This is a genomic window from Micromonospora chokoriensis, from assembly GCF_000718555.1.
Taxonomy (GTDB): Bacteria; Actinomycetota; Actinomycetes; order Mycobacteriales; family Micromonosporaceae; genus Micromonospora; species Micromonospora chokoriensis_B.
On sequence record NZ_JOAN01000026.1, the window covers coordinates 1 to 83,209 of the forward strand.

At 70.9% G+C, this 83,209-nt stretch carries 78 protein-coding genes and 3 tRNA genes; 46 read left to right on the forward strand and 35 right to left on the reverse strand.

The window, feature by feature from the left end:
• Positions 1-147 precede the first annotated feature (147 nt).
• From IF46_RS0127805 to IF46_RS0127835, 7 genes are all read left to right on the forward strand, one after another.
• Complete coding sequence (locus IF46_RS0127805) at positions 148-531, forward strand: hypothetical protein (RefSeq protein ID WP_030491353.1); 384 nt, start codon at positions 148-150, stop codon at positions 529-531.
• A 121-nt stretch (positions 532-652) separates the two neighbouring features.
• Positions 653-1,273: a DUF4178 domain-containing protein gene (locus IF46_RS0127810; RefSeq protein ID WP_030491354.1), complete on the forward strand. Its 621-nt coding sequence runs from the start codon at positions 653-655 to the stop codon at positions 1,271-1,273.
• Between the two features lie 92 nt (positions 1,274-1,365).
• A complete protein-coding gene (locus IF46_RS0127815) occupies positions 1,366-2,130 on the forward strand; it encodes a hypothetical protein (protein WP_036393518.1) in 765 nt (254 codons plus the stop codon).
• Positions 2,131-2,202: 72 nt separating this feature from the next.
• Positions 2,203-2,877, forward strand: a complete 675-nt coding sequence (locus tag IF46_RS0127820) for a hypothetical protein (protein ID WP_030491356.1) — start codon at positions 2,203-2,205, stop codon at positions 2,875-2,877.
• A gap of 11 nt (positions 2,878-2,888) precedes the next feature.
• Entirely contained in the window at positions 2,889-3,698 is an 810-nt protein-coding gene (locus IF46_RS0127825) for an SDR family NAD(P)-dependent oxidoreductase (RefSeq protein WP_030491357.1), read from the forward strand.
• Positions 3,699-3,867: 169 nt separating this feature from the next.
• Positions 3,868-4,407 (forward strand): orotate phosphoribosyltransferase, encoded by a 540-nt coding sequence (gene pyrE / locus IF46_RS0127830; protein WP_030491358.1) that lies wholly within the window; start codon positions 3,868-3,870, stop codon positions 4,405-4,407.
• Between the two features lie 57 nt (positions 4,408-4,464).
• Positions 4,465-4,842, forward strand: coding sequence for an ArsR/SmtB family transcription factor (locus IF46_RS0127835; RefSeq protein WP_030332125.1), 378 nt, complete (start codon positions 4,465-4,467; stop codon positions 4,840-4,842).
• Positions 4,843-5,006: 164 nt separating this feature from the next.
• On the opposite strand, the gene IF46_RS0127840 is transcribed toward IF46_RS0127835, so the two are convergent.
• The 4 genes from IF46_RS0127840 to IF46_RS0127855 all read right to left on the reverse strand — a co-directional run bounded on the left by IF46_RS0127840 (position 5,007) and on the right by IF46_RS0127855 (position 9,661).
• The gene (locus IF46_RS0127840) at positions 5,007-5,828 is read right to left on the reverse strand and encodes a DedA family protein (protein WP_036393520.1); all 822 of its coding nucleotides are present in this window, start codon (positions 5,826-5,828) and stop codon (positions 5,007-5,009) included.
• A 129-nt stretch (positions 5,829-5,957) separates the two neighbouring features.
• Entirely contained in the window at positions 5,958-7,547 is a 1,590-nt protein-coding gene (locus IF46_RS0127845) for an LPXTG cell wall anchor domain-containing protein (RefSeq protein WP_030491360.1), read from the reverse strand.
• A gap of 188 nt (positions 7,548-7,735) precedes the next feature.
• Positions 7,736-9,301: a hypothetical protein gene (locus IF46_RS0127850; RefSeq protein WP_030491361.1), complete on the reverse strand. Its 1,566-nt coding sequence runs from the start codon at positions 9,299-9,301 to the stop codon at positions 7,736-7,738.
• Positions 9,302-9,448: 147 nt separating this feature from the next.
• Positions 9,449-9,661: a hypothetical protein gene (locus IF46_RS0127855; RefSeq protein WP_030491362.1), complete on the reverse strand. Its 213-nt coding sequence runs from the start codon at positions 9,659-9,661 to the stop codon at positions 9,449-9,451.
• Positions 9,662-9,785: 124 nt separating this feature from the next.
• On the opposite strand from IF46_RS0127855, the gene IF46_RS0127860 reads away from it, so the two are divergent.
• Together IF46_RS0127860 and fbaA are read left to right on the forward strand one after the other, a co-directional pair.
• A complete protein-coding gene (locus IF46_RS0127860) occupies positions 9,786-10,169 on the forward strand; it encodes a phage holin family protein (protein WP_030491363.1) in 384 nt (127 codons plus the stop codon).
• 136 nt (positions 10,170-10,305) lie between these two features.
• Entirely contained in the window at positions 10,306-11,331 is a 1,026-nt protein-coding gene (fbaA, locus tag IF46_RS0127865) for a class II fructose-bisphosphate aldolase (RefSeq protein ID WP_030491364.1), read from the forward strand.
• Positions 11,332-11,383: 52 nt separating this feature from the next.
• Here fbaA and IF46_RS0127870 read toward each other — a convergent pair whose 3' ends face one another.
• Entirely contained in the window at positions 11,384-12,577 is a 1,194-nt protein-coding gene (locus tag IF46_RS0127870) for an LOG family protein (RefSeq protein WP_030491365.1), read from the reverse strand.
• A 249-nt stretch (positions 12,578-12,826) separates the two neighbouring features.
• On the opposite strand from IF46_RS0127870, the gene IF46_RS0127875 reads away from it, so the two are divergent.
• Positions 12,827-13,255 (forward strand): DUF3151 domain-containing protein, encoded by a 429-nt coding sequence (locus IF46_RS0127875; RefSeq protein WP_030491366.1) that lies wholly within the window; start codon positions 12,827-12,829, stop codon positions 13,253-13,255.
• Positions 13,256-13,300: 45 nt separating this feature from the next.
• On the opposite strand, the gene IF46_RS0127880 is transcribed toward IF46_RS0127875, so the two are convergent.
• On the reverse strand, positions 13,301-15,553 hold the full coding sequence (locus tag IF46_RS0127880) for a chromosome partitioning protein (protein ID WP_030491367.1): 2,253 nt from the start codon (positions 15,551-15,553) through the stop codon (positions 13,301-13,303).
• Between the two features lie 92 nt (positions 15,554-15,645).
• Complete coding sequence (locus IF46_RS0127885; RefSeq protein WP_030491368.1) at positions 15,646-16,704, reverse strand: diacylglycerol kinase family protein; 1,059 nt, start codon at positions 16,702-16,704, stop codon at positions 15,646-15,648.
• Positions 16,705-16,831: 127 nt separating this feature from the next.
• Between IF46_RS0127885 and IF46_RS0127890 the strand changes: the two genes are divergently transcribed.
• From IF46_RS0127890 to purD, 3 genes are all read left to right on the forward strand, one after another.
• The gene (locus IF46_RS0127890) at positions 16,832-18,121 is read left to right on the forward strand and encodes an adenylosuccinate synthase (protein ID WP_030491369.1); all 1,290 of its coding nucleotides are present in this window, start codon (positions 16,832-16,834) and stop codon (positions 18,119-18,121) included.
• Positions 18,122-18,289: 168 nt separating this feature from the next.
• The gene (locus tag IF46_RS0127895) at positions 18,290-19,219 is read left to right on the forward strand and encodes a hypothetical protein (RefSeq protein WP_030491370.1); all 930 of its coding nucleotides are present in this window, start codon (positions 18,290-18,292) and stop codon (positions 19,217-19,219) included.
• 89 nt (positions 19,220-19,308) lie between these two features.
• Positions 19,309-20,559 (forward strand): phosphoribosylamine--glycine ligase, encoded by a 1,251-nt coding sequence (gene purD / locus IF46_RS0127900; RefSeq protein ID WP_030491371.1) that lies wholly within the window; start codon positions 19,309-19,311, stop codon positions 20,557-20,559.
• A gap of 42 nt (positions 20,560-20,601) precedes the next feature.
• On the opposite strand, the gene IF46_RS0127905 is transcribed toward purD, so the two are convergent.
• The 3 genes from IF46_RS0127905 to IF46_RS0127915 form a co-directional block, all read right to left on the reverse strand.
• Entirely contained in the window at positions 20,602-22,164 is a 1,563-nt protein-coding gene (locus IF46_RS0127905) for an AMP-binding protein (protein WP_030491372.1), read from the reverse strand.
• 198 nt (positions 22,165-22,362) lie between these two features.
• A complete protein-coding gene (locus IF46_RS0127910) occupies positions 22,363-23,577 on the reverse strand; it encodes an acyl-CoA dehydrogenase family protein (RefSeq protein WP_030491373.1) in 1,215 nt (404 codons plus the stop codon).
• A 1-nt stretch (position 23,578) separates the two neighbouring features.
• Complete coding sequence (locus IF46_RS0127915; protein WP_030491374.1) at positions 23,579-24,031, reverse strand: SCP2 sterol-binding domain-containing protein; 453 nt, start codon at positions 24,029-24,031, stop codon at positions 23,579-23,581.
• A gap of 67 nt (positions 24,032-24,098) precedes the next feature.
• On the opposite strand from IF46_RS0127915, the gene IF46_RS0127920 reads away from it, so the two are divergent.
• Positions 24,099-24,737: a TetR/AcrR family transcriptional regulator gene (locus IF46_RS0127920; RefSeq protein WP_030491375.1), complete on the forward strand. Its 639-nt coding sequence runs from the start codon at positions 24,099-24,101 to the stop codon at positions 24,735-24,737.
• Here the strand turns inward: IF46_RS0127920 and IF46_RS0127925 are convergent.
• The gene (locus IF46_RS0127925; RefSeq protein WP_420063598.1) at positions 24,712-25,380 is read right to left on the reverse strand and encodes a DedA family protein; all 669 of its coding nucleotides are present in this window, start codon (positions 25,378-25,380) and stop codon (positions 24,712-24,714) included. The genes IF46_RS0127920 and IF46_RS0127925 overlap by 26 nt on opposite strands.
• Positions 25,381-25,550: 170 nt before the next feature.
• Here IF46_RS0127925 and IF46_RS0127930 point away from each other — a divergent pair, with 170 nt between their 5' ends.
• Together IF46_RS0127930 and IF46_RS0127935 are read left to right on the forward strand one after the other, a co-directional pair.
• A complete protein-coding gene (locus tag IF46_RS0127930) occupies positions 25,551-26,702 on the forward strand; it encodes a sensor histidine kinase (protein ID WP_051724229.1) in 1,152 nt (383 codons plus the stop codon).
• The gene (locus IF46_RS0127935; RefSeq protein WP_030491378.1) at positions 26,699-27,340 is read left to right on the forward strand and encodes a response regulator; all 642 of its coding nucleotides are present in this window, start codon (positions 26,699-26,701) and stop codon (positions 27,338-27,340) included. The genes IF46_RS0127930 and IF46_RS0127935 overlap by 4 nt, the downstream gene beginning before the upstream one ends.
• A 12-nt stretch (positions 27,341-27,352) precedes the next feature.
• Here IF46_RS0127935 and IF46_RS0127940 read toward each other — a convergent pair whose 3' ends face one another.
• From IF46_RS0127940 to IF46_RS0127970, 7 genes are all read right to left on the reverse strand, one after another.
• Positions 27,353-27,973, reverse strand: coding sequence for a DedA family protein (locus IF46_RS0127940; protein WP_030491379.1), 621 nt, complete (start codon positions 27,971-27,973; stop codon positions 27,353-27,355).
• A 62-nt stretch (positions 27,974-28,035) separates the two neighbouring features.
• Positions 28,036-29,298, reverse strand: a complete 1,263-nt coding sequence (locus tag IF46_RS0127945) for an adenylosuccinate synthetase (RefSeq protein WP_030491380.1) — start codon at positions 29,296-29,298, stop codon at positions 28,036-28,038.
• Positions 29,295-30,254, reverse strand: coding sequence for a hypothetical protein (locus IF46_RS0127950; RefSeq protein WP_030491381.1), 960 nt, complete (start codon positions 30,252-30,254; stop codon positions 29,295-29,297). The genes IF46_RS0127945 and IF46_RS0127950 overlap by 4 nt, the downstream gene beginning before the upstream one ends.
• Before the next feature lie 9 nt (positions 30,255-30,263).
• Positions 30,264-31,232, reverse strand: a complete 969-nt coding sequence (locus tag IF46_RS0127955) for a serine/threonine protein kinase (protein WP_030491382.1) — start codon at positions 31,230-31,232, stop codon at positions 30,264-30,266.
• The gene (locus IF46_RS0127960) at positions 31,229-31,981 is read right to left on the reverse strand and encodes an NUDIX hydrolase (RefSeq protein WP_030491383.1); all 753 of its coding nucleotides are present in this window, start codon (positions 31,979-31,981) and stop codon (positions 31,229-31,231) included. The genes IF46_RS0127955 and IF46_RS0127960 overlap by 4 nt, the downstream gene beginning before the upstream one ends.
• Positions 31,982-32,085: 104 nt before the next feature.
• A complete protein-coding gene (locus IF46_RS0127965) occupies positions 32,086-32,952 on the reverse strand; it encodes a MaoC/PaaZ C-terminal domain-containing protein (RefSeq protein WP_030491384.1) in 867 nt (288 codons plus the stop codon).
• Entirely contained in the window at positions 32,952-34,310 is a 1,359-nt protein-coding gene (locus IF46_RS0127970) for a 3-oxoacyl-ACP reductase (protein ID WP_030491385.1), read from the reverse strand. The genes IF46_RS0127965 and IF46_RS0127970 overlap by 1 nt, the downstream gene beginning before the upstream one ends.
• 56 nt (positions 34,311-34,366) lie before the next feature.
• Here IF46_RS0127970 and IF46_RS0127975 point away from each other — a divergent pair, with 56 nt between their 5' ends.
• The 5 genes from IF46_RS0127975 to purB all read left to right on the forward strand — a co-directional run bounded on the left by IF46_RS0127975 (position 34,367) and on the right by purB (position 41,102).
• Complete coding sequence (locus IF46_RS0127975; protein ID WP_030491386.1) at positions 34,367-35,659, forward strand: acetyl-CoA C-acetyltransferase; 1,293 nt, start codon at positions 34,367-34,369, stop codon at positions 35,657-35,659.
• A gap of 547 nt (positions 35,660-36,206) precedes the next feature.
• Positions 36,207-37,217, forward strand: a complete 1,011-nt coding sequence (locus tag IF46_RS0127980; protein ID WP_051724230.1) for a glycosyltransferase family 2 protein — start codon at positions 36,207-36,209, stop codon at positions 37,215-37,217.
• On the forward strand, positions 37,210-38,442 hold the full coding sequence (locus IF46_RS0127985; RefSeq protein WP_030491388.1) for a hypothetical protein: 1,233 nt from the start codon (positions 37,210-37,212) through the stop codon (positions 38,440-38,442). The genes IF46_RS0127980 and IF46_RS0127985 overlap by 8 nt, the downstream gene beginning before the upstream one ends.
• Positions 38,381-39,616, forward strand: coding sequence for a hypothetical protein (locus IF46_RS0127990; protein ID WP_030491389.1), 1,236 nt, complete (start codon positions 38,381-38,383; stop codon positions 39,614-39,616). Before IF46_RS0127985 ends, IF46_RS0127990 begins: the two co-directional genes overlap by 62 nt.
• 61 nt (positions 39,617-39,677) lie before the next feature.
• Positions 39,678-41,102, forward strand: a complete 1,425-nt coding sequence (purB, locus tag IF46_RS0127995; protein WP_030491390.1) for an adenylosuccinate lyase — start codon at positions 39,678-39,680, stop codon at positions 41,100-41,102.
• Positions 41,103-41,206: 104 nt separating this feature from the next.
• On the opposite strand, the gene IF46_RS0128000 is transcribed toward purB, so the two are convergent.
• Positions 41,207-41,767: a YbjQ family protein gene (locus IF46_RS0128000; RefSeq protein ID WP_030491391.1), complete on the reverse strand. Its 561-nt coding sequence runs from the start codon at positions 41,765-41,767 to the stop codon at positions 41,207-41,209.
• Between the two features lie 407 nt (positions 41,768-42,174).
• Here IF46_RS0128000 and purS point away from each other — a divergent pair, with 407 nt between their 5' ends.
• Genes purS through IF46_RS0128020 form a run of 4 tightly spaced genes read left to right on the forward strand, consistent with a single transcriptional unit; the run spans position 42,175 to position 46,594 of the window.
• Entirely contained in the window at positions 42,175-42,438 is a 264-nt protein-coding gene (gene purS, locus IF46_RS0128005; RefSeq protein WP_030491392.1) for a phosphoribosylformylglycinamidine synthase subunit PurS, read from the forward strand.
• Positions 42,435-43,118 carry a phosphoribosylformylglycinamidine synthase subunit PurQ gene (purQ, locus tag IF46_RS0128010; protein ID WP_030491393.1) on the forward strand — a complete coding sequence of 228 codons (684 nt, stop codon included), beginning with the start codon at positions 42,435-42,437 and terminating at the stop codon, positions 43,116-43,118. The genes purS and purQ overlap by 4 nt, the downstream gene beginning before the upstream one ends.
• A gap of 46 nt (positions 43,119-43,164) precedes the next feature.
• The gene (purL, locus tag IF46_RS32910; RefSeq protein ID WP_036393524.1) at positions 43,165-45,834 is read left to right on the forward strand and encodes a phosphoribosylformylglycinamidine synthase subunit PurL; all 2,670 of its coding nucleotides are present in this window, start codon (positions 43,165-43,167) and stop codon (positions 45,832-45,834) included.
• Between the two features lie 4 nt (positions 45,835-45,838).
• Positions 45,839-46,594, forward strand: a complete 756-nt coding sequence (locus IF46_RS0128020; RefSeq protein ID WP_030491394.1) for a 2-phosphosulfolactate phosphatase — start codon at positions 45,839-45,841, stop codon at positions 46,592-46,594.
• Positions 46,595-46,714: 120 nt separating this feature from the next.
• Here IF46_RS0128020 and IF46_RS0128025 read toward each other — a convergent pair whose 3' ends face one another.
• A complete protein-coding gene (locus IF46_RS0128025) occupies positions 46,715-48,652 on the reverse strand; it encodes a carboxypeptidase-like regulatory domain-containing protein (RefSeq protein ID WP_232234195.1) in 1,938 nt (645 codons plus the stop codon).
• A 203-nt stretch (positions 48,653-48,855) separates the two neighbouring features.
• Here IF46_RS0128025 and IF46_RS0128030 point away from each other — a divergent pair, with 203 nt between their 5' ends.
• From IF46_RS0128030 to amcA, 5 genes are all read left to right on the forward strand, one after another.
• On the forward strand, positions 48,856-49,167 hold the full coding sequence (locus IF46_RS0128030; protein ID WP_157563586.1) for a sterol carrier family protein: 312 nt from the start codon (positions 48,856-48,858) through the stop codon (positions 49,165-49,167).
• A 167-nt stretch (positions 49,168-49,334) separates the two neighbouring features.
• Positions 49,335-50,873 (forward strand): amidophosphoribosyltransferase, encoded by a 1,539-nt coding sequence (gene purF / locus IF46_RS0128035; RefSeq protein ID WP_030491397.1) that lies wholly within the window; start codon positions 49,335-49,337, stop codon positions 50,871-50,873.
• Between the two features lie 57 nt (positions 50,874-50,930).
• Complete coding sequence (purM, locus tag IF46_RS0128040) at positions 50,931-52,085, forward strand: phosphoribosylformylglycinamidine cyclo-ligase (protein ID WP_030491398.1); 1,155 nt, start codon at positions 50,931-50,933, stop codon at positions 52,083-52,085.
• 126 nt (positions 52,086-52,211) lie between these two features.
• Positions 52,212-53,315 (forward strand): cyclophane-forming radical SAM peptide maturase AmcB, encoded by a 1,104-nt coding sequence (gene amcB, locus IF46_RS0128045; RefSeq protein WP_332261506.1) that lies wholly within the window; start codon positions 52,212-52,214, stop codon positions 53,313-53,315.
• Positions 53,284-53,511, forward strand: coding sequence for a multiple cyclophane-containing RiPP AmcA (gene amcA, locus IF46_RS0128050; protein WP_030491400.1), 228 nt, complete (start codon positions 53,284-53,286; stop codon positions 53,509-53,511). Before amcB ends, amcA begins: the two co-directional genes overlap by 32 nt.
• Positions 53,512-53,647: 136 nt before the next feature.
• Here the strand turns inward: amcA and IF46_RS0128055 are convergent, their stop codons facing one another.
• Complete coding sequence (locus tag IF46_RS0128055) at positions 53,648-53,863, reverse strand: DUF3073 domain-containing protein (RefSeq protein WP_030491401.1); 216 nt, start codon at positions 53,861-53,863, stop codon at positions 53,648-53,650.
• Positions 53,864-54,163: 300 nt separating this feature from the next.
• A complete protein-coding gene (locus IF46_RS0128060) occupies positions 54,164-55,246 on the reverse strand; it encodes a Leu/Phe/Val dehydrogenase (protein ID WP_030491402.1) in 1,083 nt (360 codons plus the stop codon).
• Between the two features lie 193 nt (positions 55,247-55,439).
• Between IF46_RS0128060 and IF46_RS0128065 the strand changes: the two genes are divergently transcribed.
• Positions 55,440-56,279: a hypothetical protein gene (locus tag IF46_RS0128065; protein ID WP_030491403.1), complete on the forward strand. Its 840-nt coding sequence runs from the start codon at positions 55,440-55,442 to the stop codon at positions 56,277-56,279.
• Positions 56,280-56,530: 251 nt separating this feature from the next.
• Complete coding sequence (locus IF46_RS0128070; RefSeq protein WP_007073996.1) at positions 56,531-56,740, forward strand: BldC family transcriptional regulator; 210 nt, start codon at positions 56,531-56,533, stop codon at positions 56,738-56,740.
• A gap of 84 nt (positions 56,741-56,824) precedes the next feature.
• On the opposite strand, the gene IF46_RS0128075 is transcribed toward IF46_RS0128070, so the two are convergent.
• A complete protein-coding gene (locus IF46_RS0128075; protein WP_030491404.1) occupies positions 56,825-57,214 on the reverse strand; it encodes a PPOX class F420-dependent oxidoreductase in 390 nt (129 codons plus the stop codon).
• Positions 57,215-57,268: 54 nt separating this feature from the next.
• Between IF46_RS0128075 and IF46_RS0128080 the strand changes: the two genes are divergently transcribed.
• Positions 57,269-58,048 carry a class I SAM-dependent methyltransferase gene (locus IF46_RS0128080; RefSeq protein WP_030491405.1) on the forward strand — a complete coding sequence of 260 codons (780 nt, stop codon included), beginning with the start codon at positions 57,269-57,271 and terminating at the stop codon, positions 58,046-58,048.
• Between the two features lie 49 nt (positions 58,049-58,097).
• On the opposite strand, the gene IF46_RS0128085 is transcribed toward IF46_RS0128080, so the two are convergent.
• Positions 58,098-58,385: a hypothetical protein gene (locus IF46_RS0128085; protein WP_030491406.1), complete on the reverse strand. Its 288-nt coding sequence runs from the start codon at positions 58,383-58,385 to the stop codon at positions 58,098-58,100.
• Between the two features lie 177 nt (positions 58,386-58,562).
• Between IF46_RS0128085 and IF46_RS0128090 the strand changes: the two genes are divergently transcribed.
• On the forward strand, positions 58,563-59,420 hold the full coding sequence (locus IF46_RS0128090) for a 3-hydroxyacyl-CoA dehydrogenase family protein (protein ID WP_030491407.1): 858 nt from the start codon (positions 58,563-58,565) through the stop codon (positions 59,418-59,420).
• Positions 59,417-60,160 (forward strand): enoyl-CoA hydratase/isomerase family protein, encoded by a 744-nt coding sequence (locus IF46_RS0128095; protein WP_030491408.1) that lies wholly within the window; start codon positions 59,417-59,419, stop codon positions 60,158-60,160. The genes IF46_RS0128090 and IF46_RS0128095 overlap by 4 nt, the downstream gene beginning before the upstream one ends.
• Positions 60,161-60,228: 68 nt before the next feature.
• Here the strand turns inward: IF46_RS0128095 and IF46_RS0128100 are convergent, their stop codons facing one another.
• Positions 60,229-61,572, reverse strand: coding sequence for an ABC transporter substrate-binding protein (locus tag IF46_RS0128100; RefSeq protein WP_030491409.1), 1,344 nt, complete (start codon positions 61,570-61,572; stop codon positions 60,229-60,231).
• Positions 61,573-61,728: 156 nt separating this feature from the next.
• Between IF46_RS0128100 and IF46_RS0128105 the strand changes: the two genes are divergently transcribed.
• Together IF46_RS0128105 and IF46_RS0128110 are read left to right on the forward strand one after the other, a co-directional pair.
• Complete coding sequence (locus IF46_RS0128105; RefSeq protein WP_030491410.1) at positions 61,729-62,118, forward strand: hypothetical protein; 390 nt, start codon at positions 61,729-61,731, stop codon at positions 62,116-62,118.
• A gap of 57 nt (positions 62,119-62,175) precedes the next feature.
• On the forward strand, positions 62,176-62,883 hold the full coding sequence (locus IF46_RS0128110) for a DUF2786 domain-containing protein (RefSeq protein ID WP_030491411.1): 708 nt from the start codon (positions 62,176-62,178) through the stop codon (positions 62,881-62,883).
• A gap of 12 nt (positions 62,884-62,895) precedes the next feature.
• Here the strand turns inward: IF46_RS0128110 and IF46_RS0128115 are convergent, their stop codons facing one another.
• From IF46_RS0128115 to IF46_RS0128155, 9 genes are all read right to left on the reverse strand, one after another.
• Entirely contained in the window at positions 62,896-63,423 is a 528-nt protein-coding gene (locus IF46_RS0128115; protein ID WP_030491412.1) for an SRPBCC family protein, read from the reverse strand.
• A gap of 196 nt (positions 63,424-63,619) precedes the next feature.
• Positions 63,620-63,693 (reverse strand) — tRNA-Phe (locus IF46_RS0128120).
• 99 nt (positions 63,694-63,792) lie between these two features.
• Positions 63,793-63,866 (reverse strand) — tRNA-Asp (locus tag IF46_RS0128125).
• A 74-nt stretch (positions 63,867-63,940) separates the two neighbouring features.
• Positions 63,941-64,013, reverse strand: a tRNA-Glu gene (locus IF46_RS0128130).
• Between the two features lie 143 nt (positions 64,014-64,156).
• Positions 64,157-64,936, reverse strand: a complete 780-nt coding sequence (locus IF46_RS0128135) for a polysaccharide deacetylase family protein (RefSeq protein ID WP_030491413.1) — start codon at positions 64,934-64,936, stop codon at positions 64,157-64,159.
• Positions 64,937-65,011: 75 nt separating this feature from the next.
• Positions 65,012-65,959 carry a MerR family transcriptional regulator gene (locus tag IF46_RS0128140; protein WP_030491414.1) on the reverse strand — a complete coding sequence of 316 codons (948 nt, stop codon included), beginning with the start codon at positions 65,957-65,959 and terminating at the stop codon, positions 65,012-65,014.
• Positions 65,949-66,569, reverse strand: coding sequence for an isopentenyl-diphosphate Delta-isomerase (gene idi, locus IF46_RS0128145; protein ID WP_030491415.1), 621 nt, complete (start codon positions 66,567-66,569; stop codon positions 65,949-65,951). The genes IF46_RS0128140 and idi overlap by 11 nt, the downstream gene beginning before the upstream one ends.
• Positions 66,566-68,047, reverse strand: a complete 1,482-nt coding sequence (gene crtI, locus IF46_RS0128150) for a phytoene desaturase family protein (RefSeq protein ID WP_030491416.1) — start codon at positions 68,045-68,047, stop codon at positions 66,566-66,568. The genes idi and crtI overlap by 4 nt, the downstream gene beginning before the upstream one ends.
• Before the next feature lie 28 nt (positions 68,048-68,075).
• Positions 68,076-69,218, reverse strand: coding sequence for a polyprenyl synthetase family protein (locus IF46_RS0128155; protein WP_030491417.1), 1,143 nt, complete (start codon positions 69,216-69,218; stop codon positions 68,076-68,078).
• A gap of 64 nt (positions 69,219-69,282) precedes the next feature.
• On the opposite strand from IF46_RS0128155, the gene IF46_RS0128160 reads away from it, so the two are divergent.
• On the forward strand, positions 69,283-70,206 hold the full coding sequence (locus tag IF46_RS0128160) for a phytoene/squalene synthase family protein (protein ID WP_030491418.1): 924 nt from the start codon (positions 69,283-69,285) through the stop codon (positions 70,204-70,206).
• The gene (locus IF46_RS0128165) at positions 70,203-71,528 is read left to right on the forward strand and encodes a cryptochrome/photolyase family protein (RefSeq protein WP_030491419.1); all 1,326 of its coding nucleotides are present in this window, start codon (positions 70,203-70,205) and stop codon (positions 71,526-71,528) included. Before IF46_RS0128160 ends, IF46_RS0128165 begins: the two co-directional genes overlap by 4 nt.
• A gap of 5 nt (positions 71,529-71,533) precedes the next feature.
• Here the strand turns inward: IF46_RS0128165 and IF46_RS0128170 are convergent, their stop codons facing one another.
• Complete coding sequence (locus tag IF46_RS0128170) at positions 71,534-72,610, reverse strand: serine hydrolase domain-containing protein (protein WP_030491420.1); 1,077 nt, start codon at positions 72,608-72,610, stop codon at positions 71,534-71,536.
• A gap of 91 nt (positions 72,611-72,701) precedes the next feature.
• Between IF46_RS0128170 and IF46_RS0128175 the strand changes: the two genes are divergently transcribed.
• The 7 genes from IF46_RS0128175 to IF46_RS0128205 form a co-directional block, all read left to right on the forward strand.
• Positions 72,702-74,177, forward strand: a complete 1,476-nt coding sequence (locus IF46_RS0128175) for a dihydrolipoyl dehydrogenase family protein (protein WP_030491421.1) — start codon at positions 72,702-72,704, stop codon at positions 74,175-74,177.
• Between the two features lie 519 nt (positions 74,178-74,696).
• On the forward strand, positions 74,697-75,701 hold the full coding sequence (locus IF46_RS0128180) for a LacI family DNA-binding transcriptional regulator (protein ID WP_030491422.1): 1,005 nt from the start codon (positions 74,697-74,699) through the stop codon (positions 75,699-75,701).
• 332 nt (positions 75,702-76,033) lie between these two features.
• Entirely contained in the window at positions 76,034-77,413 is a 1,380-nt protein-coding gene (locus IF46_RS0128185; protein ID WP_030491423.1) for an ABC transporter substrate-binding protein, read from the forward strand.
• A gap of 85 nt (positions 77,414-77,498) precedes the next feature.
• Complete coding sequence (locus IF46_RS0128190) at positions 77,499-78,455, forward strand: carbohydrate ABC transporter permease (protein ID WP_030491424.1); 957 nt, start codon at positions 77,499-77,501, stop codon at positions 78,453-78,455.
• An 11-nt stretch (positions 78,456-78,466) separates the two neighbouring features.
• On the forward strand, positions 78,467-79,354 hold the full coding sequence (locus tag IF46_RS0128195) for a carbohydrate ABC transporter permease (protein WP_030491425.1): 888 nt from the start codon (positions 78,467-78,469) through the stop codon (positions 79,352-79,354).
• Positions 79,355-79,494: 140 nt separating this feature from the next.
• Positions 79,495-81,102 carry a glycoside hydrolase family 13 protein gene (locus IF46_RS0128200; RefSeq protein ID WP_232234196.1) on the forward strand — a complete coding sequence of 536 codons (1,608 nt, stop codon included), beginning with the start codon at positions 79,495-79,497 and terminating at the stop codon, positions 81,100-81,102.
• 136 nt (positions 81,103-81,238) lie between these two features.
• Positions 81,239-83,209: glycosyl hydrolase family 28-related protein (locus IF46_RS0128205; RefSeq protein ID WP_036393528.1), on the forward strand; the 1,971-nt coding region annotated here is incomplete at its 3' end.

Sequence of the window (83,209 nt, forward strand, 5' to 3'; positions counted from 1 at the left end):
ATCCCAAACATGCCCACCTCCTTTCCCCGCCCAGTCCCGATCCACCCCTGTCGATCAAGAGGTTTGCGTCAGAACCACGTCTTCTGGTGACGCAAACCTCTTGATCGACAGGGGTGGATCGGGACTGGGCGGGGAAAGGAGGTGGGCATGTTTGGGATTGGGAAGAAGGCATGGGAGCGGGAACTTCGGGCGGCTGTCGACACGTTGGTGGCGGCTGAGACGCTCGCCTTTGGCGGGGTCGGGTTCGCCGGGGAGGTGTTGCCGGTGACCGAGGCGTACGAGCGGGTTGCGGCCGCCGTCGACGACCACCCGGAGGAGGTACGCCGCCAACTCGACCGGGTGCTGGCCGACGGCACACCCGCCGGCCGGGCGTACGCGGCCACGCTGCTGGAGCGCGTCGACCCGGCGGCGGCCCGAGCGGCCTGGACCTCGTTGCGGGACGACCCGGGCGAGATCACCACCTTCGTCGGCTGTGTGCTGGACCAGGAAACCCTTGGGGCGTACGCCAGCCGTCGGCTCGCCGCAGCCTGAGCCAGGCACACCGGGCGACACCGCCGGTGCCGTCGGTAGTTGAGCTGTCGGTCACGGTACGGGTCCAGAGGGTGCCGAAGGTTGTTACCGTTCGCGCCGACGAGCCTGGGGAGGTAGTCGGTTGGACGCGCTGGTGGCATGCCTGGTGGCGGCGCTTGCCGTACTCGTGGTGGTCGTGGTCCTGCTCGTCGTGCGGGCCCGGCGGCGGGCGACGGCCCGGCCCGACGGCGTGCCCACGCCCGCACGGTCCGCGCGCGGCGGCGCGGCGGAGTCACCGCACGGCGGCCCGCTCCGCCTGACCCCGGGCGACCGCGTGCGGATCCGCGAGCGGGAGTACGCGGTGAGCGCCACGATCCGCCTCGTCGAGGGGGACTGGAGCTGGGTGCAGCACCTGCTCGACGACGGCTCCGGCACCCGCCACCGGCTCTCCGTGGAGAACGGCCCCGAACTCGAACTGGTGCTCTGGACCGCCGAACCGGGCGCCACCGTCACCCCGGGCGCCCCGACGATCGACCTCGGCGGGCGGCGCTACACCTGGGCCGAGACCGGGCAGGCGCGCTACACCGCCACCGGAGAGACCGAACTGCCGTCGGCCGGGACGATGCGCTACCACGACTACCAGTCCGGTGGCGCCGCCCGGCTCTCCTTCGAGGCGTACGGCGAAGAGGGCTGGAGGGTGGCCCGCGGCGACCTGCTCGACCTCGCCGACCTGACGATCCGCCCCACGCCTGAGGCTCGGTGAGCCGGCCCGGGTGGACGCGCCGGGCTCAGCACGGCATGCCGAAGTGGCCGGTTGTCGATACGGTGTGGGCGCGATCTTAGGGAAGGAGAATCGTGGTCGATTCCCACAGCACGCCGGCCCGTCAGCGGCCATCCATTGTGTCGATTTCCAGCTACTTGCTCTTCCTGTTCCTGGCGTGCCAGGTGATCAGTCTGATCATCACGCTCAGCACCTTCGGTAAGACGCGCGACGCGCTCCGTGACGCGTACGCGGGCAGCACCGTCGAGGGCGCCGAGCAGGTGGCCGACGTCTTCGCCGTCGTCGGCATCGGCAGCAGCATCCTGCTGCTGCTGCTCGCGGTGGTCCTGGGCGTCCTGGCGCTGTTCAACAACCAGGGCCGCAACGGTGCCCGGATCACCACCTGGATCGTCGGCGGCATCATGGTCTGCTGCGTCGGCGGCGGCCTGCTCAGCAACGCCGCCGGCGGGTTCAACACCGGTGGCGGGACCGGCGACGGGCCGAGCCCCGAGGAGATCCAGCGTCGCCTGGAGGAGGCCCTGCCCTCCTGGTTGACTCCGGTCAGCATCCTGCTCGGCGTGATCAGCCTGATCGCGCTGATCACGGCGCTGATCCTGCTGGCGCTGCCGAAGGCGAACGAGTTCTTCCGTAAGCCCACCGCGGCCTGGGAGCCGCCGACCCCGGGTGCCAGCTACCCGGGGTACCCGCAGGCTCCGGGTCAGCCTGGCTACCCGCAGGCATCCGGTGAGCCGGGCTATCCGTCGAGTGGGGAGCCGAGCTACCCGCCGCCGGCCGCGGACCGGCCGGACGACACTCCGCCCACCGACCGGCCCGGGTCAACCCCGCCGTCGACGAGTTGACCGTTCGATAAGCACGACGCCGACGATCCCTCCGAGTAGGTTGCAACCCGACGCCTACCGGAGGGATTCGTCGTGTCGTACCCGGAATCGGCACCGGCCCGCCGGCCCGCCGCCGTCCTGTCAGCCGCGACCGTGCTGTTGGTGATGGCGGTCGCCGCGCTCGCGTACGCCGTGGTCGACCTGGTGGTGCTTGGTGGGACGGTCGACGCGTTCCGCTCCGCCGCCCGGGACACCTCGGCGAGCCCGGCGCAGATCGACGACGTGGTGACTCTGCTGCGCGCGTCCGCGGTGCTGTCGGCGGTGGTGGCGGCACTCTCCGCGCCGCTGCTCGCCGGCCTGGCCCTCGGGCTGCTGGCCGGGCGCAACGGCGTCCGGGTGGCGACCTGGGTGGTCAGCGGGCTCGGCCTGCTCGCCGGTTGTTGCAGCGTGGCGGTGGTCGTCGGCGAGCGGGCGGCGCCACTGCAACTGGGCTCCGGCGAGCAGGCTCTCGCCGAGTTGCTGGGCCTGATCGGCGACGCGTACCCGTCCTGGTGGATTCCGCTCAACGCCGGGCTTTCCGTCGCGCAAGGGCTCGGTTACCTTGTAGTAGCTTCGCTGCTGACGCTGCCGGCGGCGAACAGCTGGTTCGGTCGTCATCGCGCGCCCGCGCCGACTGCACCGCCCGCGCCAACCGCACCGCCCGCGTTAATGCCCGCCCCGCACCAGCCCCCGTCGGCGCCGCCCGCGCCCCCGTACCCGCCCAGGTGAGGACTCGCCCCGTGCCGCTCGACCCCACGACTGCCGAGCGCCGAGCCCTGATCACCGGGGCCACCGCCGGCATCGGCGCGGCGTTCACCCGACGGCTGGCCGCCGACGGCTGGCACCTGGTGCTTGTCGCCCGTGACGCCGCCCGGCTGACCGAGCTGGCCAGCGAGCTGGGGTCCGCGTACGGCCGTGCGGTGGAGACGATTTCCGCGGATCTGTCCACCGACGACGGCTGCGCCATCGTGGAGCAGCGGCTCGCCGATGGCAGCCCTGTTCATCTGTTGGTCAACAATGCGGGGATCAGCCTGAACAAACCGTTCCTTCGCTCTACGGCGGAGGACGAGGCACGACTGTTGCGGCTCAACGTCCATGCGGTCATGCGGTTGACCCTGGCGGCCCTACGAACGATGACCGAACGGCGAAATGGGGCAGTGATAAATGTCTCTTCGGTCGCCGGGTTCGGTACGGCGATGCCCGGATCGACGTACTCCGCCAGCAAGGCATGGGTCACCAACTTCAGCGAGTCCGTCGGCCAGTCGGCGCGACCGTTCGGCGTTCAGGTGATGGCCCTCTGCCCCGGCTACACGCGCACAGAATTCCACCAGCGAGCCGGCATCAACATGTCCAAGACGCCAGAGTGGCTCTGGCTGCGAGCCGAGGACGTGGTTGACGAAGCCCTGCGTGACCTGCGCAAAGGCAAGATGGTCAGCATTCCAGCGTGGAAGTACAAGGTGGTCGTCGCCGGCATGCGGCACGCGCCACGGCGGCTGCTGCAGGCGGTCGCCCGCGACACCCGCGGCCGGATCGGTCGCGACGAACGCTGAGCCCCGACCGGCCCGTCGACCCCCGGTGGGCGTTGGGGCGGCGTTGGCGCGCCGCTGTCAGACCGGTCGCTGAGCGTAGTCGAACATCGCCAGTCATCGGTTCCTCTCCGGGCTGATCAGGGTGGACCCCGCACACGGCGTTCAGAGTTGCGCAGTAACCTCTATCGCCATGGGGGACCACGACGACCTGCGTAAATTCATTACCGACCTGGCTGTAGTCCACGGCCGGGTCGTGCTCTCGTCGGGGCGCGAGGCAGACTGGTACGTGGATCTGCGGCGCGTCACGCTCCATCACCAGGCTGCTCCTTTGGTCGGCCGGGTGTTGCTCGACCTCGCCGCCGACTGGGAGTACGACGCGGTCGGGGGCCTCACCCTGGGCGCGGATCCTGTCGCACTCTCGATGCTGCACGCCGCCGCTCCGACCGGCCGGGCCCTGGACGCCTTTGTGGTGCGCAAGGCGGGCAAGGCCCACGGTCTGCAGCGACGGATCGAGGGACCGGACGTGGCTGGCCGCCGCGTGTTGGCGGTGGAGGACACATCCACGACGGGCGGAAGTGTTTTGACCGCTGTCGAGGCGCTTCGCGAGGCCGGAGCGGAAGTCGTGGGCGTGGTGGTTATTGTTGATCGAGGAGCCGGCGACGCGGTGCGAGCCGCCGGATTGCCGTACCGGGCGGCCTATACGTTGGCTGACCTCGGCCTTGTGGCGTAAAAGTCTGCCGATTCGGATCTGCTGATATGCAGGCGGATCGATGCTGCTGGTGGAAGGATGGAATACGTGGGAACTGCGTTGGCCGAAATGACTATGCCTCAGATCTCGCCGCTAAACGGCGAGCCGATCGAACGTGCCGATGCCGAGCGTCTGGCCGGGGTCCTCAAGGCCCTTGCTGATCCTGCTCGGTTGCGGCTGCTCAGCCTGATCCAGTCGGCCCCCGAGGGCGAGGCGTGCGTCTGTGACCTGACGGCGCCGCTCGGCCTCTCCCAGCCGACGGTCAGTCATCACCTGCGCATCCTCACCGAGGCTGGCTTGTTGCAGCGGGAGAAGCGCGGTGTCTGGGCGTACTACAGCCTGGTCCCGAGTGCGATCGCGACGATCGCCGACCTGCTGACCCCGCCGCGTAAGCGAGCCACCAAGAAGGCTCGCTGACGTAGGCACTACGCCGTCCCGAGCTGGGGCGGCGTCCGGTGGCGAGCCAGGGGTGGCGCCACCGGTGGGTGACACCTGCTCGTCCCCGGTCGCACCGCCGGAGGCCGAGTTCGACATGCCGACGGCCGACCCCCTCACCAGGGGGCCGGCCGTCGTCGTACGTCTCAGCGGTCCTGACCGTGCTCCGGGCGCTGCTGGCCGTGCTGGTGCCGGTCGTGGTCGAACGCCTCGCGGGCCGCCTCCACCGCGCCAGCGGCACTGGCCGCCGCGACCACCGCGACCGCCTCGCCGCGCTTACGAGCCCGCCGGTCGCGGAGGAACTCGAAGAAGATCGGCAGTACCGAGATCACAATGATCAGGGCCACCACCGGCAGGATGTAGCGGTCGATCTTGTCGCCGATGGCCTGGTAGATCTGCTCGGCCAGCAGGTAGCCGATCAGCAGGATGCCGTCCACCCAGAGCACCGCGCCAACGATGTTCCAGAGCAGGAACTTCCGGGCCGGCATGCCGAGCGCGCCCGCGACCGGGTTGAGGAACGTCCGGACGATCGGGATGAAGCGCGCCAGCACCACTGCCTTCGCCGGGCCGAACTTCTCGAAGTAGTACTCGGCCTTCTCCACGTACTCCTTCTTGAAGAGCCGGGAGTTCGGCCGCTCGAACATCGGCCGGCCGTACCGCGCGCCGAGCCAGTGCCCCAGCTGGGCGCCGACGATCGCGCAGATCGGGCCGCCGATGAGCAAGCCAACCAGGTTGAGGCGGGTGCCGTCGCCGAAGATCGCGTCCGCCACCGGGGACGCGGCGACCCCAGCGAGGAACAGCAGCGAGTCACCGGGGAAGAAGAAGCCCACCAGGAGGCCGGTCTCGGCGAAGAGGATCACCCACACGCCGATCAGCCCGAAGGTCTGCAACAGATCCTTGGGATCGAGCGGGTTCAGGGCGACGCTCTCCACGAGAGCGCGAGTCTTCTCAGCTGTGTCCACGGCCACAAAGGGTACCGAAGCCCAAGGCCCTGGCCACGCCGGACCGGCCCGTCACCACCCGCTCGCGCCGTGGGGCCCAACGACGGTGCCCCGCCGACCGGGATGGTCGGCGGGGCACCGGGTGGTGCGGGTGGATCAGGCCACGAAGCGGGTCCGGCGGCGCTTGGCCACCAGGTAGCCGCCGACGCCCGCGGCGAGCAGCAGCGCGCCGATGCCGGCGATCAGGCCGGTGGACTGACCGGTGATCGGCAGCGAGCCGCCGTCACCGCCGCCGTTGCCGCCGTTGCTGCCGCCAGCGTTGCCGCCACCGTCCGTGCCGCCGGCCGCGTTCACCAGGATCTTGGCGACGTCGTTGGCCGGGTCCAGGTCCTTGATCTCGGTCTCCTCGTGCCCGGTGCGCAGCTTGACCTCACCGGCTTGGCCGCCGGCCTGGTCGATCCGCAGCTGGAACTCGTAGTCGACCTTCTCGCCCTTTTTGATCGAGCCGGGCACGAAGCACTGGTAGACCCGCGCGCCGGGCTTGCCCGACTCCCACCCGTCGTCCTCGGCGTCGAAGCAGCTCTCCGGAGCGCGGACGGCGGTGACGCCCTTCGGCAGCGTGACGGTGGTGCTGATCCAGGGCGACTCGCTGCCACCCGTGTTGACGGCCGCCGGCCCGTTGTTGACGTAGCCGACCGTGAGCGCGACGGTGGCACCGACGTCACCGGTCACCTTCGCGCCGCGCGCTGCCACATCGGCGCGCTGGTTGCCGGTCACCTGAAGGTCGACCCAGGTCGAGTTGTCCAACGGGTTGACGTCGGTCTGCCGGGAGCGCAGGTTCGCGGCCGGCTCGAGCTTCAGCTCACCCTCGGTGCCGTTCGGCCCGAGCTTGGCCGGGAGTTCAGCCTCGGACCTGTACTCGTCCCAGTCGGCAGGCGTGAACCAGGTGGAGAATCCGCCGAAGGTGTTCGGTGCCCAGCTGTCGGTGGGCACGGTGAACCCGAAGCTGTCGTCGAGGCGGAAGCTACTGTTCTTGCCGATGGTGGTGTCGAAGCGGCATGCGAACGCGAAGTCGTGCAGCGGGCCCTCGGTGTACTCGCAGTTCTCGTAGCGCTTCGACGGCTGAAGACCGTCCGCGCCGACGACGAAGAGAACCGCGTCCTCCGCGGGGACCTCGCCCCGGTTCGTCACCTGGAACGGGGCCTTCAGCGTGGCGCCGGGCGCGCCCTTTAGCTCCAGGGACTCGTTGGTGGTGAGGTCGACGCCCTCGCCGATTTCGACTGTCGAGCTGTAGGAGGCGGATCCGGACTTGCCGTCCGGCGTGACCGTGAAACTCAGCTCGCCCTTCTGATCGGGCTTGGCGTCGGCCTTTGCGCGAACGAGGAGGGAGACGAGGTTCAGGTACGAGCCGTCGTCGTCCTGGTCCTCGACCTTGCACGTCAGGATCGCACCGGACTCGGTGCAGTTCTCCCCGCTGTCCTCGACGTCGGCGAAACCGTCGATCTTGCTCCGGTCCACCTTGATCGTGTAGTCGCCGGGCTGCCGCTCCGTGATGAGCGAGAAGAGGGTGACCCACTTCTCGGTGCCGCCGGGCGCGACGATCACGTTGTTGGCGTACAGGTCGAGATTGTCTATCGGTGCGGCGAAGGTTGCCGGTGCGGCGGATGCGGGGGTGGCGGAGGCGGCGACGAGCGCGCCTGCGACGCCCAGCCCGGCGAGCCAGCGCCGGGTGGAGTGCTTGAGCATGGGGTTCCCTCGTGTCGGGGGACGAAAGGTGAAGCCAGCGGATCTTAAGAAACAGCTAAGGTTCCCCGCCGCCCGCGTCGGCCCGTGAGCGCGGATATTGGCCGAACGGTTGATCAATCTCGCCGCAACGTTTCCGTCCGCCCGCTTCCGTCATCTCAGGCAGGAGCCCTCGGTCGGGTCGAGGTGGGTCAGGCGGTGAAGCGGCTGCCTTGGCGTCGGGCGAGCAGGTAGCAGCCCGCACCGCTGACGAGCAGCAGGGCCCCGATGCCGGCGATCAGGTTGATGGGGGAGCCGGTGATGGGCAGCGAACCACCACCGCCGCCTCCACCGCTGCCTTCACCCTCACCGTGGCCGCCGCCCTGGGCCGCGTTGACCAGGATGACGGCCCTGTCGTTTGCCGGTTTGATGTCGTCCTCGAAGCTGCCGCCGGCGGGGCATTCGCACGGCGCGTTGACCCACACCGCACCCCGGGCGTTGGAAATGACCTTGTCGATGCGCAGGCGGAACTTCATGGAGTAGGTCTGACCGGCCACCAGGAGCATCTCCGAGGCGCACTGGTAGGTGCGGGTGCCCGGCCGCAGTTGGCAGCTAACGGGGATCTCGACGGCGGTGGTGCCCGGTGGCAGCTCGACGACCGTATGGGTGGCGGCCTCCCAGTCGGCGTTCGTCTTGTCGAGCGTCGCGGGGCCGTTGTTCCGGAAGCCGACGGTTGCCGTGACGACGCTGCCGGCCCTGCCCTTGAGCGAGGCGCCGATCGCGGCGAGGTCGGTGCCGTTCGTGCCGGTGACCTTGATGGTCCACCCGGTGTAGTCGTAGCCCGGACCGACGTCGGTCTGGTCGGCCTGCCGCATCCGGCTGGGTGCCTCGGCCAGAGTCAGCTTCGGGCCGGTGCCGCGGGTGGCCGCCCGAGCGCCGACTGCTTCCCGCACCCGGGTCAGGTCCTCGAAGTCGGCAGTGGTCATGAACTGGGCATAGCCGGACTGGTTGGTCGGGGCGTAGGTGTCCTTGGCGAGTTCGAGGTTCAGTGTGGTGGCCAGCCCCGTGCCCACCGGGATCTCCTCGTCGAACTGGCAGGAGAGCAGGTGGTCGCCGGAGTAGAGACAGTTGCTGAACCGGTCCTTGGCCCTAATCGAATAGCCGAGGTCGAAGACCGCGACGAACCCGGTGATGGGCTTGTCGCCGGCGTTGGTCACGGCCAGCGGCACCCTGAACTTCCCGCCCGGCTTGGAGGAGTGCTCGGTGAACGGCCCACCGGCCAGGTCGACACCCTCACCGACCCGGATCCGGGAGGTGTAGCCGCCCTGCCGCCCGCCGGCCGCCTGGAAGCTGACGGCGACGTCCCCGGAGTCGCCGAGCTGCGCATCTTCGGTGAGGCCGAGGTGCACCCGCTTGGTCACGTTGCGGTAGATCCCGCTGCCAAGCGGCGGCAGCTCGTGCAGGGCGACGTCGAAGGGCTCCGCGCAGACGAGAACGCCCGCCTCCGGGGCGGTGCACGTCTGGCCGTCGGCGGGGGCGATGGTGATCTTGTTGACCAGGGAGCGGTAGTCGTACCGCACCGAGACGTCGGTGAGGACCGTCGGCTCGTCGGCGTACAGGAACATGGAGCGGGTGATCGCCGTCGAGCCGACGGCCAGAGTCGCGTCCTGGAAGTAGGGCTCGATTGCGGCCGCGGCGACGGCGGGGGTGGCGGAGGCGGCGACCAACGCGCCTGCGGCGCCGAGCCCGGTCAGCCAGCGGATCGAATGCTTGAGCATGGAGGTCCTCCCGTGGGGATACAGGTGGCGCTCGTCCAACCTAGGGAGGTCCTGGTGCTTCCGGTGGCCTTTTCGGATCGATGTTCGTCTAATGAACCGAACGGCTGAGCAGCTATGTCGCAATGGGCAGCCGATCCTGCGGCCGGGTCAGCGGTAGTCGTCCTCGTCCCCGGTGACCACCCGGGCCTGCTCCATCGCGTCCCAGTCGTCGACCTCCAGGCCGCGGTGCGGCTCGCTGTCGACGTCGTCGGGGCCGGCGACGGTGGCCTGTTCGACCGCGTCCGCCGGGTTCGCCTCGGGGTCGCGTTCGTCGGACGCGAGGTGGTCGCCGGGGGTGAAGTCCTCGTCGGGCTGACCCATCGTCTCTCCCGGGGGTCTCGGGGCACGGTTCCCACCCACCGTACGGGCTCGGCGGGCGCACCGCCCGGAAGCGGAGTAGGCGGAATCAGCCCTCGGTGACGCGACCCGATGCCAGGATGGTGCGGTGGGCTTCCTCATCAGACTGGCGATCACCGCGGTCGCGTTGTGGATAACCACGCTGATCGTGCCCGGGGTCGACGTGCACGGCCGCTCGGGTGGCAACACCGTGCTCACCCTCATCGTGGTGGCGCTGATCTTCGGCGTGATCAACGCGGTGCTCAAGCCGGTGATCCGGGTCGTCGGCTGCGTGTTCTACCTGCTGACCCTGGGCCTGTTCGCGCTGGTGGTCAACGCGTTGCTGTTCCTGCTCACCGACCGGATCGCCCGTGGGCTCGACCTGCCGTTCCAGGTGGACGGTTTCTGGCCGGCGTTCTGGGGAGCCATCGTGATGACCGTGGTGACCTGGTTGATCAGCGTCATCGTGCCGGACAACCTGGACCGCCGATGAACGGCTAGAACCCGGGTCGGTTGTTCCGGTGCACCTCACCTACGGGATACTTCCGCGCGGAGGACAGCGCGGTCCGGCGCACAAATGAAGAACAGCGGCCAGCACGGCCGAGAGTGGTAAGTAAGGAGCACATCACATGCCCATCGCTTCCCCCGAGGCTTACGCGGAGATGCTGGACCGCGCCAAGGCTGGCCGGTACGCGTACCCCGCAATCAACGTGACCTCCTCTCAGACGCTGAACGCGGCGCTCAAGGGCTTCGCCGACGCGGAGAGCGACGGCATCATCCAGGTTTCCACGGGTGGCGCCGAGTACCTCTCCGGCCCCTCGATCAAGGACATGGTCACCGGCGCGGTGGCGTTCGCCGCGTACGCGCACGAGGTGGCCAAGAAGTACTCGGTCAACATCGCGCTGCACACCGACCACTGCCCGAAGGACAAGCTGGACAAGTTCGTGCGTCCGCTGATGGGCATCTCGCAGGAGCGGGTGAAGCGCGGCGAGGAGCCGCTGTACCAGTCGCACATGTGGGACGGCTCGGCCGTGCCGGTCGCGGAGAACCTGCAGATCGCCGCTCAGCTCCTCGACGAGGCCGCCAAGGCCAAGATCGTCCTGGAGATCGAGGTCGGCGTCGTCGGTGGCGAGGAGGATGGCGTCGAGAACGCCATCAACGACAAGCTCTACACCACCACCGAGGACGGCCTGGCCATGGTCGAGGCGCTCGGCCTCGGCGAGAAGGGCCGCTACATGGCCGCGCTGACCTTCGGCAACGTGCACGGCGTCTACAAGCCGGGCAACGTCAAGCTGCGTCCGGAGATCCTCAACCAGATCCAGGAGGCTGTCGGCGCCAAGTACGGCAAGGACAAGCCGCTCAGCCTGGTCTTCCACGGCGGCTCGGGCTCCCTGCTGAGCGAGATCCGTGAGGCTCTGGACTACGGCGTGGTGAAGATGAACATCGACACCGACACCCAGTACGCCTTCACCCGGCCCGTCGCGGACCACATGCTCCGCAACTACGACGGCGTGCTGAAGATCGACGGCGAGGTCGGCAACAAGAAGCTGTACGACCCGCGCGCCTGGGGCAAGGCCGCCGAGGCTGGCCTGGCCGCCCGGGTCGTCGAGGCGTGCGAGCACCTGCGCTCGACCGGCACCACGATGACCAAGTAACGACGTCCCACCGACGGCCGGCTCCCCCGCACGGGGAGGCCGGCCGTCGTCGTCAGGAGGTCAGCAGGCGCACGGCCTCGCGGACGTCGTCGGTCAGGTGGATCGTCGACGACAGGTCACCGAACGGAGACGCGGCCAGCAGCGGGCGCAACAGCGCCTCGACCGGCAACTCCTGGGTCCAGTAGGCGCGGTCCAGGAAGATGTAAGCCCCGCTCGCGCCGTCGGTGCCGTAGTAGGTCTTGGTGGCCGCCTGGAACACTTCCTGCACCGTGCCCGCCCGCCCCGGCGCGAAGACGATGCCACCCCGGGCGAGTCGCAGGATGGTGTCCTCCCGGATCGCGTTCGAGAAGTACTTCGCGATCCGCCCGGCGAACAGGTTCGCCGGCTCGTGCCCGTACAGCCAGGTCGGGATGGCCAGGCCACCGGCGCGCGCCCAGCCCCGGTCGTCGCCACGTTGCCGGGGCACACCCGCGTACCGTTCCCGGACCGTCAGCGCCGTGGCCGTGTACCGGTGGTGGTCGGTGAAGTCGGGGGCGGTGGCCAGCAGGTCGATCGCCGCCGTCACGTCGGTCGCCGGTCGGTCCGCCAGGTAGGCGCCGAGATTCGCGGCCTCCATCACCCCGGGGCCGCCGCCGGTCACCACCAGCCGGTCGGCCCGCGCCAGCTCCCAACCCAGCACGGCCGCCATCCGGTACGCGGGACTACCGCGCCGCACCGCGTGCCCGCCCATGATGCCCACCACCGACTGCGGCCCGTACGCGGCCAGCCAGACCCGGGTGGCGTCGGCCAACGCGTTGTCCACGCCGTGGTCGTGCAGCCGCTGACCCAGCGCCTCCTTGACGTCCGGCAGCGCGCCGCCGTGCGCTCGGTAGTGGTCGTACACCCGGGTGTCGTACATCCCGGTGAACCCGCCCTCGGCGAACCCGGCAGCCAGGTCCTCCGGGGTGTAGAGGTGGGTCGGTTGGGTCGGGTACGGCAGCCCTGAGAACGGCGGCACCACGTTCGCGCCGCGGCGGACCAGGTCGGCGCCCACGTCCCGGGATGCGAACCGGCACCCGACGAAGAGGGTGCCGGCGACGTCGATGCCGGTCAGGTCGGGCGCCGGCGCGAGGTCGAGGCGCAGGCCCTGCACGGTCAGCCCGGTCAGCCGACCGGTGGCCAACTGTTGATCGAGCTCGGCCCGGGTCTGGATCTCGCCGGGATGCAGGTGCGGCTCGATGACGTCCGCGGGAGGTGGGGTCGGCACCGGGCCATCCTGCCCGTCCGCCGGGGCCGGTCAAACCTCGGCCCGGGGCTGAGACCGACAGGAGCCCGGTGGTCGTGGCCACCGGGCTCCTGCATAACCGGTTCCTGGGGAGGCTCCGGACCATTAGTTGTAGTGGAAAACACCAGGCAGCGGCATAGGCCGCAGGCGTGATGAACTCCTCAGCCGTTCAGCGGGACGCGTCGGCCGACCCGCTCGCGTGTCGCACTGTCCAGCGGGTTGAATGGGGCGATGCAGAACCTTTTGCCAGAGCCACCGGCCACCCGCCTGCCCGTGAACGAGGAGGCCGACGCCGCCCTGGCTGCCGCCAACGAGGCCGGCACCGATGAGGCGTACGCCAACGTGGCGGCCGGCTTCCCGACCTACAGTGCTGCCTGGGCGGAGCTCGCGGCCCGGGCGTTCGCCCAGGGCCAGGTGGTGGCGGCGTACGCGTACGCCCGCACCGGCTACCACCGGGGCCTCGACCAGCTGCGCCGCAGTGGTTGGAAGGGACACGGCCCGGTGCCGTGGTCGCACGAGCCCAACCGGGGCTTCCTCCGCTGCCTGTACGTGCTGTCCCGCGCTGCCGACGAGATCGGCGAGGCCGACGAGGCGGCCCGCTGTGCCCAGTTCCTGCGCGACTGCGACCCGGAAGCGGCGGACGCGCTGGCGAGCAACTGACCCCGTGCCGACGGCCGGCCCGAGACCGGGCCGGCCGTCGGCGGGTTACAACCCTTCGGCGACCGCAGCGGCGATCTTCAGCCAGGCGTCCCGGGTGGCCGAGGAGAGCCCGCCGTACCGGATCGGCTCGCCGCTGTCGATGAGCCGCTCGTACGGGGCCAGCAGCACCGCCCGGGTGCGGGCCGCGAAGTGCTCCTGGATGGCCGGCAGGTCGATCTCCTTGCGGGACGGCGGCATCGACACCACTGTCACGGCCTGCCGGACCAGCCGTTGCCGACCGCTCTGCTCCAGGTGGTCGAGCATCCGCGCGGCGGTCTCGGCGGAGTCGTTACGGGCCGACATGGTGACCACCAACTGGTCGGTGGCGTCCATCGACGCCTGCCAGTTCTGTGCCCGGACGTTGTTTCCGGTGTCCACGAAGATCAACTTATAGAACCGGCTGACCACCTCGCGGATCTCGGCGAACGCGGCGGCGGTCAACATCTCGCCACCGGTGGCCGACTCGTCCGAGGCCAGGACGTCGAACATCCCCTCGCCCTGCGAGCGGACATACTGCGACAGGTCACCGACCCGCCCGTGCGCACCCTGGAACTGCCCGAGGTCACGCAGCATGTCCCGCACCGTGCGGGCGTGGAAGTCCTGCTGGGCACGCATCCCGAGGGTGCCCTGGGTCTCGTTGTTGTCCCAGGCCAGCACGTAGCCACCGCGCTTCTGGCCGAACGTCATCGCGAGCAGCAGGATGGCCACCGTCTTGCCGGCGCCGCCCTTCGGGTTGACCACGGTCACCTGCCGCAGACCGCCGAAGTTGCGGCGCACCATCTCGATGTCCCGCTTGAGCTCCTGCTCGTGACGCCCCGGAGACAGCCGGAGCAGCCCCATCTTGTTGACCACCGCGCGTACGCCCATGGTCGCCACCGGGTCGGCGGGCCGGACCTGGCGGCGGCGGGCGAAGTCCTCGGCGGTGGGCGCAGCGGTCGCGTCCGGTGTCCAGCTCGCATCCGGGTACGCGGTCGCGTCCGGATATGCGGTCGCATCCGGGTAACCGGCGGCCGGCATCCGGGTCACCCCGTCGGCCTCCTGGTACGGCTGCCCCGGGGTGCCGCCGGGCGAGCCCTGCTGCCAGGGCGGTGGATACCAACCCGGCGAGGGCGGGAACGGCCCAGGTGGCGGGGTCGGTGGTCCGGCCTGCGGCGGAGCGGGCTGCGGTGCGGGATGGCCGTGCGGCGGGTTGCCGAATTGCGTCAGGTCGGGTGGCGGCGGAATCTGCGCCGGGGCGGCCTGGCCGGGGATCGCCGGGGTGAACGACGGCCCGGGGTGTACCTGCCCGGGGCCGGGGTGCGGGATGGCGGGTGGGGGCGGGACCGGAGGCGTTGCGCTGGCCTCGTCCTGGGCGGGTGCGGCCGTCCCAGCCGGGCGCTGCGGCGGGTACGCCCACGGCGACTCGGCAATCGGCCGCGCCGGCCCGCCAGCGGACCCGTCTTCACCAGACCCACCAGCCTGCGGTGCCGGCCCGGCCGCTGCGGACCCACCAGTCTGGGTTGCCGGCCGGCCCGCTGTGGGGCTGGCTGCCGAGGAGCCCGCCGGCGTGGGGCCGGCTGCCGTCGGGCTGTCGGCGGCGCTCGGGCTGTCGGCGGACGCGGTGGCGGCTGGGGTGGAATGGTCGGTGGGTGCGGGCGTCGCGGGGCCGGTAGCGGTGGGGCGGTCCAGGGTGAACGGCAGATCCAGGTCGACGCCGCCCGCGACGATCGGCGCGGCGGGCACGACGGCCGGACCACCGTTGCCGAGCTGCGCTGCTTCGCCCGACTTGCTCGCCGTGTCGGTGTTGGCCGGTCGGCTGTCCGTCCGCGCGGAGGCGGCGTTCGGTGTCGCGGCGGAGGGGATTCCGGTACCGCCCTGCGTTGGCGGTGCCGCAGCGGCCGGGTCGGTCGGTGGTGGCCAACTCGGCTGAGCCGGCGCCCAACCCGACCCGGTGCCGGATGGCCCGCTGGCCCCCCACCCCCCGGGTGCGGGGACAGCGCCGGTGAGCGACGGGTAGTCCGACGGCGAGGGCGGCGACAGCGCCGCCGCGCCGGGCTGACCAGGAACCGGCGGCCGCCCGATCGGAGGCGCGGCCACCGGTGGCGTAACCGGCTGCGCGGCCGACGACGGGCCGCCCCGCTGCTCGGCGACCGCCGCCCAGGGCGGCACCGCGCCACCTGCGGCCCGGTCGCCCGGATCTGGCGGCCAGAGTGGTTCGATGTCCCGCTCCGGCACCGGCTGCTGGCCGGGCACCTGCGCCCGGTCGGCGTTCTCGTCCATTACGGCCCTCCCCAGTCCTCCTGCGAGGATAGGCCCATCCGCCCAGGAGGGCCGGTCGGCGCAGCCACGTCGGCCGGTTGGCGCGGTCGAGGTCAGATCGACCAGACCGCCCAGGCGCCCGGCTCGATCCACCAGGAACGCTTGCGGGTCAGCTCGCCCTCGACACCATCGTCGAGGTACGGCACCTTGCCCTCCCTGGGCAGTACCGACACCGCTCGCCCACGGGCCCGCCGCACTTCGAGGCGTACCCGCTTGCGCCCCCACGCGGAGCGGACGACCACCGGCACGGCCACCGCGACCTCGACCTGGCCGTCGGCCGGGTCCGGCGCGGTCAGCAGCGTCACGTCGTTGAGCGTCGCGTACCCGCCGGCGTTGCCGACCGCGCAGGCCAGCAACGGTTCGTCACCGTTGGTGAGGATGGTGTCGTCGACCTCCACCCGGGCCCGCCAGTGCAGCGGCCGGCCAGCGTCGTCGGCGGCACCGAGGAGCGCGCCGTCCAGGGTCACCGAACCGCCGTCGTTGCGCAGCAGGTCCAACCGCCGCGGCGTGCCGTCCAGCACCGCGGCGGCCACCGCTGCCGGGTCACGGGGCAGCCCGAGCTGCGCGGCCAGGTCCCGGTGGGTGCCGCCACGGGCCGGATCAAGCGGGAGTACGGCTACCGGCGGCAGGTCGGGCAGGGTCCGGTTGCCGGGCAGATCCGCCGGGCGGCGGCTCGGCGCTGGGGCGTACCGCCGGACCAGCCGGCGCAGCACGGCGCGCAACTGCCCGTCGCTGGCCGTGGCGACGACCAGCCTGGTCTTGCTGTCCAGGTCCGGCCAGGTGAGGCCGTCCGGGCGGGCCGGGCCGTCGAGCCGGGCCAACACCTCGTCGATCTCGGCGTCGGAACGGGCGGTGACCGTCTCCACCCGGGCGCCCCGGGCGGTCAGCGCATCTGCGCAGGCCAGCACCGGCACCCGTGGCCGCTCCGTCGCGCACTGCTCGGCGTTAGTCTGGTCGGCGCTGGTCTGGCCAGCCTTGCCCTGGTCGGTGTCGCTTCGGCCCGTCGGGTCGGTGTTGGCCTCGGCCGCCCCGCCGCAGCAGGCCCCGCCGCTGCCACAGCCCCCGGGAGCGTCCCGCTCCGAACCGAGGGTGAGCAGCACCACGTCGTACACGGAAGGAGCCTCCTGCTGCCTCTCGGCGCGACCCCTGCCGGCCACGCCGTCACTACTTGTTAACCTGACACCCCGGGCTCGCCGAGCGGTCGCCACCTGGCACCCGAGCCTTCTGGAGGCGGAAGAGATGCCAGCGATCGTGCTCATCGGCGCTCAGTGGGGCGACGAGGGCAAGGGCAAGGTTACCGACCTGCTAGGTGAGCGGGTCGACTACGTCGTGCGCTACTCCGGCGGCAACAACGCCGGCCACACGGTGATCACCCCAGACGGACAGAAGTACGCGCTACACCTGATGCCGTCCGGCGCGCTCTCACCGGACGCGATGATCGTCATCGGCAACGGTGTGGTGGTCGACCCGAAGGTGCTGCTCGCCGAGATCGACGGCCTGGCCGAGCGCGGCGTCGACGTGTCCCGGCTGCGGATCTCCGGTGACGCGCACCTGATCATGCCGCACCACCGGGCACTGGACCGGGTGATCGAGCGCTACCTCGGCTCGTCCCGGATCGGCACCACCGGCCGGGGCATCGGCCCGGCGTACGGGGACAAGGTCGCCCGGATCGGCATCCGCCTCCAGGACCTGCTCGACCCCGGCATCCTGCGCAAGAAGCTGGAACTCGCGCTGCGCGAGAAGAACCAGATCCTGTTCAAGGTCTACAACCGTAAGGCGATCGACCTTGAGGCGACCGTCGAGGAGTACCTGGAGTACGCGGAGCGGCTCAAGCCGTACATCGCGGAGACCCGGGCGATGCTCTGGGATGCCCTGGACCGGGGCGAGACGGTGCTGCTGGAGGGCGCCCAGGCCACCATGCTCGACATGGACCACGGCACGTACCCCTTCGTGACCTCGTCCAACCCGACCGCCGGTGGCGCCTGCGTGGGCGCCGGCATCCCGCCGACCGCGATCAACAAGGTCATCGCGGTGAGCAAGGCGTATACGACGCGGGTCGGGGCGGGACCGTTCCCGACCGAGCTGTTCGACGCCAACGGCGACCACCTGCGCAAGATCGGCGCGGAGTACGGCACCACCACCGGGCGGGAGCGCCGGTGCGGGTGGTTCGACGCGGTCGTGGCCCGGTACGCCTGCCGCCTCAACGGTGTCACCGACCTGGTCATCACCAAGCTGGACGTGCTCACCGGCATGGCCAAGGTGCCGATCTGCGTCGGCTACGAGATCAACGGCGTCCGGGTCGACGACATGCCGATGAGTCAGACGGACTTCCATCACGCCAAGCCCGTCTACGAGGAACTCGACGGCTGGTGGGAAGACATCACCAAGGCAAGAACCGCCGCCGACCTGCCGGAAAACGCCCGCCGCTACATCGCCCGCATCGAGGAGCTCTGCAACACGAGGGTGAGCGTGGTAGGCGTAGGCCCAGGCCGAGAAGAAAACGTCGTCTACCACCCCCTCCTCCCCTAACCCCGGGCCCCGCCCAGGCGGCCTCACTCCGGTGATCATGGGGTTGACGAGGTATTCGATCTACAAAAATCCCGTTAACCCCATGATCACTGAGATGGCGGGTGTCGCTGTCCACAGGGTTATCCACAGGGCTGGTGGTTGGTTGGCGGAGCAGCCAGCGTGGGCTAGGTGGATCGCGCAGAGCTTGTTCGCTCGATTGCTGCCGTGCAGGATGGCCTGATCACCCGAGTGCAGGCGCTGAGAGCCGGCTTCAGCCGAAATGACATCGATCATCTGGTGGCTGTACGCCGTTGGCGGCCACTTGCTCGAGCGGTCTATCTGACGCGCGACCCGTACGGTGAACCACCTGCTCGTCGGTGTCGCATTCGTGCCGCCGTGCTCTCGCTGGGCCCGGCGGCTCACGCGGTGTTCGGCACTGCGGCTGAGCTGTACGGCATCGCCGGACTGCCGCCTCGGGACGAGATCCACGTGGCGATGCCGGGCAGGGCGGCAAAGCTGGCGCGGGTGTCGGACCCCGCGATCGTGCTACACCAGCTCGAACACCCTCTGGGCACGGTGGTGCAGGTGAACGGGATCGCGGCTACGGGGCCACGGCTGACCGTCTCCGAAATCATCTTGCGAGAGCGCCGGTACGCGGCGGTCTCGGTGCTCGATTCCGCCCTCAATCGAGGGCTGCTCACACCCGAATGCCTAGCAACCATTCCGGCGCTGATTCGAGGTCGACGCGGCGCGGTTGCAGCACGCGGTTACGTCGCTGAGGCGGATGGCCGAGCACAGTCGCCACTGGAGACCCGCTCTCGACTGCGCTGCGTTGATGGGGGAGTTCCGCCAGACGCGCTACAGCTGGAAGTGCGCGACAACGACGGCTATCTGCTCGGCATCGGCGACCTGGGTTGGCGTGGCCCAAGGCTGATCGCCGAAGCGGACGGCCGAGACGTGCACGGCACCCCGGAGGCCGTCTACGCCGACCGCCGTCGCCAGAACCGCCTGGTCAACGCCGGCTGGACCATCCTGCGTTTCACCTGGCAGGACACCCTTCACCCCACCTACATCCCCCACACAGTCCGTCAAGCGATCGCAACCCTTCGTGCCTGTTGATCATGAGGTTGACGAGCCAGTGGATCACTAGATGGCCCGCCAACTTCATGATCAACAGGGGGATACGGGGGGGACAGTAGGATCTGGGTGTGCGGGTTCTTTTGGTGGGTGGTGGCGGGCGGGAGCATGCGCTTGCGCTTGGGCTGGCGGGCGACTCGGGGGTTTCGGCGCTTGTCGCCGCGCCGGGCAACCCGGGGATCGCCTCGGTGGCTGAGTTGCGGGCCGTTAGCGCGTCCGATCCGGCCTCGGTGGCGGCGTTGGCTGTGGAGACTGCGGCTGACCTGGTGGTGATCGGGCCGGAGGCGCCGCTGGTCGCCGGGGTCGCCGACGCGGTACGCGCCAAGGGCATCGCCGTCTTCGGTCCATCCGGCGCGGCCGCGCAGCTGGAGGGTTCCAAGGCGTTCGCCAAGGACGTGATGACCGCCGCCGGCGTGCCGACCGCTCGGGCGTACGTCTGCACGGACGAGGAGAGCACCGCTCGGGCGCTGGACGAGTTCGGCGCACCGTACGTGGTGAAGGACGACGGCCTCGCCGCCGGCAAGGGCGTGGTGGTGACCGACGACCGGTCCGCCGCGTTGGCGCACGCCGCTGAATGTGGACGGGTCGTGGTCGAGGAGTTCCTCGACGGCCCGGAGGTCAGCCTCTTCGTGGTGACCGACGGCGAGGCGGCGCTGCCGCTGTTGCCGGCACAGGACTTCAAGCGGCTCGGCGACGGCGACACCGGGCCGAACACCGGCGGCATGGGGGCGTACGCGCCGCTGGACTGGGCGCCATCCGGCCTGGTCGACGACGTCATGCGTGATGTTGTCCACCCGACGCTCGCGGAGATGCGTCGCCGGGGCACTCCGTTCGCCGGTCTGCTCTACGTGGGGCTCGCGATCACCGCTGCCGGCCCTCGGGTGATCGAGTTCAACGCGCGCTTCGGTGACCCGGAGACCCAGGTGGTGCTCGCGTTGCTGGAGACTCCGCTGGGTGGGCTGCTGCACGCGGCGGCCACCGGCACGTTGGCCGAGCACCCGCCGCTGCGGTGGCGGGACGGCAGCGCCGTGACCGTGGTGCTCGCCGCGCAGGGCTACCCGGTCGCGCCGCGCACCGACGACGTGATCACCGGCGCGGACCGTCCGGGCATCATCCACGCGGGCACCGCCCGCCGGGCCAGCGACGGCGCGTTGCTCTCCGCCGGCGGCCGGGTCCTCTGCGGTACGGCCACCGGCTCCGACCTTGCGGCTGCGCGGGATGCCGCGTACGCGCTGGTGGGCGGGGTGGAGTTGGCCGGTTCGCAGCACCGCACCGACATCGCCGCCGCCGCGATCGACGGCCGGATCACGATCCCGGGCTGAGCGTTGCCGGGCCGAGCGTTGCCCGGCTGAACGCTGGGCCGGTCAGCCGTAGTAGCGGCGCAGTTCGCGGGTTAGCACCTTGCCGGTGGCGTTGCGGGGCAGGTACTTCACGAAGATCACGTCTCGGGGGACGCTGAATCGGGCCAGGTAGTGCCGGACGAATTCGCGTACTGCCTCGGGGTCGAGTGTCTCGTCGGGGTGCAGGGCGAGGAACGCGGACAGGCGTTGACCCCACTCGGCGTCGGGCACGCCGATCACTGCTGCTTCGCGGACCTGTGGCAGCTGCGCGAGTAGATCCTCTACCTCGGAGGGGAAGACGTTCTCGCCGCCAGAGACGATCATGTCGTCGGCCCGGCCGTCGACGAAGAGCAGCCCGTCGGCGTTGAGCCGGCCGAGGTCACCGGTGTCGAGCAGGCCGTCGCGAGTTTCCCGGCTGGCGCCGGAGGTGTAGCCCTCGAAGAGCATCTCGTTGCCGACGAAGATCCGCCCGACCCGCCCTTCCGAGACCGGCTGGCCGTCGTCGTCGAGCATCTCCAGGCGGGTGCCGTGCGGCGGACGACCAGCGGTGGTGGGTGCCTGACGCAGGTCCTGCGGGCTGGCGATGGAGGCCCAGGAGACCTCGGTGGACCCGTAGAGGTTGTAGAGGACGTCCCCGTAGGCGTCCATGAATGCCGGCGCCAGCCCGCCGGGCAGGGCCGAACCACTCACCGCGACGACCTTGAGCGGGGGACGCGGGTCTGGTGGGGGCACCTCCAGTAGCCGCTGCACCATTACCGGTACGGCGAAGAGCGCGTCGCAGCGGTGCGCCGTCAGGGCGGCGAGCGTGGCGGCCGGGTCGAAGCGGCGCTGCAGCACGATGGTGGCCCGCAGTGCCAGGCAGACCTGGAGGGCGGCGAATCCCCAGGTGTGGAAGATCGGCGCGGCGATCATCACCCGGTCCCGGGCGTGCAGGGGGATGCGGTCGATGATGGACACCAACGGGCCGAAGCCGCTGGGCGTCGGCCGGCGGGCACCCTTGGGCGTACCGGTGGTGCCGGAGGTGAGCACGATGATCCGGCCGTCGCGCTCCGGCGGGTGCAGGTCGCCTGGCAGCGCCCCGGCCACCAACTCTTCGCGAGAGCGCTCGTCGAGCCGGGTCAGCTCGGCAGGAAGGCTGAGGACCCGGTCGGCGAACTCGTCGTCGTGTACGAGTAGCCGTAGCCGCTGCTCATCGGCGACGGTGCCCAGTTGGGCGGCGGAGAGCCCGGTGTTGACCAGGACCGCGTCGACGCCGAGCAGGGTGGCGGCGACGATCGTCTCGACCAGCCCGTGGTGGTTGCGGCAGAGCACGCCGATCCGGTCGCCGGCCTGGACGCCGAGCTTGGCACGCATCGATCGGGCCATCCGTTCGGCCCGGTCGAGCAGCTCGCCGTAGGTCAGCTCGACGCCGTTCTCATCGATGACGGCTGGGCGGCCGGGATCCCGGGCGGCTGCTTGGCGTAGCTCGCCTGCCAAGCTCCATCCCCACGTCCGCAACGCGTTGAGCTGCGAGGCGACCCGGACCGGGCTGCCGGGGGTGAGTAGCCCGCGACGGGTCAGCGTGGTGACGATGAACGGCAGGTCCATGCCGCAGACCTCCTCGGGGTGGTGCGCGGACGGGGCGACCGGCTCCCCGTCCATCAGGGCGTCTTCCCTTGATCATGCACTGGGTGCGGCTGGTGGCCCAGTCGGCGTCGGCGCGGGGTGACAAAGACGGCACGGATCGTGGAATTCGGCGGACCCGTGGCCCGGCTCCGCCGAGGCGGGCCGGGCCAGACCGAAGAGTCAGCGGATCTGCATCCCGGAGATCGCCCGGGAGATGACCAGCCGCTGGATCTCGGAGGTGCCCTCGAAGATGGTGTAGATCTTGGCGTCCCGGTACCAGCGCTCGACCGGGTGGTCACGTAGGAAGCCGGCCCCGCCGAGCAGTTGCACCGCCTTCTCGGTGACCGACACCGCCACCTCGCCGGCCTTGAGCTTGGACATCGACCCCTCGCCTGCGGTGAACGGTCGGTTGTTGCGGCCCATCCAGGAGGCTCGCCAGACGAGTAACCGAGCGGCGTCGATCTCCATCCGCATGTCGGCAAGCGCGAACGCGACAGCCTGGTTCTCGATGATCGGCCGTCCGAACTGGACTCGGTCCTTCGCGTAGTCAAGGGCGTACTCGTAGGCGGCCCGGGCCACACCGAGCGCCTGGGCGCCGACCGTGGGCCGGGACAGCTCGAAGGTGCGCATCGCGGCCTGCCCGGTGGCCCGCTGGCCGGAGCGGGCCCGGTCGAGGCGTGCCAGCAGAGCGTCCCGGCCGCCGAGTAGGCAGCGGCCGGGTACGCGTACCCCGTCGAGGAAGACGTCGGCGGTGTGGGACGCGCGGAGGCCAAGTTTGCGCAGCTTGCGGGTGGCGGCCAGGCCGGGGGTGCCCGGGGGTACGACGAACGCCGCCTGGCCTCGGGAGCCGAGCGCGGGGTCGACGGAGGCGGTGACCACGTGCACTCCGGCGATCCCGCCGTTGGTGGCGTACGCCTTCTGGCCGGTGAGCACCCATTCGTCGGTGGCCTCGTCGTAGACGGCCCGGGTGCGCATCGCGCTGACGTCGGAGCCGGCCTCCGGCTCGCTGCTGCAGAAGGCGGCGACGGCCGGCGAATCGGCGTCGCCGAAGCACTGCGGCACCCACTCGACCAGCTGGTCGGGGGTGCCAGCGCCGTAGATGGCGGCGACGGCGAGCGAGGTGCCGAAGATGCTCAGGCCGATGCCGGCGTCACCCCAGAAGAGTTCTTCGCTGGCGATCGGCAGGGAGAGCCCGGTGGGGTCGGCCCAGCAGGTGGCGAGGAACTCGAAGCCGTAGAGGCCGACCTTGGCTGCTTCCTGGATCACCGGCCACGGGGTGTCTTCGCGCTCGTCCCACTCGGCCGCGGCTGGGCGCACGACCTCGGCGGCGAAGCCGTGCACCCAGTCGCGTAGGTCCCGCTGTTCCTCGTTCAGGTCGAGCGAGAACTCAGCCATGTCAGGCCTTGGGGATGTCGAACAGGTTGGCGATGTTGGCGGCGAGGCCGAGGTCGCCCTTCGCCTTCAGCTTGCCGGTCATGAACATCATCACCGGGTTGGCGCCACCGGAGACGATCTTCAGGAACTCGACCGGGCCCATGGTCAGGCTCAGCTTCGGGTCGTGCTGCGAGGGCTCGTTCACCACGCACGCGCCGTCGGCGATGACCACCTCGTAGGTGTCGCTGCCGCCGTCGGGGCGACCGGTGATGACCCAGTGGATGACCGCGTTGGTGGCGCCGGCCCGGTCTGCGCGGAACAGCGACGGCATCCGGCCGAACACCTCGCCCAGGACCTTGTCGCGCGCGTCACCGGACATCACCTGGGCGATCTTGTCGTCCGGGGTGGACTTGACCAGCTGGGCGAACTCCTTGGGGCCCACGTTGGCGAAGGTGGCCGGGTCGAAGTCAGTCATCAGGTGCGCCTTCCGGAAGATTGGCTACTCGCGCGTAACCCTACGCACGAGTAGGTATGCTCGCAAGGTGTCAAGTGTCCCCGCCTTCAAGCGCCTGCCGCGCGCCGTTCGCGAGCAGCAGATGCTCGACGCGGCCGTCAAGGTCTTCTCCCGACGTGGCTTCCACGCCGCCAGCATGGACGAGATCGCCGAGGACGCCGGCATCTCCAAACCCATGGTGTACGCGTACCTCGGCACCAAGGAGGAGCTCTTCGTCGCCTGCCTGCACCGGGAGGGCACCCGGATGATGCAGGCCATCGCCGGGGCGGCGGCCCCCGACCTGCCGGCCGACGAGCGGCTCTGGCGCGGGTTGAAGGCGTTCTTCGGCTTCGTGGGCGCGCACCGGGATGGCTGGGCGGTGCTCTACCGGCAGGCCCGGGGCGAGCAGCCGTTCGCCGGCGAGTTGGCCACCATGCGGGCCCGGCTGGTCGAGGTGGTCGCCGGGATGCTCGACCACGCGCTGCGCGCCGAGGGTCGCGAGATCGCCGCCGTCGACCTGGAGGTCGTCGCGTACGCCCTGGTCGGCGCGACCGAGTCGCTGGCGGACTGGCTCGCGGACCACCCGGAGGCCGAGCCGGAGAAGACGGCCACCCGGATGATGAACGTGGCCTGGCTCGGTGCCGCCCAGCTCCTGCACGGCGTCACCTGGCGCCCCCCGGCCGACTGACGGCCCCGGCGGAGACAGCGTCGGCGCCCGGTTCGCCGGCCCGCGCCGCACGGCGCTGGTGCCCACGCAGCCAGCGGACCACCTCGACGATCAACGTCACCGTCAGGGCGAGGCCCAGACCCAGCAGGAGACCACGTAGCGGGTCCTGCTCGAAGGCCAACCCGCCGACGTAGCCGACCAGCGCGGAGTAGAGCCCCCACGAGCCGGCGGCGAGCGCGTCGAAGGCCAGGAACCGTCGCCGGGGATAGTGCACCGCGCCCATGGTGAGGGTGACCGCGGTCCGACCGCCCGGCACGTAACGGGCCACGGTGAGGATCAGGCCGCCGCGCGTCGCGATCCCCCGGCGGGCCCAGTCGGCGGCGGCCCGACGCCGACCGTCGGGCGGCAGCCGGTCGAGCAGTCGCGCTCCACCGGCCCGCCCGATGGCGTACGAGATGTGGTCGCCGACCAGTGCCCCGGCGGCGGCTACCAGGATCACCCCGGGCAGGTACGGCGCGCCGGAGGCCGCGAACACCCCTGCGGTGATCACCGCCGTCTCGCTCGGCACCACGGGAAAGAAGCCGTCGAGCACCGCGATCGCGAAGATCGCCAGGTACACCCAGGGCGAGGACATCGTGTCGTGCAGCAGGTCGAGTAGATCCATGATCCCGATGCTGGTGTGGACGGCGGCTCCTGCCATCGGCCAGTGGTCAGGCGGGCACCACTACTTAGGTATCGGCCAGCCCGGACGGCGGGTAGGGGTCTTCCCCCAGCTCACCCGGGTCCGGCCGGGTGGGGCGGACCGATTCGTCCGGGGAGCCCTACGCTCGCTGCGTGGCCTCCAGCGCCGCCGCCCTGCGGCGGGTCGTCCAGCGGTACGGCCCGCTGCTGCTCGCCGTGACGGTCGCGACGGCGGTCTGGGCCAGCGCGAGCGGTGACATCGGGGTCCGCTCACCGCTGCCGGGTGTCGTCCCGCTGGTGCTCGCGGTGCTCTCCGGTTGGGCTGCCGCCACGTTCCGGACCCGCCGGTGGCCGTTGTTCCTGGCCGCGGCGGTCGGCTGGTTGGTGCTCGCCGCCGGGGCGGCCGGGGTGGTCGCCTCGTACCAGGCTGGTCTGCGGCTGCGTGGTCGGCGGCTCGCCGGGTTCCTCGCCGGTGCGGCCGGGGTGCTGGCCGGCGGGGTGCTGATCGGGCTGGCGGTGGGCGGCGTACGCCGGATGACCACCGCAGCCACCGGCAACGTGCTGATGCTCGCCGTCTGTCTGGTCGGACTTCCGCTGGTCTTCGGCCTCTGGGTGCGGGCACGTCGGGACACGCTCGCGGCTCTGCGGGACCGGGCCGAGCGGCTGGAACGCGAGCAGGAGGCCCGCGCTGACCGGGTCCGTGCCGAGGAACGGACCCGGATCGCCCGGGAGATGCACGACGTGGTGGCGCACCGGGTCTCGTTGATGGTGGTGCACGCCGGGGCGCTGGAGGTGACCGCCAAGGACTCGGCGACCGTCGAGGCCGCCGCGCTGATCCGTACTACCGGGCGGCAGGCGCTCACCGACCTGCGCGAGGTGCTGGGCGTGTTGCGACAGGCCGGTCCGAGTGTGGTGCCGGAGCGCGGGCTCGGCGCGCTGGACGAGTTGATCGGGGAGTCCCGCGCCGCCGGGCTGCGGGTGGCCCGGCGGGATGAGGGCGTTGCGCCGGCTATACCGGCGACCGTGGGGCGCACCGCGTACCGGGTGGTCCGGGAGGCGCTGACCAACGTGCGCAAACACGCCGCCGACGCCGAGACGGTGGTCTGCCTGCGCTACCTGCCCGACGGGTTGGAGGTGCTGGTGCGTAACGGGCCGTCGGAGGGCGGGGCGGCGCTGCCCGGTGCCGGGCAGGGGCTGCTCGGGTTGCGCGAGCGGGTGGAGCTGCTCGGCGGCCGACTGGAGGCGTTGCCCGTGGGCGGCGGTTTCCTGGTCCGGGCCCTGATCCCGCTGGCGGGTGCGGCGTGATTCGCGTGGTGGTGGTCGACGACGAGCAACTGGTCCGCGCCGGATTGCGGCTGATCTTGGAGGCGGCGGAGGACATCACTGTCGTCGGTGAGGCAGCGGACGGCGTCGGCGCGCTGGAACAGACCCACCGGTTACGCCCCGACGTGGTGCTGCTCGACGTGCGGATGCCGGGCGTCGACGGGCTGACCGCCGCGCCGGAGGTGGTCGCCGCCGGCGCGAAGGTGATCATGTTGACCACCTTCGACCTCGACGATTACGTGCACCGGGCGCTGCGGGTCGGCGCGGTCGGCTTCCTGCTCAAGGACACCCCGCCCCGCGACTTGGCCGCCGCCGTTCGTACGGTGGCCGCCGGGAACGCCATGCTCGCCCCGACGGTGACCCGGCGCTTGCTCGATTCCTTCGCCGAGCGTGGTCCAGCCCGCCGGGACGCTGCTCGTGAGCGGCTCGCCCTGCTCACCGCACGGGAGCTGGAGATCGTCCGGGAGGTGGCGCGCGGGCATGGCAACGCGGAGATCGCCCGACGGCTGACCATGAGCGAAGCCACCGTGAAGGCACACGTCAGCCGAGCGCTGGCGAAACTCCAGGTGGGTAACCGGGTGCAGCTGGCCATCCTGGTGCACGACGCCGACCTGCTGTGACGTGCCTGCCGGTCAGTGGCGGGAGGCGGCCCGGCGGTGCGCCCGACGGCGTAGCCACCGGATCCCCTCCAGCCCGAACGTGACGATCAGCGAGAGCCCCACGCCGACCAGCACGCCCTTCACCGGGTCACGTTCGAAGGCCAGCCCGCCGAAGTAGCCGAGCAGCCCGCAGTACAGCGCCCAGGTGACCGCTCCGACGCTGTCGTACAGCAGGAACGCCCGGCGGGGATAGCGCACCGCACCCATGGTCAGGGTGACGGCGGTCCGGCCGCCCGGCACGTACCGGGCGGTGGTCAGGATGATCCCGCCGCGCCGGTCCACCGCGCGCCGGGCCCACTCGGAGCTGGCCCGTCGGCGGCTGCCGTCGGGCAGTCGGGCCAGCCGGCGGGCGCCCCCGCCCTGCCCGATGGCGTAGGAGATGTGGTCGCCGACCAGCGCGCCGATGGCGGCGCTCACGATCACCAGGACCAGATTGGGATGCCCGCCGCTCGCCGAGAGCACGCCGGCGGTGATCACCGCTGCCTCGCCCGGCACCGCGGGGAAGAACGCGTCGACCGCGGTGAGCCCGAAGATCACCAGGTACACCCACGGCGACGTGACCGTCCCACGGAGGAGGTCGAGCAGGGCTTCCACACCCCCCATGCTCGCCGGGTGCGACCCGCCCGGTGGCCGAGTCGCTGGATCACCCGTAGTTGTCAGCCGGCGCGGGCCAGGGCCGCTGCGGCGAGCAGCGGGCCGTGCGTCCTCTTGTCGTCGGCGGTGGGGCCGTGTGAGGTAAGCACCACAGGTGTGTCCAGCTCCGCGCTCACCGCCTCGGCCCAGTCCGTCGGCGGGTCGTCATAGAGCGGCCGGGAGCGCAGCAGGCGGGCGGTGAGCGCGGCCTGCCGGTCCAGGTCGCCGGGCGGGCCCGGGGTGAGCCGGTCGCCTGTGTCGTAGCGGCGGCAGATCCGCAGGTCGGGACCGGCCAGGTCGAGATGGGTCAGCGCCAGGCCGTCGACGCCGCCAGCCGCGGCGAGGGCGTACCGGTGGGCGACCGCGTCGAAGTGGCCGAACCGGAAACGACCCTGCCACGGGTTCGTGGCGTTGTGATGGTCGGTGAACGGCAGGCTCGGGTCCTCGGTCACCAACGGACCGTGCCCGTGCCGGGTGGTGACCGTGCGGAGCACCCCGATCCGGGTCACGTCGCCGGGTCGGCCAGCCTCGGCGAGCAGGCTGTCGACGTTGGCGAACGTGGTGGTGCTCCAGGTCGTGTACGGGTGGAAGCCGTGCCACTCGTCGAGCAGCACCCCCTGGGCGCCCTCGAAGACACAGGTCCCGGTGCGCAGTGCGCCGGCGAGCCAGCTGCCGTCGACGATGGCGACCCGCTCGGCGAACCCGGCGAACGCGGGCAGGCAGTCGTCGATCGGTGGTGCGTCCAGCGGGCCCAGCTCGGCGGTCAGCCGGTCCCGCAGGACGGTCAGCCGGCGGCGCAGCACCGCTGGGCGGTGACAGTCGGCGACCCGGGGTGCGTCGTCCGGGTGGGCGAGACCGTACGCGACGGCCTCACCCACCCCCAGCCCGCAGGAGCCGTGCCGGTCGGCTCCCCGGGCGATTTCCCGGGCCCGGTTGGCGGCCCGGTGGTACGGGGTGGCGAGTAGCGCGTCGGAGTCGACGGTCAGTCGGTCGAGGGCGTCGGGCACCCCGACGGTGGCGAGATGGTCGGCCTCGGCAGCCAGCGCCAGCGGGTCCACCACCACGTGCCGGGCCAGGTGCGTACGGACACCGGGATGGAACGTGCCGGCGCCGAACTGCGCGAACGTGTGGTGCCGCCCGTCGCGCAGCACGACGTTGTGTGCCGCCTGCGCGCCCCCGTTGAAGCGGACCACCGTGTGAACGGGACGGGTGGCGCAGAGCCAGTCCACCACCGTGCCCTTGCCCGCGTCGCCGTAGCCGAGGTCGACCACCGCCAGATGACTCACAGTCGGGTCACCCCGCCAGTGGTGTCGTGGAACGCCGGCAGCGTCGACACCTCGGCCCGCCGGTCCCGGCCGAGGCGGGCCAGCGCCTTCGACACGGTGCCGGTGGCGGCGGAGCCGGCGCGGTCCAGGTCGCGCAGGCCCTCGTCCAGGTCGATGGCCTGTTCGCCGAGGCCGATGGTGAGCGCGATGGTCTCGCAGACCGCGTCGAGGTCGTCGAGCACGACGGTGTTCTGCCCGAGCAGGTCCCGCCAGAAGTCGAGCACCTTGGCGTTGCCGGCGTAGTGGCTGCCGGCGGGGAGCAGATAGTAGGTGTCCCAGCGGCGGGTCACCTCGTCGACGACCTGCCGCAGCGGCACGTCCTCGGTCAGGTCGTCGCCGATCAGGCCGGCCACCTCCCGGGCCTTCACCCGCTGGTACGCCAGCTCGTCGCCGATGATGAACAGGTAGCCGCGCCGGCCGCGCTTCTCCCAGCTGTCGGTGACGGTGTGCCGGGCCATGAAGTACATGGCCAGCTCGTACGACTCGCTCATCTGCCCGCCGCCACCGCCCTCCAGCACGATCCGGCCGAGGTCGTCGTCCATCCGGTTGTCCGACTCGAACTGGCCCACCTGCAAGGGCACCCGGTCGCAGGTGGCATCACCGATGGCGCCGAACATGATCTGCGGGTCGCTGGCGTACCCCTGCCGTTGCAGCAACCCGAGCAGTTGCGGCAGCTTGGTCTGCAGGACGCGCGGCACGTTGCGCATCGAGCCGGTCACGTCGAAGAGCACCGCGACGGGGGTCGAGCGCGGGTGCTCGTCGGAGTCGCGGCTCTCGCGCATCGCGTCGCGGGGGTCGAGGTCGGGGTGCACGGTGCGTGCCCCGCTGTCGCTGTAGGAGAAGGCGCTCTTGCCGGTGGACCGGCGGTAGCGGTCGGCGGCGTCGTACACGTCGGTGGACCAGATTCCACTGCCCATGACAGCTCCTTAGGGGGTGAGGGTGAAGGGTCGGAAGGTGCGTGGCCCGTAGAGCCGGTCCAGCACCTGGTCTAGTTCGCGCAGCAGCAGCCAGGCGTCGTCGGGCCGCTTGGCCAGGGACCGCTGCCGGCAGCCACGCGCGAAGGCGTCCAGCTCGCGGGGCGCCCGCGGCCCCATCAGCCAGCTCATGCAGTGGCTGGCCATCGCGATATCGGTGCCCGGGCCGCAGGGCCGCTTCTCGACGACCTCCTCCGGATCCCAGCCGTGACCGGGCACGAGCGCCGGGATCGTGCTCCCGATGGCTGCGGAGAAGCACCAGTCGATCAGCACCACGCCGTGGGCGTCCGGCTCGATCAGCACGTGTCGCGGCAGGACCGCGCCGTGCACCACGCCCGCCCGGTGGGCCAGGCCGAGCACCACCAGCAGCCGCCGCCACATCCAGGCCACGTCCCGGGCGTCCAACCCGTCGGGGTACGCGCGCCGCACCTCGTCGAGGTCGTGCAGGCCGGGTGCGGTGGCGAGCACGTTGATCCGCCGTTCCGCGCCGGTCGCGGTGTCCCGATGCCGGAAGGCGTCGACGAGCCGGGGCACGTACGGCAGGTAGCGCGGGTCGCCGCGCTCGGCGATGGTGCGCAGGGCGTGCGCCTCGCGGGCCATCAGGTCGTTGTCGCCGGGCCGGCGGGGGAGCTTGAGTAGCCGGTCGTCGCCGACGTCGTAGAGGTCGGCCAGGTCGCCGGAGTGGGCCAGCGCACCGAGGCGGTAGTCCCCGACGACGGTGACCTGCCGGGCCTTCCACCGGGTGGTGACGTTGATGAACGCTTCGGTCGCTTCGGCGCGTACCGCCGGGTCGGTCGGCAGGCGATCGGGGTGCAGGGCCGCGACCAGCTCGCGGTAGCGGTGGGCCGGCTGGTCGACGCCGAACAGGTCGGCGTCGGTGCGGGCGGCCGCGACCAGGCGGATGGCCTCCGTGGTCCTCACCGCACCGTCTCCTCGCGGGCGGGGCGCAGCAGCGCCGGGTGCAGCAGGCGGGCGTCGCCGGCCCGGTAGAGCCGGGCGCGGGGGCCGCCTCGGGCACCACCGCGCTCGGTGCTGGCGCCCGTGCTCTCCACGAAGCCCGGCACGGAGAGCACCTTGCGGTGGAAGTTGCCGGCGTGCAGCGGATGCCCCCAGACCGTCTCGTAGACGGCGCGCAGCTCGCTGATCGTGAACTCGGCGGCGAGGAAGCGCGTGGCGAGCGGGGTGTACTCCAGCTTGGAGCGGGCTCGTTCCAGCGCGTCGTCGATGACGCGGCCGTGGTCGAAGGCGAGCTGTCGGCTGGTCAACGCGGTCACCGGCAGCCAGATCGCCTCGTCGGCGTCGCTGCCGGCGGCCGGATCCGGCAGGTCGGGGGCGAACGCGAGGTGCGCGATCGAGACGACCCGCATTCGCGGGTCACGGTCGGGGGCGCCATAGCTGCCCAACTGCTCCAGGTGTACGCGCAGCAGCGTCTCGCCGCCGAGCCCGGTCTCCTCGGCAAGCTCCCGGCGGGCGCCAGCGGTCAGGTCCTCGTCGGGGCGGACGAAACCACCGGGCAGCGCCCAGTGCCCCGCGAAGGGTGCCTCGCCACGCCGGATCAGCAGCAGGTGCAGTGCGCCGTCGCGGATGGTCAGCGCCACCACGTCGACTGTCACCGCGACCGACGGGTAGGCCCGGGGGTCGTACGCGGCCAGGAACTCCTGCTCGTTCATCGCATCTCTCTCACTCTGAGAACATCTCGCTCTGAGAACAACCTAGCGTAGAAGTGCGCGCCTGCCAAGGGGTGCGCTCAGCGCAGGTGACCCGTTAGGTGCGCTCAGCGCACGAGACCAGCCAGATGCGGTCGGCCGTGCGAGTCGTGCAGGGCGAACCCGCCGTCCGGCAGGAGCGCGAAGCTCACCGTGCTCGGCAGCGGTATGGGCAGTTTGAAGGCGACCTCGACGGTGTAGGCGTCCGGCAGTCGGGCCTCCAGCGCGGCCAGGCAGCGCGCCTTGCTCCACATGCCGTGCGCGATCGGCCGGCGGAAGCCGAACAGCCGTGCCCCGAGCCGGGACGTGTGGATCGGGTTGTGGTCACCGGAGACCCGCGCGTACTCCGTGCCGACCTGGGGTTCCACCCGCCACCGGGCGGTGGCCGTCGGCGTCGCGGGACGTTCGCTCCGGTCGCGCCCGCCCGGCTTGCGCTCCCGACCGAGGTACGTCGAGACGCCGCGCCACACCTCCACTCCGTCGACCGAACCGACAAGCACCACGTCCACCTGCCGCCCCCGGTCGTGTGGGCGCAGGTTCTCCGCGTACGTGGTGAAGTGGAGGGTCTCGTCGGCGGTGATCGGGCGGTGGGTGGTGATCCGGTTGCCGACGTGCACCAGGCCGATCAGTGGGATGGGAAAGTTCGGCGCGGTCATCAGTCGCAGGGTCAGCGGGAAGCCCATGACGTGCGGAAACGTCGCGGGCAGCCGGTCGCTGAGGCGGAACCCGCAGACCCGGTCGTAGGCGGCCAGCTGTGCCCGGTCGACGGTCACCCCGCCCACTGTCACCTCGACCGCCGGCAGGTCGGGCCCGCGCCGCCCGCCGCCGACGCCCGGTAGCGCGCCGAGCAACGCCCGCCGGTACAGCGCCCCGGCCGCCGGCATCCGGGGCAGTTCGACAGGGGTGCGGCTGCCCGACTCCGACCGCGCTTCCATCACGCCCCCAGCAGGCTCTGGCCGCAGACCCGGACCACGTTTCCGCTGACCGCGCCGCTGGCCGGCCAGGCCAACCAGCCGATCGTCTCCGCCACGTCCACCGGCAACCCGCCCTGGGCCAGGCTGTTCATCCGTCGGCCCGCCTCGCGGACCACAAGTGGAATGCGTGCGGTCAGCCGGGTCTCGATGAAGCCGGGGGCCACCGCGTTGACGCTGATCCCCCGCTCGCGCAGGGCCGGGGCGAGCGAGTCGACAAGCCCGATCACGCCAGCCTTGCTGGTGGCGTAGTTGGTCTGCCCCCGGTTGCCGGCGATCCCGGCGATCGAGGAGACCGACACGACCCGCCCGCCGGTCGGGATCAGCCCGCGTTCCAGCAGCACGTCGTTGATCCGCTCCTGGCTGGACAGGTTGACGTCGATGACCTGGTCCCACCGGTCGGCGTCCATCCGGCCGAGCGTCTTGTCCCGGGTGATGCCGGCGTTGTGCACCACCACGTCGACCCGACCGTGCCGGCTGGCCAGGTGCTCGGCGAGCCGGGTCGGCGCGTCCGGCGCGGTCAGGTCGAGCTGGACGGCCGTACCGCCGATGTCGTTCGCCACCGCGGCGAGGGCGTCACCGGCCGCCGGGATGTCCAGGGCCACCACCTGCGCGCCGTCGCGGGCGAGCACCTTGGCCAGCGCAGCGCCGATGCCCCGGGCCGCCCCGGTGACGAGGACGACCTGCCCGTCCAACGGGCGGTCCCAGTCGGCCGGCGCGCTCGCCGCGCCGTCGCCGACCCGGATGACCTGCCCCGACACGTACGCCGACCGGCCGGACAGCAGGAACCGGAGGGTCGACTCCAGGCTGGTGAGTGTGCCGGCGTTGCCGCCGTTGCGGGTCACCTGGACGAGTTGTGCTGTGGTGCCCCGACCGAACTCCTTGCCGATGCTGCGGACCAGCCCTTCGAGGGCACGCTGGGCGGTCGCCTCGCGGGGGGCCGCGCACTCCTGCGGCGGGGTGCCCAGCACGATCACCCGGCCGCTGGGCAGCACAGATCGCGCCTGCGGGTGGAAGAAGTCGTAGAGCTGGCGCAGCTCGGTGGAGTCGGTGATGCCGCTGGCGTCGTACACCAGGGCTCCGAAGCGGTCCTGCGGCCCGGCGGTGCCGGTGTCACGCAGCTCGACCCCGGCGGCGATCAGGATCTTGGTGATCGGCTCGGCGAGCCGGCCGCCGGTGGCCGTGCCGAGCAGGGCCGGCCCGGGCAGCAGCGGGTCGCCGGGGTGGTGCCGGCGCAGCCGGGGCGGGTCGGGCAGCCCGAGGCGCTTGACCAGCGCGCGGCCGGCGGCCGATTGGACGAAGCTCGCGTACCTGTCGGTCATGGGCGTAGCCTACTGGCGAGTAGGGTTCGAGCAACACATGTCGAGGAGGCGGATCGGTGCAGAGCATCCGGCGGGTCGCGGTCATCGGGGGCAACCGCATCCCCTTCGCCCGTTCCAACTCCCGCTACGCGGACGCGTCCAACGCGGACCTGCTCGGCGCGGCGCTCGACGGGTTGATCGCCCGCTACGGGCTGGCTGGGCAGCGGGTCGGCGAGGTGGTGACCGGGGCGGTGCTCAAGCACTCCCGCGACTTCAACCTCACCCGCGAGGTGGTCCTCGGCTCCCGGCTCGACCCACACACCCCGGCGTACGACATCCAGCAGGCCTGCGGCACCGGCCTGGAGGCGGCGATCCTGGTCGCCAACAAGATCGCCCTCGGTCAGCTCGACGTTGGCATCGCCGGCGGTGTCGACACCACCTCCGACGCCCCGCTCGCCGTCAACGAGGAGATGCGCCGCACCCTGCTCAAGCTCAACTCGGCCCGGACGCTTGGCGAACGGCTCAAGATCGCGGCGAAGCTGCGCCCACTCCAGCCGTTCAAGCCGGAGATTCCGCGCAACGCCGAGCCGCGTACCGGCCTGTCCATGGGTGACCACGCCGCCCGCACCGCAGTGGGCTGGCAGATCGACAGGCGATCCCAGGACGAGCTGGCGCTGCGCTCACACAAGCGGCTCGCCGCCGCGTACGACAGGGGTTTCTTCGACGACCTGATGACGCCCTACCTGGGGCTCACCCGGGATCAGAACCTCCGCCCGGACAGCACCCTGGAGAAGCTCGCCTCGCTGAAGCCGGTCTTCGGCACCCGCGGCCCGGACGCCGAGCAGGCCACCATGACCGCCGGCAACTCGTCGCCCCTCACCGACGGCGCGTCCACGGTGCTGCTGGCCAGCGAGGAGTGGGCGGCGGCGCACCACCTGCCCGTGCTGGCCTGGTTCAGCTGGTCGGAGACGGCGGCGGTGGACTTCGTGCACGGCGACGAGGGTCTACTGATGGCACCCGCGTACGCGGTGCCCCGGATGTTGGCCCGGGCCGGGCTGACGTTGCAGGACTTCGACTACTACGAGATCCACGAGGCGTTCGCGTCGCAGGTGCTTGCCACCCTCGCGGCCTGGGAGTCGCCAGAGTTCTGCAAGGACCGGCTCGGCCTGGACGCCCCGCTGGGGGCGATCGACACCGACCGGCTCAACGTCAACGGATCGTCGCTGGCCGCCGGGCATCCGTTCGCCGCCACCGGCGGGCGGATCGTGGCGACCCTGGCCAAGCTGCTCGCCGAGCGGGGCAGCGGACGCGGACTGATCTCGATCTGCGCCGCCGGTGGCCAGGGCGTGACCGCCATCCTGGAACGCTGACCCTGACCCTTCTCCGCGATCTTGCATTTTCTGTCGCGACATAAGTGGCCATTCTGCGTATATCGGCGACCGAAACTGCAAGATCGGCGTCGGCGTCGGCGTCGGCGTCGGCGTCAGGCGGAGGCTGTTCGTCAACCCGCACTGCCTCGTCGATCAAGGAGTTGTGGTGGGTGACAAAAGTGCCTGAATCACACCAATTCAGGCACCATAACTCCATGATCGACGAGGCCGGATCGGCGGGGGTGGGGCGTTTCCAGAGTGCACCGTGTCTCTTGGCCCAGCAGCGATCGCTGAACGCAACGTTGTTGACGTCCGCACCCGGGCTCGGTCCGGCCCGTGGGCGGGTAGCGAGAGTGCGGACAGCCCAGGGGTCACGCTGCGCCTGGTTTGTGGGTCGGGCGGAGATATCGAGGCATCCGCCAACGGGCGTTAACGATCCGTTCAGGAGTCGGCCCGCTGGTGGAGGGTTTACCGCGCGATCGTGATCGTTGCCGCGCCCTCGGTGCGGATCGATCACTCCTGCGTGCGGAACGGGGCCGTTGTCACCATGGAGTCCGCCCTTCCACGGACGACCACCCTCTCGGTGGTTATCCCCATGTTCAACGAGACCGCGGTCATCCCAGCCCTGGTCGCCCGGCTGCGGCCGGTGCTCGACGCGCTCGCCGTCGACTACGAGGTGGTCGCCGTCGACGACGGCAGCCGGGACGACACCGTGTCGGTGCTCTTCGACCACGGGCGGGACTGGCCGCAGCTGCGGGTGCTCCGGCTGCGGCGCAACAGCGGCCACCAGGCGGCGTTGACCGCCGGCCTGCACCGGGCCGTCGGCCAGTGGGTGGTCAGCCTGGACGCCGATCTGCAGGATCCGCCGGAGACCATCGCCGAGATGCTCCGGGTGGCCCGCGAGGACGGGGTGGATGTCGTCTACGGCGTGCGCGCCGACCGCAGCACCGACACGGTCTTCAAGCGCAACACCGCCCGTGGCTACTACTGGGCGATGCGTCGGCTCGTCGGTGTCGACCTACCCGCGCAGGCTGGCGACTTTCGGCTGCTCAGCCGGGACGTGATCGAGGTCCTGCGCCAACTGCCCGAACGTGCCCCGGTCTACCGGCTGCTGGTGCCGTCGCTCGGTTTCCCCAGCGCCGAGGTGCGCTACGACCGCGAGGCCCGCGTTGCCGGGGAGACGAAGTACCCGCTGCGCCGGATGGTGGCCCTGGCCTGGGAGAGCACGGCGAACTTCTCGGCCGCGCCACTGCGCCTGGCCACCTGGATGGGGATGTCGAGCTTCCTGCTCTGCCTCGCCCTGATCGTGTTCGGCATGGTCGTCCACGTCTCCGGTGCCACCATCCCCGGCTGGACCTCGATGTTCGTCGCGGTGCTGCTGCTCAGTGGGGTGCAGTTGGTCTGCCTCGGCCTGCTGGGCGAGTACGTCGGCCGGATCTACGCCACCGTGCAGAACCGGCCCGCCTTCCACATCGGGTTCGACTCCCTCGACGAGTTGCCGGGCGCCGAGACGGCAGCGCGGGGCCGGGTCGACTCCGTGGTTGGCCTCCGTGGCTGACACCCTGCTGGCCGAGCGGGTCGACACCCCGGCCCCAGCCCCGGCCTCGCGTCGGCATGCTCTCGTGCCGATCCTCAGCGCGCTCCCGTGGGTGCTCGTGATCGGCGCACTGCTGGTGGTCTGGTCACGCGGCAGCGTGCCGGTCCCCGACCTCGCACGGTTCTCCGCGTACTGGGTCCTCGCGCTGGTTCTCCCCGGGACCCTGGTGCACCGCGCGCTGCGCGGCAGCAGGGGCAACCTTCCCGAGGACCTCGGCTACGGCGCGGCCACCGGCCTGCTCCTGGAGATCGCCGCCTGGGCGTTGGCCGCGGCGACCGGTCAGCAGTCCCTGCTGCGGTGGTGGCCGCTGCCCGTCCTCGTCGCGTTCGCCGCCGTCCCCGGGCTGCGCCGGCACTGGCGGGTCGGCGAGCGCCGTCGGCTGCCGATCGCCTGGCACTGGGGGATGGGCGCTGCGCTGCTGGTGGTGCTCGCCTGGGGGTACACCCAGTGGCGGATGGTCGCGCTGCCTCCGGTCTACGGCGGCTACTACCAGGACGTGCTCTACCACCTGGGTCTGGTGCAGGAGCTGACCCGGGCGATGCCGTTCGAGTTGCCGCACGTCGCCGGCGAGGCCCTGCGCTACCACTACCTGTCCGACGCGCACATCGCCAGCGGCAGCATGATCACGGGCATCGCACCGACGATGGTGCTGATGCGACTCTGGCTGGTGCCGGTGGTCGGTACTGCGGTGATCCTCGCGGCCGGTCTCGCCCGGGACCTGAGTGGGGCCGTCTGGGCCGGCCCGGTGGCCGCCCTCACCGCCTTCACCGGAGCGGCGGTCACGCTCGGCTCGCCGGTGGGCGTGTCCGGCGAGATGCCGCTGTCGTACGCCAGCCCCTCCCAGACGTACGTGCTGGTGCCGTTGTTGCTGCTGGCCGGGCTCATCATCGACGCGGCCCGGGGGCGTGCCCTCGGGCCGGCCTGGCCGCTGGTTCCAGCGCTCGGGCTGGTCTGTGCGGGGGCGAAGTCCAGCGCGTTGCCGCCGCTGATCGCCGGCCTGGGCCTCACCGCCGTCGTGTTCTGGTGGCGCAAGCGGCAGGTTCCACGACCCGCTCTGGTGGCGCTTGCCTGCCTGGTGGCGGCGATGGCGCTCGGCTTCCGGCTGCGGGGCCTCCACGCTGCGCGTGCAGGCGTTGGCGTTGCTGCACTTCGTCGCCCCGTACGCCGAGACCCTCGGGCCGGGTGACGGAATCTGGCCGAGTGCCCCGCTACCACCGGGCATCAACGACGGTGGCGTCCTCGGGTGGCTGCTGGCGTTCGCCGTGGTCGGCTGGTGGGTGCTGGGTCAGTCGCCCCGGTGGGTGGGCATGAGCCTGCTCGTCGACCGTGGGCACCGGGCCGATCCGGCCGTCTGGCTGCTCGCCGGCACGGTCCTAGCCGGGGCTGCCACCACCTGGGTGTTCCAGCACCCGTCGATCAGTCAGATCTACTTCTGGATGGGTGTCATCCCGATCGGCGTCGTGCTGACCACCTGGTCCCTCGCCGAGGCCCGGGCGCCCTGGCCGGTGCTGGTGGTGCCCGCCGTGGCCGGCGCGCTGGCGGGGCTCGCCACGGCCGGCACGGTGGTGGGCTTCGCCGTGCCGAGGATCAGCCGCCCCGGCACCCCCACCACCTCGACGATCGAGGGGTGGCTGCGGGTACTGGGTCTCTCGGCCGCACGGTACGTGCTGTTCGTGGCGGTGGCCGCCGCGCTCGCCGTCGGGGTGGCCGCCCTGTGGCGGCGTCGCGTCCCGGCGCCGGTTTCGGTGCCGCCGGCTTCGGGGGCGGGCTCGGGAGCTCGTCGGCGGACGGCGACGATCGCCCTGGCCGGGGTCGCCGCGGCGATGCTCGGTGCCAGCGCCGCCGTCGTCGTGGGCGGGACCGTCCGCTCGGTGCTGACCGAGCCGGGGCCGCCGGCCACCGGGCCGCAGCCGTACGCGCTGACCGCCGACGAGATGCGCGCCGCGCTGTGGCTGGACGACAACGCCGCCGACGACGACGTGGTCGCCACAAACGTGCACTGCCGGCCGGTGCAGACCACCCCGCACTGCGATGCCCGTGCGTTCTGGGTGACCGGCCTGGGCGGGCACCGCACGGTGGTGGAGAGCTGGGGCTACACCGACGCGGTAGTGGCCGCGCACGGCGTGCAGAACCTCGGGTACGCCCGACAGAGCTTCCCCGACCCGGCGCTGCTCGCGCTCAACGACGGGGTGTTCAGCGCGCCGACCCTGGCCGACCTGGACCGGCTCCGGACCGAGCACGGGGTCCGGTGGCTGTTCGCCGACAGCAGGGCCGGTGCGGTGTCGGCGGAGTTGGCCCGGCTGGCCCAGGTTCGGCTGGTCGCCGGCCCGGTCACCGTCTACGAGCTGAACCGCCCCTGACGGTCTCGACAAACCCGGCCCGGTCCCGGCCTCTACCAGCGGATGCGAAACAATGAGGTACGTGACGACGATCCCCAACGTGCTGGCCAACCGGTACGCCTCGCCCGAACTGGTCGCCCTCTGGTCCCCGGAGGAGAAGGTCCGGATGGAGCGGCGACTCTGGCTCGCCGTGCTCCGCGCTCAACGCGACCTTGGCGTGCCGGTGCCGGACGGTGTGGTCGAGGCGTACGAGCGGGTGCTCGACCAGGTCGACCTCGCCTCGATCGCGGAGCGGGAGCGAGTCACCCGGCACGACGTGAAGGCCCGGATCGAGGAGTTCAGCGCGCTCGCTGGGCACGAGCACGTGCACAAGGGGATGACCTCTCGGGACCTCACCGAGAACGTCGAGCAGCTCCAGGTGCGCGCCTCGCTGGAGCTGATCCGCGATCGGGTGGTGGCCACCCTCGCCCGGCTTGCCTTCCTGGCGTACGAGCACTCTGAGCTGGTCATGACCGGCCGGTCGCACAACGTGGCGGCGCAGGCCACCACGCTGGGCAAGCGCTTCGCGTCGGCGGCGGAGGAGCTGCTGATCGCGTACGAGCGGTTGGAGGAGCTGATCGCCCGCTACCCGCTGCGGGGGATCAAGGGCCCGGTCGGCACGGCCGCCGACCAACTGGACCTCTTCGACGGCGACGCCGACAAGGTGGCCGAGCTGGAGCGGCGGGTCGCCGAGCACCTCGGCTTCTCCCGGGTGCTGGACAGCGTCGGGCAGGTCTACCCGCGCTCGCTCGACTTCGACGTGCTGGCCGCGCTTGCCCAGACCGCTGCCGCGCCGTCGTCGCTGGCCACCACGATCCGGTTGATGGTCGGCCAGGAGCTGGCGACCGAGGGCTTCAAGCCGGGTCAGGTCGGCTCCAGCGCCATGCCGCACAAGATGAACACCCGCTCGTCGGAGCGGGTGAATGGCTTCGCCGTGATCATCCGGGGCTACCTGTCGATGGTCGGTGAGTTGGCCGGTGACCAGTGGAACGAGGGGGACGTGTCCTGCTCGGTGGTCCGTCGGGTGGCGCTGCCGGACGCGTTCTTCGCCGCCGACGGGCTGTTCCAGACGTTCCTCACCGTGCTCGACGAGTTCGGCGCGTACCCGGCGGTGATCAACCGGGAGTTGGAGCGCTTCCTGCCGTTCCTGGCCACCACGAAGATCCTGGTCGCGGCGGTCCGTCGGGGCGTCGGCCGGGAGGTCGCCCACGAGGTGATCAAGGAGCACGCGGTCGCGGTGGCACTGGGGATGCGCGAGAAGGGCTCGCCGGAGAACGACCTCTTCGACCGGTTGGCGGCGGACGGCCGACTCGGCCTGTCCCGCGCCGACATCGACACCCTGGTCGCCGACCGCAGCGCCTTCGTCGGCGCAGCGCAGGCGCAGGTGGCGGCGGTGACCCGCCGCATCACGGAGGTGGTAACGGCCCACCCGGAAGCCGCCACCTACAGCCCGCCCCCGATCCTCTAACCCCCACCCCCGCCCCGGGCTGCCCCCGATTGATCATGAAGTTATTGCCGTGACACGCCGATCCGGTGGGCAATAACTTCATGATCAACGGACATGGGGTGGGGTTAGGGGTTTGGGGTCTCGGCGGCGGAGCTTAGGTTGGGGGCGCTGGCCGGTTCGGCGATGCCGCCGAGAGACTCGGCGAAGGCCGGATCGGTGGCGGTCTGCGCGGCGACCGCCGGCTGGTCGGCCGGCATGGTCTCAGGCATCGTGGGTACGGCGACAACCGCCGTTCCGTACGCGCAGATCTCCATCCACATCTCGCCGCAGTCCCGGCTGTCGAACCGCATGCCGATCACCGCGTTCGCGCCGAGCCGCAGGGCCTCCTCGCCGAGTCGGGTCACCGAGTCGGTACGCCACCGGGTCAGGTTGTCCGGGGCCATCGGGTCGTACGCGCCACCGCGCAGGTTCTTGACACCCTCGCGGTACGGGTTGCGCGTCCGTGCCATCGATGACACCACCTCACCGAGAATCTGGCGGATCTCGTAGCCGGGCAGTTGCTCTGTCGTCACGACCAGCACGTTTCCGATGCTGTCAGGAGTGGCGCGACCCGATCGGGTGCATTGTTCACCTGATCGGATGCTGCAAAACGGCGCGGCGCGGACGGCCGGCACGTGCCCGACCATCCGCGTCGCGCCGGGCGCTAACCGTCAGACACCGGCCACCGAGGTGATCCAGGCCCGGTTGTACGCAACACTGCCGTAGTTGTGGATGTTCGACCCGTCGGCGGTGGAGGCGGGTGCGGCGAATCCGAATCAATCGACTTCCATCGATGCGCGGAAGGGCTTCCGGCGGCCGTTGTCAAGAATTTGATCGAGGTTGCCCAATGTAACGATTTGGCTACCCGCTACGCCGTATATGCCCTGCTGAGGGCACCTTTCCCGCCCGGCGGGGCACCCTGAGCGTCGGCGGTGCCGAGCACCGCCTGGAGTGCACCCGGCCGGTGCGTCCGCAGCGATATCTGCCAGGTAGGCTGGCTGCGCTCGCCCGTTGTGGGTCGGCACCCAACTGCGTACACAGTCAGGAGTGCCCAGTGCCTCGCGTCGTCGTCGACGTCATGCTCAAGCCCGAGATCCTCGATCCTCAGGGCCAGGCCGTCGCAAACGCGCTGCCCCGGCTCGGCGTCGGTGATGTCGCCTCGGTTCGGATCGGCAGGCGCATCGAGATCGAGTTCACCGGTGAACCGGATCTGGACCGCGCTCGGGAGATCGCCGACAAACTGCTCGCCAACCCGGTCATCGAGGACTTCACCGTCCGCCTGGTCGAGGCCGACGAGACCGCGGACGCCCGCTCGTGACCGCCAGGGTAGGTGTGGTCACCTTCCCCGGCTCGCTCGACGACGGGGACGCGGCCCGCGCCGTCCGGATCGCCGGCGCTGAGCCGGTCCGGCTCTGGCACGGCGACCCGGATCTGCACGGTGTCGACGCGGTCGTCCTGCCCGGCGGGTTCTCCTACGGTGACTACCTGCGCTGTGGTGCCATCGCCCGGTTCGCCCCGGTGATGGAGACGATCGTGGACGCCGCCCAGGGTGGTCTGCCGGTGCTCGGCATCTGCAACGGCTTCCAGATCCTCTGCGAGGCGCACCTGCTGCCCGGCGCGCTCACCCGCAACCAGCACCTGCACTTCCGCAACCGGGACCAGGTCCTGCGCATCGAGTCGGCCGGGACCGCGTGGACCAACGCGTTCCAGCCCGGCCAGGAGGTGCTCATCCCGGTCAAGAACGGCGAGGGCTGCTACGTCGCGGACACCGCGACGCTGGACCAGCTCGAAGCCGAGGGCCGGGTGGTCGCCCGCTACGTCGGCGGCAACCCCAACGGATCCCAGCGCGACATCGCCGCGATCGCCAACGCCGCCGGCAACGTGGTCGGCATCATGCCGCACCCCGAGCACGCGGTGGAGGCGCTCACCGGCCCGTCGCTGGACGGCCTCGGCTTCTTCACGTCGGTCCTCAAGCACCTGGTCGGGGCGCCAGCGTGAGCGCGAGGAGCGAGTCTGGCGGGCACCTGCGCAGCGAGGAGAGGTCATGACCACCCATCCGGACCCGGTACGGGACACTCCGGAGGCGTACTCCGCCCCGGCGCAGCCGGCCGAGCCGAGCGCGGCGCAGCCGGTCGCACCGGCGACCGCTCCCGCTCAGCCGGCCCCCGCCGCCTGGACCGACGGCCCGGACACTGTGCCGCGCGCCGCTGGCACCCCGGGCGAGCTTCAGCCGTACACCGAGCTGGGTCTGCGCGACGACGAGTACGACCGGATCCGGCAGATTCTCGGCCGCCGTCCCACGCAGTCCGAGCTGGCGATGTACTCGATCATGTGGAGCGAGCACTGCTCCTACAAGTCGAGCAAGGTGCACCTGCGCCAGTTCAGTGAGAAGGCCCCGCCCAGCGACCGGATGCTCGCCGGCATCGGTGAGAACGCCGGTGTCGTGCAGATCTCCGACGAGCTGGCGGTGACCTTCAAGGTCGAGTCGCACAACCACCCGAGCTTCGTCGAGCCGTACCAGGGTGCGGCGACCGGTGTCGGTGGCATCGTCCGGGACATTCTCGCCATGGGTGCCCGCCCGGTCGCGGTGATGGATCCGCTGCGCTTCGGTGCCGCAGATCACCCGGACACCGCCCGGGTGCTCACCGGCGTGGTCGCCGGCGTTGGCGGCTACGGCAACTGCCTGGGCCTGCCCAACATCGGTGGCGAGCTGGTCTTCGACCCCTCCTACCAGGGCAACCCGCTGCTCAACGCGCTCTGCCTGGGCGTGCTGCCGGTCAGCCGGCTGCAGAACAAGGCCGCCGCTGGCCCGGGCAACGTTGTCGTGCTGATGGGCGCCAAGACCGGCCGCGACGGCATCGGCGGCGTCTCGGTGCTGGCCAGCGCCACCTTCGACGAGGGCAGCGAGGGCCGCCGCCCCGCCGTGCAGGTCGGCGACCCGTTCACCGAGAAGCTGCTGATCGAGGCGTGCCTCGAGCTGTACGACGGCCAGCTGGTCGTCGGCATCCAGGACCTCGGCGGCGCCGGTCTGACCTGCGCGCTGACCGAGACCGCCGCAGCGGCCAGCACCGGCATGCGGGTCTGGCTGGAGCGGGTTCCGCTGCGCGAGCCCTCGATGGACCCGCACGAGATCCTGGCGAGCGAGTCGCAGGAGCGGATGCTGCTGGTCGTCGAGCCGGACAAGCTCGACGCGGTGCTCAAGACCTGCGAGAAGTGGGGCGTCCTCGCCACCGCGATCGGTGAGGTCACCGCACCGGAGCCGGACGGCAGCCCGGGTCGACTGGCGATCACCTGGCAGGACCACCTTGTCGTCGACGTGCCGCCGGGTTCGCTCGTCGACGACGGCCCGGTCTACGCCCGGCCGATGCGCGAGCCGGCCGACCTGATCCTGCTGCAGGCCGACCGGGCCGAGACCCTGCCCCGGCCGGCCGACCCGGAGGCGCTGCGGGAGACCGTACTGCGCATGATCGCGTCGCCGAATCTGGCCGACAAGACCTGGGTCACCGAGCAGTACGACCGCTACGTGCTGGGCAACACCGTGCTCGCCCAGCCGGAGGACGGCGGCGTGATCCGGATCGACGAGCGCACCGGTCTCGGCGTGGCGCTGTCGTTGGACGGCAACGGCCGGTACGCCCGACTGGACCCGTACAACGGCACCAAGCTGGCCCTGGCTGAGGCGTACCGGAACGTGGCGGTGACCGGCGCGAAGCCGATCGCCGTGACCAACTGCCTCAACTTCGGCTCGCCGGAGGACCCGGGCGTGATGTGGCAGTTCGCCGAGGCCGTGCGCGGCCTGGCGGACGGCTGCCTGGAGCTGGGCATCCCGGTGACCGGCGGCAACGTCAGCTTCTACAACCAGACCGGCGCGGCGGCCATCCACCCGACGCCGGTGGTCGGTGTGCTGGGCGTGCTGGACAACGTCGCCGACCGGGTGCCGATGGGCTTCGTGCCGCGCGCCGGTGGCGACCACGACCAGCTCTACCTGCTCGGCGAGACGAACGTGGAGCTGTCCGGCTCGGAGTGGGCCTGGGTGACGCACGAGCACCTCGGCGGTATTCCGCCGCACGTGGACCTCGCCCGGGAGAAGGCGCTCGCCGAGTTGCTGGCCGAGGCGGCCCGCGTCGGTCACCTCAGCTCGGCACACGACCTCTCCGACGGGGGCCTCGCCCAGAGCCTGGTCGAGTCCTGCCTGCGTCGCGGCGTCGGTGCCCGAGTGGCGGTGCCGGAGCAGTTCGCCGAGGGCTCGATGCCGTTCGTCTACCTGTTCAGCGAGTCCGCCACGCGGGCGCTGGTCTCGGTGCCGCGCGGCCACGACAAGGCGTTCGCGGCGCTCTGCGCCGAGCGGGGCGTGCCGTTCGAGCTGATCGGCGTCACCGACCCGTCCGGCGGTGCGCTTGAGGTGCACGGTCAGTTCCGGATCGGCCTGGACGAGCTGCGCACCGCGCACACCGAGACGTTGCCGCGCCTCTTCGGGGGCTCGGCGGTCGTCGAGGTGCCCGCGCCGGCCGCCGGTGTGGCGGGTGCGGTCGAGGCTGTTCCGCTGCCGGTCGCGCAGGCTGAGCCGGTCGACGCGGCGGCGGTGGTCTCCGAGCCGATCGCCTCCTCGGGTCCTTCTCCGCAGACCGGCGCGGTCGAGCCGGTCGAGGCAGAGCAGCCCGGTGGGGCGTCCGAGTCTGACTCCGGTGTCACCGAGCCGTCGCCTGACGAGCGCTGAGGCGTTGACGGCCGCTGTCTACGGCCAACCCGGTTCCGGTGCCCGGTTCGACTGGGGGCTGACCGGGGCGGCCGAGCTCGGTCGGGTCTGCGCGGCGCTGGTGGTGGTGGACGTCCTGTCGTTCACCACCGCCGTCGAGGTGGCGGTTGCCCGGGGGATGCGGGTGCACCCGTTCCCCTGGGGTGAGCAGGCCGCCGAGTACGCCGTGCGGGTCGGCGCAATCGCTGCGGTCGGTCGTCGGCAGACGACCGCGGAGCATCCGTGGTCGCTCTCGCCAGCGGCGCTGAGCAGCGCACCCGCGGTGGCGGACCTGGTGCTGCCCTCCCCGAACGGCTCCGCCATCAGCGCCGCCGCCAGTGCCACCGGCCTGCCGGTGGTCGCTGCGTGCCTGCGCAACGCGCGCGCCGTCGGGCGTTGGCTGCGCCGCCAGGGGTACGGCACGGTGGATGCCCCGATCGGCGTGATCGCCTCGGGCGAGCGGTGGCCGGACGGGTCGCTGCGTCCGTCGGTAGAGGATCAGCTCGGTGCCGCGTCCGTGCTGGATGCCCTCTCTGGTGTGCCGGGTGGGCTCTCGGTGGAGGCGGCCATGGCGCTCGCCGCGCTGGCGAGCACCCCGGATGTGCCCGCCGCCGTGCGTGGCAGCGTCTCCGGTCGGGAGTTGACCGAGAACGGCTTCGCCGGGGACGTGGATGTCGCCGTTCGAATCGGCGTGTCGGACGTCGTGCCGATGCTCCGCCAGGGCGTCTTCTCCGCCGCCTGACCGCGCCGACCGCCCGCACTCCGCACTCCAGGAACGCGAGATCGGCGCGGTTGGGTTGGTCTTCGACAGCGAAACGGCCACCCGGATCTCCGGGTGGCCGTTTCGCTGCGCTGTCGTGGGTTAGTCGTCCAGCCAGTCGAGGCGGCGACCGCCGCGCTCGGTCGGCGGCGGGGCGTCCGGCCGGTTGCGCCCGGCGGGCTGGTCGTAGCCGCCCTGGTCGTACCCGCGGTCGTCGTATCCGCCGCCGCGTTGCTGCGGGGGCTCTTGGCCGTAGCCGCCGCCCTGGTCGTACCCGCCGGCGGGCTGGCCGTAGCCGCCCTGGTCGTACCCGGTGGCGGGCTGGCCGTAGCCGCCGCGTTGCTGCGAGGGCTCCTGGCCGTAGCTGCCGCCCTGGTCGTACCCGCCGGCCGGTTGGCCGTAGCCACCCTGGTCATAGCCGCCGGCCTCCGAGCCGCCGTACCCGGCGGTCGGCTCGGCAGCGCGCCCGCCGTACGGGGCGGTGGGTTCGGGTTGGCCGTACCCCTGCCCCTGCTCTGGCTGGTAGACGCCGGTGGCGTACGGGTCGGCCGGGGCCGGGTACTGGGTGTTGTCGCCGCTGTACCGGCCGGTCGGCTCGTCGAACCGCTCACCGTAGGCCGCTGGGCCAGCGGGAGCCGGCGGGTAGGCGGCGGTGCCGCCCGCGGCGTTGTAGTCACGACTGTCGTAGCCGCCACCGGAGGCCTGAGCGGCACCGTAGCCAGCACCGGAATCGGGCGCGAGAGCGTAACCCGCACTGCTGGGACCTGAGCCGTAGTGGCCAGCAGGGCTGGCCGGCTCGTCGGCGTAGGCGGAGCCGCCCCAGCCCTGCTGGGCCGCGCCACCGTACGCCGAGGCAGGCGCGCCGTACGGGTCCGGCGGGACGTCGTCGACCACCGGGCGGTGCATCATCGTCGGTGCCTCGCTCAGCGCCGCGCCGCCGACCATGGTCGGGTCGGCTCCGCCGGGACGACCGCCGACCACCCGGGTCTGGTCGTCGGGGCCACGGAACCCGCCCCGCGACGGCGGCACCACACCGCCGCCACCAGCGGCAGCCGGAGCGTCGTCGTCGTCGCCGTTCTCCTTGCGCCGCATCCAGAGCAGCACGATCGTGCCGACACCGGCGGCGACCAGAAGACCACCGAGCAGGATGATCAAGTACGAGCCGATGCCGCCGCTGTCTTCGTCGTTGTTCGAAGCGTTCGCCGGAGCACCATCGCTGGCCTCGGTGGTGGGCTCCTCCTCGGTGCCCTCCTCGTCGGTCACCTCGTCGGTGGGAGTGGCGGACGGGGTGGCGGACGGGGTCGCGCTGGGCGTCACCTCGACCTTGATCGCGAGGCTGATCCGTTGTCCGGTGATGGACTGACCTGCGGCGGCGTTCAAGGACTTGAATGCCTGAATGTTGTCGAACGAGGCGCCCAGGTTGATCCGTCCGGGCGTGATCGGGCTCTGGGTGCTGCCGGTGAACCGGAAGTTGCCGCTGCCGTCGCTCGTGGCGTCGTAGCGGTGACCGGCGCTGTCCTGCAGAATCACGAAAGCGTTCGGCACGGCCTTGTCGTCGGCCTGCGCGACCACCTTGCCGGAGATCGACCGCACGGTCTGATTCTGCTGCGGCGGCGGCGAAGCGGCCTTGCCGACCAACGTGACGTTGGTCGAGGCGCTTCTGCTCTGCTTGATCGCGCCTTCGGAGTCCGTGGCCTTCACGGTGATCGTGGCGCTGCCGTTGGCTGCATCATCCGCGAGCTTGAAGGTGGCCTTGTAGGTGCCACCCGACTTCACCGCGCCGCGGGAGCACCCATCAATGTAGGCCAGCTTCGGGTTGCTCGAGCTAACGCTGATGTCAGCCGGCTCCGCACCCTGGAAGTCGAGCGAATAGCTGATCTCCGTGGTCTTGCCGGCCTCAACGCTGCCTGGCGAGGCCGAGACATCTGAGACGTTTGGTGCAGCCATTGCTGGTGTGGCGGGGACGGCGAGCAGAGCGCCGGCAACCAACGCTGCGACCACACCGGCCCGCTGCTTCCAGGCACGTCGGTGTGTTGACACGTCCACCGCCTTCCGGGCTGACTTCCCTCTGACCGGCGGGGCGCCGGGCCGGGGATCATCACGGTTCGAATACGCCGTCGGCAACTATGCCTTGTCCGACTGCATGAGCGCGACCCAGGGCCAGCGTCGCGTGTCTGACCTCGGGGTCGTATCGTCCCGTCGTGTCCTCTCCGCACAGTAAGTCCGCTGCCGTGACGGCCGCGATGTCGGCGCTCGACGAGGGGCGTACACCCGAACGGCCGGTGTTCCGGGAGGCGGTACGGTCGTTATTGGCCGACCTCGCGGAGCGCGCCCCCGGCCGATCGGTGGAGGTGCGCGTCCCACCATACGGGGCGATCCAGTGCGTACCGGGGCCTCGACACACCAGAGGAAACCCACCAAACGTGGTCGAGATGGCACCGAATACCTGGTTGGAGCTGGCAACCGGCAGGGTTGGCTGGGCGGAGGCGGTCACCGAGGGTCGCGTCCAGGTGAGTGGCAACCGCGCGGACCTCTCGGCGTATCTGCCCCTCTAGTCGACCCGATGTCCACTTGGCGTGACGCTGAGCAGGGAGATCGTGACGTTCTGTACTGACGGCGATTCGCGTACACTGTCAGGCGATGACAGTGGTCCCGGCAGAGGACTGTGGATCCGCCCGTGATCCCCGCCCAGCCGGTCCAGACCAGCATGAGGGAGCGGTAGGTGCCCCGAGGCGACGGCCGGCTGAGCCACGACCTTGACCCCCAACGACCTGGCCCACAGGATGCCTGCGGCGTCTTTGGCGTCTGGGCCCCCGGCGAAGAGGTTGCCAATCTGACCTACTTCGGCCTCTACGCTCTACAGCACCGCGGCCAGGAGGCGGCGGGCATCGCGGTGAGCGATGGCTCCGGCGTGGTGGTCTACAAGGACCTCGGTCTGGTGGCGCAGGTCTTCGACGAGCCCACTCTGGCGAGTCTGCGCGGTCACCTGGCGATCGGGCACGCTCGATACTCCACGACCGGCGCGTCGAACTGGGAGAACGCCCAGCCGACGATCCGGTCGACCAGCTCCGGCACGACCATCGCGCTGGCCCACAACGGCAACCTGGTCAACACCGCCGAGCTGGAGAAGGAGGTCGCCGAGCGCGGCCTCATCGCAGACGGTTCGACAAACGACACCTCCCTGGTGACGATGCTGCTCGCCGGCCGACCGGATCTGTCGGTCGAGGCGGCAGCACTTGAGGTGCTGCCGCAGCTGCGCGGCGCGTTCAGCTTCGTCTTCATGGACGAGTCGACCCTCTACGCGGCCCGCGATCCGAACGGCGTCCGCCCGCTGGTGCTCGGCCGCCTGGAGCGCGGTTGGGTCGTCGCCAGCGAGACGGCCGCTCTGGACATCGTCGGTGCCAGCGTGGTGCGCGAGGTCGAGCCGGGCGAGCTGATCGCGATCGACGAGAACGGGCTGCGCTCCACCCGGTTCGCCGCGCCGGAGCCCAAGGGCTGCCTCTTCGAGTACGTCTACATCGCCCGCCCGGATGCCACGATCGCCGGCCGCAACGTGCACGCGACGCGGGTGCAGATCGGCCGACAGTTGGCCAACGAGCACCCGGTCGAGGCTGACCTGGTCATCGGTGTGCCGGAGTCCGGCATTCCGGCTGCTATCGGGTACGCGGAGGCGTCCGGCATCACCTACGGCGCCGGCCTCATGAAGAACCCGTACGTGGGTCGTACCTTCATCCAGCCGTCGCAGACCCTGCGTCAGCTCGGCATCCGGCTCAAGCTCAACCCGCTCCGGGAGAACGTCCGGGGCAAGCGGTTGGTGGTCGTGGACGACTCGATCGTGCGCGGCAACACCCAGCGCGCCATCGTGCGGATGCTGCGCGAGGCGGGGGCGCTGGAGGTGCACGTCCGGATCTCCTCCCCGCCGGTCAGCTGGCCGTGCTTCTACGGCATCGACTTCGCCACCCGGGCGGAACTGCTGGCCAACGGGTTGGACAACGACGGCATCCGGCGATCCATCGGCGCCGACACGCTGGGCTACGTCTCGCTTCCTGGCCTGATCGCCGCGACCGAGCAGCCGAAGACCCGGTTGTGTCGGGCGTGTTTCGATGGGGAGTACCCGATCGAGTTGCCGGCCGGCAACCTGATCGGCAAGCACGTGCTCGAAGGGGTGGGCCGACGGGTCGCCAACTCGGCGCCGGAGGCCCCGCACACCAACGACTCGTCCGTCGCCACTCCGGGTGGCGTTACCGCAAACCGCCCGTAGCACCAACCGGCGCGGCCCGGCTACCGCCGGCGGCACCGAGAACCAAAGGGGAGAACCGTGACGCACGTGTCCGAGCGCAGCGGCGCAGGAAGCAGCCCGACCGGCGCTGGCGGCGACCGCCAGCCCTGGACGGCCGGCGCTGGCCGTCAGCCGCGCAAACGCTCGGTTTCGTACGCCGACGCCGGCGTCTCCATCGACGCGGGCGACCGCGCGGTGGAGCTGCTCAAGTCGAAGGTGCGCCAGACCCGCCGCCCTGAGGTGATGGGTGACCTCGGTGGCTTCGCCGGTCTGTTCCGGCTGGACACGAAGAAGTACAAGAGCCCGATCCTGGCGTCCTCCACCGACGGGGTGGGCACCAAGCTGGTGATCGCCCAGCAGATGGACATTCACGACACGGTCGGCATCGACCTGGTCGCCATGGTCGTCGACGACCTGGTGGCCTGCGGCGCCGAGCCGCTGTTCCTGCTCGACTACATCGCCACCGGTGAGGTCGTTCCGGACAAGGTCGCCGAGATCGGCGCGGGCATCGCCGACGGCTGCCGGTACGCGGGCTGCGCGCTGCTGGGCGGGGAGACCGCCGAGCACCCCGGCGTCCTGCGTCCGGACGAGTACGACATCTCCGCGACCGGCGTCGGCGTGGTCGAGGAAGCCGACATCCTCAGCCCCGAGCGGGTCGAGGTGGGCGACGTGGTGATCGCCATGCGCTCGTCCGGCCTGCACTCCAACGGCTACTCGCTGGTCCGGCACGTGCTGCTTGGCGCGGCCCGGATGCGACTGGACATCGTGATCGACGACTTCGGTCGGCAGCGGACCCTCGGTGAGGAGCTGCTCACCCCGACCAAGATCTACGCCAAGGACTGCCTCAAGCTGATCGCCGAGGCCGAGGTGCGGGCGCTGTCCCACATCACCGGCGGCGGCATCCCCGGCAACCTGGTCCGGGTGCTGCCCGAGCACGTCGACGCGGTGGTCAACCGCTCCACCTGGAAGCCGCAGCCGATCTTCGACCTGATCCAGACGAAGGGTCGGATCGACGACCACGACATGGAGTCGACCTTCAACATGGGCGTCGGCATGTTCGCGATCGTGTCGGCCGAGGACGCCGACCGGGCGCTGGCCACCCTGACCGGCCGTGGGGTCGAGGCGTGGCAGGCCGGCGAGATCATCGAGGGCACCGGCAACGTGCAGATGGTCGGTCAGCACACCCGAGGATGATCACCCTCCGGTGATCGTACGGGCACCTGATCAGGGCTTCACCCGAGTGGCCAACGCCGCCTAGCCTGAAGGGCTCAGGCTAGGCGGAGGAGGGCAATGGCTGCTCGGGGACGCTCGTTCAGCGGTATGCGCGGTCTGGCCGCCGTTCCGTCGTACGTCGTCATGCAGCCCACGACTCTCTGCAATCTCGACTGCGCGTACTGCTACCTGCCGTTTCGGGCTGCCGACCGCCGGATGCCGGTGGCGGTGGCCGAGGCGGTCGCGGCCTCGGTCAATCCCTGGGCGACGGCCGGCCGGTTCTCCGTGGTGTGGCATGGCGGCGAGCCGTTGGCGGCGGGCCGGGAGCACCTGGCCGACCTGATCGCGCCATTCGGGCCCGAGGTCGAGCACCACGTGCAGACCAACGCCACCCTCATCGACGACGACTGGTGTGATTTCTTCGTCCGGCACGAGATGCGGGTGAGCGTCAGCGTCGACGGGCCCCGGGCGCGCAACGGCGACCGGGTCAACCGGGGCGGTCAGCCAGCGTACGACCGGATCCTGCGCGGCGTCGCGGCGCTGCGCCGTCGTGCGTTGCCTTTCTCCGCGCTGGCCGTGGTGTCCCGGCCGGAGCCGGGGCTCGCCACCGAGCTGTACGACTACTTCCTCGACCTGGGCTGCGACGTGTTGGGCATCAACATCGAGGAGACCGAGGGAGTCAACACCCGCGACAACCGCCACGACGCTTCGGCGGTGACGGCGTTCTGGGCGGAGTTGGTCGCGGCGTGGCGCCGGGAGCCCCGGATCCACCTCCGCGAGATCGAGTGGTCGTTGCGCTACGCCGCGGCGGTGCTCGACAACTCGGCGGACGGGGTGCTGCCCCGCCAACTGGACCCGATCCCGACGATCGGTCACGACGGCTCGGTGACCGTGCTCTCCCCGGAGTTGGCCGGTTTCACCGACCCCCGCTACGGCGACTTCAGCAGCGGCAACGTGCTGACGACCCCGCTGGCGCAGATCCTCGGCGGTGCGGCGGAGACGCCGTGGGTGAGGGAGTTCCTGGCCGGGGTGGAGGCGTGTCGGCTGTCCTGCCCGTACTTCGGCTTCTGCGGCGGTGGCCATGCCGCCAACCGTTACTTCGAGCTGGGGCGTTTTGACGGTACGGAGACCGAGCACTGCCGCAACAGCAAGATCCGCCTATTGGAGGGAGTGTTGGAGCATGCCCGAGATCACCAGTCACCGGCGGCCTGAGCGCGAAGCGGACGACGGGATCACCGAACGGGTGCGGGACGCGGCTCCTGCGCTCGTCGCGCTGCTTCAGGAGGCCGAGGACGCACGGCGGTTGCGTTCGGAGGTGTCGGGCGGGGACGGCTCCAGCGCGGTCTGCGCCTGGAACCACTTCGAGAACATCCCGACGTTCTACAACTGGAACAACCGCCCACGCTGAGGGGAGCCATTGTCAGGGGCCTGTCGAGCGACCGGATTGACTCCGGTCGGGCCAGGCCCCTGATCGTTGGCGACTGCACCTGCACGGGACGTGCGTGAGCACGCGGGGGTTACCGCGTGCTCAGCTGCATCGGAGATCAGCGGGTCGGACGGACCCAGGGATCCGGATCGTCGTCCGCGTGATCCTCATCATCGTCGTCGACGAACTCTTTAGAGTTGTCGTCGAAGTGGTGCTCAGACTTACCAGCACCCGCCAGTTCGCGCTGCAAGGCGGTGAGGTCGGTGTTCGGGGAGTGGTACTTCAACTCCCGCGCCACCTTAGTCTGCTTGGCCTTAGCACGGCCGCGCCCCATGGCTCGACCCCCTCGCACAGAATGCGGGGCAGCCCGAAGGCGGGCCCCGATGACGTCAGGCATCTCTCGTGGCTCTTACGGTACATGGGGATGCCACCGTTCGGCACCTCGGGTTACCGTCAGCCGGCTCTGCGCGTCGCGTCGATCCGGCCGTCACCCAGTGTACCGGGTAAGGAGCGGATCGGTTAGCACCCGTGACACCGGACAAACCGCATCAAAATTGACCCGGCCTCAGCTTAGCGACAGACGTCGCCGTAGGGGGCCCGGAGGCGGATCTCGTCGATCCGCCTCCGGGAACGCTCAGCGAAGGTGGATCGCGCGCAGCCGGCCGACGTCCGCCATCCGCCGCTCCGCCAGCCGGTCGGCGGCCACGGCCGGCGGCACGCCCTCCGCGTCAGCCAGGTGCAGGATCTCGCGGGTGGTCTCGAAGATCCGGGTCGCCCGCAGCTTCGCCCGGTCGAAGTTGAAGCCCTCGATCTCGTCGGCCACCTGGATGACGCCGCCCGCGTTGACCACGTAGTCCGGGGTGTAGAGGATGCCCCGGTCGGCCAGCAGCTTCTCGATGCCCGGGTGGGCGAGCTGGTTGTTCGCCGCCCCGGTGACCACCTTGGCGCGCAGCGCCGACACGGTGTCGTCGTTCAGGGCGCCGCCCAGCGCGCACGGCGCGTACACGTCGATGTCCGCGGCGACCAGCGCGCTGGCGTCGTCGACGAGGGTGACCTGCGGGTGGTTGGTGCGCACCCACGCCAGCGCCTTCGTGTTGACGTCGGTGGCGACCACCTCGGCGCCATCCTCCAGCAGGTGCCCGGTGAGGTACTTGCCGACCTTGCCCAGGCCGGCCACGCCGACCCGCCGGCCCCGCAGGCTCGGAGTGCCCCACACGTGCTCGGCGGCGGCCCGCATGCCCTGGAAGACACCCCAGGCGGTGAGGATCGACGAGTCGCCAGCACCGCCGTGCTCGACGCTGCGGCCGGTCACGTAGCGGGTCTCCCGGGCCACGACGTCCATGTCCGCCACGTACGTGCCGACGTCGCAGGCGGTGTAGTAACGGCCGCCCAGCGACTCCACGAAGCGACCGTACGCGCGCAGCAGCGCCTCGCTCTTGATCTGCTCCGGGTCGCCCCAGATGACGGCCTTGCCGCCGCCCAGGTCCAGCCCGGCGAGCGCGTTCTTGTAGGCCATCCCGCGGGACAGGTCCAGCGCGTCGGCGAGGGCGTCGTCCTCGCTGGCGTACGGGTAGAAGCGGGTGCCGCCGAGCGCCGGGCCCAGCGCGGTGGAGTAGATCCCGATGATCGCCTTCAGGCCGCTCTGCTTGTCCTGGCAGAACACGACCTGCTCGTGACCGGTCGATACCGGGTCGTCGGTGCTCGCGAATACGCCCATGGTTGGCTCCTACGATGGTGTGCGTCCTTGTGGGACGCGGACCTGGTGGACCCCGGCGGGGATGCTGCCGGTGTGATCGAGCCTAGTATCGGCCGCCGTGCGGGCGCTCGACGCGCCACCGCCGTCCCACGTTGCGGCGCGCGTGCTCTGGCCACTGACCGCGTACGGGGGCGGTTCGTGGGAGGATCGCGCGGTGCCGTCGCTCTTCGCTTCTTACCTGCGCGTGTACGAACCGTTGGCCGCCTTCGATCGAGACCGGCAGAGCTACTGGCGCCGCTATGTCTCCGAAGGTCGCGCAGTCGCCCCGGTCGAGGGGCCCGGTCGGCAGCGGACGGCGGTGATCGAGGCGCTGGGTGCTGGCTGGACCCGGCTGCCCGACCTGCCGGATGAGGCGTACGTCCTGGAGACGGACGACAGCCTGCTGGTCTGCCCCTGGAACCTGCGGATCCGGGTCGCTGAGGCGGCGCTCAGCGCCCGGGACGGGGTGCCCCCGGTGCTCGCCGACGCCTTCGTGCCGCCGGTGCTCGCCGGGCAGGCCAGGGCGGTGGTGGACGACTGGCGCAGTGGCGCCCGGGTGCTGGAGCACGGGGTGCCCCGGGTGCACGAGCAGATCGCCACCTGGGGCGTACCGCTGCGGTGGTTCGTGCTCTTCGATCCGGAAGAGCGGGACCTGGTCACCCAGCCGGGCCGGCGGGCGATGCGCTACCGCACCGAGATCGCCAAGGCTCGACGCCGCTCGTCGCGGGCGCTGTCGGTGCTGCGCAAGTCGGTGGGTGAGGCGCCGATCACCGAGGCGGTGGAGGAAGCGGCGCGCTGGTTGGAGGAGTTCCATCCGCGGTCCGTGGTCGAGCTGGACTACGGCGGTCTGGTCGACCTGCTCTCCGACGAGACCCTCGCGGCGGACGACTCGCCAGAGTTGGTCGCCGGCGGCCTCGCGGGGCTGTCGCGCGGCGAGGCCGAGGAGGCATCTGCCGCGTACGACAAGTTGGTGGCACGGTGGCGCGCGGTGCAGCTGTTGGAGCGGTGCAACTAGGGGCAAATCGCCCTTGGAGCGCTCCCAAAATGAGGTGTGCTCGTAGTTGACGCATCACGAACCGTGATCATGAGTCCGAATAAGGTACTTTCTGCTATGTAAAAGTCGTAAAAATCGGGCATGGTTCATCCGTCCGTCTAGGGACCTTCATCCGTTCGGCCCATGTCGGACATCGGGGACTAGCCGGACCATGGGAGACGCGTCGGCCGGCGGGACCCCGGCCGATGTCTATACATGTGGAGGAGTGACCGATGGCATCGCGAACGCACGAACCAGAGCCGCTACTCACGCCGGCCGAGGTGGCGTCGATGTTCCGGGTCGACCCGAAGACGGTGACCCGGTGGGCCAAGGCTGGCAAGCTCAGTGCCATCCGCACCCTGGGTGGCCACCGTCGGTACCGTGAGTCGGAGGTCAGGGCGCTGTTGCAGGGCCAGATCCCGCAGCAGCGGCAGGGCGACTGAGCCGGCATAGTTTTTTCGTCAGGGGCGGTGGATCTCGATCCGCCGCCCCTTTCCATGCCCACCGAGCCCGACGCCAGCGGTGGGTCAGCGCTGCGGTTCGGCCAGCGTCACCCGGATGCCGACCGTGCCGCCCTCACCGCGACGCAACCGGCTGCCCAGCAGGCTCAGTCGGCCGATCAGGCGGTACTTGTGCTTGAGCAGGTCGCGGACCCGGCCGGTGTCGGTGCCCCCGTAGATCGTCGCGTGAGCTGACACCTCCGCCCCGTGCGGCCGACCCCGCACGTCGCACGGCGCTACGGTCACCTCGCCGTTGCGGCGGATCCGCTTCACCTTGCCCGAGTCGGCCCGGGTCCAGACCGCCAACGCCTCGCCGTCGCGCACCGCCCAGACCGGGGTCGGCACCGCCCGACCGTCCTTGCGGAAGGTCGTGAGCAGGATGTATTTCTCAGCCGACAGCCGGTCTAGCGTGGTCACGCCGCCAGGATACGGCCGCTGCGGGCCACTGAGTGGCCGGATAGCGTGAACGCCGTGACGGTTGAGCCTCTAATCGGTGACGTGATCGGCGAACTGCTGCGGGACACGCTCGCCGTGGCGACCGGAGTGGGCCCCCGCCCGCTGGTCGGCGGTCGACTACCGCGACCCGTCATCGAGATCATCGAACGGGACGACGGTCTGATCAACGGCGCCCCGGCCGCGCACTACCTGGACGGGCCGGCGGACTGGCAGCCGTACGACCACCGCGCGGTGGACCAGGCCCACGGCGAGACGCTGGACATCGGCACCGGAGCCGGCCGGATCGCGCTGCAGCTCCAGGAGCGCGGCGTACCGGTCACCGGGCTGGACACCTCCGCGGGTGCGCTGGCGGTGAGCCGGCGTCGCGGGGTCGAACGGCTGGTGCACGGTACCGTCGACTCGCACATCGCCGACGGTTCGCGGTACGACACATTCCTGCTGCTCGGCAACAACCTCGGGCTGTTCGAGGGGCGGGAGCGTGCCCCCGGGTTCCTGGCCGCGCTCGCCGCGCTGGCCCGACCGGGAGCGCAGATCATCGCGCAGGGCACCGACCCGTACGGCACCCGCGACCCGCTGCACACCGGCTACCACGAGCGCAACCGTCGGCGCGGCCGGCTCGGTGGCCAGCTACGGCTGCGGCTGCGCTACCGCGAGTTGAGCACCGAGTGGTTCGACTACCTGGTCTGCTCGGCCGACGAGTTCGCCAGCCTGGTGCACGGCAGCGGCTGGCGGCTGACCGATGTGGACGACCGCGACGCCCCCTACTACCTGGCCACCCTGCGCCTGGTCGGCTGAGCGACGGCCCCGGCCTCCGCAATGGCGCAGGCCGGGGCCGTCGGACGACTCAGACCTGGACGGTCGGGGGGAGCTGCTCGGGCGGGAGACCGCCGTCGCCGTCGACCACCTCGTCCGGCTGGCCGTCCTCGTCGATGTCGACCATGGTGATGTCCACCTTGCCGTCACCGTCGGTGTCGAACTGGAACAGGTCGGCCTTGCCGTCGCCGTCGGTGTCCACCACCCACACATCGGTCTTGCCGTCGTTGTTGGTGTCGGCGCGCAGCAGCTCGACCCGCTCGTCGCCTCGGGTCTCCACGATTTCGGAGTCGGTGACGCTCTCCGGTGCCTGGCTCATGTCGATGCGGTCCTTCCCTTGGTTGACGGGCCGTCATTACCCGATCCGGCGCTCCCCCACGCATGGGCCGGGTCGTCGCGCTGTCTAGGGTCGCACCATGAGCGAGCGGATCGGGCGGGACACCCGGCTTGGTGCGGCGGCGACCCCGCGCGCCGGCGGGCGGGACAGGGAGGCGTGATGAGCGAACGTTTCGTGGTCGTCGGTGCCGGCACGATGGGGCTTGGCATCGCGTACGTGGCGGCCGACGCCGGGCACGCCGTCGAGTTGGTCGAGGTGGACCCCGAGCGGGGCGCTGCCGCGCTGAACCGGCTCGCCGAGCTGTGGGAGCGGGCGGTGCAGCGCGGGAAGTTGAGCGCCGACGAGGCCGCCGCGAACCGGCAGCGGGTGACGCTGCGCCCCACCCTCGCCGAGGTCGCACCCGCCCCCGAGGTGATCGTGGAGGCGGTACCGGAGCGCCTCGACCTGAAGCGCGCGGTGCTGCGCGACGCCGCCGCGCTGCGCCCGGCCCTGCTGGGCAGCAACACCTCCAGCATCGCCATCGGTGCTCTGGCCGCCGAGCTGGACGCCCCCGAACGCTTCGTCGGCCTGCACTTCTTCAACCCGGTCTGGGCGATGGCGCTGCTGGAGATCGTGGTCGGCCCGGCCACCGCCGAGGAGACCACCGCCGCGGCAGTCGCGCTCGCCGGCCGGCTGGGCAAGGACCCCGTCGTCGTACGCGACATGCCCGGCTTCGCCACCTCCCGGCTCGGGGTCACCCTGGGGTTGGAGGCGATCCGGATGGTCGCCGACGGGGTGGCCAGTCCGGCGGACATCGACAAGGCCATGGTGCTGGGCTACCGGCACCCGATCGGGCCGTTGGAGCTCACCGACCTGGTCGGCCTCGACGTGCGGCTGGACATCGCCCGCACTCTTCAGGCCGCGTACGGGGACCGCTTCGCGCCGCCGCCGCTGCTGCAGGAGTTGGTGGCCGCAGGGCGGCTGGGCAAGAAGTCCGGGCACGGTTTCTACCGGTGGGAAGGCGGTGTGAAGCAGTGAGCGGGCTGCGGATCGAGGAGCGGTCGGACCGGCTGGTGGTCACCCTGGACCGTCCGGAGAAGCGCAACGCCATCGACGCCGACCTGATCGCCGAGCTGCACCAGGTCTGCGCCGAGTTGGAGGCACGTCCGCGCCTCCTGCTGCTGACCGGTGGCGCGGCGGGCATCTTCGCCGGTGGCGCCGACATCGGTCAGCTCCGGGAGCGCGGTCGCACGGACGCCCTCGCCGCGATCAACTCTGCCGCCTTCGCGCGCATCCGGGCGCTGCCGATGCCGACAGTGGCCGCCGTCGACGGCCCGGCGTTGGGCGGTGGCGCGGAGCTGGCGTACGCCTGCGATCTGCGGGTGTGCACGGCGCGGGCGGTCTTCGGCCAGCCGGAGGTGCGGTTGGGCATCCTGGCCGGCGCTGGCGCGACCCACCGGCTGCCCGCCTTGATCGGCGAGGGCCGGGCCAAGGAGCTGCTCTTCACCGGCCGGCGGGTGGACGCCGCGGAGGCGCTGCGGATCGGCCTGGTGAACCGGGTGGTGGACGAGCCCGACGAGCTGCTGCCGGTGGCCCACGCGCTGCTGGACGAGATCGCCCTGGGCTCGCCGCTGGCGGTGCGGCTGACCAAGCTGGCGGTGGACGCCCCCGCCGCCGCACACCCGCACCTCGACCTGGTCAGCCAGGCGGTGCTCTTCGAGGACGACGAGAAACAGCGGCGGATGACCGAGTTCCTGGAGCGCCGCCGGGCGCGGTGACATCCGTGGAAGCGAAACGGCCGCACCGGCGGGATGCCGGTGCGGCCGTTTGAGGTCTGCGGTCATGCTCAGTTCCGGAACTGCACCCCGGAGTCGGCCATCCCGCGGATCACCTGTGCGGACTCGCTGAAGCCGATGATCAGCACAGCGTCGGCGCCGAACTCCTTGATCTCCTTCGCGCCGCCGGTGAAGTCGACCGGGGGTGCCTTGGCGTCGGCCGGCGGCTCGTAGGTCATCAGCTTGAGGCGCTCGCCGGGGATGCCGGCCTTCTCCAGCTCGTCGCGGACGGTGGCCTGGAGGCCCTCACCGTAGGAGTCCTTGCGGGCGACGATGACGATCTTCTGTGATCCGTCGCGGAGGATCACGTCGGCCAGCGCCCGGCCCTGGAGGCTGTCCGGCGGGGCGGTGCGGAAGTAGAGGCCGCCGTCCTCCACGTCGGTCAGGCCGGCGTCGGTGTTGGACGGCGAGAAGAGGATCTTCCCGGCCTGCACCACGTCCGGCAGCACCGCCCGCGAGATGCCCGAGCCGCCGGCACCGATGATCACGCTGACGTCGTCCGTCACGTGCCTGGCCACGGTCGCCTTGGCCACCGCCGGGTTGGTGCCGTCGTCGCCATCCAGCCAGGTCACCGGCTTGCCCAGCGCACCGCCAGCGGCGTTCACCTCCCTGATGCCCAGCGCGGCACCGGCCGCCATCGACGGGTAGGCGATCGACAGGTCACCGGTCTTCGGCAGTAGGCCGCCAAGGATCAGCGGCTTCTGGTTGGTGCTCCCACCCGGGCGCTGCTTCTTCGGCTTCGGCGGAGTCTTGGTGCTCGCCGCCGACTCGATGCCAGCCCCGACGAACTCGGTCTTGCCATCGTTGATCTGCTGCCCGTCGAAGGTCAGCGTGGCGTAGCTCGCGGTGGCCGGCTCACCCTTGTCCGTGAAACCCGCCCGGGTCAGCGACACACTGCGGTACTCGATGTCCTGCCCGTTGCGGGCCAACGTGAGACAGCTGGCCGGGTCCTCACAGCGCTGCCCACCGTTTGTCACACCGACGATCTGCTTCGCGATGTCGGCAGGGTTGGTGCTCCCGGCCAACTGGGCGGCGAGCGCGGCGATCACCACCGCGTCGTAGGACTCGGCGGCATAGAGATAATCCGTCAGCGCCGGATTGACGGCCCGTAGCCGGCCCTTGAAGTCGTCTGGCAGCGGAACGAGGGGCGTGGTGCCCTTCATCCCGTCGACGAGACTCGCCCGTTCCTTCAACTCCGCAGGATAGGAGTTGAGCATGTTGCCGTCCGTGCCGTAGAGGCGCACCTGTTGGGCGCTTGCCTCATCGGGCTTGTCATCCCCGCAGGCGCTTGTGGCGAGCAGGATCGTCGCGCAGGCAGCCAGTGAGGCCACCCGCGAGCGGCGTGATAAGAGCATGGTCGTCCTTCCTCCGGCGAAGGTCCGCTGCGCACATTAGCGTGCCGGAGCCGCTGGCGGGACCGTGGAGGTGGCGCAATGCGCAGGTAGCTCGCGTTGAACACGGACAGTGATGGTTGTCGAGGGGTCTTGACCGTCCCTCCTACTGTGCGCTGCGTGACGGACCTACCACAGCAGACGTTCGACGACGCCGCCGCCGTGCTCAGCTCGGCGCTCAACGGGGATGGAGACGCGGTGGTGGGAGCATTCGACGCGGTCGTCGACCGGGCCGGCCTGAGCGGCGCGTACGGGGTGGCCTGGTGCCTCGCCGCGACGATGCTCGGGGACGCGCCAGCGGCCAGCGGGGCGGCGCTCGACTTCCCGGGGATCGATCAGGCCGGGTACGACACCCGCTGGGTGGCCCGCTTCGTCAGCGCGTACGCCAATCGTGACAATCCGACCGGTGAGGCGTTGTTCGGCGCCGCGGCGGCCGATGGGCAGCTCCCCGAGTGCCTGCTCACGCTCGCTGGTTCGACGATCGCCACCCTGCGCAGCCGCGCCGGGTGAGGTGCCACACGGGCCGGTCAGGCGTTCTTGTCCGGCCGGTGTGATAGCTCTGTAGGCATGTCCGAGGCCATGCTCAGCAAGGTGCGCAAGCTGCTGGCTCAGGCCGAGGATCCGGCCTGCACGCCGGCCGAGTCGGCCGCCTTCACCGCCAAGGCGACCGAGTTGATCGCCCGCTACGGCGTGGACCGGGCGCTGCTCGCCGCCCGGGATCCGACCACCGACCCGGTCGGCGATCGAGTGCTGGACGTCGTCGCCCCGTACGCCCGCGACAAGGTCGGCCTGCTCGCCGCCGTGGCCGAGCCGCTGCGCTGCCGCTGCGTACGCCGTCGGCAGGGCAACGGCTTCGCCCTGCACCTATTCGGGTTCGCCAGTGACCTGGAACGGGTCGACCTGCTCTTCACCTCGCTGCTCGTGCAGGCGGCGCACGGCCTGGCCGCCACCGAGGTCCCCTCGGACGACCACCCCGCCGCCTTCCGCCGCTCCTGGTTGGCGGGCTTCGCTGAGGTGATCGGAGGCCGGCTCTGGGCGGCCGAGGCGGCGGCGGCCAGCGAGCCGGGGACGCCGTCGATGGCGCTGGTGCTTGCCGACCGGTCCGACCGGGTGCAGCGACGGCTCACCGAGGAGTACCCGCGGCTGCGCACCGCACCGCCCCGCCGACTGGGCGGCACCGGCTTCGGCTCGGGGGCGGAGGCCGGCCAACGCGCCGACCTGGGTGGTCGGGGGGACCTCAGCGGGGCGGCTGCCAATCGGCGGCTCGGCCGGTGACCGGGTGGGGAGTCAGGCCGCGGTGGTGGGGCGGTGGCGCGACACCGTGGCGACGTAGCGGGTGAGCAGCTCGTGCCAACCAGCGGTGAGCGCCTTGCGGTAACCCTCGGCAGCCTCGCCATGTCGGTCGAAGTGCCGGTGCTCCAGCTCGACCCGGGTGCGTTCCGGCCCCTCGGAGTGGAACAGCACCTCGACCTCGCTCGCGCGAGCCGGGTCCGGCACCGGCGCCCGGTCGGGGCCGATCTGCCAGACGAAGACGAGCCGGCGGGGCGGATCCCAGGTGAGCACCCGGCCCCAGTCGGCGCGGAAGCCGTACGGGCCCAGTTCGTAGAGCATGCCGCCGGCTCGCGGCTCCATGCCCAGCTCGGCCAGGGCATCCGGGCCGGACCAGGTGTATTCGGTGACCCACCACTCGGTCAGCTGATCGGTGAAGACCGCGAAGGCCTGCTCGGCGGAGCCCGGGACGAGGAGGCTGCACCGGAGAGAGAACTGGTCGACGTCCTGCCGGATGTCGGCCGGATCAGTCAATTCCTGTCCCATAGGCCCGGACCATACCGGCTGATGCCCGGGTGTGCAGCTTCGCGCGGTGCCCGGTTCCGGACAGAGGGTCGCCGATTCGTCACGGACGGGCGACCCTTCTCGGATCTTGGGGGTGCCGGTGCGAAGGCCGGAAACAGCAAGATCCCCACCTGCGTTTCCGCTGGTGGGGACCTCTGTAGCCCGGCGAAAGGCTATGTGGCCAGGGGCGGGGTCGAACCGCCGACCTTCCGATTTTCAGTCGGACGCTCGTACCAACTGAGCTACCTGGCCGTGTCGCTCGGCTCATGCTACCCGGCAACCGGACGAACCGGCGGCAGGGTGACCTGCTCCGATACGCAGAACGCCGCGCGATGCGCGGCGTCAGCGCTGCGGTCCTGACGGGACTTGAACCCGCGACCTCCGCCTTGACAGGGCGGCGAGCACTCCAACTGCTCCACAGGACCTAGCTTGTGTTGCTCCGGCTTGCGCCGGTAGTGCCTCCGGCGTGAGCCGGCCGTGCTCCGGCTTGCGCCGGTCGTGCCCCCAACGGGATTCGAACCCGTGCTACCGCCTTGAAAGGGCGGCGTCCTGGGCCGCTAGACGATGAGGGCGGCCCCGCCATCATTGCACACTCGCAACTTCAAGCGGACTTGCTCCCATCCGGCCCCGCCGGAGGCTTCGAAAGCATACGTGATGCTCGGGCGGTCGACAAAATCGGTATCGGATCAGGGTTAAGCCGCAGGTCAGAGCGGGTCTACTGGAGTCGGGTGATGCCGAAGCGCCGCTTCAGGTCGGAGATCACCTGGGGGCATGCGGCGAGCGTCGCGGCCCGATTTCCGCCCCCGTCGTGCAGGAGGACGATGGCACCGGGGCGGGTGGCGGTGTGGATTCGCTTGCCGATCGTGGCCGCGCTCGGCTTGTCCCAGTCCTGTGGGTCGACCGACCAGTGCAGCGGGCGCATGCCGAGGTCCTTCGCCACCGCGATCACCTCCGGCGTCCACCGGCCGCCCGGCTGCCGGTAGAACGACACCTTCGTGCCGGGAGCCGCCTTACGGATGGCCTTGTTGGTGCGGTCCAGGTCGGCCCGGATCTCGGCGACCGGTCGGCGGGCCAGATCGAGGTCGTGCCGCCAGCTGTGGTTGCAGAGCTGGTGTCCCTCCCGGACGATCCGTCGGATCAACTCCGGGTGGCGCTGCGCCTCGCGACCGACGACGCAGAAGGTTGCGGTCACCTTGGCGGCCCGTAGTTGGTCGAGCACCTTGGGTGTCCAGGCCGGGTTGGGTCCGTCGTCGAACGTCAGGGCCACCGGGCGTACGCCGGTGTTGCGCCCGAGGCCGGCGGGGAGCTTGGCCGGCAGCGGCCGCAGTGGCGGCTTGGCCGGCTTGGTGCTGGGGTGCGGTGACGGGGTGGGGGGTGTGGTCGATTGCACCGGCTTGACAGCGCCGGCGGGTGCGATGGTGCGGTCCGGTTGGGCACAACCGGACAAGACCAGCGCCATGGCGAGGACGGGCGCCAGGACAGCGCGGGCTTGCATGTGCTCGCTCCCGGAGGGTCGGGGTCGGCGGACCCGCCCGACGGTAGTTCACGCTGCCGACCGGCGACAGTGCGATCAATCACGACTCGACTGGTCCAGAGAGTCGCGGACGGCGGCGGAGAGCGAGACCGCCTCGGCCAGGTCGACCGGCCGCACCACCCCGGCGGGCAGCGTGTCCGCGCGCCAGCCGGGGCCGGCGGCGAGCACCAGCAACGGGCGGCGGGGCGCTGCGAGCAGCGCGCTGAGCTGGGCCGGGTCGGCGGTGGCCCGGGTGTGCGACCAGAGCACCACGGCGGCCGGGCCGGTCCGGTTCACCGCCTCGACGAGAGCGGGCACCGGCATCCGAGCGCCGAGCATCCGGTAGCTGACACCGGCCTCCGCGAGCGCTGCGGCCAACGCCTCCAGCGGCAGGGTGTGCTGCTCCTCGTCGGCGCAGGAGAGCAGGATCCGGGCCGGCCCGGTAGGGACCTTGGCCCGACTGGCCGCCGCGAGAGCCTCCGAGACGCAGCGGGACACCAGGTGTTCCACCTCGATCAGACCGGCGGTGGCGGCGTGCCGTTCGCCGATTCCGGCGAGCACCGGCCGCAGCAGGCCATCCCAGGTGGCGACGACCCCGCCAGCGGCCAGGGCGTGCGCGATCGTCTCGCTGATCGCCGCCGCGTCCAGGCGCATGGCGGCGCGGGCCAACCCGCGGGCTGCTGGGCCGGCACGGCCGACCGGGATGGTGCCGCCGCCGCCGTCCCTGCCGGTCGGGTGGATCCGGGCCGGGGCGAGGGTGCCGTTGGGCACTGGATCCGGTGCCTGGCGGGCCCAGCGGGCCGCCTCGGCGGGGCTCACCCCCTCGGCGGTGAGCCGTCGCATGATCTCCAGACGGGCCAGATCGGTCGGTGTGTACCGGCGGTGGTGACCGGGGACGTGTTCACTGGGCCCGAGCCCGTAGCGCTGGTGCCAGGTGCGCAGGGTCGTCACCGCGACTCCCAACCGCCGTGCGACCGCGCCCGCGCTCAGCGCCTCATCGACCACCCGACCGCTCCGCCGTGTCATCCGCCGACGATTCGGGCGGTGTCATGGCCGGGCCGGTTGTGCCCGACCCGGACCCCGAGGGGTGCAGCAGCCGGTTCACCACCCCACCCAGCCAGGGCGCGTACGACCGGGGGTCGCGGTCCAACTCGGCCTCCAACGCGGTGGGATCGGCCCACCGCAGCTCGGCCACCTCGTCCGGGTCCGGTAGTAGCGGTGCGCTGGGCCGGAATTCGCCCCGCAGCACGTGGTCGTACTCGAATTCGACCCGACCGGTCGCCGGGTCCTCGGCGTAGTAGACGTAGACGCCGACCTCGGTCAGCTCGACCGGGCCCGCCCCCAACTCCTCGCCCAGCCGGCGGTTGGCCGCCTCGGCGAGCGACTCTCCCGGTCGGGGGTGGCCGCAGCAGGAGTTGGCCCAGCGCAGCGGGAATCGGGTCTTGACGGCGGCTCGACGTTGGAGCAGCACCTGGCCGTCCGGGTCCACCAGCAACACCGAGAAGGCCCGATGCAGCTGCCCCGGGGGTTGGTGTGCGGCCGCGACGGTCGTCTCACCGTGCGCCTTGCCGGTCTCGTCGACGAGTTCGACGAGGTGTACCTCACGGGTGCTCATCGGCCTTCCCCGGTGATTCGGCCGGCGGCGAGCTTGCCGGAGATGAGCACCATCGGTACGCCGACCCCGGGTTGGGTTCCGGAGCCGACGAACACCACGTTCGACAGGTTGCGGTGCAGGTTCGACGGGCGGAACGGGCCGGTCTGGAAGAGGGTGTGCGCGGCGGCGAACGGGGTGCCGGCGGCCATCCCCTGCTCCTCCCACTCGGCGGGGGTGATCGCCCGGAGCACCTCGACCCCGGCGCCGAAGCCGACGTAACCGCGCTCCTCCAGGGTGCCGATCAGTCGGTCGGTGTAGCGCTGGGTCAGGTCTCCGCGCCACTCGAAGGGCGCCCGGTGCAGGTTGGGCACCGGGGCGAGCACGTAGTAGGTGTGCCGGTCCGGTGGGGCCACCGTCGGGTCGGTCCGGCTCGGGTTGGTCACCAGCAGCGACGGATCGGTCATCAGCTCACCCCGCCGGATGACCTCATCGAAGGTGCCCTTCCACGCGCGTCCGAAATGGATGTTGTGATGGGCGATCTTCGCATAGCCCTGTCGGGAGCCGACGTGCAGAACGACGCAGGACGGCGAGTAGGTGAGCCGGCGCTGCGGCGCGGCGGGGAGCAGGTCCCGGTAGGCGACCGGCAGGTCGGGGTTGAGCACCACCACGTCCGCCGGCACCAGTTCGCCGTCGGCGGTGAGCACGCCGGTGGCGCGGCCGTTCGCGGTCTCCACCCGGGTCACCGTGGTGTCGTACCGGATCTGCACGCCGTGCTTCTCAGCCGCGCCGGCCATCGCCTTGGAGACCGCGTGGATGCCGCCGCGCGGGAAGTAGACCCCGGCCACCGAGTCGAGGTACGCGATGACCGCGTAGATGGCCAGCGCGTCGTGCGGCGCGAGGCCGGCGTACATCGCCTGGAAGGAGAAGATCCGCTGGGTACGCGGGTCGCGGAAGAACTGGTTGATCTTCGTCTGGAGGCGTCGGAAGGCCCCGCCGGTGAGCAGCTTGAGCAGGTTGCCGGTGATCAGGTCGGTCGGCGCGTCCAGGTTGCGCTCGATGAAGTCGGTCCGCTCCAGACGCCACAACTCCCGCGCGTACTCGACGAAACGCAGATAGCCGTCCGCCTCGCGGGGCCCGCAGACCCGGGAGATCTCGGCCGCCATCCGGGTGGTGTCGGTGAGCACGTCGAGGGTCGAGCCGTCCGGGTAGTACGCCCGGTAGGCAGGGTCGAGCGGGGTCAGGTCCAGCCAGTCGTGCAGCTCCTCACCGACCGCGCCGAGCGCCTCGGCGATCAGGTCGGGCATGGTGAGCACGGTCGGGCCGGTGTCGAACTCGTAGCCGTCCACGCCGAGCCGTCCGGCCCGACCGCCGGGCACCGGCTCACGCTCCAGTACGGTCACCTGCCGGCCACTGCCCGCCAGGTGCAGCGCGCAGGCGAGCCCGCCCAGCCCGGCCCCGACGACCACCACCCGGTCCGTCCGTCCCGTCACCGTCCGCACGTGACCACCTCCTCGCTTGAGTCGCTCATCAGGCCCGCCGGTTGGCAGCGGCGGTGGCCAGCCCGGTCAGCGCGGTACGCGCCGTCTCGTTGACGGGCGCCGCGTCGAGCGCGGTCAACGCGTCGCTCACCCGCTCGGCGATCATCTCCTCCAACCGGGTCACCGCGCCGGTCTCGGCGACCAGCCCGGCGAGTTCGTCGACCGGGCCGTCGGCGGCCCGGTCCAACGCCGCGAGCTGGGCCGGCGTGGCAAGCTCACGGGCCAGCATGAGCAGCGTGGTCGGCTTGCCGGTGCGGAGGTCGTCACCGGCCGGCTTGCCGGTGGCCGCCGGGTCGCCGTAGACCCCGAGCAGGTCGTCGCGGAGCTGGAACGCTTCGCCGACCGCCAGGCCATAGCGGGTGTACGCGGGAATGAGCGCATCGTCGGCGGGCACCCCGGCGAGGCGGGCCCCGAAGAGGAGTGGTCGCTGGACGGTGTAGCTGGCGGTCTTGTAGCGGGCCACCCGCAGCGCCCGGTCGACCGACCAGCTGGCCGGGTCGTTCTCGCCGAGCACGTCGAGGTATTGCCCGGCGACCGTCTCCACCCGCATCTGGTCGTAGCAGCGCCGAACCTCGAAGAGTCGATCCGACGGCACCGTTGCGTGGGCCAGCAGCTGATCGGCCCAGACCATGCAGAGGTCGCCGATGAGCACGGCGGCGGCCTCGCCGAACCGGCCGGGATCACCTCGGTGGTTCGCGGCGATGTGCTGTTCGGCGAGGGCGACGTGTGCGGTGGGTCGGCCACGGCGGGTGGTGGACGCGTCCATCACGTCGTCGTGCACAAGCGCGAAGGTGTGCAGCAACTCCAGCGCGGCCAGCGCGGGCAGGACGGGTGGCAGCGCTGCGGTGGCGCCCACCGCCCCGCGCCAACCCCAGTAGGCGAACGTGGACCGGATCCGCTTGCCGCCGGTGAGGACGACCTCCCGCGCGGTGGCGGCGAAGGCGCCCATCGATGGGTCGATCTCGTTGAGGGAGTCGACCTCGGCGCTGAGGAAGGTGGTCAGGGTCTCGTCGACCGCCGTGACCAGGTCGTGGGTGTATGCGGCCAGAACGGCGCGGACCGGATCGTCCCCGTCCCCCGGCCCTGCCGGCGCCACGCGGGTCACGTTGCCCGCAACTGCGTCGTTGGCCATGCGGCTGAGCGTACCCTAGGCTACGAGTTGCGTCGATTGGTGCGTCGATAATGGAGGAGGGCCGGTGGAAACTGATCTCACCGCTGCCTATGACCGGTGCCGTGAGCTGCACAAACGTCACGGCCGCACCTACTATCTCGCTACCCGCCTGCTCCCCGCTTGGAAACGACGACATGTGCACGCCCTCTACGGGTTCACCCGGTACGCGGACGAGATCGTCGACCGCACTGAGGACCTGCCGCCGGCCGAGCGGGCCGCTCGGCTGGACCACTGGGCCAGCCAGTTCGTGGCCGGTCTGCACGGTGCGCCAGTCGACGACCCACTGTTGCCGGCCGTGCTGCACACGATCGCCGTCTTCGATCTCGACCGGGACGACTTTGCGTCGTTTTTGAAGAGCATGGCGATGGACCTGACCGTCACCGCGTACCCGACCTACGACCACCTGCTCGACTACATGGAGGGCTCGGCGGCGGTCATCGGCACCATGATGCTGCCGATCCTGGGCAGCTCCGACCCGGCGGCGGCACGGGAGCCGGCCCGGCAACTCGGCTTCGCCTTCCAGCTCACCAACTTCATCCGGGACGTCGCCGAGGATCTCGACCGGGGCCGCACCTACCTGCCGGACGAGGACATGGCGAAGTTCGGGGTCACCCGCGAGGAGTTGGCCGAGGCGCGTGCCCGGGGCCGCGGTACGCCCCGGATCCGCGAGCTGATCGAGTACGAGGTGACCCGCGCCCAGGCGCACTACGCCGCCGCCGCACCGGGTGTCACGATGCTGGCGCCCGCCTCGCAGGCCTGCATGCGCACCGCGTACGCGCTCTACGGCGGCATCCTCGACGAGGTGGCCGCGCAGGACTACGACGTCTTCGTTCGGCGGGCCCTGGTGCCACAGCGGCGACGGATGGCGGTGGCCGCGCGTGCCCTGCTCAGCTCGACCGGTACGCCGGTCGTCATCCCCGGGCCGACCACCCACCCGGAGGGCCGGTGACCGCGAGCACGGCGATCGTGCTTCTCACCCGCGACCTGCGGGTGCACGACCACCCGGCGCTGGCCACCACCTGTGCGGCCTTCGACCGGGTGGTGCCGTTGTTCGTGCTCGACCCGGCGCTGGCCGACCTGTCCGCCAACCGCACCCGCTTTCTGCACCAGGCCCTCGCCGACCTGCGCACTCAGCTCCGCGAACGCGGCGGTGACCTGGTGGTGCGACACGGCGACCCGGTGGCCGAGACGATCCGGCTGGCCGCCGAGGTCGGCGCGACCGCCGTCGCGCTCTCCGCCGACGTCAGTCACCACGCCAGCCGCCGGGAGCGGCGACTGCGCGCCGAGTGCGAGCGGCACCGACTGCACCTGCGCCTGTTTCCCGGGCTGACCGTGGTCGAGCCGGGTGCGCTGCGACCCGGCGGCGGCGGTGACCACTACCGGGTGTTCAGCCCGTACCACCGGGCCTGGGCGGCCAACCGGTGGCGCGAGGAGTTGGCCGCGCCGCGCCGGATCGCCCTGCCCGACGGGGTACGCGTGGGCCGGCTGCCGGCGCTGCCCGCCGGAGACTCGCCCGACGCGGCAAGCGGCGGTGAGCGGCTCGCCCGGCAGCGGCTCACCGCCTGGCTGCCCGACCTGACCCGGTACGGCGATCAGCACGACGACATGGCCGGCGACGACACCTCCCGGCTCAGCCCGTACCTGCGCTTCGGCTGTGTGTCACCGCTGGCGGTGGCGAACCGCGCCGGGGACCGGTCCGGCCCGTTCGTCCGGCAGCTCTGCTGGCGGGACTTCTACTACCAGGTCACCGCCGCCTTCCCGGACATCTCGACCAGGGCGTACCGGCGGGGTGCCACCGAGCAGTGGCGCTACGACGACGACGCGTTGGCGGCCTGGACCGAGGGACAGACCGGGATGCCGATCGTCGACGCCGGGATGCGGCAGCTGCGGGCGCAGGGCTGGATGCACAACCGGGCCCGGCTGATCACCGCCGGCTACCTGACCAAGCACCTCGGGCAGGACTGGCGGTCCGGGGTGCCGGTCTTCTTCCACTGGCTGCTCGACGGGGACGTGGCGAACAACTCCGGCAACTGGCAGTGGGTCGCCGGCACCGGCAACGACACGAAGCCCTACCGGGGGTTCAACCCGGTCCGGCAGGCCGAGCGGTACGACCCGGCCGGCGACTACGTGCGCCGGTGGGTGCCGGAGCTGGCCGGGGTGCACGGCAAGGCGGTGCACCAGCCGTGGCGACTGCCGGACCAGCTCCGCCGCACCCTGGACTACCCGCCACCGCTCTCGGTGCCCGGCACCGACCCGGTCTGGCTGCGCTGACCCGCTCAGAGCACCGAGTGCAACGCCTCGACCAGCTCGTCCACCCGGTCGTGCTCGGCGAGGTGCGCCGTGGCGTACGCGAAGGTGTAACCGCGCTCGGGGTCGGCCCACGCGCTGCTGCCGCCGAGCCCGCCCATGCCCCAGCTGCCGTCCGGCTCCCACAGCATGCCCAGCGTCCACTGGGTGTCGCGTTCCAACACCAGGTCCGGCCCGTCGTACTGAACCCGGGTCGCCTCCGCGATCAGCTCGGGGCTGACCAGTCGGACGCCGTCCAGGACACCACCGGCCAACAGCCCGGCGTAGAGCCGGGCCAGGCTGGACGCGGTGGCGTGCAAATTGACCGCGGGCACCTCGGAGCCTCGCCACAGCGGGCTGTTCAGCACGGCCAGGTCCTGCCCACCGGCCGGGTTGCCCATTGAGCGGGCCCGCAGCGAGCCCGGCTCACCGAGCACCCGGGTCGGCCACCCCGGGTCGCCGTACCGCAGGTCCGCGCAGCGCCGCTGGTCCGCCTCGGCCAGCCCGAAGCCGAGGTCGAGGTGCCACCGGTCGGCGATCTCCTCGGCCAGGAACCGGCCCACCGACCGTCCGTCGACCCGGCGGACCAGCTCGCCCACCAGGTGCCCGTACGTCCAGGCGTGTTCTCCGGCGACCGAGCCCGGCGACCACTCGGGGTCGGCGGCGGCCAGGTCGCCGGTGAGCAGCGCCCAGTCGGCGACCGCGGTGGCCGGTCGGGGCACCGGGAAGGCCGGCAGCCCGGCGGTGTGCGACAACACCTGACGCACGGTGGCGGAAGTGCGGAACTCCGGCCAGTACCGGTCCACGGCAGCGTCGAGATCGACCTTCTCCCGGTCGACGAGCAGCAACAGGCAGAGCGCGGCCACCGGCTTGCCGACCGAGTAGACGTTCACAAGCGTGTCCGGCCGCCACGGCTCGCCGCCCGGCCCGTCGCCGCTGCGCGAGCCGCCGATCAGGTCCACGACTGGCTGCCCGTCGTACCAGATGGTCAGGCTGGCGCCGGTCTCCCGGCCGGCGGCGAGCAGGTCGTGGAAGCAGTCCCGGACCGGAGCGAAGCGTGCGTGCATCCGGCCACGGTAAGCGTCCGAGCCGGTGAGCGGGTCGGCTTTTCCGCCGACCCCGGTGGCCGGGGTGGTGTCGCTGGGGGATGCTGTTTCAGTGGCGGAGCCGGAGCTGGTGGATGTGGTCGTGGTCGGGCTCGGGGTCGGCGGCGAGGAGGTGGCCAAACGCCTCGCCGAGGCCGGCCTCAGCGTCGTCGGCGTCGAACGGGATCTCGTCGGCGGGGAGTGCCCCTACTGGGGCTGCATCCCGAGCAAGATGATGATCAGAGCGGCCAACGCCCTCGCCGAGGCTCGCCGGGTCGACGGGCTCGCCGGGACGGCGCAGGTCCAGCCGGACTGGGCGCCGGTGGCCAAGCGGATCCGCGAGGAAGCCACCGACACCTGGGACGACGCGGTCGCGGCGGACCGATTCATCGGCAAGGGTGGGCGGCTCGTGCGGGGCAGCGGCCGGCTCGACGGTCCGCGCCGGGTCCGCGTCGGTGACCAGGTGTTCGAGGCCCGACACGGGGTCGTGCTGGGCACCGGCACCCGCCCGTCGGTGCCGCCGATCGACGGTCTGGCCGACACGCCGTACTGGACCAACCACCAGGCGATCGAGGTCGAGGAGCTGCCGGAGTCGCTGCTCGTGCTCGGCGGCGGCGCGATCGGCCTGGAGTTGGCGCAGGTCTTCGCCCGCTTCGGGGTCCGGGTCACCGTGGTCGAGGCGCTCGACCGGGTGCTGGCCGTGGAGGAGCCCGAGGCGTCCGAGGTCGCCGCGGCGGCGCTGCGCGCCGACGGCGTCCAGATCCACACCGGGGTACGCGCCGAACGGGTCGAGCACGACGGGACCAGGTTCACCCTGCGTGGTGGCGGCGGTGCCGAGTTCACCGCCGATCGGCTGCTGGTGGTGACCGGGCGCAAGGCCCACCTGACCGAGTTGGGGCTGGACACGATCGGTCTGGACGCCAGTCAGCGCTACCTGCCGGTCGACGACCGTCTGCGCGTCACCGACCACGTCTGGGCGGTCGGTGACCTGACCGGCGAGGGCGCCTTCACGCACATCGCCATGTACCAGGCGGGGATCGTGATCGCCGACATCCTGGCCCGCGCTCGGAAGGCGAAGGCGGGGGCGGACGCCAGCGGGACCTCCAGCGTGGTCGGCGGGGCGATGGGCGCGTCCAGTTCGCTGGCGACCAGCGGATCGAGCGGGTCGGCCGGCACCGTTCCGCGAGCCGACTACCGCGCGCTGCCCCGGGTGACCTTCACCGATCCCGAGGTCGGCGCGGTCGGGCTCACCGAGCAGCAGGCCCGCGAGCGCGGCATCAACGTGCAGGTCGGTTTCACCAAACTCGGCAGCTCCACCCGGGGCTGGATCCACCAGGTCGGCGACGACGGTTTCATCAAGCTCGTCGCGGACGCCGACCAGGGTGTGCTGATCGGTGCGACCTCGGTCGGCCCGGCTGGCGGCGAGGTGCTCTCCGCACTGGTGGTGGCGGTGCACGCGGCGGTTCCGCTGAGTCAGCTCCGGCACATGATCTACGCGTACCCGACCTTCCACCGGGCCATCGAAGACGCCCTACGCAACCTGTCCTGACCTGGGCCACCCGAGGCCACCACGTCCCGCGCGTGGCGGTGTCCCGCGCGTGGCGGCTTGATCCACTCGTGTTTCAGGAAGTCGCGGTATCCGGGGCGCTGGGACACCGCGATATCACTGAAACCGAGTCGATCATGCCCGCCTGGATCGGGTCGGCCGAGCCGGGTCGCCAGATATCGGGCAAATCGTGCCGCCGGCTGGGCCTCGCGGGGTAGGGGAGAGCTTGGTGCGGCTGGCCGTCGTTGGCGCGCGGACTTCGGTGCGCGGGGTGACCGGACGCCTGCGCTCGGGTGCGGGACTTCAGGGTTCGGGTGGTCGGACGCCAGCGCTTGCCTGGTCGAACGCTCGCGCTCGTGTGGCCGGACGCCGACAAGAGTGGACTTCGGCGTTCGGTGTTGCGGGTCGTCGCGGTCGGAGGGGGCGGAATGGTCGGCGGTGGGAAGAATGCAGTGGCCGAACAGCAAACGGCAAGCAATTTGCTGTTCATTTCTTTCATTCAGGTGACGTACGATTGCGACCGTGACCAAGCGGTTGACTGAAGTTGCCAAGAAGGCGGGCGTCAGCGAGGCCACCGTCAGCCGGGTGCTCAACGGCCGCGACGGTGTCTCCGAGGCGACCCGGACGGCCGTGCTGACGGCGCTGGACGTGCTCGGTTACGAGCGGCCCACCAAGCTGCGTGGCGAACGCGCCCGGCTGGTCGGGCTGGTGTTGCCCGAGTTGCAGAACCCGATCTTCCCGGCGCTGGCCGAGGTGGTCACCGGGACTCTCGCCCAGCGCGGCTACACCCCGGCGCTCTGTGCCCGGACCATTGGCGGCGTCTCCGAAATGGACTACGTGGAGATGCTCCTCGACCACCAGGTCTCCGGGGTGATCTTCGCCGGTGGCTCGTACGCGCTCGCCGACGCTCGACACGACCACTACCGTCGGCTGACCGATCGGGGGCTTCCGGTCGTGCTTGTCAACGCGGGTGTGGACGAGTTGGGGTTTCCCCGGGTCTCCACCGACGACGCGGTGGCGGTGGAGCAGGCGTACGGGCACCTGCGCTCGCTCGGGCACGAACGGATCGGGATGGTGCTCGGGCCGGAGGGGCATGTGCCGTCGCGGCGCAAGCTCGACGCGATGATCCAGGCGGCGGGCTGGGGCGAGGCCGACGCCGAGTGCGTCGAGCGGTCCAGCTTCTCGATGGAGGGGGCACGGGTCGCCGCCACGAAGTTGGTCGAGCGGGGCGTCACCGGCATCATCTGCGCCAGCGACGTCCTGGCGCTGGGCACGATCCGCGCGGCCCGGCGGTTGGGTCGTTCGGTGCCGGCGGACGTGTCGGTGGTGGGTTTCGACGACTCCGCGTTCATGACGTGCACCGATCCGCCGTTGACCACGGTGCGGCAGCCGATCGAGACGATGGGGCAGGCCGCCGTGGATCTGTTGGTCACCCAGATCGAGGGTGCCGGCGTACTCCAGGACGAGCTGCTGTTCGAGCCGGAGTTGGTGGTGCGGGGCTCGACCGCCCCCGCCCCTCGCCGTTAGGCACGTACCGAACGACGCTTCGGCCGTCGACCGCTTCTCGCGGTCGGCGGCCGTTTTCGTCGTTGCTGGAAACGATCAACATCGACCGGGCCGAATGACCGGCCATAAGGGACCAATAGCTGGCAAACCGGGCTGCTTTCACAGGCTTGCCAACATCTGTCGTCATCACGTCGTGTCCTTTCGGAACGAGGTCGATACCTTGCCGAAATGAGTCGGCCTCGTTACAGTGACTCCACTCACACCTGGCTCCGACGCAGCTACTGGGCGTCAGGTCGTATCACCGCAGATCAGCGAAGGTCATTGGAGACACCCGTTCCCGAAGGGATGGACAGATGTCCGTACCGCAATACCGAAAGGCTGCGGCGGTTGCGCTCGTGGCCGGCCTGGGGCTCAGCCTCACGGCGTGCTCCACGAAGAGCGACGACAAGGGCTCGACCGCAGGCGGCAAGGTCACCATCACTGTCGACTGCCAGCCGGTCGGCGCTCAGAAAGAGCTGCTGAAGAACTGGAACGACGACGTCGCCGAGTTCCAGAAGCAGAACCCGGACATCACCATCAAGAGCGTCAGCGTCGGCGAGCAGTGCAACAACCCGCCGGACTTCACCGCCCGCCTCGCCGGCGGCACCGTGACGGACGTGTTCTACGGGTACATGACCGATCTGGCGCAGGTGCTCGACTCCGGTCAGGCGATGGACATCAGCCAGCACGTCAACAAGGACGCGATCTCGACCTGGGACAGCGTCGACCCGGCGCTCAAGGAGGTCTTCACCGACGGCGGCAAGCTCTACGCCGTGCCGGTGAAGAACTACTCGATGGGCCTGGTCTACAACAAGGTCCTGTTCCAGCAGGCCGGGCTTGACGTCAACAACCCGCCCAAGACCTGGGCCGAGGTCCGGGCCGCGGCCAAGAAGATCTCCGCGCTCGGCAACGGCATCGCCGGCTACTCGGAGTACAGCGCCGGCAACACCGGCGGCTGGCACTTCACCTCCCTGCTCTACTCGCAGGGCGGCCAGGTGCTCACGGCCGACGGCAAGAAGGCCGACTTCAACAACGCCATGGGCAAGCAGGTCCTGCAGAACCTCAAGGACATGCGGTACGGCGACAACAGCATGGGTGCCCGTCAGCTGCTCCAGTGGGGCGACCTGCTGACCAACGCCGGCGCGGGCAAGGTCGGCATGTTCATCGGCGCCCCGGACGCCACCCAGGCGATCGTCAGCCAGTTCCAGGGCAAGTTCCAGGACTGGGCGATGGCTCCGCTGCCCGGCCAGGATGGTGCGGCGAAGGGGACGCTCGGTGGCGGCGAGGGCTACTTCTTCAAGAAGGACCTCACTCCCGAGCAGGTCAAGGCCGGTCTCAAGTGGATCGCGTACCAGAAGCTGACCCCGGGCAAGGGCCAGTTCGACTACGTCCGGGCCAAGCCGCAGAACTACCCGGTGGGTCTGCCCCAGCCGCTGCTCTTCGCCAACGGCAGTGACGCGCAGAAGCAGGAGCTGGAGCTGCGCAAGGCGAACGCGAACGTCGACACCGCGAACTTCGCGCTCTTCGAGGCGACCCCGGTGCCGATCAAGGGTGAGCCGCGCAACGCACAGGCCATCTACGCGGTGCTCGACGCCGCGATGTCCGGTGTGCTGACCAACCCGAACTCGAACATCGACGCGCTGCTCAAGACCGCTGAGGAGAAGGTCAACCAGCTCCTCGCCGCCGAGAGCTGAGGAGATCGTGTGGGGGCCGGGACGCCGACCCGGCCCCCACATCCGCACCGCATCGTCGACGTCACTGACTCACCCAGGAGTTGCCTTGACGATCACCACTGTCCCGGAGACCCCCAGGAAGCCGGGCCGCCCGCCGTCGCCGTACTCGGCGAGGCCGCAGCGCACCAGCCTCGGCCGTAAGGTACGGGACAACCTCACCGGTCACGCGTTCCTGATCGGGGCGGTGCTCTGCTTCGTCGTCTTCTCCTGGTACCCGATGATCCGCGGCATCGTGATGAGCTTCCAGCGCACCCGGCGCGGCGAGACCACCTGGGTTGGCTGGGACAACTACTCCCGGATCATCGCCGACCCCAGCTTCTGGACGGCCTGGCAGAACACGTTCTACTTCACGGTGCTCGCGCTCGCCCTCGGTTACGTGGTGCCGTTCTTCGTGGCGGTGCTGCTCAACGAGTTCCGCCACGCCAAGGGGTACCTGCGGATCCTGGTCTACCTGCCGGTGATGCTGCCGCCGGCCTCCGCGCTGTTCCTCTTCAAGTTCTACGCGTACGACCCCAGCGAGGCGGGGCTCTTCAACGCGATCCTCAAGGCGCTGCACCTGCCCACCTCGCAGTGGATGCAGTCGCCCGAGATGACGATGCCGGCGATGGTGGTCGCGTCCACCTGGATGAACATGGGCGGCGCGGTGCTCATCTACCTGGCGTCGTTGCAGAATATCCCGGGCGAGCTGTACGAGGCCGCCGAGCTGGACGGGGCTGGGATCTGGCGGCGGATCGTGCACGTGACGATCCCGCAGACCCGGCTGATCCTGGCGCTCATGGCGATGCTGCAGATCGTCGCCACGATGCAGCTCTTCATCGAGCCGCTGATCCTCGCCAACGGCGCCGGCGCGGAGGACTCCGCGACCTCGGTGGCGTACCTCATCTATCAGCACGGGTTCTTCCAGAACGACCTCAACGGCGCCGCCGCCCTGGGCGTGATCATGCTCGTGGTGCTGGCCGGCTTCTCCGCCGTGTACGTGCGGCTGACTGCGAAACAGGACTAGGACGGCGAGGAATGGCACAGGACTCCGGAACCCGGACCCTCATCTCCCATGCCCAGCTCAGTCGGGGGCGCGGCCGGGTCATCTACTGGACGCTGCTGATCGTCGTGGTGGCGGGCTTCACGCTTGTCTTCCTCGGGCCGCTCTACTGGATGGTCACCGGCGCGCTCAAGTCCGGCCAGGAGATCGCGCAGACCCCGCCGTCGCTGTTCCCGAAGGATCCGCAGCCGCAGAACTACATCGACGCGTGGAACAACCTGGCCCTCGCCAAGCTGCTGTTCAACACCTTCTACTACGCGATCGGCGCGGTGCTGTTCCAACTGGTCTTCGACACCGCGGCCGCGTACTCGTTGTCCAAGCTTCGGCCGATCTTCGGCAACGCGATCCTCGCCCTGATGCTGGGGACGCTGATGATCCCGGCGATGGTCCTCATCGTGCCGCAGTACGTGACCGTGATCGACCTGCCGATCGTGCACATCAACCTGCTGGACTCACCGTTCGCCATCTGGCTGCCCCTGGTCGCCAACGCGTTCAACATCTTCCTGTTGAAGCGGTTCTTCGACTCGATCCCCGAGGAGCTGATGGCCGCCGCCCTCATGGACGGGGCGACGTCGCTGCGTACGCTCTGGTCGATCATCCTGCCGCTGTCGCGTCCCATCCTCGGCGTCGTCTCGATCTTCGCCGTGACGGCGGTGTGGAAGGACTTCCTCTGGCCGAAGCTGGTCATGCCCTCGCCCGAGACCCGGACGGTAAGCGTCGGCATCTACGCCTTCGCCGGTGGCACCCCGATGAACGTGGTGATCGCCGCGTCGGTCATCGCCGCGATCCCAACCGTCATCATCTTCCTGATCTTCCAACGCAACATCATGTCCGGTCTGACCACGGGCAGCATCAAGGGATAGCCACCACCGCATCCCGACCCGCGGCGAACAACGACCGTTCGCCCGACACATAACCAGGTCCGGCGAACCCGCCGACGTACTGACGCAGAAAGCAGGTGCTCGTGTCCACAGCTGACAGAAGTCCGTGGTGGCGGGGAGCGGTGATCTACCAGGTGTATCCCCGGAGCTTCGCCGACGGCAACGGCGACGGCATCGGCGACATCGCTGGCATCCGGTCCCGGCTGAACCACCTGTCCGCGCTCGGCGTCGACGCGATCTGGTTCAGCCCTTGGTATCCCTCGCCGATGGCGGACGCCGGCTACGACGTCTCCGACTACCGCGACATCGACCCGGTCTTCGGCACGCTGGCCGAGGCCGAGGCGCTGATCGCCGAGGCGCACGAGCTGGGCATCCGGACGATCGTCGACGTGGTGCCGAACCACTGCTCCGACGCGCACCCCTGGTTCCAGGCCGCGCTCGCCGGCGGGCCCGGGGCGCCCGAACGCGACCTGTTCTGGTTCCGGCCCGGCCGAGGCCCGAACGGCGATGAGCGACCCACCGACTGGATCGGCGAGTTCGGCGGCGAGACCTGGACCCGCACCACAAACCCGGACGGCACCCCCGGCGACTGGTACCTGCACCTGTTCGCCCCGCAGCAGCCGGACTTCAACTGGGACCACCCCCGGGTGCGGGAAGAGTTCGAGGCCATCCTGCGGTTCTGGTTCGACCGGGGCGTGGACGGCATCCGGATCGACTCGGCCGGGCTCCTGGTCAAGGACGGCACGCTGCCCGAGGTCCAGCCCGATCGGCCGCACCCGTTCCACGACCTCGACGGGGTGCACGACATCTACCGGGGCTGGCGTCGGGTCGCCGACGAGTACGCCGACCGCGCGCTGATCGGTGAGGTGTGGCTGCCGGACCGGCAGCGGTTCGCCAACTACCTGCGCCCGGACGAGCTGCACGCCGCGTTCAACTTCGACTTCCTCGGCTGCGCGTGGGACGCCGCAGCGCTGCGCGAGAGCATCGACGGCACGCTGAGCGCGCACGCGCCGGTCAACGCGCCGGCCACCTGGGTGCTCTCGAACCACGACGTCACCCGACACGTCACCCGCTACGGTCGGGCCGACACCAGGTTCAGCTTCGCCGCCAAGCGCGAGGGCACCCCCACCGACCTGGAGCTGGGCACCCGCCGGGCCCGCGCCGCCGCGCTGCTCTCGCTGTCGCTGCCCGGCGCGGCCTACGTCTACCAGGGCGAGGAGCTGGGCCTCTACGAGGTCGAGGACATCCCGTACGCGCTGCGGCAGGACCCGATGTGGGAGCGGTCCGGTCGGATCGACCCCGGCCGGGACGGCTGCCGCGTACCGCTGCCGTGGGCCGGCGACGAGCCGCCCTTCGAGTTCAGCCCCGAGGGTGCCGCCGCGCCGTGGCTGCCGCAGCCGGCCGACTGGAAGGACCGGACGGCCACCGCTCAGACCGGCGACTCGGCCTCGATGCTGGAGCTGTACCGGGCCGCGATCCAGGCCCGAAAGGCCGACCCGGCGCTCGGCGACGGCGAGCTGACCTGGCTGCCCGCCCCGGACGGGGTGCTCGCGTTCAGCCGTGGCGGCGGCTTCACCTGCCTGGTAAACCTCTCCGCCGCACCGGTGCCGATGCCAGCTCAGGGGGAGTTGCTGCTGGCCAGCGGGCCACTCGACGACGGGTTGCTGCCGTCCGACACCGCCGTCTGGCTGCGTACCCCCGAATTGGCGGACGGGCCCGGCCTGACCTGACTCTGCTCGCCGTGGTGCCGGCGGCCCGTCCCGGCCGCCGGCACCACACCACCAAGAAGGGAGAACGAGGGGGACGCGCCACACCGCACCGACACGGGGGGACCTGGCCTGCCTGACGAAAGGGAGAGCGCAGCTCATGGCCAACCACACCACCGGCACCCCGCACCACCTTCGACACCCGACCCGGGCAGGGTTGGCCGCCATCGCCGCCACCCTGCTCGCCGCCACCTCGGTGACCGCCCTCGCGGTCACCGGCACCGCGACCCCGGCCTCGGCGGCGGGGCTGTCCCCCTTCGACATCCCCAATCGGGGCGCCACCGTTCCGTTCGTCGAGCAGGAGGCGGAGGAGACCGCCCACAACGGCACGAAGATCGGCCCGGACCGGCGCTACGGCACGTTGCCGTCCGAGGCGTCCGGTCGGGAGGCGGTCACCCTCGACGCCGTCGGCGAGTACGTCGAGTTCACCCTCACCGCTCCGGCCAACGCGGTGACCTTCCGCTACAGCCTGCCGGACAACTCGGCCGGCACCGGCCGGGACGCCGCCATCGACCTGCGGGCCAACGGGTCGCTGCTGAAGTCGGTCCCGGTGACGTCGAAGTACGGCTGGTACTACGGCGGATACCCGTTCAACAACAACCCGGGTGACACCAACCCGCACCACTTCTACGACGAGACCCGGGCCATGTTCGGCAGCACCCAGCCGGCCGGTACCAAGATCCGGTTCCAGGTCTCCTCGACCGCCCAGTCACCCTCGTTCACCATCGACCTGGCCGACTTCGAGCTGGTCGCCCCGGCGATCACGAAGCCCTCCGGTGTGCTCGACGTGGTCACGGACTTCGGGGCCGACCCGAGCGGCGCGACCGACTCGACCGCGAAGTTCCAGGCGGCGGTCGACGCCGGAAAGGCCCAGGGTCGGGCGGTCTGGATCCCGACCGGCACCTTCACCCTCTGGGATCACGTGGTGGTCGACGGGGTGACCCTGCGCGGCGCAGGTCCCTGGTATTCGGTGCTCGGCGGCCGGCACCCCACCGAGCGGCACCGGTCCGTCGGCATCTACGGCAAGTACGTCCCCGGTGGCGGCTACACCGGCCCGGTGCGCGCGCACGAGGCGAACGGGCCGAGCCGCAACGTCACCCTGCGGGACTTCGCCATCATCGGCGACATCCGCGAGCGGATCGACGACGACCAGGTCAATGCCCTGGGCGGGGCGATGACCAACTCGGTGGTCGACAACCTCTGGCTGGAGAACACAAAGGTCGGGGCGTGGATGGACGGCCCGATGGACAACTTCACCATCCGCAACAGCCGGATCCTGGACCAGACCGCGGACGGGGTGAACTTCCACACCGGCGTGACCAATTCGACGGTGACGAACACCTTCGTCCGCAACACCGGCGACGACGCGTTGGCGATGTGGGCGCAGAGCGTGCCGAACGTCAACAACTCCTTCACCCACAACACCATCGGGGTGACCCTGCTGGCGAACCACCTGGTCAGCTACGGCGGTCGGGACATCAAGATCACCGACAACGTGACGGCCGATTCGCTGTCCAACGGCGGCGGCATCCACGTCGCGAACCGCTACCCCGGCGTGCAGGGCGCCACCGGAGTCCAGGGCACCTGGACGATCGCCCGGAACACGTTGATCCGCAACGGCAACTCGGACTACAACTGGAACTTCGGTGTCGGGGCGATCTGGTTCTCCGCGCTCAACGAGGCGTTCCAGAACCCCACCATCAACATCACCGACACCGACATCCTGGACAGCTCCTACGCGGCGCTGCACTGGATCGAAGGCCAGACCAACGGGATCAACCTCACCAACGTACGCATCGATGGCGCTGGCACTTATGCGCTCCAGGTGCAGGCGAACAGTCAGGTGTCCTTCACCAACGTACGGGCCACCAACATCGCGCAGAGCAACCCGATCCACAACTGCGTCGGTGCCGGCTTCCAGATCACCCAGGGCTCCGGCAACTCCGGCTGGTACACCCCGACCCCGTACTGCGGCCCGTGGCCGAACCCGCAGTGGGGCGGCGGACCCACCAGCCCACCGCCGACCACCCCGCCCCCCACCACCCCGCCCCCGACCACCCCGCCTCCCACC

What these genes read in the sequence shown, in the direction of transcription:
- IF46_RS0127805 (WP_030491353.1), top strand. Translation starts at nt 148, where the DNA reads ATGTTTGGGATTGGGAAGAAGGCATGGGAGCGGGAACTTCGGGCGGCT.
- pyrE (WP_030491358.1), top strand. Translation starts at nt 3,868, where the DNA reads ATGGGGGACCACGACGACCTGCGTAAATTCATTACCGACCTGGCTGTA.
- IF46_RS0127835 (WP_030332125.1), top strand. Translation starts at nt 4,465, where the DNA reads ATGGAATACGTGGGAACTGCGTTGGCCGAAATGACTATGCCTCAGATC.
- IF46_RS0127845 (WP_030491360.1), bottom strand. Translation starts at nt 7,547, where the DNA reads ATGCTCAAGCACTCCACCCGGCGCTGGCTCGCCGGGCTGGGCGTCGCA.
- IF46_RS0127850 (WP_030491361.1), bottom strand. Translation starts at nt 9,301, where the DNA reads ATGCTCAAGCATTCGATCCGCTGGCTGACCGGGCTCGGCGCCGCAGGC.
- IF46_RS0127855 (WP_030491362.1), bottom strand. Translation starts at nt 9,661, where the DNA reads ATGGGTCAGCCCGACGAGGACTTCACCCCCGGCGACCACCTCGCGTCC.
- fbaA (WP_030491364.1), top strand. Translation starts at nt 10,306, where the DNA reads ATGCCCATCGCTTCCCCCGAGGCTTACGCGGAGATGCTGGACCGCGCC.
- IF46_RS0127875 (WP_030491366.1), top strand. Translation starts at nt 12,827, where the DNA reads ATGCAGAACCTTTTGCCAGAGCCACCGGCCACCCGCCTGCCCGTGAAC.
- IF46_RS0127880 (WP_030491367.1), bottom strand. Translation starts at nt 15,553, where the DNA reads ATGGACGAGAACGCCGACCGGGCGCAGGTGCCCGGCCAGCAGCCGGTG.
- IF46_RS0127890 (WP_030491369.1), top strand. Translation starts at nt 16,832, where the DNA reads ATGCCAGCGATCGTGCTCATCGGCGCTCAGTGGGGCGACGAGGGCAAG.
- IF46_RS0127905 (WP_030491372.1), bottom strand. Translation starts at nt 22,164, where the DNA reads ATGGACCTGCCGTTCATCGTCACCACGCTGACCCGTCGCGGGCTACTC.
- IF46_RS0127910 (WP_030491373.1), bottom strand. Translation starts at nt 23,577, where the DNA reads ATGGCTGAGTTCTCGCTCGACCTGAACGAGGAACAGCGGGACCTACGC.
- IF46_RS0127915 (WP_030491374.1), bottom strand. Translation starts at nt 24,031, where the DNA reads ATGACTGACTTCGACCCGGCCACCTTCGCCAACGTGGGCCCCAAGGAG.
- IF46_RS0127925 (WP_420063598.1), bottom strand. Translation starts at nt 25,380, where the DNA reads ATGGATCTACTCGACCTGCTGCACGACACGATGTCCTCGCCCTGGGTG.
- IF46_RS0127950 (WP_030491381.1), bottom strand. Translation starts at nt 30,254, where the DNA reads ATGGGCAGTGGAATCTGGTCCACCGACGTGTACGACGCCGCCGACCGC.
- IF46_RS0127960 (WP_030491383.1), bottom strand. Translation starts at nt 31,981, where the DNA reads ATGAACGAGCAGGAGTTCCTGGCCGCGTACGACCCCCGGGCCTACCCG.
- IF46_RS0127965 (WP_030491384.1), bottom strand. Translation starts at nt 32,952, where the DNA reads ATGGAAGCGCGGTCGGAGTCGGGCAGCCGCACCCCTGTCGAACTGCCC.
- IF46_RS0127970 (WP_030491385.1), bottom strand. Translation starts at nt 34,310, where the DNA reads ATGACCGACAGGTACGCGAGCTTCGTCCAATCGGCCGCCGGCCGCGCG.
- IF46_RS0127980 (WP_051724230.1), top strand. Translation starts at nt 36,207, where the DNA reads ATGGAGTCCGCCCTTCCACGGACGACCACCCTCTCGGTGGTTATCCCC.
- IF46_RS0128000 (WP_030491391.1), bottom strand. Translation starts at nt 41,767, where the DNA reads ATGGTCGGGCACGTGCCGGCCGTCCGCGCCGCGCCGTTTTGCAGCATC.
- purL (WP_036393524.1), top strand. Translation starts at nt 43,165, where the DNA reads ATGACCACCCATCCGGACCCGGTACGGGACACTCCGGAGGCGTACTCC.
- IF46_RS0128030 (WP_157563586.1), top strand. Translation starts at nt 48,856, where the DNA reads ATGTCGGCGCTCGACGAGGGGCGTACACCCGAACGGCCGGTGTTCCGG.
- amcB (WP_332261506.1), top strand. Translation starts at nt 52,212, where the DNA reads ATGCGCGGTCTGGCCGCCGTTCCGTCGTACGTCGTCATGCAGCCCACG.
- amcA (WP_030491400.1), top strand. Translation starts at nt 53,284, where the DNA reads ATGCCCGAGATCACCAGTCACCGGCGGCCTGAGCGCGAAGCGGACGAC.
- IF46_RS0128055 (WP_030491401.1), bottom strand. Translation starts at nt 53,863, where the DNA reads ATGGGGCGCGGCCGTGCTAAGGCCAAGCAGACTAAGGTGGCGCGGGAG.
- IF46_RS0128060 (WP_030491402.1), bottom strand. Translation starts at nt 55,246, where the DNA reads ATGGGCGTATTCGCGAGCACCGACGACCCGGTATCGACCGGTCACGAG.
- IF46_RS0128070 (WP_007073996.1), top strand. Translation starts at nt 56,531, where the DNA reads ATGGCATCGCGAACGCACGAACCAGAGCCGCTACTCACGCCGGCCGAG.
- IF46_RS0128085 (WP_030491406.1), bottom strand. Translation starts at nt 58,385, where the DNA reads ATGAGCCAGGCACCGGAGAGCGTCACCGACTCCGAAATCGTGGAGACC.
- IF46_RS0128090 (WP_030491407.1), top strand. Translation starts at nt 58,563, where the DNA reads ATGAGCGAACGTTTCGTGGTCGTCGGTGCCGGCACGATGGGGCTTGGC.
- IF46_RS0128100 (WP_030491409.1), bottom strand. Translation starts at nt 61,572, where the DNA reads ATGCTCTTATCACGCCGCTCGCGGGTGGCCTCACTGGCTGCCTGCGCG.
- IF46_RS0128110 (WP_030491411.1), top strand. Translation starts at nt 62,176, where the DNA reads ATGTCCGAGGCCATGCTCAGCAAGGTGCGCAAGCTGCTGGCTCAGGCC.
- IF46_RS0128115 (WP_030491412.1), bottom strand. Translation starts at nt 63,423, where the DNA reads ATGGGACAGGAATTGACTGATCCGGCCGACATCCGGCAGGACGTCGAC.
- IF46_RS0128135 (WP_030491413.1), bottom strand. Translation starts at nt 64,936, where the DNA reads ATGCAAGCCCGCGCTGTCCTGGCGCCCGTCCTCGCCATGGCGCTGGTC.
- idi (WP_030491415.1), bottom strand. Translation starts at nt 66,569, where the DNA reads ATGAGCACCCGTGAGGTACACCTCGTCGAACTCGTCGACGAGACCGGC.
- IF46_RS0128155 (WP_030491417.1), bottom strand. Translation starts at nt 69,218, where the DNA reads ATGGCCAACGACGCAGTTGCGGGCAACGTGACCCGCGTGGCGCCGGCA.
- IF46_RS0128170 (WP_030491420.1), bottom strand. Translation starts at nt 72,610, where the DNA reads ATGCACGCACGCTTCGCTCCGGTCCGGGACTGCTTCCACGACCTGCTC.
- IF46_RS0128185 (WP_030491423.1), top strand. Translation starts at nt 76,034, where the DNA reads ATGTCCGTACCGCAATACCGAAAGGCTGCGGCGGTTGCGCTCGTGGCC.
- IF46_RS0128195 (WP_030491425.1), top strand. Translation starts at nt 78,467, where the DNA reads ATGGCACAGGACTCCGGAACCCGGACCCTCATCTCCCATGCCCAGCTC.